The sequence below is a fragment of the Gordonia sp. DT218 genome, from assembly GCF_049847105.1.
Lineage (GTDB): Bacteria > Actinomycetota > Actinomycetes > Mycobacteriales > Mycobacteriaceae > Gordonia.
Genome location: NZ_JBNCNS010000002.1, coordinates 55,714 through 171,056, shown reverse-complemented (window position 1 = coordinate 171,056; position 115,343 = coordinate 55,714). Strand labels below are relative to the sequence as shown.

61 protein-coding genes (2 of these 61 only partly in view) are annotated in these 115,343 nt (G+C 68.3%); 21 read left to right on the top strand and 40 right to left on the bottom strand.

Annotated elements, in window-relative coordinates:
• A protein-coding gene (locus tag ACPXCG_RS07630) for an ABC transporter permease (RefSeq protein WP_425790731.1) crosses the window boundary here: on the top strand, positions 1–561 show its 3' portion. The gene continues 261 nt to the left of window position 1, outside the view; only the last 561 of its 822 coding nucleotides appear in the window; its start codon lies beyond the left edge, outside the window; it ends in the stop codon at positions 559–561.
• An 11-nt stretch (positions 562–572) separates the two neighbouring features.
• Here ACPXCG_RS07630 and ACPXCG_RS07625 read toward each other — a convergent pair whose 3' ends face one another.
• The 4 genes from ACPXCG_RS07625 to ACPXCG_RS07610 all read right to left on the bottom strand — a co-directional run bounded on the left by ACPXCG_RS07625 (position 573) and on the right by ACPXCG_RS07610 (position 63,195).
• Positions 573–902, bottom strand: coding sequence for a hypothetical protein (locus ACPXCG_RS07625; RefSeq protein WP_425790729.1), 330 nt, complete (start codon positions 900–902; stop codon positions 573–575).
• A gap of 204 nt (positions 903–1,106) precedes the next feature.
• Positions 1,107–1,328: an MbtH family protein gene (locus tag ACPXCG_RS07620; RefSeq protein WP_425790727.1), complete on the bottom strand. Its 222-nt coding sequence runs from the start codon at positions 1,326–1,328 to the stop codon at positions 1,107–1,109.
• Between the two features lie 86 nt (positions 1,329–1,414).
• The gene (locus tag ACPXCG_RS07615) at positions 1,415–55,075 is read right to left on the bottom strand and encodes a non-ribosomal peptide synthase/polyketide synthase (RefSeq protein ID WP_425790725.1); all 53,661 of its coding nucleotides are present in this window, start codon (positions 55,073–55,075) and stop codon (positions 1,415–1,417) included.
• On the bottom strand, positions 55,072–63,195 hold the full coding sequence (locus ACPXCG_RS07610; RefSeq protein ID WP_425790723.1) for an amino acid adenylation domain-containing protein: 8,124 nt from the start codon (positions 63,193–63,195) through the stop codon (positions 55,072–55,074). Before ACPXCG_RS07610 ends, ACPXCG_RS07615 begins: the two co-directional genes overlap by 4 nt.
• 574 nt (positions 63,196–63,769) lie before the next feature.
• Here ACPXCG_RS07610 and ACPXCG_RS07605 point away from each other — a divergent pair.
• From ACPXCG_RS07605 to ACPXCG_RS07590, 4 genes are read left to right on the top strand one after another with little or no spacing between them, the layout of a single operon-like run.
• Entirely contained in the window at positions 63,770–65,287 is a 1,518-nt protein-coding gene (locus tag ACPXCG_RS07605; RefSeq protein WP_425790721.1) for an ATP-binding cassette domain-containing protein, read from the top strand.
• Positions 65,284–66,099, top strand: a complete 816-nt coding sequence (locus tag ACPXCG_RS07600; protein WP_425792069.1) for an ABC transporter permease — start codon at positions 65,284–65,286, stop codon at positions 66,097–66,099. Before ACPXCG_RS07605 ends, ACPXCG_RS07600 begins: the two co-directional genes overlap by 4 nt.
• Positions 66,096–66,947, top strand: a complete 852-nt coding sequence (locus tag ACPXCG_RS07595) for an ABC transporter permease (protein ID WP_425790719.1) — start codon at positions 66,096–66,098, stop codon at positions 66,945–66,947. The genes ACPXCG_RS07600 and ACPXCG_RS07595 overlap by 4 nt, the downstream gene beginning before the upstream one ends.
• 47 nt (positions 66,948–66,994) lie before the next feature.
• Positions 66,995–67,363 carry a GNAT family N-acetyltransferase gene (locus tag ACPXCG_RS07590; protein ID WP_425790717.1) on the top strand — a complete coding sequence of 123 codons (369 nt, stop codon included), beginning with the start codon at positions 66,995–66,997 and terminating at the stop codon, positions 67,361–67,363.
• Positions 67,364–67,394: 31 nt separating this feature from the next.
• On the opposite strand, the gene ACPXCG_RS07585 is transcribed toward ACPXCG_RS07590, so the two are convergent.
• From ACPXCG_RS07585 to rpsJ, 15 genes are all read right to left on the bottom strand, one after another.
• On the bottom strand, positions 67,395–68,489 hold the full coding sequence (locus ACPXCG_RS07585) for a hypothetical protein (RefSeq protein WP_425790715.1): 1,095 nt from the start codon (positions 68,487–68,489) through the stop codon (positions 67,395–67,397).
• Entirely contained in the window at positions 68,486–69,715 is a 1,230-nt protein-coding gene (locus ACPXCG_RS07580; protein ID WP_425790713.1) for a sensor histidine kinase, read from the bottom strand. Before ACPXCG_RS07580 ends, ACPXCG_RS07585 begins: the two co-directional genes overlap by 4 nt.
• Before the next feature lie 116 nt (positions 69,716–69,831).
• Complete coding sequence (locus ACPXCG_RS07575; protein WP_425790711.1) at positions 69,832–70,917, bottom strand: hypothetical protein; 1,086 nt, start codon at positions 70,915–70,917, stop codon at positions 69,832–69,834.
• Positions 70,904–72,175 (bottom strand): sensor histidine kinase, encoded by a 1,272-nt coding sequence (locus tag ACPXCG_RS07570; protein ID WP_425790709.1) that lies wholly within the window; start codon positions 72,173–72,175, stop codon positions 70,904–70,906. Before ACPXCG_RS07570 ends, ACPXCG_RS07575 begins: the two co-directional genes overlap by 14 nt.
• Positions 72,176–72,346: 171 nt before the next feature.
• Positions 72,347–72,646, bottom strand: a complete 300-nt coding sequence (rpsQ, locus tag ACPXCG_RS07565; RefSeq protein WP_425790708.1) for a 30S ribosomal protein S17 — start codon at positions 72,644–72,646, stop codon at positions 72,347–72,349.
• On the bottom strand, positions 72,643–72,876 hold the full coding sequence (gene rpmC, locus ACPXCG_RS07560) for a 50S ribosomal protein L29 (RefSeq protein WP_161062058.1): 234 nt from the start codon (positions 72,874–72,876) through the stop codon (positions 72,643–72,645). The genes rpsQ and rpmC overlap by 4 nt, the downstream gene beginning before the upstream one ends.
• Positions 72,876–73,292: a 50S ribosomal protein L16 gene (gene rplP / locus ACPXCG_RS07555; protein ID WP_161062057.1), complete on the bottom strand. Its 417-nt coding sequence runs from the start codon at positions 73,290–73,292 to the stop codon at positions 72,876–72,878. Before rplP ends, rpmC begins: the two co-directional genes overlap by 1 nt.
• Before the next feature lie 2 nt (positions 73,293–73,294).
• Positions 73,295–74,113, bottom strand: coding sequence for a 30S ribosomal protein S3 (rpsC, locus tag ACPXCG_RS07550; RefSeq protein WP_164308674.1), 819 nt, complete (start codon positions 74,111–74,113; stop codon positions 73,295–73,297).
• The gene (gene rplV / locus ACPXCG_RS07545; protein ID WP_425790705.1) at positions 74,113–74,523 is read right to left on the bottom strand and encodes a 50S ribosomal protein L22; all 411 of its coding nucleotides are present in this window, start codon (positions 74,521–74,523) and stop codon (positions 74,113–74,115) included. Before rplV ends, rpsC begins: the two co-directional genes overlap by 1 nt.
• Positions 74,523–74,804, bottom strand: a complete 282-nt coding sequence (rpsS, locus tag ACPXCG_RS07540; protein ID WP_005203946.1) for a 30S ribosomal protein S19 — start codon at positions 74,802–74,804, stop codon at positions 74,523–74,525. The genes rplV and rpsS overlap by 1 nt, the downstream gene beginning before the upstream one ends.
• 20 nt (positions 74,805–74,824) lie before the next feature.
• Entirely contained in the window at positions 74,825–75,661 is an 837-nt protein-coding gene (gene rplB, locus ACPXCG_RS07535) for a 50S ribosomal protein L2 (protein ID WP_190265825.1), read from the bottom strand.
• Between the two features lie 32 nt (positions 75,662–75,693).
• Positions 75,694–75,999 (bottom strand): 50S ribosomal protein L23, encoded by a 306-nt coding sequence (gene rplW / locus ACPXCG_RS07530; protein ID WP_164308671.1) that lies wholly within the window; start codon positions 75,997–75,999, stop codon positions 75,694–75,696.
• 2 nt (positions 76,000–76,001) lie between these two features.
• Positions 76,002–76,694 carry a 50S ribosomal protein L4 gene (rplD, locus tag ACPXCG_RS07525; RefSeq protein ID WP_425790702.1) on the bottom strand — a complete coding sequence of 231 codons (693 nt, stop codon included), beginning with the start codon at positions 76,692–76,694 and terminating at the stop codon, positions 76,002–76,004.
• Positions 76,691–77,365 (bottom strand): 50S ribosomal protein L3, encoded by a 675-nt coding sequence (gene rplC / locus ACPXCG_RS07520; RefSeq protein WP_425790700.1) that lies wholly within the window; start codon positions 77,363–77,365, stop codon positions 76,691–76,693. Before rplC ends, rplD begins: the two co-directional genes overlap by 4 nt.
• Before the next feature lie 16 nt (positions 77,366–77,381).
• Positions 77,382–77,687 carry a 30S ribosomal protein S10 gene (gene rpsJ / locus ACPXCG_RS07515; protein ID WP_003938093.1) on the bottom strand — a complete coding sequence of 102 codons (306 nt, stop codon included), beginning with the start codon at positions 77,685–77,687 and terminating at the stop codon, positions 77,382–77,384.
• Positions 77,688–78,167: 480 nt separating this feature from the next.
• Here rpsJ and ACPXCG_RS07510 point away from each other — a divergent pair, with 480 nt between their 5' ends.
• From ACPXCG_RS07510 to ACPXCG_RS07490, 5 genes are all read left to right on the top strand, one after another.
• Positions 78,168–78,653 carry a hotdog fold domain-containing protein gene (locus tag ACPXCG_RS07510; protein ID WP_425790699.1) on the top strand — a complete coding sequence of 162 codons (486 nt, stop codon included), beginning with the start codon at positions 78,168–78,170 and terminating at the stop codon, positions 78,651–78,653.
• Positions 78,654–78,746: 93 nt separating this feature from the next.
• On the top strand, positions 78,747–81,431 hold the full coding sequence (locus tag ACPXCG_RS07505; RefSeq protein WP_425790698.1) for a glutamate--cysteine ligase: 2,685 nt from the start codon (positions 78,747–78,749) through the stop codon (positions 81,429–81,431).
• Between the two features lie 3 nt (positions 81,432–81,434).
• Positions 81,435–83,234: an N-acetylglutaminylglutamine amidotransferase gene (locus ACPXCG_RS07500; RefSeq protein ID WP_425790696.1), complete on the top strand. Its 1,800-nt coding sequence runs from the start codon at positions 81,435–81,437 to the stop codon at positions 83,232–83,234.
• 47 nt (positions 83,235–83,281) lie between these two features.
• Positions 83,282–85,231 carry an alpha/beta hydrolase family protein gene (locus ACPXCG_RS07495; protein WP_425792068.1) on the top strand — a complete coding sequence of 650 codons (1,950 nt, stop codon included), beginning with the start codon at positions 83,282–83,284 and terminating at the stop codon, positions 85,229–85,231.
• A gap of 214 nt (positions 85,232–85,445) precedes the next feature.
• Positions 85,446–86,153, top strand: a complete 708-nt coding sequence (locus ACPXCG_RS07490; protein ID WP_425790694.1) for a GntR family transcriptional regulator — start codon at positions 85,446–85,448, stop codon at positions 86,151–86,153.
• Between the two features lie 39 nt (positions 86,154–86,192).
• Here the strand turns inward: ACPXCG_RS07490 and ACPXCG_RS07485 are convergent, their stop codons facing one another.
• Positions 86,193–86,417: a hypothetical protein gene (locus ACPXCG_RS07485; protein ID WP_425790692.1), complete on the bottom strand. Its 225-nt coding sequence runs from the start codon at positions 86,415–86,417 to the stop codon at positions 86,193–86,195.
• A 51-nt stretch (positions 86,418–86,468) separates the two neighbouring features.
• Here ACPXCG_RS07485 and ACPXCG_RS07480 point away from each other — a divergent pair, with 51 nt between their 5' ends.
• The 6 genes from ACPXCG_RS07480 (at position 86,469) to ACPXCG_RS07455 (ending at position 93,138) form a co-directional block, all read left to right on the top strand.
• Positions 86,469–87,140, top strand: coding sequence for a FadR/GntR family transcriptional regulator (locus ACPXCG_RS07480; protein ID WP_425790690.1), 672 nt, complete (start codon positions 86,469–86,471; stop codon positions 87,138–87,140).
• Complete coding sequence (locus ACPXCG_RS07475) at positions 87,137–88,249, top strand: acetamidase/formamidase family protein (protein WP_425790689.1); 1,113 nt, start codon at positions 87,137–87,139, stop codon at positions 88,247–88,249. Before ACPXCG_RS07480 ends, ACPXCG_RS07475 begins: the two co-directional genes overlap by 4 nt.
• Positions 88,250–88,287: 38 nt before the next feature.
• Positions 88,288–88,974 carry a YoaK family protein gene (locus tag ACPXCG_RS07470; RefSeq protein ID WP_425790687.1) on the top strand — a complete coding sequence of 229 codons (687 nt, stop codon included), beginning with the start codon at positions 88,288–88,290 and terminating at the stop codon, positions 88,972–88,974.
• Between the two features lie 165 nt (positions 88,975–89,139).
• Complete coding sequence (locus tag ACPXCG_RS07465; protein ID WP_425790685.1) at positions 89,140–90,708, top strand: NCS1 family nucleobase:cation symporter-1; 1,569 nt, start codon at positions 89,140–89,142, stop codon at positions 90,706–90,708.
• A 45-nt stretch (positions 90,709–90,753) separates the two neighbouring features.
• The gene (locus ACPXCG_RS07460; protein ID WP_425790683.1) at positions 90,754–91,482 is read left to right on the top strand and encodes an aspartate/glutamate racemase family protein; all 729 of its coding nucleotides are present in this window, start codon (positions 90,754–90,756) and stop codon (positions 91,480–91,482) included.
• Positions 91,483–91,773: 291 nt separating this feature from the next.
• Positions 91,774–93,138 carry an 8-oxoguanine deaminase gene (locus tag ACPXCG_RS07455; protein ID WP_425790681.1) on the top strand — a complete coding sequence of 455 codons (1,365 nt, stop codon included), beginning with the start codon at positions 91,774–91,776 and terminating at the stop codon, positions 93,136–93,138.
• Between the two features lie 46 nt (positions 93,139–93,184).
• Here ACPXCG_RS07455 and ACPXCG_RS07450 read toward each other — a convergent pair whose 3' ends face one another.
• From ACPXCG_RS07450 to mftE, 6 genes are all read right to left on the bottom strand, one after another.
• Positions 93,185–94,303 carry a CynX/NimT family MFS transporter gene (locus tag ACPXCG_RS07450; RefSeq protein ID WP_425792067.1) on the bottom strand — a complete coding sequence of 373 codons (1,119 nt, stop codon included), beginning with the start codon at positions 94,301–94,303 and terminating at the stop codon, positions 93,185–93,187.
• A gap of 116 nt (positions 94,304–94,419) precedes the next feature.
• Positions 94,420–95,097, bottom strand: a complete 678-nt coding sequence (locus tag ACPXCG_RS07445; RefSeq protein WP_425790679.1) for a FadR/GntR family transcriptional regulator — start codon at positions 95,095–95,097, stop codon at positions 94,420–94,422.
• A gap of 63 nt (positions 95,098–95,160) precedes the next feature.
• Positions 95,161–95,589, bottom strand: coding sequence for a PPOX class F420-dependent oxidoreductase (locus tag ACPXCG_RS07440; protein WP_425790677.1), 429 nt, complete (start codon positions 95,587–95,589; stop codon positions 95,161–95,163).
• A gap of 36 nt (positions 95,590–95,625) precedes the next feature.
• A complete protein-coding gene (gene mftG, locus ACPXCG_RS07435; RefSeq protein ID WP_425790675.1) occupies positions 95,626–96,951 on the bottom strand; it encodes a mycofactocin system GMC family oxidoreductase MftG in 1,326 nt (441 codons plus the stop codon).
• Positions 96,948–98,390: a mycofactocin biosynthesis glycosyltransferase MftF gene (gene mftF / locus ACPXCG_RS07430; RefSeq protein ID WP_425790673.1), complete on the bottom strand. Its 1,443-nt coding sequence runs from the start codon at positions 98,388–98,390 to the stop codon at positions 96,948–96,950. Before mftF ends, mftG begins: the two co-directional genes overlap by 4 nt.
• Positions 98,387–99,136, bottom strand: a complete 750-nt coding sequence (gene mftE / locus ACPXCG_RS07425) for a mycofactocin biosynthesis peptidyl-dipeptidase MftE (RefSeq protein WP_425790671.1) — start codon at positions 99,134–99,136, stop codon at positions 98,387–98,389. The genes mftF and mftE overlap by 4 nt, the downstream gene beginning before the upstream one ends.
• Before the next feature lie 182 nt (positions 99,137–99,318).
• Between mftE and ACPXCG_RS07420 the strand changes: the two genes are divergently transcribed.
• The gene (locus ACPXCG_RS07420) at positions 99,319–100,431 is read left to right on the top strand and encodes a CaiB/BaiF CoA transferase family protein (RefSeq protein WP_425790669.1); all 1,113 of its coding nucleotides are present in this window, start codon (positions 99,319–99,321) and stop codon (positions 100,429–100,431) included.
• 246 nt (positions 100,432–100,677) lie between these two features.
• Positions 100,678–101,616, top strand: a complete 939-nt coding sequence (locus ACPXCG_RS07415; protein ID WP_425790667.1) for a hypothetical protein — start codon at positions 100,678–100,680, stop codon at positions 101,614–101,616.
• A 109-nt stretch (positions 101,617–101,725) separates the two neighbouring features.
• Here ACPXCG_RS07415 and ACPXCG_RS07410 read toward each other — a convergent pair whose 3' ends face one another.
• The 5 genes from ACPXCG_RS07410 to mftA form a co-directional block, all read right to left on the bottom strand.
• A complete protein-coding gene (locus ACPXCG_RS07410; protein ID WP_425790665.1) occupies positions 101,726–102,538 on the bottom strand; it encodes a mycofactocin-coupled SDR family oxidoreductase in 813 nt (270 codons plus the stop codon).
• Positions 102,539–102,695: 157 nt separating this feature from the next.
• Positions 102,696–103,892, bottom strand: coding sequence for a pre-mycofactocin synthase MftD (mftD, locus tag ACPXCG_RS07405; RefSeq protein ID WP_425790663.1), 1,197 nt, complete (start codon positions 103,890–103,892; stop codon positions 102,696–102,698).
• A gap of 79 nt (positions 103,893–103,971) precedes the next feature.
• Positions 103,972–105,249 carry a mycofactocin radical SAM maturase gene (gene mftC, locus ACPXCG_RS07400; RefSeq protein WP_425790661.1) on the bottom strand — a complete coding sequence of 426 codons (1,278 nt, stop codon included), beginning with the start codon at positions 105,247–105,249 and terminating at the stop codon, positions 103,972–103,974.
• A gap of 55 nt (positions 105,250–105,304) precedes the next feature.
• On the bottom strand, positions 105,305–105,649 hold the full coding sequence (mftB, locus tag ACPXCG_RS07395; RefSeq protein ID WP_425790659.1) for a mycofactocin biosynthesis chaperone MftB: 345 nt from the start codon (positions 105,647–105,649) through the stop codon (positions 105,305–105,307).
• Entirely contained in the window at positions 105,649–105,747 is a 99-nt protein-coding gene (gene mftA / locus ACPXCG_RS07390; protein WP_267629915.1) for a mycofactocin precursor MftA, read from the bottom strand. Before mftA ends, mftB begins: the two co-directional genes overlap by 1 nt.
• A gap of 110 nt (positions 105,748–105,857) precedes the next feature.
• On the opposite strand from mftA, the gene mftR reads away from it, so the two are divergent.
• The 3 genes from mftR to ACPXCG_RS07375 all read left to right on the top strand — a co-directional run bounded on the left by mftR (position 105,858) and on the right by ACPXCG_RS07375 (position 108,059).
• Entirely contained in the window at positions 105,858–106,478 is a 621-nt protein-coding gene (gene mftR / locus ACPXCG_RS07385; RefSeq protein ID WP_425790657.1) for a mycofactocin system transcriptional regulator, read from the top strand.
• Between the two features lie 110 nt (positions 106,479–106,588).
• A complete protein-coding gene (locus ACPXCG_RS07380; RefSeq protein WP_425790655.1) occupies positions 106,589–107,644 on the top strand; it encodes a 2Fe-2S iron-sulfur cluster-binding protein in 1,056 nt (351 codons plus the stop codon).
• Between the two features lie 37 nt (positions 107,645–107,681).
• Positions 107,682–108,059: a DoxX family protein gene (locus tag ACPXCG_RS07375; protein WP_425790653.1), complete on the top strand. Its 378-nt coding sequence runs from the start codon at positions 107,682–107,684 to the stop codon at positions 108,057–108,059.
• 46 nt (positions 108,060–108,105) lie between these two features.
• Here the strand turns inward: ACPXCG_RS07375 and ACPXCG_RS07370 are convergent, their stop codons facing one another.
• The 9 genes from ACPXCG_RS07370 to ACPXCG_RS07330 form a co-directional block, all read right to left on the bottom strand.
• Positions 108,106–108,834 carry a DNA alkylation repair protein gene (locus ACPXCG_RS07370; protein WP_425790651.1) on the bottom strand — a complete coding sequence of 243 codons (729 nt, stop codon included), beginning with the start codon at positions 108,832–108,834 and terminating at the stop codon, positions 108,106–108,108.
• 2 nt (positions 108,835–108,836) lie between these two features.
• A complete protein-coding gene (locus tag ACPXCG_RS07365; protein WP_425790650.1) occupies positions 108,837–110,051 on the bottom strand; it encodes an NAD(P)/FAD-dependent oxidoreductase in 1,215 nt (404 codons plus the stop codon).
• Positions 110,052–110,183: 132 nt separating this feature from the next.
• Positions 110,184–110,750 (bottom strand): hypothetical protein, encoded by a 567-nt coding sequence (locus ACPXCG_RS07360; RefSeq protein ID WP_425790648.1) that lies wholly within the window; start codon positions 110,748–110,750, stop codon positions 110,184–110,186.
• On the bottom strand, positions 110,720–111,337 hold the full coding sequence (locus ACPXCG_RS07355; protein WP_425790646.1) for a hypothetical protein: 618 nt from the start codon (positions 111,335–111,337) through the stop codon (positions 110,720–110,722). The genes ACPXCG_RS07360 and ACPXCG_RS07355 overlap by 31 nt, the downstream gene beginning before the upstream one ends.
• Positions 111,334–111,864, bottom strand: coding sequence for a hypothetical protein (locus ACPXCG_RS07350; protein WP_425790644.1), 531 nt, complete (start codon positions 111,862–111,864; stop codon positions 111,334–111,336). The genes ACPXCG_RS07355 and ACPXCG_RS07350 overlap by 4 nt, the downstream gene beginning before the upstream one ends.
• Positions 111,861–112,439, bottom strand: a complete 579-nt coding sequence (locus ACPXCG_RS07345) for a hypothetical protein (protein WP_425790642.1) — start codon at positions 112,437–112,439, stop codon at positions 111,861–111,863. The genes ACPXCG_RS07350 and ACPXCG_RS07345 overlap by 4 nt, the downstream gene beginning before the upstream one ends.
• 102 nt (positions 112,440–112,541) lie before the next feature.
• Positions 112,542–113,411, bottom strand: coding sequence for an SDR family oxidoreductase (locus tag ACPXCG_RS07340; RefSeq protein ID WP_425790640.1), 870 nt, complete (start codon positions 113,409–113,411; stop codon positions 112,542–112,544).
• A 52-nt stretch (positions 113,412–113,463) separates the two neighbouring features.
• Positions 113,464–114,063 carry a TetR/AcrR family transcriptional regulator gene (locus ACPXCG_RS07335; RefSeq protein ID WP_267629927.1) on the bottom strand — a complete coding sequence of 200 codons (600 nt, stop codon included), beginning with the start codon at positions 114,061–114,063 and terminating at the stop codon, positions 113,464–113,466.
• On the bottom strand, positions 114,060–115,343 hold the 3' portion of the coding sequence (locus tag ACPXCG_RS07330) for a cytochrome P450 (RefSeq protein WP_425790638.1). It continues 57 nt past the right edge of the window; 1,284 of the gene's 1,341 nt are visible here — the last part of the coding sequence; the start codon falls outside the window, past its right edge — the gene reads right to left on this strand; its stop codon occupies positions 114,060–114,062. Before ACPXCG_RS07330 ends, ACPXCG_RS07335 begins: the two co-directional genes overlap by 4 nt.

Sequence of the window (115,343 nt, the reverse complement as noted above, 5' to 3'; positions counted from 1 at the left end):
TTCGGGTCGGTGGCCGCCGGCATCCGCCTGAACCAGGAGCGGGGTACCGGTCTGCTCGCGCGCCTGTATGTGCTGCCGATCAACCGTGCCGCCGACCTCACGTCGCGGCTGCTGAGCGAGGTCTTCCGCATCGTCGTGGTGACGGCGCTGCTGATCGCCGTCGGCTCCACCATCGGCTTCGACATCACCGGTGGTGTGGTCGCGGTCCTCGGGATCTTCGGGGTCTCGCTGATGTTCGGCGTCGCCTACGCGATGCTGGTGCTCGCCCTCGCGGTCAGCGCTCGCCCCTCTGCTCCGCTGGTCCCGCTGTTGTCACTGGTCTCGAGTGTCCTCATGTTCTTCAATTCCGGGTTCTCCCCCGTCGAGGCCTACCCGGGTTGGCTGCAGCCCATCGTCGAGAACCAGCCGATGAGTCCGGCCATCGAGGTGATGCGATCGCTGGCCGCGGGTGGCCCCATCGCGGAGAACATGATCAAGATCGTCGTCTGGACGGTTCTCATCGTCGCCGCTTGCCTGTACCCCGCACTGCACGGATATCGCAGGGCCGCCACCGCACGGTGAGCGGAGCGGCCTCAGCCGACCGAGCGCAACATTCCGTAGCCGTCACCGATGTCCCGTGCGAGCCACTCCACCACCTGGCCCACCGCGGTGGCGACCGCCGACGGCTCGTCGAGCGAACCGATGCGCGGCAAGCAGTGCAGGATGGCCGCGACCAACGACGAGCCGACGCCGAGCCCGTTGCTCTCGGCGACCAGGTCGTACCTCGTGAGGGCGCCGGCCAGATCCTGGTAGGTCGCCGAGTCGCCACTGTGTCGGACCGCCGTCAGGCCAGGGGTGACCTCGGCGCGACGATGGACTTCGTCGCACGTCGCCCGCAATCGCGGGAATTCCCATGATCCCATGTCACCGTCCATTCCTGACCTGCTCTCCGCCGGCCGAAAAAGCGTCCGACAATCCTCCGGATCCGGGAAATCGCTGTGGGCAAATGATGACAGATACTCCCTGGGATTGTCACCGGAGGACGACGAGAAAATTTACCGGTGGCGATGTCGTGTACACCGTCGTGGCCGTGTGCACGACATCCCGCCACGGCCCCGCCCGACCGGTCAGCCTGCCCGGTCCGCCTCCATCGCGTCGATGAGGCTCTTGGGCCGCAGATCCGTCCAGTTCTTCTCCACGTACTCCAGGCAGGCCGCACGGCTGTCCTCGCCGAAGACCTTGGTCCAACCGGCCGGGATGTCGGCGAACGTCGGCCACAGCGAATGCTGGTTCTCGTCGTTCACCACGACGTAGAAGCGGCCGTTCTCGTCGTCGAATGGATTGGTCATGATCGATCGTTCCTCTCGTTCAGGGAAGGCGGCCGTGTGGCCGACCCGGGATTGCGCTCTGGTGCACGTCGTCCACGCCTATATCGTCATCGGTCCCCCAGGCGTTCCGCGAGCCAGGGACCGATGATCTCGAGCGATGTGGCATCGGCGAGTCCCAGGTGATGGGCATCGACATCGATGTTCGCGATGGTCCCGGTGACGTATCGGCGCCACGACGCGCGGACCGCGGCGGGGTCGGTCTTGTCGGCGGTCGCGGTGACCACCGCGAGGGGCCCGTCGAAGACGTCCGGACGATGGGTCGTCACGATGGTCTCAGCGGCCTCGAAGCTGTCCATCACCCACTCGACCTGTTCGGCGCGGAGCAGACCCATGGCGGCGATCTGCTCGCGGACCACGCCCGCGACCTCCTCGGGTGTCCGCGCGTGGACGTCGTCGCCGAGATCGAACAGATCCCGCCATCCGCCGAGCATGTCCCCGACGACCGCGCCGCCCGCCTGATCGGTCGGGTCGTCCGCCACACCATGCGATGCCGAACGCTCCGGGGTGTGATCGGCGGGCGCGGCGGCGTCCATGATGCCCAGGAATGCCACCTCGGCGCCGTCGGCCTGCAACATCGTCGCCATGGCGTGGGCGACGTGGCCACCCAGCGACCAGCCGAGCAGGTGATACGGACCGTCCGGCGACACCCGCCGGATCTCCTCCACATACCGCGCGGCGAGTTCGTCGACGGTGGCCGCGCTCGGTTCTCCGGACACCACATGCGGGTCCTGCAGACCGTAGATCGGCCGATCGTGCAGATGCGGGGCGAGCCCGCCGTAGAACCACGCCAGTCCGCCGGCAGGGTGCACGCAGAACAGCGGTGCCCGGCTGCCACCACGGCGCAGCGGCAACACGATCTCGCTCGTCGTGCCACCGTCGCTGTCACCCGCGATGCGGCCGGCCACACCGCGCACCGTGGGATCACTGAACAGCCACGAGAGTTCGACGTGCGGGGCGTGATCGCGCAGTCGTGACACCACCCGTGTGGCGGACAGCGAGTTCCCGCCGAGATCGAAGAATCCGTCGGTGGCGCCCACCTGATCGACTTCGAGGACGTCCGCGAACACGGCGGCCACGCGGCGCTCGGTGTCCGTCACCGGTTCGACGTAGACCGTGGGCTCGGTCACCGGTTGCGGCAGAGCCTTCTTGTCGAGCTTGCCGACCGGGGTCATCGGCAGGGTCTCGAGGACGGTGAACGACGCTGGGATCATATGCCGCGGAAGATGATCCGCGAGATGGTCACGTAGCCGCTCGACGTCGAGGTCCGCGTCGCCGACGACGTAGGCCGTGAGGGCGGTGACCGGCTGTCCGACACCGAGTACCACGGCCCGCCGGACATCGGGATGCGAACCGAGGACGGTCTCGATCTCACCGAGTTCGATCCGCAGGCCGCGCAGCTTCACCTGGTCGTCGCTGCGGCCACCGAACTCGATCGTGTGCCGGCCGTCGCGGTCGAGCGCCCAGCGGACCACGTCACCCGTCCGGTACATCAGTTCGCCGGGGCGGCCGTGCGGGGATGCCACGAAACTCGCCGCCGTCTGACCGGCCCGTGCGAGATAGCCACGGGCCAGCGCCTTCCCGATGACGTAGAGTTCGCCCGGCGTTCCGACGGGCACCGGGCGCAGTCGGCTGTCGAGCACCACCAGTCGCACCCCGCGGAACGGGCTGCCGACGTAGATCGGTTCGCCGGCCTGCATGGGCGGTGTGTAGGTGACGGCTATCGTCGCTTCCGTCGGCCCGTACGCGTTGTACAGGTCGACGTGCGGAACCCACTCGTCGACAAGCGTCTGCGGCACCACTTCGGCACCGGTGGTCAGCGACCGCATATGCGGTAGGCCTTCGGCCCTCAAGGTGGCGGCCACACTGGTCGGCACCATTGCGTGAGTGATCCGCTGCTCGGCGAGATACCGGTGGAGATCATCCCCACCCACCGCATCGGCCGGCCGATAGACCAGCGTGCCCCCGCCGAACATGGTGACGATCAGCTCGAAGATCGAGACGTCGAAACTCGGCGACACATATCCGAGCGTGCGCGAACCCGGCTCGTAGGGAATTGATTCGATGGAGCCCATGGTGAAGTCATAGAGGCCTCGGTGGGTCACCGCGACACCCTTGGGCCGTCCGGTCGATCCCGACGTGTAGATCACGTACGCCAGGTTGTCCGGGCGCGGAACCCCGCGCAGTTCGGCTGGTGACAGCGGGTCCGCCGACATCTCGCCGTCGGGAGTCCGGCCGCTCTCACCATCGCTGCCGTGGACCTCGTCGCCCGCCAGGGTCAGCCATCGCGGCCCCGTGCCGGCGAGATCGGCGATCCCCGGCACGGTCAGTCCCAGTTCGGCGCCGCAGTCATCGATCATGGCCATGACGCGATCGCGTGGGTAGTCGGGGTCGATCGGGACGAACGCGGCACCGGCCCGCGTCACCGCCCAGATCGCGGTCATCAGCTCGACCGAGCGTGGGATAGCCAGGGCCACACGCGAATCCGGTCCGACCCCCGCCGCGATCAGGACCCGCGACAACCGGTTCGCCCGTTGATCCAGCTCGGCATAGGTCAGCGTGTTGCCCGACGCGTCGGCGACCGCCTCCCGGTCGGGCCACGCCCGCGCCGCCCGATCGAACATCTCGCCGAGCAGCATCTGGCCGTCGGACGCCGGCCCCGACACCGGCACCAGCTGCGCGCGCTCGGTGTCGTCGAGCAGATCCACGTCGCCGACGGCGATCTCCGGCGACCCGGTCACCGCGTCCAGCAGCCCGACCAGGCGGCGCGCGAGTGCGGCCACCGTCGACTCGTCGAAGAGGTCGGTGGCGAAGACGACCGACCCGGTCCACGGCAGGCCCTCGGGCGCGGCGGACACCGCGACCGTGAGGTCCACCTTCGCCGACACCTCGGGGGCGGTGAGTGGGGTGATCTGCATGCCGTCGATCTCGGCTCCGGCGAGGGCGGCCGGCGCGAAGTCCGCGACCGCGGACTGGTCGAAGGTGAGCGACACCTGCGTCAGCGGCGCGAAGGCCTCCGATCGCACCGGGTTGAGGCGCTCGACCACGGCCTCGAACGGCACGTCCACGTGCTCGAAGGCGTTCACGTCGGCCCGCCGCACCTGCTCGACCAACTCCCCGAACGAGTTCGCCGGATCGACCGGCGTGCGCAGCACCAGGGTGTTGACGAACATGCCGACGAGATCGTCGAGCACGCGGTGTCCACGTCCGGCCGTCGGTGTGCCGATGGCGATGTCGTAGGAGGACGACAACCGCGCCAGCAGGACGGCGAGTGCGCTCTGCACCACCATGAACGGTGTCGCCGCATGGGCCTGCGCCAACGCGGCGACCCTGCTCGCGACCGTGGCCGGTATCTCGAAGTGCGCCAACGCCCCCCGATTGGTGGCCACCGGTGGGCGCGGACGATCGGTCGGGAGTTCGAGGACATCGGGCAGTCCCGCGAGTTCGTGCTCCCAGAAATCGAGCTGCCGTCCGATGACCGACTCCGGATCGTCGGGTGCGCCGAGCTCACGCTGCTGCCACAGCGCGTAGTCGGCGAACTGTACGGCGAGGTCCGGCCGCTCCGGCGCCGCACCCCGACGGCGTGCGGCGTAGGCGGTCATGAAGTCGGCGACCAGCGGGGCGATCGATTCGCCGTCGGCCGCGATGTGGTGCACCACCACGGCGAAGACGTGCTCATCGACCGCGGCGCGCCAGAGGCGCACGCGAACAGGTGATTCCGTCGTGACGTCGAACCCGACCGACAATGCGGCCTCGAGATCGGCACGGTCGTCGACGACCGCCCAGTCGAGTCGCGCGCCCACGTCATCGGCGCCGTGCACGAGCTGGCGCGGGATGCCGTCGGCCTCGGGGTACGTCGTCCGCAATATCTCGTGGCGTGCCACCACATCCGTCGCCGCGCACTGCAGGGCCGCGACGTCGAGGGCGCCCTTCAGGTGCAGGACGATCGGGATGTTGTAGGTCGCCGCGGCCGGGTCGAACCGGTTGATGAACCACATTCGTTGCTGGGCGAGGGACAGCGGTACCTCTGCCGGACGCGGCGTCACCGCCACGATCGACGATGCCTGCTGACCCGAGCCGGGCGCCACCCGTGCGACCAGCTCGCGCACCGACGGCGCATCGAACAGCATCCGCACCGGGATCTCGGCGTCGAGCGCCTCGGCGACCCGCGCCGCCACCCGGGTGGCCGAGAGCGAGTTGCCGCCCACGTCGAAGAAACTGTCGGTGACGCTGATCCGGTCCGTGCCGAGCACGTCGGCGAACACCTGCGCCACGGTCTGTTCGAGCGGCCCGGACGGCGCGACGAACTCACCGGCTCCGGCGAAGTCCGGTTCCGGCAGTGCGCGGCGATCGAGTTTGCCTGCGGTGTTCATCGGGATGTCGTCGAGCAGGGTCCAGATCGACGGACGCATGTACTCGGGCAGCGCCTGCGCGACATCACGTTTGACGACGTCGAGGTCGATGCCGTCACCGGCCAGATAGGCCACGAGGTGTTCACCCCCGCCGGGCGCGGTCGCCACGGTCGCGGCGGCGTGGACCACACCGGGCGAGCCGGCCAACACCGACTCGATCTCGCCGAGCTCGATCCGCTGTCCGCGGAGCTTGACCTGGAAGTCGGTGCGGCCCAGGTACTCGAGTTGGCCGTCGTGATCGACCCGCACGAGGTCACCGGTGCGATACAGGCGCTCACCGGGCTCGCCGAACGGATCGGCGATGAACCGCTCCGCGGTCAGATCCGGACGTGCGGCGTACCCGCGCGCGAGTTGGACACCACCGACGTACAGTTCTCCCGCCACGCCGGCGGGTACCGGCCGTAACCTGCCGTCGAGCACGTGGGACGTCGAATTCCACACCGGCACACCGATCGGGGTCGTCGAGTCGTCCTCGTCGATCACCTCGACACGCTGATAGGTGATCTCGACGGCGGCCTCGGTCGGACCGTACAGGTTGAACAGATCCGCACCGGGTATCTGCGCACGCGTCTGGGCGGCCACCGCAGGCGGCAGTGCCTCGCCCGTTGTCGACAGGATCCGGACGCTGTCGAGGGCGGCCAGTCGGTCGGGACCCGCGAGTTCGAGGAACACCGACAACATCGACGGTACGAAATGCACCATGGTGGCCCGATGCTCGACGATCTGGTCGGCGACATATACCGGGTCCAGGTGTCCGTCGGCCCTCAGGACCAGCGTCTGGGCGCCGATCATCAACGGCGCGAACAGTTCCGGCACCGAGCAGTCGAAGGTGTACGGCGTCTTGAGCACGACGGTGTCGGCACTGCCGATCGGCAGCTGATGCAGACCCCACCAGAGCCGGTTCAGCACCGCGTCGTGCGGAAGTGTGACGCCCTTCGGGCGGCCCGTCGAGCCGGAGGTGAAGATGGTGTAGGCGGCGTGCTCGGGCCGCAGCGGCGCGAGCCGATCGGCGTCGGTGACCGGTGTGGTGTCCCCGGCCAGGCCCGTCCGGGCGTCGACGGTGACGATCTCGACGCCGACCTCCGTCAGTGCGGGCGGCATCGAACCGGGCGCGACGAGCACCGATGCGACCCCGGCGGTCTCGACCATGTAGCCGATGCGATCGGCGGGTGCGGAGGTGTCGATCGGGACGTACTGGCCACCGGCGGTCACGACGGCATGAACGGCGACGACCATCTCGACCGAGCGCGGCATGCAGATTCCGACCGCGACGTCGGGACCGACTCCCCGCGAGATCAATTCCCGGGCCAGCACATTGACTCGTCCGGCGAACTCGGCATAGCTGACGGCACGGTCGGCGAACCGCAGCGCGGTGGCCCACGGGGTCCGCTGCGCCTGCCGCGCGACGATCTCGCCGATGAACTCGTCGCTGACGAGCACATCGGCACCCTGTGCGCGCTCGGCGTTCTCGAGCAGCTCCGATCGATCGAGGATCTCCGCGTCGCCGACGCGTCGCCGCGGGTCCGCGGTCAGCGTGTCGAGGAGACGGACGAACCGGTCGGCGACGGACCGCACGGTCACCCGGTCGAACAGATCGGCCGCATAGACGATGTCACCGCGCCAACCACCGTCGACGCCGTTCGTGGCCACCCCCACCGACAGATCGAGCCGGGCCGGCGGAACACCCGGATCGGCGACCGGCGTCACCCGCAGGCCGGGAGCGTCGTCGACCGGGTCCTCGAACGCGGCGAGCGACTCGCCCGCACGTACCAGGCTCTGATCGAAGGAGAGCATCACCTGTGCCAGCGGCGCGAACGCCTCCGAGCGAACCGGATCGAGTCTCTCCACGAGGTATTCGAACGGTACGTCGGCGTTGGCGAGCGCGTCGAGGTCGGTCCGACGGACGAGGTCGAGCACCTCGCCGAAGGTTGCCGCGCCGTCGACGCCGGTGCGCAGCACCAGTGTGTTGACGAACATCCCGACGAGGTCGTCGAGAGAGGCCTGCCCCCGACCGGCGGTCGGTGTGGCGATCGCGACGTCCGACGTCGCCGACAGCCGGGCCAGCAGCACCGCGAGCGCGCCGTGCAGGACCATGAACTCGGTGACACCGTGGTCGCGGGCCAGCGACTCGATGCGATCGACGATGCGTCGCGGGATCGAATACTCGACGAGTCCGCCACGCATCGACGCGACCTGCGGACGCGGTCGGTCGGTCGGGAGCTCGAGCACATCCGGCAGCCCGGCGAGCTGATCCGTCCAGTAGCCGAGTTGTCCACCCAGCACCGACGACGGGTCGTCGGCGGCGCCGAGCACCCGCTCCTGCCAGAGCGCGACATCGGCGAATTGCACGGCGAGTGGCGCGAATTCGGGTTCGCGGCCGGCGGCCCGCGCCTGGTAGGCGAGCACCAGGTCACGCACGAGCGGGCCCATCGACTCGCCGTCCGCGGAGATGTGGTGGGCGACCAGCAGCAGGGTGTGGTCGGCGGGACCGGAGTCGAGCAGACGCGCCCGGATCGGGAGGTCGACGGTCACGTCGAATCCGACGGCCGCGGCGGCGAACAGATCTCGTTCGGAGTCGGCGCTCCCCCAGTCGAGTCGGTCCGCGGCATCGGCGGGTGCCAGGATCTGCTGAACCGGGTCGCCGGCGACCTGCGGGTACACGGTCCGCAGCACCTCGTGACGGGTCATCACGTCGATAAGCGCCGCGCGCAACGCATCCCCGTCGAGCGGCCCCTCCAGGCGCATCGCCACCGGGATGTTGTAGGCAGGCGACCCACTGTCGAACTGATTGATGAACCACATCCGCTGTTGCGCGTTGGACAGGCGGATGCGATCCGGACGCGGTCCGGCGGTGAGCGGCTCGACGGCCCTGGAGCCCGGGGTCAGCCGGCCGGCCAGGGCTCGTACCGTCGGCGCCTCGAACAGGTCGCGGACCGCGAGGTCCACACCGCGCGCCTGCGCCACCCGGGCGACCACCCGGGTCGCCGACAGCGAGTTGCCGCCGAGCGCGAAGAAGTCGTCGGTCGCGCCGATCTCGTCGACGCCGAGGACCTCCGCGAACACCTGGGCGACGACTCGTTCGTCGTCGCCGTCGGGCGCCTGGAACACCGTGGTCTCGAGCACTGGTTCCGGAAGCGCCGCCTTGTCCAGTTTGCCCACCGGCGTCAGCGGCAGGGCGTCGAGGACGGTGAACGACGACGGCACCATGAAGGCCGGCAGTCGTTCGCCCAGCAGCGTTCTCAGATCGTCGACGTCGACCGGCCGGTCGGTGACCAGGTAGGCGGCGAGTGCGGTGGCGACCGAGCCCCCAACGCCGAGGACGACCGCCGACTCGACACCGGCGCAGGTTGTGAGGACCGACTCGATCTCACCGAGTTCGATACGCAGGCCCCGCAGTTTGACCTGGTCGTCGCTGCGGCCCGAGTACTCGACGACGAGCGCATCCGAGCCGTCGCGACGCCAGCGCACGACGTCGCCGGTTCGGTACATCCGTTCGCCGTCGCGGCCGTACGGGTCGGCGACGAATCGTTCCGCGGTGAGACCCGGCCGGTCGAGGTATCCGCGCGACAACGCGAGCCCGGTGGCATACAGTTCGCCGGTCACGCCGACGGGCACGGGACGGAGCCGGTCGTCGAGGATCATCAGACCGATACCGGCCAGCGGTCCGCCCAATCGGACCGGGGCGCCTGCGGCCATCGGTGTGGACAACGTGAGACCGATGGTGGTCTCGGTGGGTCCGTAGAGATTGTGGACGGCGACGTGACGCGACCAAGCGTCCACGAGCGTCTGTGGGACGGCTTCACCGCCGGCCATCAGGGCCGACAGATCCGGCAGCCCTGCGGGATCCAGGGTCGCCAGCACCGTGGGAGTCAGGAAGGTGTGGGTGACGCGATGCTCGCGCAGGAAGGTCTGCAGCACCTCACCTCCGACCGCATCGCCCGGCCGGTAGACCACCGTTCCGCCGGCGACGGTGGCGAGCAGGTATTCGAGCACGGACGCATCGAAACTCGGAGACGCGAAGCCGAGAACGCACGGTGGCGGGCCGTCGCCGGTGACGCCGAGTCGGGTCATCTCCTCGGCCGCGAAGTTCGCGAGCCCCGAGTGGGTCACCGAGACGCCCTTCGGACGTCCGGTCGAGCCCGAGGTGTAGATCACATAGGCCACGTTGTCGGGCCGGATCACGTCGCGGTGGTCCAGATCGAGGGGCGATGCGTCGAGCCCGTCGACCTGAGCGGTCACTTCGTCACTGTCGAGCTGCAGCCAGTCGAATCCCTCGTCGGGCAGCGATCCGGTGCGGGACACGGTGAGTCCGAGTTCCGCACGCGAGTCCGCCACCATCGACGCGACACGCGCGGGCGGGTAATCGGGGTCGATGGGCACATAGCCGGCACCGGTCTTCGCGACCGCCCAGATCGCCGTGAGCAGATCCGACGACCGGCCGATCGCCAGTGCGACCAGGGATTCCACGCCGATTCCCTGCCCGATCAGCCACCGCGCCAGACGATTCGACCGTTCGTCGAGCTCGGCGTAGGTACGTTCCGCACCGTGGGCGTCGCGGACCGCGACGCGATCGGGCCACCTGCGAGCCGCGGCGGTGAACAGATCGGCGAGCACCACGGGTTCGGTGCCCTCGCCACCCGACACCGGTGTGAGATCGGCGGATTCGCTGTCGTCGAGCAGTCGCGCATCACCGATGGCGCGACGCGGCGCGGCGGTGACGGCGGTGAGCATCCGGACCAGCTGGTCGACCATCGAACGCGCGGTGCCTGCGTCGAACAGATCGGTCGCATAGATCATCGAGCCCCGCCACGGCCGGCCGGGGGCGTCGGTGGCGAAACCGACGGTCAGGTCCACCTTCGCCGATTCGGCACCCGGATCGACCGGCTCGATCGTCAGGCCGTCGGCGGTGACCGCGGCCATCGACTCGTCGGTCGTCCGGTCGGGCGGCGTCGCATCGACCGTCAGCAGGACCTGTGTGAGCGGCGCGAAAGCTTCCGACCGCACCGGATTCAGGTGGTCGACGAGCTGTTCGAACGGAATGTCGGCGTGGGCGAACGCGTCGAGGTCGGTGGCGCGGACCGCGGCGACGAGGTCGCCGAACGGCATCCCCGGTTCCGCGGCCGTCCGCAGTACCAGGGTGTTGACGAACATGCCGACGAGATCGTCGAGGACCGCCTCACCGCGGCCGGCGATGGGTGTTCCGATCGCGATGTCGGTGGCCGACGACAAGCGGGCCAGCAATGCCGTGAGACCCGCGTGCAGCACCATGAACTCGGTGGCCCCGTGCTCCCGGGCGATGTCACGCACTCGGTCGGCGACGTCGGCCGGGACCTCGAAGTCGACTGCCGCACCGCGCATCGACGCCACGGCGGGGCGCGGACGGTCGGTGGGCAGATCCAGCACATCCGGGAGCCCGGCGAGTCGGGTGGCCCAGTGGTCGAGTTGCCCGCGCACCGGCGACGACGGATCCTCGGGGTCGCCGAGCACCCGGTGTTGCCAGAGCGCGAAGTCGGCGAACTGCACGGGCAGCGCCGGCAGGTGTGGTTGTGCGCCGCGTGCCCGGGCGGTGTACGCGGCGATCAGATCGCGAGCGAGTACGGGGACCGACTCGCCGTCCGCCGCGATGTGGTGGATGACGAGGACGACGAGATGGTCGGTGTCGGCGAGCGCGGCGACCCGTCCGCGGATCGGGAGTTCGGTGCTCACGTCGAACCCCTGGGCGACCACCGACAGGGCGCCCTCGGCGGTGTCGGTCACCGTCCAATCCAGCTGCGAGACGGCTGTTCCCACATCGACGACCTGCTGATACGGCCGGCCTGCCACGGCCGGGAAGACCGTCCGCAGTACCTCGTGGCGGGTCACCACGTCGTCGAGCGCGGCCCGCAGCGCCGCGCGGTCCAGATCTCCCGTCAGCCTGAGGGCGACCGGGATGTTGTAGGTCGGCGACGAGGTGTCGAACTGGTTGATGAACCACATCCGCTGCTGTGCGAACGACAATGGCAATCGGTCCGGGCGCGCTCCGGCGACCAGCGGTGGCCTCGCCCGGCCGGTTCCGGGCACCAGCGCCGCCGCGAGTTCCCGCACCGTCGGCGCATCGAACAGACTGCGCACGGCGACGGCGGAATCGAGCGCGTCACCGATTCGCGCCGCCACCCGTGTCGCGGACAGCGAGTTGCCACCCAGATCGAAGAAACTGTCGGTCACCGACACCCGTGCCATGCCCAGCACCTCGGCGAAGACGTCGGCGATCGCGCGTTCGGCATCGGTGGCGGCCGCGACGAATTCCCCCTCGGTGAAGACCGGTTCCGGTAGCGCCCGCCGGTCGAGCTTTCCGGCGGTGTTGAGCGGGATCTCGTCGAGCACCATCCATACGGTGGGCCGCATGTACTCGGGCAGGGCACCGGACACGGCGTGCCTGACCTCATCGAGGTCGAGGTCGTGCCCCGGGACGGAAGCCACGTACGCGACCAGATGCTCCGCGCCACCCGATGCGGCGGACACGGTGGCGGCGGCGTGGACGACGCCCGGTGCCGCGGCGATCGCCGCCTCGATCTCGCCGAGTTCGATGCGCTGGCCGCGCAGCTTCACCTGGAAGTCGGTGCGCCCCAGGTAGACGATCGCGCCGGAACCGTCGACACACACCAGATCGCCGGTGCGGTAGAGGCGGCTGCCGGGCGCACCGAAGGGATCGGCGATGAACCGCTCCGCGGTCAGGTCGCTGCGCGAGGCGTAGCCCCGGGCCAACTGCACCCCGCCGAGGTAGAGCTCGCCGGGGATGCCCGGCGGCACCGGCCGCAGACGTGAATCCAGCACGTGGGCAGTCGAGTTCCAGAACGGCAGACCGATGGGCACCGACGTGGCGGACTCGTCGACGGTGTCGACACGTTGATAGGTGATCTCGACGGCCGCCTCGGTGGGGCCGTAGAGGTTGTAGAACTCGGCGCCGGGCATCATGGCGCGGGCCTCGGCGGCGACCGCGGGCGGCAACGCCTCACCGGTGGTGGACAGGTACTTGACCGAGGTCAGGCGCGACAGGCGTTCGGGGCCTGCCACATCGACGAACACCGAGAGCATCGACGGCACGAAGTGCACCATGGTCGCCCGGTGTTCGGCGATCAGATCGGCGAGGTAGATCGGGTCGGCGTGTCCGCCGGGCCGGGCGACCAGCATCTGCGCGCCGGCGACGAGCGGCGCGAAGAGCTCCGGCACCGAGCAGTCGAAGGTGAACGGGGTCTTCTGCACCACGACGTCGTCCGCGGTGAGCGGGAACCGATCCAAACCCCACCACAGGCGGTTGACGACCGCCGCATGGGTCACCGTGACGCCCTTCGGCCGGCCGGTCGAACCCGACGTGAAGATGGTGTAGACCGCGTTGTCACCGGTGAGCGCCGCGGGACGGTCGGCGTCGGTCACCGGCTCGACCGTGTCATCGGCCGGCGACGATGAGTCGACGACGACGATCGGCGTCCCGGTGGTGCCGGCGGCCGTCCGCACCTCGCCGGCCGCCGCATCGTCCGGACCGGTGAGGAGAGCGGCGACGCCCGCGGTCGTGAGCATGTACTCGGCACGATCGGCGGGGGTGTCGACGTCGACCGGGACGTACTGCCCGCCGGCCACGACGATCGCATGGATGGCGACCATCATCTCCACCGAACGCGGGATGCTCACGGCCACCGCAACATCGGGTCCCACCCCGAGTGCCAGCAACTCACGCGCCAAAGCCGAGACCCGCGTCCCGAACTCCCGGTAGTCGACGACACGATCCTCGAACACCAGCGCCGGGTGGTCGGGGACGGTCGCGATCCGGGCGGCGACGAGCGCATCGACGGTCTCCGGCCGCACCGCGACCTCGTCTCCGGCCGCACGCACCAGGGCCGCGTCGCGCGCCGCTGCACTCAGCAGGTCGATGTCACCGATTGCGGTGTCCGGCCCCTCGACGACGTGTCTCAGGATCGCCACGACGGCCGCCGCGAATCCGCTGATCTCGTCGGCGGTGAACGCGCTCGGCAGGTACTTGACGTTCAAACCCAGGTCGTTCGCGGTCGGCGTGCTGAACAGGTTCAGCGGGTAGTGCGTGGCGTCGGTGAAATCGATGCCGGCGATGCGCAGCCCGGCCGCCCGGCTGCCATCGGCGACGGCGTCACCGTCGATCGGATACGACTCGAAGATGGTGAGGGTGTCGAAGCCGACCTCACCCACCTCCGCGGCGATCTGCGGCAGTCCCAGATGCTGGTGGTCGAGCAGTCGGGTCTTGCTCTCCTGCAGGGCGCGAACCGCGTCGGCGATCGTCGTCCGCGGCTCGACGGACACCGCCACCGGCAGGGTGTTGATGAAGAGGCCGATCATCGATTCGACGCCATCGATCTCGGGGGGCCTGCCGGACACCGTCTCACCGAAGGTCACCGTGTCCTGCCCCGTCATCCGGGACAGCAGGACGCCCCACGCGAACTGGACGACAGTCGACAACGTCACGTTCGAGGTGCGCGCGAACTCCTCCAACCGGCGGGTGGTGTCGGAGCCGACGAACACCGCGTGCTCGGCCGGCATCTCCTCGACGGTGGCGGCGGCGCCCGTCGAGACCAGCGTCGGACCGTCCACGATGGACAGTTCGTCACGCCAGGCATCGAGCGCGGCGCTGCGGTCCTGCCGATACAACCACTCCAGGAAATCGGCGTAGTCGGTTGTCGTCGAGCGGGTCTCGTCGTCGTCGACGACGTAGCCCTCGATCAGATCGGCCAACACGAGCGGTCCGGACCACCCGTCGAACAACAGGTGGTGGTTGGTGACGATCAGCGCGGCGCGTGGCCCGGACTCGCCCGGGAGCGTCGCCAGTACGAACCGGATCAGCGGCGGTGCGGCGAGGTCGAAGCGCTCGACCCGCTCGGCCACCGCGATCTCGTCGAGACGCGCATCCGCCGCAGCCACCGTCTCGCCGCTCAGATCAACAGTGCGCCACGGAAGTTCGACCGACTCCGGCACCACCACGGCGAGCGCACCGCTCGACGGTTGCACAAAGCCGGACCGCAGCACCCGATGATGTGTCAAGAGGCGCGCAGCGGCCCGCCGCAGGCGGTCGGCGTCCTGATCGCCGTCGAGTCGGATGACGGACTGGGTGACATACACGTCGACGGAGGCGTCGGTTCCGTCATGCCGGGCCGCCTCGACGTACAGGCCCTGCTGCAATGGCGACATCGGCCAGATGTCGGCGGCGGGATAGCGCGCGGCGAGGTCGTCGAGGTCGCGCTGGGTCAGATCGGCGCCCGGCACGTCGGAGGGCGTGAGCCCCATGTCGCCGACCCGGTCGACCTCGTCGACGAGCACTACCAGAGTGTCCTGGAATCCGCCGACGATCTCGGCGACCTCCGAGCCGCTCAGGGCGTCGGCGGGATAACCGAATTCGGCGACGATCTCGCGTCCGTGTGCACCGCCACCGATGTGGACGTGCACGTTGAGCGCGGCGAGCGCGCGCATCCCGCCGGTGACCGTGCCGGGCAGCGTCGGCGCGTCCGTCGCGAACGCGAATCCGCGATCGTCGGCGCCCTGGGTGGAACCCACCGCACCCGCGCCTCCCATGAAGTTGTAGAGGACGGGCGGCAACGGACGGTTGCGGAGTTCGCTTCCGGCGGCGTAGCGCAGCGGCGCGAAGCCGATGCCCTTGTCCGGGGTGGCGGCGAGGAGTTCCTTGACCGCGCGCACCGTGTCCACCGGCGCTCGATCGCCCGCCGCCGGCGTCACGTTCACCGGGGTGAAGGCGGTGAACCAGCCGACGGTGCGCGACAGGTCGGCCCCCGGCTGCACCTGCTCTTCTCGCCCATGCCCCTCCAGCAGCACCGATACGCCGGCGTCGGCGTCGCCCGAGTCTGGCTGCACCCGCTGCCAGTGCTCGATCGCAGTGACGAGCGCGGCGACGAGGATCTCGTCGGCTCCGGTGTGGAAGGCAGCGGCCACCCGGGTCAGCACCGCTTCGGACACGGTTGCATCGACAGTCGACGTGCTGGTGGTGACGGTGCGTTCGCGGTGACGGGCCCGATCCAGTCGCCGCCCGAGAACGGTGTCACGCTCCGGTAGTCGCTGCCGCCAGAGTTCCACCTCGGCGGGCCGGGTCCGTGGGAGCTCGTCGAGCGCACCCGCCCACCGACGGGCAGAGGTGACCTCCCCGGGCAGCTCGATCGGTAGGCCCGTGGTCCGCTGGGCCCAGGCCATGGCGAGCTCGGTCGCCACGACGGGCCAGGAGACGATGTCGATGGCGATGTGGTGCACGGACACCATCAGGCGGCCGTCGCCATCCGCCGCCGACCGCAGACCGGTGACCTCGATGAGCCGTCCGGAGGCAGGGTCGAGCCGGCCCATGGCGGCTCGGTGCTCGGCGCGCAGCAGTTCGTCGAAACCGGGGGTTCCGGGATCGACGTCGGCGTCGACGATGCGCACGGCGGCGATCGGGTCGAAGTGGGCCGCGCCCGCAGTGAGGACCCATCCGTCGTCCATGGTTTCGACGAGCGTGGCCGTCAGCATCGGATGGTTGGCCACCACGGCGTCGAGCACGGCCCGGAGGTCGTCGACCCCGATCGCCGCGGGCAGGGTCAGTGTGACGGTTTGCGAGAAGTCGGCGAAATCCTCCGCCCGGTCGGACAACTCGAGCATCCAGTGCACACCGGGGGTGAGCGCGGTGCGTCCGACACCGCCGCCCTCGTACTCCGGCAGGACCGCGACCTCGCGGCCGGTGGTCGCCCGGGCAATGGCGCGGATCGTCTTGTGTTCGAAGATGTCCCGCGGGCTGACGTCCAGTCCGGCGGTGCGCAGCAAAGACGAGAGCTGGATCGACATGATCGAATCGCCGCCGAGACCGAAGAAGGATTCGGTCACCGACACGTCGTCGGTCCCCAGGATGCGGGACACCACGTCGGCGATGGCCCGCTCGGCATCGGTCGCGGCCGGCACGTGACCCACTGCGGGCGCGCCGAACTCGGGTGCGGGCAGGGCCTTGCGGTCCAGCTTTCCGGCCGAGTTCAACGGGAGCTCGTCGAGCACCGTCCACGCCGTGGGACGCATGTACTCGGGGAGCGCGGTGTCGATGATCGTGCGGATCGACCTGAGATCGAGTACCGCGCCGGGCGCGCCGGCGAGATACGCGACGAGATGTTCGCCTCCGCCGGGCGCGGTGGCCACCGTGGCCACGGCGTGTACGACACCCGGCGCAGAGGCCAGCACCGCCTCGATCTCACCGAGCTCGATGCGCTGACCACGCAGCTTGACCTGAAAGTCGGTGCGCCCCAGATACTCCAGGTCACCGCGCGGGGTGCGACGCGCCAGATCGCCGGTGCGGTACAAACGGGCGCCTGGAAGGCCGTACGGGTCCGCCACAAACCGCTCCGCGGTCAGGTCCGGCCGGGCAGCGTACCCGCGGGCCACCTGCACGCCACCCAGGTACAACTCGCCCGGGGTCCCCGGGCCGACCACCTGGAGGCGATCGTCCAGCACCAGGGCGCGGGTGTTCCACACCGATCGACCGATGAACACGGTCGGTTCGCCCGGCGTCACCTCATGATGGGTGGCGTCGACCGCCGCCTCGGTAGGCCCGTACAAGTTGTGGAGGCGGATATCGGGAAATGAATCGCACGCCGCCCGCGCGACCGACGGGGGCAACGCCTCGCCCGAGGTGAACACCTGCCGTACCGATGTCAGGCCGACGAGCCCGGCGGTTCCCAGCGCATCGACGAAGACCGACAGCATCGACGGCACGAAGTGCAAGGTACTCACCCGTGCAGTGCGGATCAGCTCCCCCAAATATGCCGGATCCCGGTGGCCGTCCGGCCGGGCGATCACCAGTTGTGCGCCGACCATGAACGGCCAGAACAACTCCCACACCGACACGTCGAAGGTGACCGGGGTCTTCTGCAGCACCACATCGGAGGGCTCCAAGACGTATGCGGCCTGCATCCACGCGAGTCGATTGACGATCGCCCCATGAGACACGGTCACACCCTTGGGGCGGCCCGTCGATCCGGAGGTGAAGATCGTGTAGGCGGCATGTTCCGGGCGGAGAGGTGCGATCCGGTCGGCATCGGTCACCGGCTCCGCTTTTGAGAAATCGGTACCCGAGCAGTCGAGCAACACCGTGTCGACCGCGATCTCGGCGACCGCGGTGTGCGCGCCGCCGACGATCACGAGTTCCACTCCTGCGGTGGTCAGCATGTACTCGACCCGGTCACGCGGTGCCGCGACATCGATCGGCACATACTGCCCGCCCGCGGTGATCACCGCGTGGATCGCGACGACCATCTCGACGGACCGTGGAATGCACACGCCGACAGCCACGTCGGGACCGACACCCCTGGCGATGAGATCGCGCGCCAGCGAGTCGACCCGTGCGGAGAACTCGTGGTGATCGAGTGTGCGACCGCCGAAACGCAATGCGGTCGCCGTGGGATGATCTCGAGCGAACTCATCGAGCGCATCCGTGAGGAGCATGCTGCCGATGTGGCCGCTCTCTCCTGTGGACACGCGGAGTTGTTCGTCGACCTCTGCATCGGTGAGCAGCGCGATGTCGCCCACCGCAGCATCGTGCCGATCTGCGATCGCCCGGAGAATCCGCTGGAATCCGCGGGCCAGACCCGCGACGGTCGAGTCGTCGAAAAGATCGGCCGCATAGACGATCTTGCCGTCGAGCCGCTCGCCCCTGTCCTGCAGGCCGAACGTCAGATCGAACTTCGCGGCATCCGCGTCGGGATCGACCGCGCTGAACTCCACACCGTCGATGTCGGTCGCGGTGGTGTCGCCCGCGACACCGCCGCCGGCCTGCTCGAGGATGACCATCACCTGGGCCAGCGGCTCGAATGCCTCCGATCGCACCGGATCCAGCGCGTCGACCACCTGCTCGAACGGCACATCCGCGTGCGCGAACGCGTCGAGATCCACTCGCCGCACCGCGTCCATGAGGCCGGACACGGTGAGCTCCGGGTCGACCTCGGTGCGCAGGACCAGCGTGTTGACGAACATGCCGATCAGGTCGTCGAGAGCGGCGCTTCCGCGACCGGCGATCGGGGTGGCGATGGCGATGTCGCGGGTGGCCGACATCCGGGCGAGCAGCACGGCAAGTGCCGCATGGATTGCCATGAACAGGGTCGCGCCCTGTGCGCGGGCCGCGGACTCGACGGCGCGACGGACGTCACCGTCGACAACGAAGTCGACGGTGCCGCTGCGCATGCTCGACACCCGGGGGCGAGGCCGGTCGGTCGGCAACTCGATGGCGTCGGGCAGGCCGGCGAGCTCCGCCCGCCAGAAGGAGAGCTGGTGGCCGATGGCGGATTCCGGGTCGCGCGGGTCGCCCATCTGATCGCGTTGCCACAGTGCGTAATCGGCGTACTGCAGGCCGAGCTCGGCCCATTCGGGCGCCCGACCGTCGTGTCGCGCCACGTAGGCGGTGATCAGGTCACGCGCGAGTACCGAGCAGGACTCGCCGTCGCTGGCGATGTGATGGGTCACCAGCACCAGGACGTGTTCGACGGGGTCCTCACCGACACGGGCGATTCTGGCGCGGACGGGCATCTCGTCGGTCACGTCGAAGCCCCGCCGCACGATCCCGAAGGCATCGCTCTCGGTGCCGACCGCCCAGTCGACCGTCGTGCCCACCGGGAGAATTCGCTGGAAGGGCAGTCCGTCGGAGTCTGCCGGATACCGGGTACGCAGGACCTCGTGTCGCGCGACGACATCCTCGAGTGCGTGGCGCATGGCGTCGAGATCGAGCGCGCCACGAAGCCGCAGCACGACCGGGATGTTGTAGGCAGGCGAGTCGGGTTCGAGTTGATTGATGAACCACATCCGCTGCTGCGCAAACGACAGCGGGATCTGCTCGGGACGTGGTTGCGGTGCCGGCGGCGAGCCGACCGCGGTCCGCGCGCCCGACATCTCGGCGTCGACGAGGGCCGCGGCCAGGTCACGAGGTGTCGGCGCGTCGAAGAGCGCCCGCACCGGCACTTCCACCCCCAACGCCTCGGCGACGCGGGCGGCGACCCGCGTGGCCGACAGCGAATTGCCACCGAGATCGAAGAAACCGTCGACCACCGACACCCGGTCGACGCCGAGCACATCGGCGAACACACCCGCGACGGTCGACTCCGCATCGGTCTCCGGCGCCACGTATCGGCCCGCGGCGAACTCCGGTTCCGGCAACGCCCGGCGATCCAGCTTGCCCGCCGAGTTCAGCGCGATGTCGTCGAGAACCATCCACACCGACGGCCGCATGTACTCCGGCAGTGCCTCGGCAGTCACCGACCGCACCGCGGGCAGGTCGATCGATCGGCCGGGCGCACCGGCCACATACGCGACGAGATGTTGCCCGCCGTCGGGCCCGTCGACAACGGTCGCCGCCACGTGGACGACACCGTCGGCCTCGGCGATCGCCGCCTCGATCTCACCGAGCTCGATCCGCTGACCGCGCAGCTTCACCTGGAAGTCGGTACGGCCGAGATACTCGAGTTCGTCGCGCGAGTTCCACCGGACGAGGTCGCCGGTGCGGTACAGGCGGGTTCCCGGCTCACCGAACGGGTCGGCGACGAACCGCTCTGCCGTCAGGTCCGGCCGCGCCGCATATCCGCGCGCCAACTGCACACCGCCGACGTAGAGTTCGCCTGCGACGCCGATCGGCACCGGATGCAAACGCGCGTCCAACACATACGCCGTCGAATTCCACACCGGCACACCGATGGCCACCGACGGCACGTCGCGGTCGATCGCCTCGATCTCCTGATAGGTGATCTCGACCGCGGCCTCCGTCGGGCCGTACAGGTTGTAGAACAACGCCTCCGGGAGCAACGTGCGCGTCTCGGCCGCCACCGCGGGGGGCAACGCCTCACCGGTCGTCGACACGATCCGCACCGAATCGAGGGCCCGTACCCGATCGGCGCCCGCCACCTCCAGGAACACCGACAGCATCGACGGTACGAAATGCACCATCGTGACGCGGTGTTCGGCGATCTGCTCGGCAACGTGGACTGGGTCGAGATGGCCGTCGGCCCGCAGGATCACCATGCGTGCGCCCACCATCAGCGGCGCGAAGATCTCCGGAACGGAACAGTCGAACGTGTACGGGGTCTTGAGCATGACCGCGTCGGTCTCGTCGATCGGCAGCTCGTCGAGGCCCCACCAGAGACGGTTGACCAGTGCGTCGTGCGGCAGGGTCACGCCCTTCGGACGGCCCGTCGAGCCGGACGTGAAAATGGTGTAGACCGCATGATCCGGACCCAGTGGCGCGCCGCGGTCGGCGTCGGTCACCTCGGCCGAGGAGGGATGGTCGGAATCGACGTCTGCTGATGCATCGACCTCGACGATGCGCAGTTCTGCCGCGAGGTCGTCGATCGCCGCCGGGCGGTCGGTGTGGGCATCGACCAGCACCACCTCGACGCCTGCGGTGTCGACCATGTACCGAGCACGATCTGTCGGCACCCCGGGGTCGACCGGGACATACTGCCCGCCGGCCGTCACGACGGCGTGGATGGCCATCACCATCTCGACGGACCGCGGAATACACACGGCCACCGCTGTATCCGGAGTGACGCCGAGTGCGATGAGATCGCGGGCAAGGCTGTTCACGCGGGCGGCGAACTCGCGATAGGTCAGGGTCCGATCACCGGACACCAGGGCCACGGCATCGGGGGTGGCCACCGCCTGCCGGACCAGCGCGATGGGCACCGTGTCGCGCGGCACGTCCTTCTCGACGCCGGCGGACAGGGCGTGGCGGCGTCTGCGATCGCCCTCGCTGAGCAACTCGACATCGCCGATCGGCGTGGACGGGGCGGTGACGAGTTCGCCGAGGAGGCGCTCGAAACGGGCAGCGAACTCGACGATCGTCGCCTCGGTGAACAGGTCGGTGGCGTAGATGATGTTGCCGCCGAGGGCCGCTGCCGGGTCGTCGGCACGCTCCGGCGAGACCTCGATGGTGAGGTCCACCTTGGCCGAGGGTGCGCCTGCGTCGACGGGGGTGACGTAGAGGCCGGGCAGGGCGACGTCATCGGAGATCGCCCGCTGGTAGGCCAGCATCACCTGGGTCAGTGGCGCGAACGCCTCGGAGCGCAGTGGATTCAGCTTCTCGACGAGGTGCTCGAACGGCACGTCGGCGTTGGCGAAGGCGTCGAGGTCGGTGCTGCGCGTCGCCGCGACGACGTCGGCGAATCCGGCGGCGGCGTCGATCTCGGTGCGCAACACCAGGGTGTTGACGAACATGCCGACGATCTCGTCGAGTTCGGCGCGACCGCGACCGGCGACCGGCGTGCCGATGGCGATGTCCGAGGTCCCGGACAACCGCGCGAGAAGTACTGCCAGACCGGCGTGCACCACCATGAACTCGGTGGCCCCCAGTTGGCGGGCGAGGTCGATGATGCCGCGCCGGGTGTCACTCGGGATGGTGAAGCGGATGTTCGCCCCGCGCATGCTCGCCACCGGCGGCCGGATGTGATCGGTCGGCAGGTTGAGCAGGTCGGGCAGCCCATCGAGGGTCCGAGTCCAGTGGTCCAGCTGTCGACCGAGCACCGAGGTCGGATCGTCGGTGTCGCCGAGCACGCGCTGCTGCCAGAGCGCGAAGTCGGCGAATCCGACCGCGAGCGGAGCCAGGCCGGGTCGTTGTCCGTGGCGACGCGCCTCGTACGCGGTCAGCAGGTCACGCACCAGCGGCCCGGTCGACTCCCCGTCGGCCGCGATGTGGTGGGTGACGACGAGAAAGACGTGATCGTCGGGTCCCAGCGAGGCGATCCGCGCGCGGATCGGCATGTCGGTGGTGACATCGAACCCGGTGGTGGCGTCCGTGGCGATCGTGTCGAAGGCCGCTGCCGGATCGTCGATCTCGGCCCAGTCCAGCTGCTTCCGGGCCTCGTCGACGCCGACGACGACTTGATGTGGGCGTCCGTCGGCGGCCGGGAACACCGTGCGCAGTGTCTCGTGCCGCTCGACGACGTCGCCGAGCGCGGTCCGCAACGCCTCGACGTCGACCTGTCCACGCAGCCGGAGAGCCACCGGCAGGTTGTAGGCGGGGGAACCGGGTTCGAACCGGTTGATGAACCACATCCGCTGCTGCGCGGTGGACAGCGGGATGATGTCTGGGCGCGGGCCCGCGACGAGGGGTTCGACCTCGGTGTCACCGGTGTGGATGCGACGCGCGAGATCACGGACGGTGGGCGCCTCGAACAGATCCCGGACGCCGACATCGGCTTTGAGAGCACTGCCGACGCGCGCGCTCACCCGGGTGGCCGAGAGCGAGTTGCCGCCGAGATCGAAGAAACTGTCGACGACCGACACCCGATCCACGCCGAGCACCTCGGCGAAGACCTGCGCGATCGTCTCCTCGATCTCGCCATCCGGTGCCACGAGTTCACCGGCGGCGAACTCCGGTTCGGGCAGCGCGCGACGATCGAGCTTGCCGGTGCTGCCAAGCGGAACCTCGTCGAGCGTCATCCACACGGTGGGACGCATGTATTCGGGCAGCGCACCGGCAACCGAGTCGCGCACCGCGTCGAGATCGAGACGCTGGCCGGGTCCGGCCGCCACATACGCGACGAGATGCTCGCCGCCCCCGGCAGCCGTGGCGACGGTGGCGGCCGCGTGGACGACGCCCGGCGCCGAGGTCAGCACCGATTCGATCTCGCCGAGCTCGATGCGCTGGCCGCGCAGTTTCACCTGGAAGTCGGTGCGGCCCAGGTATTCGATCTCTCCGGACATGCTCCAGCGGACGAGGTCGCCGGTGCGGTAGAGCCGCCCCCCGGTGCCGAACGGATCTGCCACAAAGCGTTCGGCGGTGAGATCCGGGCGCGCCGCGTAGCCGCGGGCGATCTGTATGCCGCCGAGGTACAGCTCGCCTGCGACTCCCGGCGGCACCGGGCGCAGCCGGTCGTCGAGGACCCACACCGCCGTGTTCCGGATCGGTCCGCCGATCGGCACCACCGTGCAGTGCTCGTCGACGGTTCCGATGGCGTGCGCGGTCACCTCGACGGCGGCCTCGGTGGGGCCGTACAGGTTGTGCAGCGCCACCTGCGGGAGTCGTTCGCGGGCGGTACGGGCGAGGGCGGGCGGCAGGGCCTCGCCCGCGATGTAGAGGTGGCGCAGTCCGGTCATGGCCGCGAGTTGCTCGTCCTCGACGACGTCGAGGAAGGCGGCGAGCATCGAGGGGACGAAGTCGACGGCCACGATGCCGTGCCGGGCGACGAGCTCGGCCAGGTAGGCGGGATCGGCATGTCCGCCGGGGCGGGCGACGATCACCCGCGCACCGATCATGAACGGTGCGAACAGCTCCGGCACCGACACGTCGAACGTGTACGGCGTCTTCAGGATGGTCGCCGATGTCGCGTCGACCCCGTCGAAGGTCTCCAGTCCCCACCGGAGTCGGTTGACGACCGACCGGTGGGAGACGGTTACGCCCTTGGGGCGGCCGGTCGATCCGGAGGTGAAGATCGTGTAGGCCGCGTGCTCCGGGCGCAACGGTGCCCGGCGATCGTCATCGGTGATCGCCGCGCCCACCTCGGCCGGAACACTCGCATCGACCACGATGGTGTCCACGCCCGCAGCGGCGACCGCCGCGGGTACTCCCCCGGGACCGATGAGAACCGTTGTCACCGAGGCGGTATCGGTCATGTATCGCACGCGGTCGGCCGGCGCCTCGGTGTCCATCGGCACGTACTGACCACCTGCGATCGTGATCGCATGGACCGCCACGAGCATCTCGATCGACCGTGGCAGACAGACTCCCACCGCGTCGTCTGGTCTGATGCCCGCCGCGATCAGCGATCGGCCGAGTACGTTGACCTGCGCGCTGAACTCGCCGTAGCTGATCTCACGGTCGCCGTCGACCGCGGCGACGGCATCCGGTGTGAGCGCGGCCTGAGCGGCCAGACCCGCACCCACGACGTCGGCCGGTTCGTCGATCCGGTCGCCCTGACCCCACTTCTCGATGATGTCGCGATCCGCGGGTGTCAGCAGGTCGATATCGCCGACGCGACCGGGATCGGTGGCGCCGAGCGCGAGCAGGATCTGTGTGAAGGCGTTGCCGAGATGCTCGATCTGGGCGTCGGAGAACGCATCCGGCAGGTACTTGAGCTGTAGCGACACACCCGACGCGGCGGCATCGGCCGTGGCACCCGAGGTGTCACGTGCCGGTGCGGCGATCAGGTTCAGGGGGTAGTGCGTTGCATCACCGGTGCGGATCGCCGTGATCTGAAGGTCTTCGGACTGCCCGTTGTCGGCGATCGTATCGGCGTCGACCGGGTAGGACTCGTAGACGGTGAGGGTGTCGAACAGCGCGTGGTGGCCGGTGGCCGCGGCGATGTCGGCCAGGCCCATGTGCTGGTGATCGAGAAGTCGGGTCTTGGTGTCCTGCAAGGCACGTACCGCGTCGTCGATCCGCTGGTCCGGATCGACGGTGACCGCGACGGGCAATGTGTTGATGAACAGGCCGACCATCTGCTCGACGCCGTCGATGTCGGCCGGACGGCCCGACACCGTCTCGCCGAAACCGACCGTCTGCTGCCCGGTGAGCCGCGACAACAGCACCGCCCAACCGAACTGGAGCAGGGTCGAGGTGGTGACGCCGAGTCGCCGAGCGGCGTGCCCGAGGGCGATCCCCAGATCCGCCCCGGTGTCGATGACGTGCTCGCGAGGCCGCGCATCCTCGGTGGCCACCCGTCCGGGGGCGACGACGGTCGGGCCGTCGAGGCGGGCCAACGCGTCCGACCAGACCGCACGTGCGGCAGCGTCGTCGCGCCGGGCGAGCCACCGCAGGAAGGTCGCGAAATCTCCGCTGTCGGTGGAGGTCAACGGGTGACCGCCGAGGTACGTGGCGAACAGGTCACCGACGATCAACGGTCCCGACCACCCGTCCACCACGAGGTGATGGCTGGTGACGGCGAGTGCGGCACGTGATCCGGGCAGCAGCACCAACGCGAATCGGATCAGGCCGGGCTCGGAGAGGACGAACGGGCGCCGCACCTGATCCATCGCGATCGATTCGAGGTGGTCGTCGGGTTCGCCCGTCTCGTCGCGCAGATCGATCGTGGCCCACTCCGGATCGATCCGGGGCGGGACGACTGCGACGACCGTCCCCTCGACAGTCCGCACGTAGCCCGAGCGCAGGACTCGATGGTGATCCAGGAGACTTGTTGCGGCAGATCGCATCTGCTCGACGTCGATATCGCCCGCGAGCTCGATCACGGCCTGCGTCACGTACACGTCGACCTCTGCGGCCGCAGACTTCTCGTCGCCCGACGCCGCCCCGAGTTCGGCCTGGAAGTAGAGCCCCTGCTGGAGCGGGGTCAGTGGCCAGATCTCGGCACCTGGATAGCGGCGACCCAGATCGTCGATCTCGTCCTGGCGCAGACGCGGTCCGATGAGATCGGACGGAGACGGCCCGGGATCCGCGGCCTCGGTCGCCGCGACGATGCCCGCCAGCTCCGTGGCCCAGCGGGCGCCGAGATCGGTGACCTCGTCGTCGGTGAGCGAACCCGGGCGATACGCGAACGACGCGCGGAGCCGTCGGTGCCCGTCGATGACGACGGTCTGGACGTCCACCGACAGCGCATGGGGCATCACCAGGGCGCCGCTGAGCGTCGACGGGAGCTCGACATCGTCGCCCGACGGCACGAATGCCGCATCGGCGGCGTCGGCGTTCTGCGGGCCCGACGCTGCGACATTTCCGAAGTAGTTGAACCCGATCGAGGGCAGGCGCCTGCGCCCGAGCTCGGCCAGGTCGGCGAGGGTCGCGGCATCGGTGTCCGGGGCGGTGAGTACGCGCGGCGCGAGATAGCGCAGCACGCCGAATCCGAGGCCGTGGTCCTCGCGGCCGCGGAGCTCCTCCTTGGTCTCCTTCACCGTGCGCACGACGTCGTGGTCGCCGCCCACCGGGACACGCACCGGGGATATCGTCGTGAACCACCCGACGGTTCGCGACAGGTCCACGGCTCGTGGATCGTCACCGCGGGCGGCGATCTCGGTCTCCCGGCCGTGGCCCTCGACGCCGAACACGACTGCATCGTCGACACCCTCTGGGCCGTCGGTACCCCCTGCGTGTGCACCGGTCCACCCGTGGACGGCCCTGGCCAGCGCGGCGAGCAGCGCGTCCTGGGTGCCGGCGCCGAACGCGTCGGGCACGGTGGTGAGCAACGCGCGGGTGGTGTCGGCGTCCACCAGCAGCGGCACCGTCACCGGCTGCGCCGCTCGAGTCTCGGCGCGGTCGAGTTCGCGGCCGATGCGCAGTGGGTTCGCCGGCAACCGCTCCAGCCAGTAGGGCAGTTCGGTCAATCGGTCGGCCGCGTGGTCGGCGAGCAGGCGGGACCACCGACGAACCGAGGTGCCCTCGGGTTGCGGTGCCGGCGCGAGACCGGATTCCCGCTGTGACCACATGGTCGCCAGGTCGACCACGATCGTCGGCCACGACACCGCATCGACGGCGAGATGATGGATCACGATCAGCAGCCGGGCGCCGGCACCGACCGCGACGCCGCCGTCGGCGATCTCGACCGTGTCGGGTACCACCACGACACAGCGCAGGATGTCGCCCGTCGCGGGATCGAGTTCGGCGAGTGCCTCGGCGTGCAGATCGGTTATCGCACCGGCGAACTCCGCACTGCCGGGCGCCGCCGCCACCGCCGCGGTCCGCACCAGGCGACCGGTGTCCACGGTGGCGCCGGTGTCGAGGTTCCACTCCCCCTCGACCTGGCGCAGTCGCGCGGTCAGCATCGGGTGGGCGGCGACCAGCGCGGCGAGCATGTGCCGCAGGTCATCTCCGGTCAGCCCGGCGGGCAGACGGAGGAGATTGGCCTGTGAGAAGTCGGCGAAGTCCGCGGGTGAATCAGCGTGCTCGAGCATCCAGTCGACGATCGGCGTGATCACCATCTGGCCGGATGGCCCGTCGGCCAGTTCGGCGAGTGGTTCCACCGCCGCGCCGACGACGCCCGCCGCCGCGGCCATGGCACGGATCGTCTTGTGCTCGAAGATGTCCCGAGGGGTGAGGGCAAACCCCGCGGACTTGGCCGCGGATGCCAGCTGGATGGACATGATGCTGTCGCCGCCGAGGGTGAAGAACGAGTCGGTGGCGCCCACCCGGTCCGCGCCCAGCAAGCCGGCGACGATGCCGGCCAGGGTGCGTTCGGTATCCGTCGCGGGTGGCACGAACTCGGTGTCGGCGACGAAGTCCGGGGCGGGCAGGGCGGCCCGGTCCAACTTGCCCGCGGGGGTCAACGGCAGCGCGTCGAGCACGATCAGCTGTGCAGGCACCATGTGAGCGGCCAGTCGCCGACCTGCCTCGCTCGACACCGCGGCGGTGTCGAGAACCGTGCGGTCGTCGGCGACGAGATAGCCGACCAGTCGGGTCCGTCCGGCGGGGTCCTCGGCACCCAGGGTGAGCGCATGTGCAACGCCATCGGCTGCGGCGAGCACGGCGTCGATCTCGCCGAGTTCGACTCGCTGACCGTTGATCTTCACCTGGTGGTCGGCACGCCCGGCGAACTCGATCTCGCCGGCGGGGGTCCGCCGGACCAGGTCGCCGGTGGCGTAGAGCCGTGACCCGGGCAGTCCCAGCGGATCGGCGACGAATCGCGCGGCGGTCAGGCCTGCCCTCGCGAGGTAACCGCGCGCCAGACCGGGTGCCGAGAGGTACAACTCGCCGATGACACCGTGCGGCACCGGGTTGAGGCGCTCGTCGAGGATGTAGGCGGTGAAACCCCGGATCGGTCGCCCGATGGTGACCGGTCGGCCCGGGAGAGATCGGCCGGCGGTGGCCCAGATCGTCGTCTCGGACGGCCCGTAGAAGTTGAACAGTGCCCGCCCGTCGGCGGCCCACCGCCCGATCAGTTCGGGCGGGCAGGCCTCGCCACCCGTCGCGAGGTGCTTGAGGGTGGTGAGTCCCGCGGGATCGACGGTGGCGAGCACGGTGGGCGTGATCAGCGCATCGGTGATGCGGTGCCGTGCGATGAGGGCGGCGAGTTCGGCGCCACCGTAGATCTCGGCAGGCGAGACGACCAGCGTGTGCCCGGATCCGATGGCCCAGATCATCTCGAGCATCGAGGCGTCGAAGCTCGGCGATGCCACGTGCAGCACGCGCGTGGCTGGGCCGGAGGACACTTCACGCAATGCTTGTACGAGATCGGAGATGCCGCGGTGGTTGACGGCAACCGCCTTGGGCCGACCTGTCGAGCCGGACGTGTAGATCAGGTAGGCGAGGTTGTCGAGGCGTACCGGTGCAAGCCGCTCGGCATCGGTCACGGTGTCCGCCGACTCCCGCCCGGTCGCCTCGATCAGGTCGGTCTCGTCGAGGACAAGCCAGTGCGGCCGATCACGGTCGCCGAGGGTGACGCGGTCGGCGACCGTTGTGAGGCCCAGGGCCGCACCCGAATCCGACAACATGTGGTCGATGCGATCGTCCGGGTAGGTCGGGTCGATCGGCAGGTAGACACCTCCCGCCTTGATCACCGCCCACGTGGCGACGACCGACTCCATCGACCGTGCGATGCCGACCGCGACCACCACGTCCGGTCCCACACCGTGGCGGATCAGGGTGCGGGCGAGTCGGTTGGTCCGGGATTCGAATTCCTGGTAGTCGATCGTCTCCGCGCCACTGATGAGTGCGGCATGCTCCGGATCGAGGGTGCGGTCGCCGAGGACCTCGGGGAGAGTCTTCCCACCACCGAAGGTCTCGTTCGCTCGGGCGGCCGCCGCGAGTTCGGCGCGGACGGCGTCCATCTCCCGCCGCTGGGCATCGTCGAGCAGGTCGATGTCGCCGACGGCGGCGGTACGGTCCCCGGTGACCGCGCCGAGGACCCGCAGCCAGGTGTCGGCGAACCCCAGGATCGTCGGCTCGTCGAACAATGCTCGCGCATAGAGGAACTCCGCCTTCAGGTCGGGTGTCCCGTCGCTTCCGGGGCGTTCGAGGACACCGACGGTGAGGTCGAACTTGGCATCCTGTTCGGCGAGGTCGAGCGGTTCGATCTCGAGTCCGGCCCCGGTGAACGCCGCGCGACCGGCCGTGTCGTCGGTCGCATAGGTGAACGCGATCTGCGTGAGCGGCGCGTGCGCTGTCGACCGTTCCGGTGCCAGCGCATCCACGAGTTGTTCGAAGGCGACGTCGCTGTGGGCGAAGGCCTCGAGGTCGACGGCTCTGACCTCGGCGAGGAAGTCCTCGACCGACACCGCCGGGTCGACAGCGGTCCGCAACACCAAGGTGTTGACGAACATGCCGATCAATTCGTCGAGGACCGCCTGTCCGCGGCCGGCGACGGGCGCCCCGATCACGACGTCGCGCGTCGCGGCGAGTCGGGCCACGGTCAGCGCGAGCGCGCCGTGGCACACCATGAACGGCGTCAGACCGGTCTCGGCCGCGGTGCGCCGCACCGCAGCGGCGAGATCCGCGGGTAGGTCGATGCTCACGCGCTCGCCGTCGGCTTCGAGCACCGATGGCCGCGGCCGGTCCATGGGCAGGTCGGTGACCGCCGGGATCTCGTCGAGGACCGACAGCCAGTGCGCGAACTGCCGGCCGATGGGTGAGGTCGCGTCGTCGGTGCGGCCGAGCGTCTGGTGTTGCCACAACGCGAAATCGGCGTACTGGACGGTCGGCGGCTCGGCGGCCGACCCGACGCCGGTACGCGCGAGGTAGGCACGGACCAGGTCGGTCGCGAGAACCTTGGCCGACTCCCCGTCAAAGGCGATGTGATGGCACACGACGATGACGTCGGTGGTCCCCGAATCCGCTGCCCGCCAGACCCGTCCGCGAATCGGGAGGTCGCTCGCGATGTCGAATCCGCGGGCGGTGGCGTCGCGCAGGTCGCCGGAGTCGCGGGCGAACGACCAGTCGAGACGCTCGGCGGCGGCGTCGACGTCCAGGATGCGTTGTGCGGGTCGCCCGTCCACGGTGGGGTACACGGTGCGCAGGATCTCGTGTCGTCCGATCACGTCCAGCAGCGCATCGAGCAGGGCATCGTGATCGACATCTCCGGCCAGCCGCAGGCCCAACGGGATGTTGTACGCCGAGGATGTGATGTCGAACTGGTTGATGAACCACATCCGCTGCTGCGCGAACGACAACGGGATGACGTCGGGCCGGGGCTGCGCGACGATCGGCGCGGTCGCACCGGTTCCCGGACGGACCCGTTCGGCCAGCGATCGCACGGTCGGCGCGTCGAACAGGTCCCGCACCGTGACGTCGGTGTCGAGGGCGCGGCCGACGCGAGCGGCCACCCGGGTGGCGGACAGCGAGTTGCCCCCGAGGTCGAAGAAACTCTCGGTCGCCGATGCGCGGTCGAGGCCGAGTACCTCGGCGAAGACACCGGCGATGGTCACCTCGGTGTCGGTGGTGGGCGCCACGTACTCGCCGCCGCCGCGCTCCGGTGCCGGCAGGGCACGTCGATCCAGTTTGCCCGAACCGGTGAGCTCGACGTGCTGCAATGGCATCCACACCGTCGGCTGCATGTACTCCGGGAGCATGCGGGCCGCGAGCGCCTTGACCGGGGCAAGATCGATCCCTGTTCCGCCGGATTCCCCGGTGCTGCCGGCGAGGTAGGCGACCAGATGTTCGGAGCCGTCGGCGGTGGTCGCGACGGTGGCCGCGGCGTGCACCACTCCGGGTGCGGAGAGGAGCACCGCCTCGATCTCGCCCAGCTCGATGCGCTGACCGCGCAGCTTCACCTGGAAGTCGGTGCGGCCCAGGTATTCCAGATCACCCTGGGGATCGTGGCGCACCAGGTCGCCGGTGCGGTACATGCGGGCCCCGGCCGGCCCGGCCGGGTCCGCGACGAACCGGTCGGCGGTGAGGTCGGTGCGCGAGGCGTACCCGCGGGCGAGTTGCAAGCCACCGAGGTAGAGCTCGCCGGGCACCCCGATGGGGACCGGATGGAGCCGGGCGTCGAGGACGCGCGTCGTGGTGTTCCAGACCGGCCGGCCGATCGGTACCTCGGTGTCGCCGTATCGCACCTCGTGGTAGGTGACGTCGACGGCCGCCTCGGTGGGCCCGTACAGATTGTGGAGCCGCACGTTCGGCAGCGCGTCCAGCGCGGTCGCGGCGACCGAGGGTGCCAGCGCCTCACCGGAAGTGAACAGCTGCCGGATCGACGACAATGCGGAGAGCCCTTCGGGGCCGAGGACGTCGATGAAGGCCGACAGCATCGACGGCACGAAGTGTGTGGTGGTCACCCGCTGCTCGCGGATGAGCTGCGCCAGATAGGCCGGGTCGCGGTGGCCGTCGGGACGGGCGATCACCAGTTGCGCGCCGACCATCAACGGCCAGAACAATTCCCACACCGACACGTCGAAGGTCACCGGCGTCTTCTGCAGCACGACGTCTGCGCCGCGCAACCGGTAGGAGTCCTGCATCCAGGCCAGGCGGTTCGCTATGGCCGCGTGGGTGATGACGACGCCCTTGGGGCGGCCCGTCGAGCCGGAGGTGAACAGGGTGTAGGCGGCGTGGTCGGCGGTCAGCGGTGTCCTGCGGTCGGCGTCGGTGACCGGCGAGGTGTCCCCGGCGACCGGCGCGGACAGGTCGGCGACGATGAGGGGACGGTTCGAGTCGGCGAGCGCGTCCGGCACGCCGCCGGGGCCGACGATGACTGCGGCCGCGCGTGCGGTGTCGAGCATGTAGTCGATGCGATCCGCCGGCGCCGCCGGATCGATCGGCACGTAGTGACCGCCGGCGGTCACCACCGCATGGATCGCGACCAGCATCTCCGCGGAGCGCGGGACCGCGACGGCGACCGCGACGTCCGGGCCCACGCCGGCTCCGATGAGTTCGCGCGCGAGGCCGTTCACCCGTGCGCCGAAATCGGCGTAGGAGATGGTCCGGTCGCCGTCGACGAGGGCGGGTGCGCTGCGGTGCGAACGGACCGCCGTTGCGATCGCGTCGGGCAGTACCGCGGCGTCGGTGTCGACGTCGAGGCCCTGTGACCATGCGCGGAGCTTGCCGCGTCCGGCCGAGTCGACGAGCGGCACATCGCCGACCACGGCCTCCGGGTCGTCGACGAGCGCCCGCAGGATCGCGACATACCAGTCGGCGAGCCGGATCGCGGTGTCGTGGTCGAACAGGTCGGTCGCATAGACGATCGAACCGTCGAGGGCGGTCAGCCGGCCGTCGTCGGTGCGTGTGGCGGACAGGCCGACGGTGAGGTCGAAACGTGCTGCGGGATCGGCAGGTTCGGCCGGCGCGATGCTCAGGTCCGGCAGGTCCACGCGCGATTGCGCATGCTGTTCCAGCGTGAACATGACCTGCGCGAGCGGGGCGAAGGCCTCCGATCGGGTCGGTGCGAGTCGTTCGACGAGGTGCTCGAATGGGACGTCCGCGTGGCCGAAGGCATCGAGATCGGTTCCGCGGGTGGCAGTCAGCAGCTCGCGGAACGACATGCCGGGATCGATCTCGCTGCGCAGCACGAGAGTGTTGACGAACATGCCGATCACGTCGTCGAGGGCGGCCTGTCCGCGTCCGGCCACCGGCGTCGCGATGGCGACGTCGGTGGTGGCGCCGATGCGGCCGAGAAGCGCGGCGAGGGCGGCGTGCAGCACCATGAACGGCGTCGCACCATGGCGCCGGGAGAGATCGTCGACGGCGTCGACGAGATCGGCGGGGACGTCGAATCCGGCGAGCCCACCACGCAAGGACGCCGCGGCGGGACGCGGGCGGTCCATGGGCAGTTCGATGACGTCGGGCAGGTCGGCGAGCTGTTCGGTCCAGTACGAGATCTGCTGTCCCACGATCGAGTCCGGATCGTCGGCGGAGCCGAGCACCCGCTGCTGCCACAGCGCGAAGTCGGCGTACTGGACGGACAGGTCCGGCCAGCCCGGTGTGGTGCCAGCGGTCCGTGCCGTGTAGGCGGTGACGATGTCGCGCAGCAGCGGGGCGAGCGACTCACCGTCGGCGGCGATGTGGTGGATGATCACCACGAGCAGGTGGTCGTCGTCCCCCGTCGAGACCAGCGCAGTACGGATCGGTAGGTCGCGGGTGACGTCGAACGGTTGCCCGGCGAGATCGCGCGCGGTGGCGGCGTCTGTGGGTCGACTCCACCAGGATGTGTCGGTCGTCGCGATCGTGGGGTCGAGGATCTGTTGTGCCGCATCGCCGTTCTCGTCGGCCGGGAAGACGGTGCGCAAGCTCTCGTGTCGGCTGATCACGTCGGCGAGAGCGGCGCGCAGGGCGTCGGCGTCGAGGCGGCCGGTGAGCGTCAGCGCAAACGGGATGTTGTAGGCAGGCGACGACAGGTCGAACTGGTTGATGAACCACATCCGCTGTTGTGCGCTCGACAGCGGGATGCGCTCGGGGCGTGGGCCGGCGGTCAGCGTTTCCGTTACCGGGCCGGTGATGTCGGCGACCCGGGTGGCGAGCGCACGGACCGTCGGCGCGTCGAAGAGGTCGCGCACCCCGACCCGGGTACCGAGGGCCTCGGCGATGCGGGCGGCGACTCTGGTTGCCGACAGAGAGTTGCCGCCGAGGTCGAAGAAGCTGTCGGCGGCCGACACGGTGTCGAGGCCGAGGACGTCGCCGAACACGGCGGCGATGGCACGTTCGGCGTCGGTCGCGGGTTCGGCGTACTCCCCTGCCGCGAACTCCGGCTCGGGCAGTGCGCGGCGGTCGATCTTGCCCGCGGTGTTGAACGGCATCTCCTCGAGCAGCGACCAGACCGTGGGACGCATGTACTCCGGCAGCGCCTGCGCGGCGGCCTCACGCACGGTCTGGAGGTCGATCGAATCGCCGGCGACGTAGCCGACGAGGTGTTCGTCGCCGGTGGAGGTGGCCGTGACCGTGGCAACCGCGTGCACGACGCCCGGCACGGACGCGAGGACGGCCTCGATCTCGCCGAGTTCGATGCGCTGACCGCGCAGCTTCACCTGGAAATCGGTGCGGCCCAGATAATCCAGCTCGCCGTCGGAGGTGTACCGCACCAGGTCGCCGGTGCGGTAGAGGCGCGCACCGGCCTCGCCGAACGGATCGGCGACGAACCGGTCGGCGGTCAGGTCGGCACGGGCCGCGTATCCGCGCGCGAGCTGCACACCACCGAGATACAGTTCGCCCGCCACCCCGGGTGGAACCGGCCGCAGTTGCGAATCCAGCACCCGGGTGGCGGTGTTCCAGACCGGTAGGCCGATCGGAACGGCGGTGTCGCCGGGCCGCACCTCGTGGAAGGTGACGTCGACGGCCGCCTCGGTGGGTCCGTACAGATTGTGCAGCCGCGCGTTCGGCAACGCGTCGAGTGCCGCGGCGGCCACCGTCGGCGCAAGCGCCTCACCAGAGGTGAACACCTGGCGGATCGACGTCAACTCGGCCAGACCGGCGGCCCCGACGACGTCGATGAACGTCGACAGCATGGACGGCACAAAGTGTGTGGTGGTCACCCGCTGCTCGCGGATGAGTTCCGCGAGGTAGGCCGGGTCGCGATGGCCGTCGGGACGGGCGATCACCAGTTCCGCGCCGAGCATCAACGGCCAGAACAATTCCCACACCGACACGTCGAAGGTGGCCGGGGTCTTCTGGATGACGGTGTCGCCCGAGTTGATCGGGTACGACGCCTGCATCCACGCGAGACGATTCGCGATCGCCTCGTGTGTCACCGTGACGCCCTTGGGGCGCCCGGTCGATCCGGACGTGAAGATCGTGTATGCGGGGCTCTCGCCTCGCAGCGGAGCGATCCGGTCGGCATCGGTGATCGGTGCGACGGTCACGTCGGCGGTGCGCTCGGCCGCAATGGTCATTGTGTCGGTGTGCTGCGCGCCGATTGTGTGTGCGGTGTCATCGGCGACGAGCACGAGCGTCGCGCCGGAGGTGTCGAGCATGTACTCGACACGGTCGGCCGGGGCGTCCGGGTCGATCGGCACGTAGTGCCCGCCGGCCGCGACCACGGCGTGCAGGGCGACGAGCAGTTCCACCGACCGTGGGATACACACGCCCACGGCGACTTCGGGTCCGACGCCACGCGCGATCAGGTCGCGCGCCAGGTTCCACACCCGCGAACCGAACCGGGCGTACGTGATCGAGTTGCCATCGAAGACCAGCGCGATGGCATCGGGCGTTGCACGGGCCTGCGCCGCAACGTGATCGGCAAGCGTCGTGGCGTCGACGTCGGCCCGGTCGCCGTGCGCCCACCCGGTGACCAGCGCCCGATCGGCGTCGCTGATGGTGTCGACGTCGGCGAGCATGCGCTCGGGCACCTCGACGAGCGTGGCGAGCACCGTGCGGACATGGTCGGCCACGCGCACGACCTCGTCGTCGCCGATGACGCTCGGCAGGTATTTGAAGGCGAACCGCATGCCGTCGCCGGTCGGTCCGACGATCAGGTTGAGCGGATAGTGGGTGGAGTCGGCGAAGTCGACGCCGGTGATGTCCAGACCGGCCGCGCGACTCCCCGAGGCCAGGGCGTCGGAGTCGACCGGATAGGACTCGTAGACGGTCAAGGTGTCGAACAGGACCGGATGCCCGGCGATCTCGCCGATCTCGGCCAGGCCGAGGTGCTGATGGTCCAGGAGCCGGGTCTTGGCGTCCTGCAGTGCCGACGCGACCTCGCCCAGGGTCTGTGCCGGATCGCAGTCGACGATCACCGGGATGGTGTTGATGAACAGGCCGATCGCGGCCTCCACGCCGTCGATGTCGGCCGGGCGGCCGGACACGGTCTCACCGAAGGCCACCACCTGCTGCCCGATCAGCCGGGACAGGGTGAGGGCCCACGCGACCTGGATCGCGGTCGACGGCGTCACCCCGTGCTCGCGGGAGAAGCGGTGCAGTCCGGAGACCAGCTCGTGATCGAGGTCGACGTCGCGTTCCGCCGGTGTCTCGGCGACCGTGGCCCGCTCGGGCGCGAGGAGGGTCGGGCCGTCCAACGGCGCCAGCGCCTCTCGCCACGCCTCCCGCGCGGCGGCGCCATCCCGGTCGGCCAGCCAGGTGAGGAAGTCGGCGTAGTCGGCACGGGGCGTCTGCGGGGCGGGGACGGCGCCGTCGCCGAGGTAGGCGGCGAACAGGTCGGCGATCACCAGCGGCCCGGACCAGCCGTCGAGGAGGATGTGGTGGTTGGTGATGATCAGCCGGTGCCCACCCGACGGCATCGTGACCGCGACGAACCGGATGGGGCCGGGTCGTGCGAGGTCGAAGCGGGTGGTGCGCTGCTCGCCGGCGAGTGCCGCCAGACGCGCCTGCGCAGCGTCGGCGTCGAGGGAGGTGAGATCGACCGTCTGCCAATCGGGTTCGACGTCCGGCGGCACCACGGTGACCGGCGTACCGTCGGCCGTCCGCACGAACGCGGATCGCAGCACTGGGTGTGCTCGGAACAATTCGCCGGCCGCCCGTTGCATCCGGGGCTCGTCGATACCGTCGGCGACCTCGATGATCACCTGGACCGAGTACACGTCGATCTCATCGGGGCGGTCGACGATCTCGGACTGGAACAGCAGCCCGTTCTGCAGCGGGGACAACGCCCAGAGATCCGCCTCCGGGTACTGTCTGGCGAGCTCGTCGATCTCGTGCTGCGCGAGTCCGGTTGTCACCACATCGGATTCGGACAGGCCGGGATCGCCCACGGCGTCGAGGTCGGCGACGATGGTGGCGAGACCGCCCTGCCACCGTCGCGCGATCGCGCTGACCTCGTCGTCGTCGAGGACGGCGGCCGGGAAGCTGAAGTCAGCTCGCAGGGTCCGGCCGTCGCCATCGGCGACCGCGGAGACGTTGACCGCCAGCGAGGACAGTGCCACCATCGCGCCGGACACCGACGGCGGCAGCACCGGCGCATCCGTCGCCGGCAGGAAGCCGGCGACATCGTTCCCCGCGGCAGCGTCCGCCGGACCACCGACATTGCCGAAGTAGTTGAAGCTGATCGACGGGAGCCGCAGGTCTGCGAGCGGTGAGCCGTCGCGCAGGTGGCGCAGTGACCCGAATGCCACACCGTGATCGGGCATGGCGGCCCGGGAGTCCTTGACGGACTTGACCAACGCGGTGATGTCGGCCGTGTCACCACCGTCCGCGGGGACATCGACGGTCAGCGGTGCGATGCTGGTGAACCATCCGACCGTGCGCGACAGATCGGCGCCCGGTGCGACGGATTCCTCACGTCCGTGGCCCTCGAGGAGGATGGCGATGCGACCACCGGTGGTCGCATCCGCCACCGCCAGGGCCAAGGCCGCGAGCAACGGGTTGTCGGCCCCGGTCCGGAAGGCCTTCGGCACCCTGGTCAGCAGGGCTTCGGTCAGGTCGGTGGGCAGCGTCCACGACACGGTCCGGACCGTCGCCTGACGATCGCGGGCCCGTTCGAAAGGCCTGCCGACCTGCTCGACGTCTGGCGCCCGCAGGTGCTCGGCCCAGATCGGGAGTTCCTCGTCCCGGCCGGCGAGATCGGCGAGCACGCCGGCCCAGCGCCGCATCGACGTGCCGGTCGGTTGCAGCGAGATCCCCTGTCCCGCTGAGTACTGAGCCCATGCGGTGACGAGATCGGTGATGATCGCCGACCACGAGACGGCGTCGACCGCGAGATGATGAATGGCGAGAACCAGCCTGCCGCGCCCGTCCGGGCTCCGCAGCCCGACGGCCTGGAGCACTGCACCCGTGCCCGGGTCGAGACGTCCCAGCGCCTGGACGTGCCCCTCGCGGACGGCCTCGGTGAAGGCCGGCGAATCGACCGGGGCGTCGATGTCTCGGATCTCGACCGCGGCGCCCACGTCGGACGCGTTGCCCGCGGTCAGCTCCCACGCGCCGTCGCGCTCGACCAGCCGTGCACCGAGCATCGGATGGTGCGCGACGACCGCGGCGACCACCGTGCGCAGCTCGGGTTCGGAGATGCCGTCGGGCAGGACCAGCACGCTGCTCTGCGAGAAATCGGCGATGTCGGACGGCTCGTCGGCATGTTCGAGCATCCAGTGCACGGCCGGGGTGAGCGCGACCTCGCCCTCTCCCCCGCCCGGGTATTCGGCCAGGTCGGCGACCGCGCCGGCGCGGGCTGCGATGGCCAGGCCCCGCACGGTCCGCCGCTCGAAGATGTCCCGGGGGCTCACGGTGTAGCCCGCGGCACGCAGAGCCGACGACACCCGGATGGACATGATCGAGTCGCCGCCGAGCGCAAAGAAGGATTCGGTCACCGAGATCCGGTCGACGCCGAGGGCACCGGCGAAGATCCCGGCGATCGCACGCTCGTCGTCGTCGGCAGGTGCCTCGTAATCGGTGTCCAGCGCAGTGAAGTCGGGCCCCGGCAACGCCCGACGGTCCAGCTTTCCGGAGCTGCCCAGCGGGATGGCGTCGAGCAGGCTCCACACGGTCGGCCGCATGTATTCCGGCAGCGCCTCTGCGGCCGCGGTTTTCGCCGGCTCGGGAGTGGCCGGTCCGACCAGATAGGCGACGAGGTGTTCGGCCCCGGTGGACGACCGCGCGACCGTGACCGCAGCGTGCACCACGTCGTCGACGGCGGTGAGCACCGACTCGATCTCGCCGAGTTCGATGCGCTGTCCGCGCAGCTTCACCTGGAAGTCGGTGCGGCCCAGATACTCCAGCTCGCCGCCGGAGTTGTGGCGCACCAGGTCGCCGGTGCGGTACAGCCGGTCACCGGGTGCACCGAACGGGTCAGCGACGAAACGTTCCGCGGTGAGATCCGGGCGAGCCGCGTAACCGCGGGCGATCTGCACGCCGCCGAGGTACAGCTCGCCGGGCACGCCGACGGGTACCGGGCGCAGCCGGCTGTCGAGCACCCAGGTCGTGGTGTTCCACGTCGGGTGCCCGATCGGCACCACGTCGCCGACAGTGGTCAGATCCTGGTGGGCGACCTCGACGGCCGCCTCGGTGGGACCGAACAGATCGTGCAGTCCGGCCCAGGGCAGTGCGGCGCGGGTGGCCTTCGCGACGGCCGGTGGCAGCGCCTCACCGGAGGCGAAGACGTACCGCAGCGACGTGAGCCCCGCCAGGGTCTCGTCGTCGACGACGTCGAGGAACACCGACAGCATCGACGGCACGAAATGGACCGATGTCACCTGCTCCGACTCGATCACCTCGGCGAGGTGACCCGGATCGGTGTGTCCGCCCGGGCGGGCGATCAGCATCCGCGCACCGGCGAAGAGCGGCGCGAACAGCTCGGGCACCGAGACGTCGAAGGTGTACGGCGTCTTGAGGATCACCGTGTCCGAGGCATCGATCGGGAAGGTGCTCAGACCCCAGCGCAGACGGTTGAGGACGGCACGGTGCGACACCGTCACGCCCTTGGGCCGGCCGGTCGAACCCGAGGTGAAGATCGTGTATGCGGCGTGACCCGGATGCAGTGGTGCTCGCCGCTCGGCGTCGGTGACCGGATCGATGTCGATATCGATCGGTGCGGTGGTGTCGACATCGAGCACGGTGGCGCCGGCCTCGACAAACGTCTGCGGGGATGTGCCGGGCGCGACGAGGACCAGTGCCACGCCCGCGGTGTCGAGCATGTGGCGCACACGATCGGCGGGGGCCTCGGTGTCCATCGGCACGTATTGGCCACCCGCGGCGACGATCGCGTGGATCGCGACCACCATGTCGACCGATCGTGGAATACTCACGCCGACTGCGTCATCCGGGCCCACGCCGCGCGCGATGAGATCCCGTGCCAGGTCGCTGACCCGGGCCACGAGCTCTGCGTAGTCCACGCTCCGGTCGTCGAACACGAGGGCGGGGGCCGACGGTGTGCGTCGCGACTGCTCGATGATCGCGGTGTCCAGCGTGGCATCGCGGAGCGCCACGTCGGGTCCGACGGAGAGCCGGCGGATGTCGCCGTCCTCACGACTGGTGAGCAACGGGCTGTCGCCGACCGCCGCCGACGGGTGCCGCGCGAGATCCCCGAGGAGGTCGACGAATCGGCCGCCCAGTCGCTCGATGGTCGCCGCGTCGAAGAGATCCGTCGCGTACACGATCGAGCCGCGCCAGCCGTCCTCGGGACCGTCTCCGGTGGCGATGTCGATGGTCAGATCCACTTTGGCGGACGGCTCGCCTGCCGGTACGGGTGTGACGGTCAGCCCGGGCAGATCGATGCTCCCTCGCGACGACGCGTCGACCGTCAACAACACCTGCGACAGCGGCGCAAACGCCTCCGAACGAGTCGGATTCAATTCCTCGACGAGATATTCGAACGGCACATCGGCGTGCGCGTACGCGTCGAGATCGGTGCGCCGCACCGAATCGAGGAGTTCGGTGAATGTCGTCGACGAGTCGACCTCGGTGCGCAGGACGAGCGTGTTCACGAACATGCCGACGAGCTGATCGAAGGCTGCATCGCCGCGTCCGGCGATCGGGATGCTCACGGCGATGTCGGTGGTGCCGGACAACCGGGACAGCAGTACCGCGAGCGCGGCGTGCACGACCATGAACGACGTGACTCCCCGATCGGCGGCGATCGCGGTGACCGCGGATGCGACCTCGGCGCGGACCTCGAGCTCGACGGCCGCGCCACGCAGCGTCGCAACCGCCGGGCGCGGACGGTCCGCCGGCAGCTCGAGCACATCGGGTAGGGCCGCCAACTGTTGTGTCCAGTAACGGGTTTGCGCCGCCATCGCCGAGTCGGGATCGTCTGGTGAACCGAGGACCGCGCGCTGCCAGAGTGCGTAGTCGGCGAACTGCAGCGGCAGCGGTGTCCACGCCGGCGCGGCGCCTTCCGTCCGCGCGCGGTACGCCGTGAGGACATCGGCGAGCAGCGGTGTCATCGATTCGCCGTCGGCCGCTATGTGGTGCACGACGAGGGCGAGCACATGTCGGCGACGGTCGGCCGCGTCGGTGCCGAGCACCACGCGCACCGGCAACTCGGTCGCGATGTGGAATCCGGTGGTGACGGCCTGCGTCACGGCGGCAGCGATCTCGGCGTCGGAGCCGTCGATGTGCTGCCAACGCAGCGCCGTCGACAGGTCGGCGGCCGCGTGGACCGTCTGGACGGGCGTCCCGTCCACGTCCCCGAAGGTGCTGCGCAGCACCTCGTGTCGGCCCACCACGTCGGTGATGCAGGCGCGCAGCGCAGCGACGTCGAGGTCGCCGTCGAGGCGCAACACCAGCGGGATGTTGTAAGCCGGCGACTCCGGATCGAACCGGTTGAGGAACCAGATCCGCTGCTGCGAGTACGACAGCGGGAGGTGCGGCGGCCGCGGGATCGAGCCCGGCGCGACGGACGCCAGGGTGTCGGTCACGGACCGGCTCATCAACCGAGCGAGGTCTCGCACCGTCGGGTGGTCGAAGACGTCGCGGACCCGCACGGTGGCGCCCGCGGTCGCCGAGATCCGTGCGGCGAGTCGCGTCGCCGACAACGAGTTGCCGCCGAGGTCGAAGAACGATTCCGTCGCGCTCACCCGGTGGCGGCCCAGCAGATCGCCGATGATCTCGGCGATCTCGGTCTCGCCGGGGCCGACCGGTGCGACGAACTCCTCGGCCGATAGCCCGTCCGGGATCGGCAGTGCGCGTCGGTCGAGTTTTCCGCTGGTGGTCAGTGGCAGGGCGTCGAGGACGACGATCGCCGAGGGCACCATGTATCGCGCGAGTCGCTCGCTCACTGCGCCGATGAGAGTGTCCGGGTCGAGCTCCGTCGATCTGTCCGTCTCCGGCACCACATAGCTCACGAGACGGATACCGGTGCCGTCTCCCCCGACGCCCTGGGTGACCGCCGTGTCGACGCCCGGCTGCGCCGTGAGAACGGCATCGATCTCGCCGAGCTCGACACGCTGACCGTTGATCTTCACCTGGAAGTCGGCCCGGCCGGCGAACTCCAACCGATGAGCCCGGGTGCGCGCATCCAGTGTCCAACGGACGAGATCGCCGGTGCGGTACCACCGACTGCCCGGCTCGCCAAGAGGATTCGCCACGAAGGTCGACGCCGTCAGACCGGCCCGGTTCAGATAGCCGAGCGCGAGGCCATCGCCGGCGAGGTAGAGCTCACCGACCGCGCCGATCGGAACCGGATGCAGCCGTTCGTCGAGCACCGCCACCGAGAAGCCGCCCACCGGACGGCCGATGGTGATCGGTTCACCGGGAACCACCGCGGCCGCCGTCGCCCACACCGTGGTCTCCGACGGCCCGTACAGGTTGAACATCTCCCGGCCTGGCGCCCAGGCCTCGACCACGTCAGGCGGACACGCCTCACCAGCCGTCGTGAGGTGACGGAGCGAGGTGACGCCGTGGGGCTCCATCGTCGCGAGCACCTGTGGGGTGATGACCGCGTCGGTGACGGCGCCGTCGACGATCACCTCGACGAGGGCTGGGCCGGCGAAGACGTCGGCCGGGGAGATCACCAGGGTGACCCCCAGCCCGATGGCCCAGGCCATCTCGAAGAAGGCGGCATCGAAGCTCGGGGACGCCACGTGCAGCACTCGGGTGTCGGACTCGGTTCCCGAGATACCGTTCCCAGAGATTCCCTGTTGCGCGGCAAGCAATTCCGCCATGCCACGCTGCGACACGGCAACGGCCTTGGGTCGACCGGTCGAGCCCGACGTGTAGATCAGGTAGGCGAGGTCGTCGAGACGGGCGGCGCGGGTCCGTTCGTCGTCGGCGATCGGTGCGCCCGACAGTCCGTCGAGCCGTGTCCGGATCAACGGGTGGTCGATCGCAATCCAGCGGACCAAGTCGGAACGCTTGTCGAGTCCGCTGTCGCCGATGGTGAGTGCCACCGCCACACCGGAATCGGTGAGCATGTGGGCCACCCGGTCGGCGGGCAGTGTCGGGTCGATCGGCAGATACGCCGCACCGGTGGCCAGCACCGACCAGACCGCGATGACGGACTCGACAGACCGACCGACCGCCACCGCCACCACGTCTCCCGGTCCGATGCCCTCGCCGATGAGCAACCGGCCGAGTCGGTGGGTGCGGTCGCCGAACTCGTCGTAGGTCATCGACCGGTCGCCGAGGATCAGTGCGGTGCGGTCGCCGGTCACCTCACGCGCGGCGAGGATCTCGGTGATCGTGCGCGGCGACGCCGTGGCGGGAGCCGTCATCGGCGCGAGTACCGCACGTTCGTCGGCATCGACGAGCTCGATGTCACCGACGGCGCCGTCCGGCGCGGCCACGAATCCGGCCAGCAGTGTCTGATACAGCGCCGCTATACGCGTGATCTCACTGTCCGAGAACGCATTCGGGAGGTACTTGAACGTCAGGTCGATGCCGTCGTCCGACGGTGCGGCGGCGAGATTGAGCGGATAGTGGGTGGCGTCGGTCAGCGACACCCGCCCGATCTCCAGGCCGGCCGCCGAGCTGCCCGCGGTGACCGCGTCGGCATCCACCGGATATGACTCGTAGACCGTGAGCGTGTCGAACAGCACGTGATGACCGGCGGCCGACGCGATGTCGGCGAGGCCGACATGCTGGTGGTCGAGGAGCCGTGCCTTGGTGGCCTGCAGGTCGGCGAGGCCGTCTCGCACCGGCTGTGCCGCATCGACGTCGACGACCACCGGCAGCGTGTTGATGAACAGGCCGATCATCGATTCCACGCCGGGCAGTTCCGGCGGCCGGCCGGAGACCGTCTCGCCGAAGGTGACAGTGGCGCGTCCGGTCAGTCGGGACAGCAGCACGCCCCAGGCGTATTGGAGAATGGTCGGGACGGTGGTGTCGGTGTCGCGGGCCAAGCGGGTCAGCCGCGACGAGAGTTCGGCACCCGCGGCGACAATCCGGTCGCGGGGCAGTTCGGTTGCGGCGGAGGTGAATCCGGGCCGTACCAGGGTCGGGCCATCGACGTCGGCGAGGACCTCGCGCCACGACGCCAGTGCCGCGTCGTCGTCCCGTCGGGTGAGCCAGTCGAGGAAATCGCCGTAGTCACGGCTGACCGTCTCGTCGGTGCCCGGGAGCTCGAGGCCGCCGTAGTGGGCGAACAGTTCGGCCAGCACGAGCGGATTGGACCAGCCGTCGAGCAGCAGGTGGTGGTTGGTGACGACGAACCGGTTCACGCCGTCCGGGAGGTGGATCAGCCGGAAACGCAGCAAGGGCGGCACGGCCAGGTCGAACGGTGTGATCCGATCTCTCAGGGCCAGCTCATCGGCGCGGCGTTCGGCGTCGTCGACCGGGAGTTCACTGAGGTCGACGGACTCCCAGTCCAGGTCGACTTGTGAGGGGACCACGGCGAGCGGTGTGCCCGACTCGGTCCGCAGGTACCCGGAGCGGAGCACCCGGTGATCGCCCAGCAGCCGACGAGCCGACTCCCGCAGTCGATCGCCGTCGACGTGACCGTGGATGTCGATGACGCCCTGGGTGACGTAGACGTCGAGGCCGGTCGCGCCGTCCGCCGGTTCGTGATCGGCCTGGGCGTGTTCGGTCTGTGCCAGTTCGGCCTGATAGAACAGACCGCGCTGCAGCGGGGTGAGCGACCACAGGTCGGCGTCCGGATACCGGACGGCGAGCTGATCGATCTCGCCCTGGGTGAGGCCCGTGGCGGCGACGTCCGACGGACTCAGTCCGGGATCGCCGACCTCGTCGACGTGGGCGGTGATCTCCGCGAGCGCATCGGTGAACCCGGCGGCCAGTGACGCCACCGCATCGCCGTCGAGAACCGTTGCCGGCGCGCTGAACTCGACCTCCAGGACACGACCGACCGCGGTCGGCACGGTGTTGACGTTGACCGCGAGCTGCGCGAGCGCGGCCATCGTCCCCGAGACGGTACCGGGCAGGCGGGGTGCGTCGGCGACCGGTGCGAACGCGACGTCTGCATCGACACCGTCGGCGGACCGGACAGAACCCGTACCCGCGCCGAGGAAGTTGAACGTGATCGGCGGGAGCGGCCGAGAGGCCAGCGGCGAATCGGGTCGGAGGTATCGCAGCGCGCCGAAGGCGATGCCGTCGTCGGGCCGCTCGGCGACGGCTTCCTTGGTGGCCTTGACGAGCGTCGCGATGGGTAGGGCGGGATCGATCTCGACGATGAGCGGCGAGACGCTCGTGAACCAGCCGACGGTGCGGGACAGATCGGCGAGCGCCTCACCGACGTGTTCTTCGCGGCCATGACCCTCGAGCAGGATCGACACCGGGACCGGGCCACCCTGGTGGCGGGCCACGGCGAGTCCGAGTGCGGCGAGCATGATGTCGTCGGCGCCGGTTCGGAAGGCGGTGGCGATGCGGCCGAGGACCGCTTCGGCGAGATCGGCGGACACCCGGAACGTCTCGGATCGGACACCGGACTGCCGGTCCCGGTCTCTGGCGAGCGGCGCGCCGAGCAGGGTGGGATGCTGCGGCAGGTGACGTTCCCAGATCGGCAGCTCGGCGGCGCGGGAGGTCGCGAGACCGTCGAGCACACTCGCCCACCGCCGCATCGATGTGCCGTTGTCCGGCAGTCTGATCGACTCGCCGGCACTCCGTTGCGACCAGGCGATCGCGAGGTCGGTGATGATGGTGCGCCACGAGACGGCATCGACGGCGAGGTGATGCACGGCCAGGATCAGTCGGCCCGGATCGTCGCCAACGCCGCGCACGCCGGTGCAGGCGACCATCTGTGCCGCGGCCGGATCCAAGCGACCCAGCGCATCGGCATGAGCGGCGTGGACGAGTGCGGCACCGTCGGTGACCCCAGCACGCCGGGCAGCCTCGTCGGCCGTCCAGATGGTCAGGGCGTCGGCACCGGAAAACGGCTCACCGGCCCGCATCGACCATCCGTCGGCTGTCTGCGTCAACCGCGCCGACAATGCCGGATGGTGCGCGACCACGGCATCGAGCACAGCGCTCAGCCCGATCTCGTCGACGCGCGACGGCAGAGTGAGGACGACGGCCTGCGAGTAGTCCGCCACATCCGACGGTTCGTCGGCATGTTCGAGCATCCAGTGCACGGTCGGTGTGATGGCCACCTCGCCGACGGCGCCGCCCGGCAGCTCGTGCAGGAGGTCGCCGGGCGAGGTCTCGACGGCCCGGGCGAGGTCACGAACAGTCTTGTGTTCGAAGATCTCCCGTGGGCTGAGCGGGAACCCGGCACCGCGCAGCAGCGCCGAGACCTGGATCGACATGATCGAGTCGCCGCCGAGCGCGAAGAAGGATTCGGTCACGCCGACCCGGTCGGCGCCGAGCACACCGGCGACGATCTCCGCGATACGGCGTTCCGCCTCGGTCCCCGGCTCAACGGTCTCGGTGGATTCGGTCGTCGAGAAGTCGGGCTGTGGAAGGGCACGGCGGTCGAGCTTGCCGGCACTGCCGAGCGGCAGTTCGTCGAGCACCGTCCACACCGTGGGCCGCATGTACTGCGGGAGCGCCGCTGCGACGGCACGTCGCGTCGCATCGACGTCGACGGTTGCCGTCGGGGACAGGTAGGCGACGAGATGCTGAGCATCGCCGGGCCCGGTGGCGACTGTCGCGGCCGCGTGGACGACCCCTGGCACGCCGGAGAGCACGGACTCGATCTCGCCGAGCTCCACCCGCTGACCGCGCAGCTTCACCTGGAAGTCGGTGCGGCCCAGGTATTCCAGCTCACCCGCCGAATTGACCCGGACGAGATCACCGGTGCGGTACAGCCGTCCGCCGGAGACCCCGTACGGGTTGGCGACGAATCGGTCGGCCGTGAGGTCGGGGCGGGCCGCGTATCCGCGGGCCACCTGCACACCGCCGAGGTAGAGCTCGCCCGGGACGCCGACCGGCACCACCCGCAGGCGTGCATCGAGCACCAGGGTCTGGGTGTTCCAGGTCGGTCGGCCGATCGGCACCACGTCGCCGACGACGTCGATGCCCTGATGGGCGACCTCGACGGCGGCCTCGGTCGGACCGAACAGGTCGTGCAGCCCGGCGTGCGGGAACCGGTCCCGGGCCGCGGCGGCGACCGAGGGCGACAGGGCCTCGCCGGAGCAGAAGACGTAGCGCAGATGGGTCAGGGCGGCCAACTGCCGGGCGGGGACCACATCGAGGAACACCGACAGCATCGACGGCACGAAATGCACCGACGTCACCCGGTGCGCCGACAGCACCTCGGCGAGGTAGGTCGGGTCGGTGTGTCCCCCATGGCGCGCGACGAGGAGTCGGGCACCGGCGATCAGCGGCGCGAACAATTCCGGTACCGAGACGTCGAAGGTGTAGGGCGTCTTGAGGATCACCGTGTCGTCGGTGCCGAACGGGAAGCTCGCCAGACCCCACCGCAACCGGTTGAGCACCGAGCGGTGACTGACCGTCACACCCTTCGGCCGGCCGGTGGAACCGGAGGTGAAGATCGTGTAGACAGCGTGGTCGGGATGCAGCGGCCCGGTGCGATCGGCGTTCGACACCGGCTGCGCGTCGGGAGCATCGAGGTCGACCGGGCGATCGGCGTCGACCACCACGACGGGCGTCGCATTGGCGGAAACGGGCTCCGGAGGGGCACCCGGATCGACGAGAAGTACCGCCGCACCGGCGGTGTCGATGATGTAGTCGGCGCGCTCGGCGGGCGCCTCGGTGTCGATCGGGACGTACTGTCCGCCGGCGGTCACCACCGCGTGGATCGCGACGACCATCTCGACCGACCGCGGAATGCACACGGCCACCGCCACGTCCGGCCCCACACCGAGCGAGATCAGCGTTCGGGCCAGCATGTTCACCCGGGCGGCGAACTCGGCGTGGTCGACCACGCGGTCGTCGAACAGCAGCGCCGGGGCGCCCGGGTGGCGTGAGGCGAATTCGCTCAGGGCCTCGGGCAGGACCTGTGTCGGCAGTTCGACGCGCGACCCGGTGGCCTCTGCCACGCGGCGCGACGCCTCGGCCTCGTCGACGAGAGCGAGATCACCGACGGCGGGATCGGCTCCGGCCGAGGCCGCCACGGAGATCTCGATCAGCAGGCTGCGGAATGCGGAGGCGATGCGTTCGGCGCCGGCGTGGTCGAAAAGATCTGTGGCATAGATGATCTTGCCGGTGATCGCGCCCTCGTCGGTCTCGGTCATCCCGACCGTGAGGTCGAACTTGGCGGCGTCGGCACCCGGATCCTCGGCAGTGATCTCGAGCTCGCCGACCGCACTCGGACCGAGCCCGCTCTGATCGAGGACGAGCAACACCTGGGCGAGCGGTTCGAACGATTCCGACCGCACCGGGTCCAGTGCCTCGACGACCCGTTCGAACGGCACGTCGGCGTGCGAGAAGGCGTCGAGATCGACGCGCCGCACCTGGCCCAGCAGTTCCGCCAGCGACTGATCGGGGGTCACCTCGGTGCGCAGCACCAGCGTGTTCACGAACATGCCGACGAGGTCGTCGAGGGCGACCTCGCCGCGACCGGCGACCGGCGTGGCGACCGCGATGTCCGATGTTGCCGACAACCGCGCCAACAGCACGGCCAGCGCGGCGTGGACCACCATGAATCTCGTGGTGCCGTGGGCACGCGCGAGTTGATCGAGACCATGACGAATGTCCTCGCCGACCCGGTACTCGACCGCTCCGCTGCGCATCGACGCCACCGTGGGGCGCGGGTGATCGGTGGGCAGTTCCAGCACGTCGGGGAGCCCGGCGAGCTGCGTCCGCCAGTGCCCGAGCTGTCGGGAGATCTCCGAACCGGGGTCACGGTCGTCGCCGAGCGCTTCCCGTTGCCAGATCGCGTAGTCGGCGTACTGCACGGCCATCGGCGCCCACGCCGGTGATTGTGACTGTGCGCGTGCGGTGTACGCGATGGCGAGGTCGCGGGCGAGCACCGGGCCGGACTCCCCGTCCGCGGCGATGTGGTGGAGAACAACCACGAGGAGGTGTTCGTCGGGGCCGACCGTCGCGAGTCGTGCCCGGATGGGCAATTCACCCGCGACGTCGAAGCCGCGCCACAGGAGTTCACGCGCCCGCACCTCGTCACCGATCCCCCAGTCCAACAGCGGGGTCGCCGCCGCGACATCGGAGATCTCCTGATGCGGCGTGCCGTCGGGACCGGCCGGATAGCGAGTGCGCAGCACTTCGTGACGCGCCACCACATCCGCGAAGGCATCTCCCATGGCATCGGCGTCCACCGGGCCGCGCAGGCGGAGCAGGACGGGGATGTTGTAGGCAGGTGATGTCGTGTCGAATTGGTTGATGAACCACATCCGCTGCTGCGCGAACGACAGTGGCAGCGGCTCGGTTCGGGGCCCGGTGGGTACGAGTGCCGGACGGCCGGCGCGCAGGCCGGCCGCGCCCGAGACGAGTTCGGCGAGTTCACGTGCGGTGGGTGCGTCGAACAGCAACCGCACGGGTACGTCCGCCCCGAGCGCGTCGGCCACCCGGGCGGCGACCCGGGTCGCCGACAGCGAGTTGCCACCGAGATCGAAGAAGCTGTCGGTCACCGACACCCGGTCGACGCCCAGCACGTCGGCGAACACACCGGCGACCCTCGCCTCGACATCCGATTCCGGGGCCACGTACTCCCCTGCGCTGAACTCGGGTTCCGGCAGGGCCCGGCGATCGAGTTTGCCCGCCGAGTTGAGCGGGATGTCGTCGAGGACCATCCAGACCGTGGGCCGCATGTACTCCGCGAGTGCCTCCGACGTCACCGACTTGACCCGGTCCAGGTCGATCGGCTGACCACTCGCACCCGCCAGGTATGCCACGAGATGATCTCCGCCGGCCGGCGCGGCGGCCACCGTCGCGGCCGCGTGCACCACGCCGGGCGCCGATGCCAGCACCGACTCGATCTCGCCCAGCTCGATGCGCTGACCCCGCAACTTGATCTGGAAGTCGGTGCGGCCCAAGTAGTCCAGTGATCCGTCGCCTCGGTGACGTACCAGGTCTCCGGTTCGGTACAACCGCGACCCCGGCGGACCGAACGGATCGGCCACAAAACGTTCCGCGGTCAGTTCCGGTCGAGCGGCATAGCCCCGGGCCAGTTGGATCCCGCCGACGTAGAGCTCGCCGGCAGCGCCTCTGGGCACGGGGTGCAGTCGTGCGTCGAGCACGTGCGCGGTCGAGTTCCACACCGGGACACCGATCGGCACCGATCCGAGCGAGGCGGCCACATCGTCGATCTGCTGATAGGTGATCTCCACGGCGGCCTCCGTCGGCCCGTACAGGTTGTAGAACAGCACCTCGGGCAACAACTGCCGCGTCTCGGCCGCCACCGCCGGCGGGAGCGCTTCCCCTGTGGTGGACACGATGCGCAGCGAATCGAGCGACCGAATCCGTTCCGGACCGGCGACCTCGAGGAACACCGACAGCATCGACGGCACGAAATGCACCATGGTCGCCCGGTGCTTCGCGATCTGCTCGGCCACGTACACCGGATCGAGATGACCGTCGGCGTCGAGCACCAGCAGCCGGGCGCCGACCATCAACGGCGCGAACAACTCGGCCACCGAACAGTCGAAGGTGACCGGCGTCTTCAGCACCACCGTGTCGGACGTGTCGATCGGCAATTCGTCGAGTCCCCAGCGCATCCGGTTGACCACCGCGTCGTGCGACACGGTCACGCCCTTCGGCCGTCCCGTCGATCCGGACGTGAAGATCGTGTAGGCCGCGTGGTCCGGCCGTAGAGGTGTGTGGCGCTCGTCGTCGCGCAGGGGGGTGTCGTCGCCGGCGACCGCCGAATCACATTCGACGGCAAGGATCTCCGCGCCTGCCTCGACGACGGCCGCGGGCGGGGCGCCCGGGCCGACCAATACGACCCCGGCACCTGCGGTGTCGAGCATGTACCGGACCCGGTCCACCGGGGCGGCGACGTCGATCGGCACATACTGTCCGCCGGCCGCGACCACGGCGTGAATGGCCACCACCATCTCCACCGAGCGCGGGACGCACACGCCGACCGCGACATCGGGGCCGATCCCACGTCGGATGAGATCCCTTGCCAGGATATTGATCCGGGATGCGAGGTCGCCGTAGGTCAGGGTGCGTCCGTCGGTCACCAGGGCCGGCAGATCGGGGGCTGCCGCAGCCTGTCGCGCCACGGCGTCGGCGATAGTCTCGGTGCGGACCGGCACCACCGCACCGGCGGAGAGTTCTCGGCGGCGCTCGACGTCGGCCGCGCCCAACACCTCGAGGTCGCCCAGCGCACGATCGGGTTCGACGACGACCTGCCGGATGATCCGCTCGAAGATCGCGATGAACTCGCCGACCGTCTCACGGTCGAAGAGGTCGGTCGCGTACTCGATCACACCGGAGAGGACCTGATCACCACCGCCACCCTCGATCAGGGTGATCGCGAGATCGTGATCGGTCAGGTCGCGGTAGTGCTCGACCAATTCCGCTGTGACACCGGGCAGGTCGAACCGCGCGCCCTGCGCGTCCTGGAGGAGTAGCAGCACCTGGAAGACCGGCGAATGTGCGGTGCTACGGGTCGGCCGCAGCTTCTCGACGATCATGTCGAACGGGATGTCGGCATTGCCCAGTGCCGCCAGATCCCGGTCACGGACCTCCCCGACCAGCTCCGCGAAGCCGCGGGCCGGATCGACGGGGGTACGCAGCACGACCGTGTTCATGAACATGCCGACGAGATGTTCGAGGGCACGCTCACCACGGCCCGCGTAGGGGGTGCCGACCACCACGTCACGGTCACCGGTCAGGCGGTGCAGCACCAACACCCAGGCGGCGTGCAACACCATGAACAGCGACGCGTTGTGCGCGTGCGCGAACTGCCTGATCGCGGCGAACAGTTCTCCGTCGACCTCGAAGGTCACGGCGTCGGCGCGATTGCTCTGCACGGGCGGCCGTGGCCGGTCGGTGGGCAGCGCGATCAGTTCCGGCGCACCGTCGAGATCCTGTTCCCAGAACTCCAGTTGTTGCGCTGCAAGCGAATCGGGGGTACCGGGCTCGCCGAGGACGTGTCGTTGCCAGACGGTGTAGTCGGCGTACTGGACGTCGAGTCGCGGTCGATCTGCGTCGCCCTCACCTCGGCGGGCGCCGTAGGCGGCCACCAGATCCTGTGCCAGCGGCGTGAGCGACCCGCCGTCGCTGATGACATGGTGGGCGACGAGGGCGAAGACGAATTCGTCGTCGGCGGTCTGGAACAGTCGTGCGCGGATCGGCGGCGCCGTCTCGAGATCGAATCCGACGCCGATCACTCCCGCGAGGGCGGCGTCGACAGCGGCCGGGTCGTCGGCCGGGATGCGGACCGCCGGATCGATCTGGAGATCGGGACGGTAGCTCCCCTCACCGAGCACGACCTGTTCGGGCACGCCGTCGGTCGACGGGAAGCGGGTGCGCAGGATCTCGTGCCTGCCGAGGAGGTCACGGACCGCGCCGTCGAGCGCCGACGGATCGAGATCTCCCCGGAACCTGAGTACCAGCGGGATGTTGTAGACGTGGCTGCCCGCGTCGAGGGTGGCCAGGAACCAGATCCGCCGCTGCGCATACGACAGCGGGATCGGCGACGGCCGCTCGGTCGCGACGAGTTCGGGTCGGTGGACGTGCCGGCGGCCGGCCACGCGCGCGGCGAGATCGCGCACCGTAGGCGCTTCGAAGATGTCCCGGACGGACACCACCAGGTCGAGATCGTCCTTGCACCTCGCGGCGATCTGCGCGGCCACCAGGGAATTGCCGCCGAGGCCGAACAACGACTCGACGACACTGACCTGATCGACGTCGAGGACGGCCTCGAACACCGTGGCGATCTGGCGCTCGGCCTCGCCGCGCGGCGGTACGTACGCCATCGCGCCGGCCGGCGTGGGCACCGGGAGCGCCTTGCGATCGAGCTTCCCGTTGACATTGAGCGGCAGCTGGTCGAGGACCATCACCACGTCGGGAACCATGTAGTCCGGAACCCTGATCGCGACGGCGGACCTGATCTCGGTCCCGTCGAGATCTCCGCCGTCCGTTCCGGTCCCGACGACGTAGCCGACCATCTGCTCGGGTTGACCGTCACGCTGCTTGATCGCGGCGGCCGCGGCATCCACTCCGGGCGCGTCCAAGAGCGCTGCCTCCACCTCACCGAGTTCGATGCGGTATCCCCGGAGTTTCACCTGGGCGTCGCTGCGCCCGATGTACTCCATCGCATCACCCCGGGGAATCACGACATCCCCGGTGCGGTACATACGGGCCCCCGGCTCGTAGGGGTCGGCGACGAATCGTGTTGCGTTCAGGCCGAATCGGCCCAGGTATCCACGCGCGACCTGCCCACCGGCGATGTACAGTTCGCCGGGTACGCCCTCGGGCACACGGGCGAGGCGCTGGTCGAGCACGTAGCAGCGAGTGCCGGGGATGGAACCGCCGATGTCCGAAGCCAGACTGTTCGCGACGAGATCGATCGTCAGTTCCCGTCGGGTCATGTACACCGTCGCCTCGGTGGGGCCGTACATGTTGTTCAGCGACGGTCCCGCGTTGCCGTCCAGCGTGAGCCGGTCGTCGTGCCAACGGCGTACCTGCGCGAAGTCGAGTGCCTCACCGACAAAGATCATGTACCGGATCGACGGCGCCACCACGCCGTTCGCGGGCGGACGGACGGCGGCGGCCAGTTGGTAGAAGGCGGACGGGGTGAGGTTGACGACGGTGACCTGTTCCCGTTCGAGAACCTCCACGAAGTCGGCGGGTGATCGGGTCGTGAAATAGTCGAGCACGACGAGACGGCCGCCGAAGCTCAGCGACACCCAGATCTCGCCGACCGACACGTCGAAGGCATAGGACTGGAACATCGTCCATACGTCGTCGCAGGACAGGTCGTACATCTCACCCATCGACCGCATCAGGGTGACCACGTCGTCGTGGGTGACCACCACGCCCTTGGGCTTGCCCGTCGAGCCGGAGGTGTACATCACGTACGCGGGATGCGCCCCGTTGATGTGCTGCGGGATGAGATCGACACCGTGATCGCTGCCGGCATCGGCAACCGTGGACAGGGAGACGTCGAGGGTCTGCCAGGCCTTGATGGTCTCGTCGTCGGCGAGGACGAGCAACGGCCCGGCGTCATCGATGATCGTCTGCAGCCGTTCGAGCGGATGCGATCGGTCGAGCGGCAGGTAGGCCGCACCCGACTTGATCACGCCGAGCAACGCGACGATCAGTTCTGCCGATCTCGGCATCGCGACACCGATCAAGATCTCGGGACCGGCGCCGGCCGAGATGAGGCCGGCGGCGAGCCGGTCCGAACGCTCATCGAGTTCCCGGTACGTCAGGGCCGCGCCGTCGAGATCGACGACCGCGGTTCGATCGGCGAATCGATGAGCGGACAAACGGAAAAGTCCCGGGAGCGAGCCCCAGTCCGAGGAGCCCGACATCTCGAACGCGATCGAACGGACCCGGTCCACGACCCGGTTCGCCTCGGCGGCGATCTCACCGGCCGCCAGCCCGGCCTTCGGGATCAGGCCGGTGACGGTACCCACCACCGCCGACTCGGCGTCGAGCCCACTCGCAGCGAGCACGCTCGCGGTGGCCGCGACCTGCGCCTGGAGCGCACCGAAGGTGACGGGGCCGGCCGCACCGGTGAAGGAGGTCTGCTCCGGCGCCGTGGCGGCCGCCACGGCGATCAGGTGCAGGGTGGATGGCCGGGGGCCCCATCCGGAGGAGAGGTCCCGTTGGCCGTGCTCGGGGGCCGTCACGCGCGATCGGCGCCTCTCACCGGGACCTCGCCTCTCACCGGGACCTCGCCTCTCACCGGGACAACGGTGCCGTCGACCGTCTGGGCGCCGGGCGCGTCCCCATCGTTGCCGACGACCTCGACAGCGCGCACCCGTAGCTCTCGGACCACGGCGTCGAGGGTGTCGGGACCGGACGTGACCAGGTCCGGGACGCTGCTCATCAACGCCATCGTGAGGCCGGCGTTCGAATCGTCGGCGGGCAGCCCGGCCGACATGGCGGTCTTGATCGCATCCAGGTCACCGAAGCCCATGATGAATCCATTCCGCTCGACCGCGGTCGCCATCGGCTCCGCCGCGGCGGCCCGGGTCACCAGATCTGCGAGGGTGACCGCGTCCTGCGCGGTGCTGGTGGCTTCATCGGCGAGATCGAGCACAATGTCTCCCACGATACAAGTCGTGTCGTCGGCGACCGCCTCGAGCACCCGGACATACCAGTCGGCGATCCGCTCCACCGTGCTCGCGTCGAAAAGATCCGTTGCGTAGAGCAACTGGGCCTTGATGGCACCGTCGGACGTCTGCCCCGCCGGATCGCTCGGGAAGAGCGTCAGCTGCAGGTCGACCTTCGCCGAAGAGAGCTGCTCGTCCTCCGGCGAGATGCGCAGACCCTCGAGTTCCAGCGTGGGGAACTCGATGTTCTGGAAGGCGAACATGACCTGGAACAACGGGTTGTAGGAGGTGGGCGCCACCGGCAGTACGCGTGAGACGATCTGGTCGAAGGCCACATCGGTGTGTGCCATGTCGACGAGATCCTCGTTGCGGACCCGCTCGAGAAGCGTGCCGAACTGCTCGCCGACCGACAGCCGGGTCCGCAGTGCCAGGGTGTTGACGAACATCCCGACCACGTTCTCGAGTGCGGAATCACCGCGGCCCGCATACGGCGTGCCGATAACCACGTCGTCGTTGCCGGAGATGCGGCTCAACAGCAGGGCGTAGGCCGCGTGCGTGACCATGAAGAGAGTGGTGTTGTTGACGCGCGCCACCGAGTCCAGCGCACGGACGAGATCCGCGGGCAGCTCGAACTCGACGGTGCGCCCCTCGAAACTCGGGGTGCGCGGCCGCGGGCGGTCGGTCGGGAGATCGATCTGGTCGGGCACGCCCTCGAGCCGCTCCGCCCAGTACTGCAGCTGACGATCCCCCTCGGTGACCTCGTCGTCACCGGCGGTCGCCAGCCGATCGGCCTGCCACAGGGTGAAGTCCGCGTATTGCACGGGCAGCGGCACCCAGGCCGGTGCGGCCCCACCGAGTCGCGCCGCGTACGCGGTCATCAGGTCACGGGCGAGTGGCGCCATCGATGCACCGTCGGCGCTGATGTGATGGACCACGAACACCAGCACGTGCTCGTCGGGACGCACCCGCAGCACCGACATCCGCAGCGGCGCCTTCGACACGATGTCGAATCCCTCGCCGGTGACCCGGGCGATCGCGTCGGTCAGGTCCCCGTCCACATCGGTGACGCGCAGATCGAGATCGTCGACCATGTCCTCGGCCGGGATGATGATCTGGATCGGCAGCGCGTTGACCATCGGGTAGGTCGTCCGGAGCGACTCGTGGCGCCGGACGAGGTCACCCATCGCGGCCCGCAACGCGTCGGTGTCGAGCTCGCCGGACAGTCGAAGTGCCAGCGCGACATTGTAATTGGCCGCATCCGGGTCGGCGCGATTGAGCAGCCAGAGGCCGCGCTGCACTCCCGACACCGGCACCATCTCGGCGCGATTGCGGGCGGTCAGCGGAGGCGCCGAACGGCCGGTCATCGTCGACGTCAGGTGTGCGGCGAACTTGGCCGCGGTGGGCTTCTCGAACAGGTCCTTCACCGGGACCCGGCGATCGAAGACCCCCGCGAGGCGGGACACCGCCTTGGTCGCCGACAGCGAGTTCCCGCCGAGTTCGAAGAAACTGTCGTCGACACTCACCCGGGAGACGTCGAGGACCTGCGCGAAGACGTCGGCCACCACGGCCTCCATCTCGCTGCGCGGCGCAACGAACTCCTTGGACATCGTGAAGTCCACCGGCGGAAGCGACGTGCGGTCGATCTTGCCGACCGGGGTGAGGTCGAAGGACGCCACGACGACCACGGTCTGCGGGACCATGTAGGCGGGCAGGCGCGCGGCGGTGTGATCGAGGATGTCCGCCGGTGACGGCGATGCACCGTCGGCCGCCGTCACGTAGGACACGAGAACGGTCTCGCCGGCAGGACCGAGCACGCCGAGGCTGAGGGCGTTCGCCACCCCGGGGTGTTCCATGAGTCCCGCGTCGACCTCGCCCGGCTCGATCCGCTGTCCACGGATCTTGAGCTGGAAGTCGTTGCGGCCCTGATAGATCAGGGCACCGTCTGCCGTCCGGACAACCCGGTCTCCGGTGCGGTACATACGACTGTTCGGTTCGTGGGGATTCGCCACGAACGCGGTTGCCGTCAGATCAGGACGGCCGTGATAGCCACGTCCGAGCTGGACACCGGTGAGATAGAGCTCGCCCGGCACCCCGACGGGCGTCGGCCGTAGACCACGATCCAGCACCAGTGCACCCACGCCGGACACGGCCGGCCCGATCGTCACCGCGTCGTCGGCGCGCATCGGTCCCGCCGCGGTCGCCCAGATCGTCGCCTCGGTCGGCCCGTACAGGTTGAAGAACTGGCGACCGGCACCGACCCATCGACGCATCAGGTCCGGCGGGCACGCCTCCCCCACACTGACGACGGTCGACAGGCTCCGGACTCGAGACGGCTCGAGCGTACCGAGAGCCGATGGGGTCATGACCGCATGCGTCACACCACCGCCGGCGATCACCTCGTCGAGTTCGGCGCCACCGAAGACATCGGCCGGGCTCACCACGAGCCGTCCGCCCGAACACAGGGCCATGGCGATCTCGAAGATCGATGCGTCGAAGCTGGGCGACGCGACGTGCAGGACCCGGGCGGCCGGACCCACCGACAGCGTCCCGCGCTGGTTGGCGACCATGTTCGCGAGTCCTCGATGGGTGACGGCGGCCGCTTTCGGCCGTCCCGTGGAACCCGATGTGTAGATGAGGTAGGCCAGGTCGTCGAGGCCTGGCGCCGACACGAGCTCGCCGTCCTGGATCCGGGTCCCGCAGTGACCGGCGACCTGCAACTCGATCTGCTCGTCGTCGATCACGAGCCAGTCGACGTCGCCCGGGGCATCGACAGCGACATCGCAGACGGTGACGCCGAGGACCGGGGCCGCGTCGAACAGCATGTCGGCGCGTCGCTCCGCCGGATGGCGAGGGTCGATGTTGACGAACGCGGCTCCGGTCTTGGCGACCGCGACGGTCGCGATCACCGACTGCGCGGACCGCGGGATCGTGACGGCCACCACCGATCCCGGTCCGGCGCCGCGTGAGATCAATTCGCGCGCCAATTGATTGGTACGTATCTCGAAGACGTCCCAGCTGGTCGTCGAGCCGTCACCGACCAGTGCGGGTGCAGCCGGGTTCGCCGCGTTCACGCCGGCCGCCAGGAGCTCCCGCAGCGTCTGCGGCGCGGCCGCCGACGGCGACCGATCGGACAGCGCCGCGACCTCGTCGGGCGGCAGCAGGTCGATCTGGCCGACGGGTGCGTCGGCATCGGCCACCATCCCCTGCATCATCGTGATCAACCGATCGCCGATCGCCGAGACCGTGGATTCGTCGAAGAGATCGGTCGCATAGGAGATCTCGACGTCGTAGTGGACGTCGTCCGGCGGCCCGTCCGCCGAGCGCTCGGTGACGGAGAAGGCGAGGTCGTACTTCGCTGCGGGGACGCGGGCATCGATCACCTCCGCCGAATCGGCCCATTGCCGCAACTCGCCGGACTGGTCCGACTGCATCGTCAGGGCGACCTGGAAGAGCGGGGTGTGCGACGACAAGCGCTGCGGTGCAACCGCGTCCACGACTCTCTCGAACGGGACGTTGGCATGCGCCATGGCGGTGGCCCGCGCCGTGTGCGCGGAGGCGAGCAGATCGCTCACCGTGGTCGCGGTGCCGACCGGCGTGCGGAGCACCACCGTGTTGACGAACATCCCGACCAGATCGGCGGTGAGTTCGTCGTCCCGCCCCGCGAGGGCGGTGCCGATGGCGACATCGTCGGTGTCACCGAGACGGGCGAGCACCGCGGCCACTGCGCCGTGGATCACGGCGAAGGGGGTGACCGACACCCGTCGCGCGAGCGACCGGATGCCCGCGACGAGCTGACCGTCGATCGACACATCGACGTAATCGCCTGCACCGCCTGCCACCTCGGGTCGCGGGCGATCGGTGGGCAACGTCAGGAAATCGGGCATCCCGGCGAGTTCTGCTCGCCAGAAGTCGAGTTCTCGGGTCTGGAGTTCACTCGGGTGCTCGACGTCGCCGAGCATGCGGTGCTGCCACAGGGCGAAGTCCGCGTACTGGATGGGCAACGGAGCGAACCGGGGCGAGTCGCCGTCCCGGCGAGACCGGTAGGCCGTCATCAGATCCCGGATGAGGGGCCGCAGGGAGAAGCCGTCGGCGGCGATGTGGTGGAGGACGACCACCAGGACGTAGCCCTCGGAGTCGGCGAACACCGCCCAGCGGAAACCGATCTCGTCGACCAGGTCGAAGCCGCGGACCGTCTCGCTCGCGACCGCTTCGTCGAGGGTTCCCACCACCGGACGCACCTCGACCTCGGCGTGATGCTCGAGGTCGACGACCGGGAGCACCTCCTGCACCGGTTCACCGGCGACAGAAGGATATCGGGTCCGCAGCGCCTCGTGCCTCTCGAGCACGTCGAGCACGGCCCCGCGCAGCGCATCGAGGTCGGCATCGGGACCGAGACGAATCGCGCCCGGCATGTTGTAGGTCGCCGCCGCCGGGTCCATGCGATTGATGAACCAGAGGCGGGTCTGGGCATGGGACAACGGGATCACGCTTGCGCGGTCAGCGACCGGGCCGAGCTCCGGCAGGTCGGCGTCGGCCGCGTCGTCGGCCCGACGCGCGATCTCGCCGAGGTCGGAGCTGTCGAAGATGTCGGTCAACCGCAACGACAGTCCGTACTCGTTCCGCGCCCGCGACACCAGACGGGCGGCCGTCAGAGAGTCGGCACCGATCGCGAAGATGTTGTCGCGCAGACTGACCCGGTCGGCACCGATCAGGTCGGCGACGAGATCGGCCAGCGCGACCTCCACTGCCGACTCCGGCGCCTCGAAAGGCACGTCGGCGCCCGTCGTCGGTGCGGGCAGCGCCGACCGATCGAGCTTGCCGGAGGCGTTGACGGGGAAGTCGTCGAGGACCACCACCGCCGACGGCACCATGTGCGACGGAAGATTCTTGCGACAGAACGCGAGGACCCGTTGCTCCTCGACCGTTTCCGAGTTCGAACGCAGATAGGCGACCAGCATCGGTCCGGCGCCGTCGTCGCTGCGGGCCACCACCACGACCGCGTCCACATGCGGCACATCTGCGAGTACCGCCTCGATCTCGCCGAGCTCGACCCGCTGACCCCGGATCTTGATCTGGAAGTCGGTGCGTCCCAAGTATTCCAGCTCGTGACGATCGTTCCACCGGACGAGGTCGCCGGTGCGGTACATCCGCGTGCCCGCGGGCGCGAACGGGTCCGCGACGAAGCGATCCGCGGTGAGGTCCGGCCGGCCCGCGTAGCCACGCGCGAGTTGCGCGCCGGCCAGATACAGCTCGCCCGCCACCCCGATCGGAACCGGCCGGAGACGGACGTCGAGGACTCGGACGTCGGTGTTGACCATCGGGCGGCCGATCGGCACCGGGCCCGTCTGATCGGTCACCCGATGCTCGGTGACGTCGACGGCCGCCTCGGTGGGGCCGTACAGATTGCACAGATCAACCGAACTCACGGCGCCAACCTTGTCGGCGAGGGCTCGGCTCAGCGGTTCGCCCGAGGTGAACACCTGACGCACGGTGGGGCCGAACACCGTTGCGGCGCCGAGTATGCCATCCATCGTCGTGGTGGCACGGTTGCGCTGCGACAGGATGTCGACATACGCATCGAGCATCGACGGGACGAAATGCAGTGTGGTGACGCCGGTGTCCTCGATGAGACGGGCGAGATATTCCGGGTCGCGGTGTCCGTCCGGTCGGGCGATGACCATGCGACCGCCGGTTCGCAACGGCCAGAACAGTTCCCAGACCGAGACGTCGAAGGTGATCGGTGTCTTGTAGAGCACCGCGTCGTCGGGGCCGATCGGATGACCGTCCTGCATCCAGCCCAGCCGGTTGATCGCCGCGCGCTGCGTGACCTCGACCCCCTTGGGGACGCCGGTGGAGCCCGAGGTGAAGATGACATAGGCCGAGGCGTCGCCGTCGCGACGCGCTGCCACCGGCGCGGTCCGCGCCACGGGGCGCGCGTCGTCGAAGCGGGCCCAGGTCAGATAAGCGGCATCGATCACGACCTCCGCGCCCACGGAGTCCGCGATCAGCGCACGACGACGGGCCGGTTGCCCCGGATCCACCGGCACGTAGGCAGCTCCCGCCGTGAGGATCGCGTAGACCGCACAGACCTGCGCGAGGCCACGCGGCAGCGACACCAGCACTCGATCGCCTGCGGCCACCCCGTCGTCGAGGAGCCGCCCGGCGAGGCCGAGACGGAGCGCGTCGAACTCGCCGTAGGTCCACGTCCGGCCCTCGAACTCCACCGCGACCGCGTCGGGGGTGAGTGCCACCTGCCGTTCGAAGTCGTCGAGGAGTGAGGTGTCGTCGCCGGGCAGCTCGGCACGCGGCCCGGCCCCCGTCTCGAGGAGGGTGGTGGCCTCACCGTCGAAGAGCAGGTCGACCTCGCCGATCGGCGTGTTCGGCTCGGCCATCAGTCGGTCCATGAAGATCAGGAACCGTCGCAGGTGCTGGTCGAGCTCGTCCTGTCGGTACAGCTCCGGATTGCCGTGCAGATCGACGACCAGACGCTCGCCCGGGCCGGCCTGGTAGAGGTTGAGCCGGAGATCCTCGAGGATGCCGGAGGTCAGGATCTGATAGTCCACCCGGGCGCCCGCGAGTTCGATGGGCTTGTCGAACATCATCATGTTGACGATCGGCCCGAACGATGCCGTGTTCGAGTCCGCCATCCCGGCGTCGAGCCGGATCTCCTCGAACCGGTACCGCTGGTGACGCAGGGCCCCCGTCATCTCCAGCTTCAGTTGGCCGACGAGATCACCGGTGGTGAGACCGGTCACGTCGCGGGCGACGATCGGCAGCATGTTGGAGAGCATCCCGCCCGCACGCTTGATCCGTGCCGTCGCGCGACCGGTCACCGGCAGGCTCAGCGCCACGTCGTCGGTGCCACTCATCCGGGCCAGATATGCGGAGAACACTGCGGTCAGCAGGACGGCGGGCGAACCCCCGATCTGCGCTGCGCGCTCCTCCAACACTTCCTGCCGAGCCGTGTCGAGCGCGCTGCCGGCGATCAGGTTGACCGGATGCAGAGGGGCCACGGCGGCGCTGACCGCGAGGCTGACCCGCTCGGGCAGGTCACCGGCCCGGTCGGTCCAGTGCACCCGGTCCGACTCGTGCCGGGTGCTCTCGGCATATGCGCGATCGTCTGCGACGAGGTCGGCGAGCGATGCGTGCGGCCGATCCGTGCGGGTCCGACCTTCGACGACCGCGTTGTAGCGCTCGAGAGTCTCCTGCATGGCCGTGAGTGCGGCATAACCGTCGATCACGATGTGGTGGGCGCGCAGGTACCAGAGCGCCCGGTCATCGGCGACGCGGATCAGGCTGGTGACCGTGAGTTGATCGGTGACCAGATCGATCGTGCGCTGGTAGTCGGCGTTCATCCACCGGAGCGCGGCCGCCATCGGGTCCGCGTCGTCGCGCAGATCGATGACCGCGAGGGTGAAGTCGACCGTCGGGTCGACCAGCTGCATGGGCACCCCGCCCGACTCGATGATGCGGGTGAACGGGGACTGCAGATCCCAACCCACCTCGCGCACCACACGCGCGAAGAGCTCGATGTCGAGCGGACGGTCGTCGTCGCGGATGTCCAGATAATTCGCGACCGTCACCGAGTAATCCGGGGACAGGTTCTCCGCGAACCACATACCCCGCTGAGCTGCGGTCAGCGCGAGTGGCTGGTACCCCGAGACGTCCGCTACGCGATCATCCTCCGGGTGCATTCCACTCACTCTCGTCTCGGCGGTCTCGCGATCTTCCGCGGTGCCATCTCGTCATGCGCCCGGAGAACCCGAGTGCGCGCATCTCTGCCGTTACCTGTCTCGCTTCGCGCCCTCCGTCGCCGACCGGACGTCTCCCGAACCCGCAAATCCATGCTGTCGAACAAGTTGTTTAGCAATCGATACTAAGTACTGCAATACACAGGTATTTCGTGCCGAGGCCGCCGGCCGTTACACGGCATCTCGCAGATTCCTGACCACGAACCGTAACGAACGACGAGCCGAGGACGGTAATCACCACGTCCCCCGTTCGAACGATCGCGACTTCTCCGCCCAGGTCACGACCGCCCGTCGGCCCGTCCCGAACTGGTTCACAACGGGAACTGTAGGAGCCGAACCTGTGGGAAAGCTGTCTACTCGATGTCAGGTCGCCCAGATGTGCGATTCCGGGCCGCTCGCCGACGACACCGACCACCTGCCACGTCGGTGGTCGTCGCCCCGACGGCCTGTACTGCGTAAGTTTGATTCGGTAACGACCCCGTCACGCTCGAGAACATCGATCCGGAAGAGGAGCGGAATGCCTGATTCACGAGGGCGTCACACGGTCGATGACCTGTACCGCCCCGAGGACGCCGACGCTCCGGACGACGGCGCGGTGACGCCTTCCACCGAAGTGCCCGCCCCCGAAGTGCCCACCGCCGAAGTGCCCGCCCCCGAGGTGCACCGCACGTGGGACCCTCTCACCGATCCGCTCGATCCCGCCGATCTGTTGCCGCTCGACGAGCCCGGCGATCCCAGTTTGTGGGAGCGTGACCTGCATCCGCGCGATGCGATCACCTGGGAAGAGTTCAGCACCGACGCCGAGCCGACACCGGGACCGCACGACATCGGCCCGCCCCAGAGCCCGAACGGCTCCTCGGCACATCACGGCGACGAGCCGACCGGAGCCGCCGTCACTCCGCAGCCGTTCGGCGGTGTCACCGATCAGAATCCCGACCCCGATGTCCAACCCGGTGGCCCTGCTCCGGCCGATCCGCATGCACCGGTGTCCGAGGCGGTTCAGAACACGGTCACCGACCGGATTCCGCGAACCCCCGAACCCGCCGTCGCAGCGGTCGGCCTGCAGAAGCGCTTCGGCGATTTCGTCGCCGTGTCCGATGTCACGTTCTCGGTCGCAAAGGGCACCATCCTGGGTCTGCTCGGCCCCAACGGTGCCGGCAAGACGACGACCGTCAACATGCTGTGCACGCTACTCAAACCGGACGCGGGCACCGGCCTCGTCGCCGGTCACGACGTCGTGCACCAGGCCGCCGCGGTCCGCCGTTCGATCATGTTGACCGGACAGTTCGCCGCGCTCGACGAATCGCTGACCGGGCGGGAGAATCTGATCCTGTTCGGGCGCCTGCTCGGTCTCGCGAAACCCGCCGCGACCGTCCGCGCCGACGAACTGCTCGCCGCCTTCGGATTGACCGACGCGGCCCGTCGGAGGGTGCGCGAGTACTCGGGCGGTATGCGCCGCCGGATCGACATCGCGTGTGGCCTGGTCACCCGCCCCGAAGTGGTGTTCCTCGACGAACCGACCACCGGACTCGACCCGCGTAGCCGACAGGAGGTGTGGCAACTCGTGAAGAGTCTGCGCAACCAGGGCGTGACGACGGTGCTCACCACGCAGTACCTGGAAGAGGCGGACGAACTCGCGGACCAGATCGTGGTGATCGACCACGGCCGGGTCATCGCGCGAGGTACGACCGACGAACTCAAGTCGCAGATCGGCACATCGGTCTATCAGGTGACACCCACCGATCCCGAGCAGGTGCCCGCGGTCCGGGAGGCCCTCGCCGACCTGCTGGCCGAATCGCCCTCGCCGGTGCAGTCGGCGCTCACACCATCACCGGATGCGCCGGCCCGCGACGGCGACCGACCGATCTCGGTGTCGGTGCCCGCCCCCGACGGCGCGGACACCCTCGTCCAGATCGTCCAGCGAACGAGCGCCGCCGGCATCCGCCTCTCCGACGTCGCGCTGCGTCGGCCGTCGCTCGACGAGGTCTTCCTCGCCCTCACCGAACCCTCGACCACGAAGGTGCCCGTCCCCTGATCACGCACACCACCCCGGACCCGACCGGACCGACACAGGCCGCGGAGCCACAGGTCAGCCCACCGCAACAGTGGTGGGCGCTGACCACGCGCGGTCTGTCCGGCATCGTGCGCAACGGCGAGATCATCTTCGCGATGATCGCTCCCGCCTTCCTCGCGGTGTGCTTCTACGTGCCGTTGCGGTCGTTGATGGACGCCTATCCGGGCATGGACTACGCGCAGTACCTGATGCCGATCATCGCGCTGCAGTCAGTCGGCTTCGTCGCGTCGGCCTCCGCCATGCGTTCGTCGATGGACGGCATGCGCGGCATCAACCTGCGCTTCCGGGTCATGCCGATGAACTCCCTGGTCCCGGTCGCCGCCCGCGGGTCGGCCAATGCGGTTCTGCTGACGATCTCACTCGTCTTCGCGACCATCGCGAGTCTGCTGATCGGCTGGCGTCCGCACGGTGGCATCGGCGGGACCATCGGCCTTTACGCGGTGGCCTTCGTCGTCGGTCTGCTGGTCGCCGTGATCGCCGACGCGCTCGGGCTGTTGGCGAGCAGCCCCGAGTCGACGAGTCAGATGCTCGGACTGCCGATCCTGATCCTCGGCATGCTGTCGACGGGATTCGTCCCCGAGAGCCAGTTCCCGGAGTGGATTCAGCCGTTCGTCCGCAATCAGCCGGTGTCGCAGTTCTCGAACGCGATGCGAGCTTTCAACGACGGCACCGCGACCTGGTCGGTGGTGGCACCGACGGTGTACTGGTGCCTGGGGATGGCCGGTCTGGCCGCGGGCCTGCTCATCTGGGCCGAGCGGAGGCTACGCGCATGACGACACCACCGCAGATGAGTTCCACCGCGGCGGCGGCCGCGACGATGCCGACCGGCGAGGTCCCACCGGAACACTCGACCGATGCCTGGACGACGCAGACCCGAATCCTCACCGGACGACAGCTGTCGGTATGGGTGCGGGACTACTCGACGCTCGGCCAGAGCCTGCTGTTCCCGGCGCTGTCGATGGTCATGTTCAAGGTCGTCCTGGGCGATGCCGTGGGCAATGCGACCGGTCAGAACAGCGCGTACGGAACCGTGCCACTGGTGATCCTGGTGGGAGCCATGTTCGGCTCGATGGCGGCGGCGGTCCGGCTCAACACCGAACGCGGCACCGGTCTCCTCGGCCGTCTGTACGTGCTGCCGATCAACCGTGCCGCCGATCTCAGCGCACGCATCATCGCCGAGCTCGTGCGCATCCTGGCCTCGACCGTGGTCTTGTTGGTGGCGGGGCTGTTCATCGGTTTCCGTTTCACCCAGGGTGCGTGGGCCGTCCTCGGCATCATCGGGGTCGCGCTGCTCTACGGCATGGCGTTCTCGACGATGGTCCTCGCGCTCGCCGTCAACGCGAAACCGGCGGCCCCGATCGTGCCGATGATCTCCTTGTTCTCGAGTGTCCTGATGTTCTTCAACTCGGGGTTCAGCCCGCTCGAGGCCTATCCGGGATGGCTGCAGCCGATCGTCGCGAACCAGCCGATGACACCGGCGATCGAAGTGATGCGGTCACTCGCCGTCGGCGGACCGATCACCGAGAACCTCATCAAGGTGATCGTCTGGTCGGTCGTCCTGCTGGGCGTCTTCGTCTACCCGGCACTGCGTGGTTATCAGCGCGCCGCCACCGATCACTGACGGCCTCGGGACAGCGCCGGGATCGTCGAGGACCGTAAGCTCGCACCATGGCCACCGACAAGACCGGAGTCCACACCTCCGTTGCCCACCACCCGGCCGAACGCCGCTACGAGATCACGGTGGCGGACGCCGGTGAACCCCGGGTGGCCGGGTTCACCGCTTACCGTGACCGTGACGTCGACGGCACCGGACAACGCGTCTTCTTCCACACGGAGGTGGCCGAGGAGTTCGGTGGCCGTGGTCTGGGCACCATCCTGATCCGCGAAGCGCTCGACGCGACCCGCGAAGAGGGGCGCGTCATCGTCGGTGTCTGTCCGATGGTCGCGGCCTTCCTACGCAAGAACCCCGACTACGCGGATGCGGCGCGCCCGGTGACCCCCGAGGTGCTCTCCTGGCTGGAGACCGCGCTCAACTGACCGAACCCGGCCGAGACGGGGAGGCAACCGGTCACTCGTCGGACGTCGACACCGGGACGGTCGCGCTGTGTTCCGACGTCTCGCCGCCGACACCGTATTCGATGCGTTTGATGGTCGGTCCGGTGTTGACGACGATCGACGCGACCAGCGAGCGACCCGGCGGCAGGACCCGCGCGGTGACCTGACCGCTGTCGAGGGGCCGCAGCTCGTCGACCAGCACATCCCGCAACCGGCGCAGGAGGACGCGTTCGGGCACCATGCTCAACGCACCGTCGTCGAGGAGCAGCACTGTGACACCTCGCCTGCGGGCCTGCCACACCGCGTCACGAACCGGGTCGGACTCCCACGCGGGAGCTCGGATCCCGTCGCGCAGTTGCGCCTCGGTGAGTCGTACATCGGCCACCTCATCGATGGTGAACTCGTGCCCGTCGACGATCTCGCCCAGGATCGGTCGCGCGCGACGCCCCAGTCGAGAGAGTTGGCGGCCGCGCTCGGCCGCGGCCGCCGCCGTCGCGGCCTCGGTCGCGGCCTGCGCGACCGCACGCTCGCGGAGAACGCGGATACGTTCCGCGAGCGGCCGCGCCATCAACATGAACAGCATCGCCAGCACCAGGACCGGGTAGCAGAAAGCCGTGTTTCCCGCACCGGAGGCGAATCCGAATCCGATTGCCATACCCCACAGTCCGGCGATCCCGGTGCAGCACACGGCACCCACCCAGGCGAACGCCGGCCGACCACGCACCGCGAGCAGGGTGAACACGATGGTTGCCGCGGAGACCGGCGGTGCCGTCTGGAGCTGAAGATATGTCTCGCCGGGCAGGCTCCACAGCGAGATGGCGAGTCCGCAGACCGCCATCAGGGCCGCCGGGACGGCAGCGGAGAGCGGGAACCGCGGACCACGCGCTCGCTGAACGATCAAGGTGGCGATCGCGAAGAGCACCAGACCGGCGATCAGCCCGGCCCAGTTGTGCACGGACGTGATGTGCCATCCGGCAGCGATCGTCACGACGGTATAGACCGCCGCGAACAGCCCGAGTCCCCGCGTGACCGTCGACGAGCCGAGCCCGTAGATGTCGACGGTTGCGTCGTCGAGCTCCCGGTCCTCGGAACGCGGATTCGGCGTCACGACCGCCGCCACTCGACGACGACGGTCGTCCCCCGCCCGGGCGCGCTCACGATCTGGGCTGCGCCGCCCGGCAGCGAGGCCATCCGTCCCCAGATTCCGGTGGCGATCCCGTACCGTTCCGGCCCCACCGATTCGGGGACGAACCCCACGCCGTCGTCGGTGATCGTGACCCGCACGGCGGCGTCGCCGAAATCGCCACCGACCACACAACGGGCGCTCCCTCCCGCGTGCCGGTGCCAGTTGCGCACCGCTTCTCCCGTCGACTCGATCAGCGCCGAGACGACGTCGGCGGGATACGACACAAAGCGATCGTGCACGAACAATTCGCTGCGGACACCGTCGCTCACGGATGCCGCAGATGCCCGGATCCGTTCGGCGAACTGGGTCGCCGAGACGACACCGAGGTCGTGGTCGTCGCTGCGGTCGAGCTCTTCGAGGGTCGATGCGGCCTGGTTCGCGAGACGTGGGTCTAGCCGCCCCGGTGTCACGGCGAGCAACGACGCGATCACCTTGTCGTGGATCACCGCCGCAAATCGTGCGCGTTCGGCTTCCTGTGCCATCTCCGCGGCACCGGTGGCCGCCGAGGCCAGAATCTCGGCCCGGCGGGCGTCGAGTAGTCGCACATTGGCCATCGTCGCGATCGCCACGGCCAAAAAAACCCCGCTGAGCGCCATCGTCAGGGGCGCACTGAGCAACGCGACCGGACGGATCTCACCGAAGCGACCCACCTGGTTGGCCGCATGTACGGCCAGCGTGGCCGTGACGAGATGCGCAATGGCCCAGCGGGCACGCGCCACCAACACCAGACCGATGCTCGGCACCGACGGAAACTGCACCATCCACACCGCCCAGCGCGCCGGATCGTTGGTGGCGCCATTCCATGCGACGAACCAGAGGAGCGTCGCGAGCAGGTAGCCCAGCGCAGACAGGACCATCAGGGCCTCATGGCCCCGCGGCACCGGGCGGAAGGACGCCAACACGAGCAGGATCGCGGGCACGACGATCAGCGCCAAGCTGACCGGCGTCCACCAGACCGCGGTGAGATCGGCGCACCGGATGGCCACCGGGATCATCACCACTGTGAACGTGAGGAGGCCGAGACCGATGAAACGCCCACCGCTCCGCTGCATCCGGAGTAGATCGGAGTCGTCGCTGACCGCGGGCGCGCGCAGCCCCCGCAGGCGGCCGACGACCGCTCGCCCGGCCTGTGTGTGATCGATCACCATCGAAGTCCACCAGACTCTGTGGCGGATCTGCCAGCCTCCGTTCGGACGGTCATCTGATCGTCATGAACCGGGCGTGGCTCACGGTGCCCGCGCTCGGCGGAAACTGCACCGACTCCCTACCCGAAGGCGGCACCGTCCCCGATGTGCGACCACACACCTCCGGAGATCTCGCCGTCCTCGGTGACGTCGTATCGCCGCGTGGCGTCCTCGACGTTGACGACGATCGTGGCGCGGGTCGGACGTCCGGGCGGCAGGACACGCGCGGTGACCCGGCCGTCGTCGAGACGGTCGAGTTCGTCGATGAGCGCATCGTCGAGCCGCTGCTGCACCGAGTCGTCGCCGATCAGGCCGCCGTCGTCGAACAGCACGACCGACACTCCCCGTTCCCGCGCCCGCCACACGGCTGCCCGAACCTGGATCGAATCCCAGGCGGGCGCTCGGATACCGTCGCGCAGCTGGGCTTCCACGAGCCGGGCGCGCTGCACTTCGATCGGGCTGAACTCGTGGCGGTCGGCGACCTGTTCGAGCAGCGACCGGGCCTGCCGGTCCAGTCGGCCGAGCTGCCGGTCCCGTTCGGCGGCTACGGCCAGGGCCGCCGCGTCCGACGCCGCGTACCCCAGCTCCCGATCTCGCAGGGTGCGGATGCTCTCGGCCATCGGCCGCAGCATCACCACGAACAGTGACGCGAAGATCATCACCGGGTACACCCACGAGGTGTAGCCGAGTCCGGTCACGAACCCGGGCCCCCGGAAGCCGCCCCACAGCGTTGCGGACAGACTCATCGTGAAAGCGCCGATCCACGCCAGACCGAGCCGGCCCCGGACGGCGAGCAGTGCGAGAACCACGATCCCGGAGACCGCCGCGGGAAGGCACTGCAAGGTCTCGAAGGTGTCCGGCGGGACCGACCACCAGGCTGTCGCGGTCCCGGCGATCATGACCGCCACCACCGCCACGCCCCAGCGAAACGGGAACGGGTCGCCGACGACCCGGATCAGGCCCACCAGATCGGCGGCCAGCAGTGCGAACGCCAGGGCAAGGCCCAGCCAGTTCGCCGACCCGCGGATGTCGAGTCCGGAACCGATCGTGACCACGATGTAGACCGCGCCGAAGGCGACCAGCGCACCGACCACCGGCAGGGATCGCAGTCCGAACAGGTCGACCGTCTCATCCGGCCGCACCTCCACCGCGTCACGTTCCGACATCACGGACCCACCTCAGCACCACGACGGTGCCCCGGCCCGGCTCGCTGCGGACCTCGACGTCGCCCCCGGCCAGCCCGGTCATCCGACCACGGATCCCGACCGCGACGCCCAGTCGCTCGGGACGCACCCGGTCCGGATCGAAACCCTCGCCATCGTCGACGATGGCCACGGTGACCTGGTCTGCCCGGAAATCGCCGACGACGAGACAGGATGCGCCCGCGCCGGCATGTCTGCTGGCGTTGCGGATGGCCTCACACATCGCCTCGATCATCCCGGACACGACCTCGCCCGGATACCGTCCCGAGGCGGACCGGTTGATCGACAACTCACGTTCGACGTCGTCGGCGGTCGCCGCGATCGCGTTTCGCACCCGCTGTACGAACTCGTCGACACCCATTGACGCCTCGGGCGGCTCGTCGTCGCGCCGGTCGAGTTCGTCGAGGGCCGTCACCGCCTCTGCCCCGAGCCCCCGGCGCGGCCGCCCGACCTCGATCGCCAGCAGGATGGCGATGACCTTGTCGTGGATCAACGCCGCGAAGCGTGCTCGCTCGGACTCCTTGGCCGCCGACGCCGCCGACGTCGCGGCGGCGTCCATCGCGGCCGACCGTGTCTCGTCGAGCAGCCCGGCGGTCCGCACGGTCACGACGGCGACCGCGAGGAACACACACGTGAGAGCGATGGTGACCAATGATCCGAGATAGAGCTCGGGACGCAGATGTCCTGCGATACCGATCTGGTTGGCCGTCTGGGCCAGGAAGGTCGCCGCCACGATGTGTCCGATGGCCGGCAGGTACCGACCCGCCATCCCGAACACCAGACCGGGGACCCCGGGGAACTGGACCAGCCAGACACTCCACCAGGATTGCCCCGGTGTGACGTCTCCGTTCCATGCGACGAACCAGAGTCCGATCGCCAGCAGGAATCCGAGACTCGACAGGGCTGCCAGCACGGTCTGATGTCGCAAGGTCTGCCGATAGGTCGCACCGATGACGAGCAGGGCGGGCCCGACCACCAACGCGGCGCTCAGCGGAGGCCACCAGGGATCGGTGAGTTCCGAGCGGGCCGCGATGACCGGCGACAACCCGACTGTGAAGGTGATCAGTCCGCAGCCGATGAACCGGGTCCCGATCCGTTGGACGCGGGCACGATCTGTGGCGTCCGACGGCCCGACGACGCGGTCGCGCCACTGCCGCGCTCGCACATCGTCCGGCGACGCCCGGACAGGGCCGGTCACGCCGGCCGCAGTACCTCCGCTCATCGCATCATCACCATCTGTCCATTCCTGGGAATCGACTCGCAGACTGGTGACAATGCCATACCGCGTACACACTCCGATTGTGGGCCGACGATGGCGAGCGGGCACGCGAAACGGCCCGCTCCCTTGAAGGGAACGGGCCGTCTCGATGTGTCTGTTGCGGAAAGGCCGCTACTACTTGGCCTTCTCCAGCACCTCGACGAAGCGCCACCGCTTGGTAGCCGACAGCGGGCGGGTCTCCATGAGCCGCACGCGGTCGCCGACACCGGCGGTCTCGTCCTCGTCGTGTGCCTTGACCCGGCTCGTGGTCCGGATGATCTTGCCGTAGAGCGGGTGGCTCTTACGATCTTCCAGCTCGACCACGATGGTCTTCTGCATCTTGTCGCTGACCACGTAACCGATCCGCTCTTTGCGGTTGTTACGTACTTCGGCCTGTGACGATCCTTCTTGGGTCACTTTCTGGTCCTCACTCATGCGTCATCACCATCCGGTCCCGACGCCAGGCCCAGCTCACGCTCGCGCATCACGGTGTAGACACGCGCGATCTCGCGACGCACGGTCCGCAGGCGGCGATTGTTGTCGAGCTGGCCGGTGGCCATCTGGAACCGAAGGTTGAACAGCTCTTCCTTCGACTCTTTGAGGCGATCGACCAGATCGGTATCACTGAGCTCACGCAGCTCGTTCGCAGCAACTCCGAGTGCCATCAGAACTGCTCCTCTCTGGTCACGATCCTGGTCTTGATGGGGAGCTTGTGCTGCGCGCGACGCAGGGCCTCGCGAGCGGTCTCCTCATTGGGGTAGCTCATCTCGAACAGCACCCGACCCGGCTTGACCGGGGCGACCCACCACTCGGGCGAACCCTTACCGGAACCCATGCGGGTCTCGGCGGGCTTCTTGGTCAGCGGGCGGTCCGGGAAGATGTTGATCCACACCTTGCCGCCACGCTTGATGTGCCGGTTGATGGCAATACGTGCCGATTCGATCTGACGGTTGGTGATGTACGCGCCTTCCAGAGCCTGGATGCCGTAGTCACCGAACGTCACCTTGGTGCCGCCCTTGGCCTGGCCCTTGAGGCTGGGATGGTGCTGCTTGCGGTGCTTGACCCGACGAGGGATCAACATGATCAGCCCTCCTTTTCCGTGGCCGCGCCGGCAGTGGCCCCCGCATTGGCGTCCACAGCCGGAGCATCGGCGGCACGACCCGCTTCGGTGCTCGTCGCGGTGGTACCCGAGGAACCGCTGCGACGCGGCCGGCTGGGCCGGCGCGGACGGCGATCCTCGGCGGCCGGCGCGGCTGCGGACAGCTCACGCTTGCCACCGACGATGTCGCCCTTGTAGATCCAGACCTTCACGCCGATACGGCCGAAGGTGGTCTTGGCTTCGTAGAGTCCGTAGTCGATGTCGGCGCGCAGCGTGTGCAGCGGCACCCGACCCTCGCGGTAGAACTCACTGCGGCTCATCTCTGCGCCACCCAGGCGACCCGAGCACTGGACCCGGATGCCCTTCACGTTCGGCTGACGCATCGCCGACTGGATCGCCTTGCGCATCGCGCGGCGGAAGGCCACACGGTTGCTCAGCTGCTCAGCGACGCCCTGGGCCACCAGCTGGGCCTCGGACTCTGCGTTCTTCACCTCGAGGATGTTCAGCTGCACCTGCTTGCCGGTCAGCTTCTCCAGGTCGCCACGAATCCGATCGGCCTCGGCGCCGCGGCGGCCGATGACGATGCCCGGACGGGCGGTGTGGATGTCGACGCGAACCCGGTCACGGGTGCGCTCGATCTCCACCTTGGCGATGCCGGCGCGCTCGAGTCCCGTGGACAGGAGCTTGCGGATGGCGACATCCTCTTTCACGTACTCCGCATATTGCTTGTCGGCGTACCACCGCGAACTCCAGTCCGTGGTGATGCCCAGACGGAAGCCGTGCGGGTTGATTTTCTGACCCACTACTGGGCTCCCTTCTTCGGCTGACGCGACCGGCCTCGACCGGCGGTGGCCTTCTCGGGAAGGCTCTCCACGACGACGGTGATGTGGCTGGTGCGCTTGCGGATGCGGAACGCACGACCCTGTGCACGCGGCTGGAACCGCTTGAGCGTGGGGCCCTCGTCGGCGAACGCGGTGGCGACGACCAGGGTCCGGCGATCCAGATCCAGGTTGTTCTCCGCATTCGCGACGGCGCTGGCGAGCACCTTGGAGACCGGCTCAGACGCCGACTGCGGGGCGAACCGCAGGATGTCGAGGGCCTCGTCGACGTTCTTGCCGCGGATCAGGTCGATCACACGGCGCGCCTTCATCGGCGTCACACGAACGAACTTCGCGGTCGCCTTGGCTGTGGGATTCTCGGTTTGCGTAGTCATTACCGGCGCTTCGCTTTCCGGTCATCCTTGATGTGACCCTTGAAGGTGCGGGTAGGGGCGAACTCGCCCAGCTTGTGCCCGACCATGTTGTCCGAGACGAACACCGGGACGTGCTTGCGACCGTCGTGAACGGCGAAGGTGTGACCGATGAAGTCGGGGATGATGGTCGAACGGCGCGACCAGGTCTTGATGACCTGCTTGGTGCCCTTCTCGTTCTGCGTGTCCACCTTGGCAAGCAGGTGGTCGTCGACGAACGGGCCCTTCTTGAGGCTGCGTGGCATTCTCTAACTCCCTCCTGTGCTTATCGCTTGTTCTTGCCGGTGCGACGACGCCGGACGATCAACTGGTCGCTGGCCTTGTTCTTGCGGGTCCGGCCTTCCGGCTGGCCCCACGGGCTGACCGGGTGGCGACCACCCGAGGTCTTGCCCTCGCCGCCACCATGGGGGTGGTCGACCGGGTTCATCACGACACCGCGGACGGTCGGGCGCTTGCCCTTCCAACGCATACGGCCGGCCTTGCCCCAGTTGATGTTCGACTGCTCGGCGTTGCCCACCTCGCCGACGGTGGCGCGGCAGCGCACGTCGACTCGACGGATCTCGCCGGACGGCATACGCAGGGTGGCGTAGCCACCCTCCTTGCCGAGCAGCTGGATCGAGGCGCCTGCGCTGCGGGCCATCTTCGCCCCGCCGCCCGGGCGCAGCTCCACGGCGTGCACCTGGGTACCGGTCGGGATGTTGCGCAGCGGCAGGTTGTTGCCGGGCTTGATGTCGGCGGTGGCACCGCTCTCCACCACGTCGCCCTGCTTCAGGCCCTTGGGCGCGATGATGTAGCGCTTCTCGCCGTCGACGAAGTGCAGCAACGCGATCCGCGCAGTGCGGTTCGGGTCGTACTCGATGTGAGCGACCTTGGCGTTGACGCCGTCCTTGTCGTTGCGACGGAAGTCGATGAGGCGGTACGCGCGCTTGTGGCCGCCACCCTTGTGACGGGTGGTGATGCGGCCGTGCGCGTTACGGCCACCACGGCCGTGCAGCGGACGGACCAGCGACTTCTCGGGATGGTCACGGGTGACCTCCGCGAAATCTGCGCCGGACGAACCGCGACGACCCGGGGTCGTCGGCTTGTACTTACGAATAGCCATGAGTCTGTAGTCCCTCTACTCTCGAGTCCCGGTCAGCCGACCGGGCCTCCAAAGATCTCGATGGGCTTGCTGTCAGCGGACAGCGTCACGATCGCGCGCTTGGTGGACTTGCGCTGGCCGTAGCCGAAGCGGGTGCGCTTGCGCTTGCCCTGCCGGTTGGCGGTGTTGACGCTGGTGACCGTGACGTCGAAGATCTGCTCGACCGCAATCTTGATCTGCGTCTTGTTCGAGTCCGGGTGCACGATGAACGTGTACACGTTGTCCTCGATCAGTCCGTAGGACTTCTCCGAGATCACCGGCGCCAGGATGATGTCACGCGGGTTGGCCTGCGTAGCCATACTCACGCCTCCTCTGTCTCATTGGCGACGGGAGACTTCGTCTCAGTCGCTGAGTTCTGCTCGATGAACGCGTTGAGCGTCTCGACGCTGAACACCACCTCGTCCGAATCCAGGACGTCGTAGGTGTTGAGCTGATCCGGTGCGATCGGCAGAACGTTCTGCAGGTTCGCGACGCTCTTCCATGCGGCGTCGTCCTCACGGCCGAGCACCACCAGGAACTTGCGGCGATCACTCAGTGCCTCGAGGAACTGGCGAGCCGACTTGGTCGACGGGTTCTGCCCGGCAACCAGTTCGGTGATCACGTGGATGCGCTCGTTACGGGCCCGGTCGGACAGGGCACCGCGCAGGGCGGCGGCCTTCATCTTCTTCGGGGTCCGCTGGCTGTAGTCACGCGGCTGCGGACCGTGAACGGTGCCACCGCCGACGAACTGCGGCGCACGGGTCGAACCCTGGCGGGCGCGGCCGGTGCCCTTCTGGCGGTACGGCTTGGCTCCACCACCACTCACCTCGCCACGAGTCTTGGTGGCGTGGGTGCCCTGGCGGGCAGCGGCCTGCTGGGCCACGACCACCTGGTGCATCAGTGAGATGTTGGCGGTCACGTCGAACAGCTCGGCGGGCAGATCAACGGTGCCGTTGGTCTTGCCGTCGGCGGACTTGACGTCCAGCGTCAGTTTTGTAGTCGTCTCGGTGCTCACTTGGCACCACCCTTCACTGCGTCGCGGATCACCACGATGCCGCCCTTGCGGCCGGGGATCGCACCCTTGATCAACAGCAGACCGGCGTCGGCGTCAACCATGTGCACGGTCAGGTTCTGCGTGGTCACGGTGTCGTTACCCATACGTCCGGCCATCCGCATGCCCTTGAACACGCGGCCCGGGGTGGCGCAGCCACCGATCGAGCCGGGTGCGCGGTGCACGCGGTGCACGCCGTGGCTGGCGCCGAGACCGGAGAAGCCATGACGCTTCATGACGCCGGCGAAACCCTTGCCCTTGGAGGTACCGGTCACGTCGACCTTGGTGCCGTTCTCGAAGATCTCGGCGGTCAGCTCCTGACCGATCTCGAGCTCCGAGACGTCCGCGACGCGGATCTCGGCGAGGTGGCGACGCGGGGTCACTCCGGCCTTGGCGTACTGCCCGGCGACCGGCTTGGTCACCTTGCGCGGATCGATGGCGCCGTAGGCGAGCTGGACGGCGGTGTAGCCGTCGCGGTCCGCGGTACGGAGCTGGGTGATGACGTTCGGTCCGGCCTGGATCACCGTCACCGGAACGACACGGTTGTTCTCGTCGAAGACCTGGGTCATGCCGAGCTTGGTGCCCAGGATTCCCCGTGTGGCACTTTGATTGCTGGTTGCACTCTTTGTGGTCATATCTCTCGCCCCCCGCCTACTGGATGTTGACGTCGACGCTGGCCGGCAGATCGATGCGCATCAGCGCATCGACCGTCTTCGGCGTCGGGTCGAGGATGTCGATGAGTCGCTTGTGGGTACGCATCTCGAAATGTTCGCGGCTGTCCTTGTACTTATGCGGCGAACGGATGACGCAATACACGTTCTTCTCGGTGGGCAACGGCACCGGGCCGACCACGCGTGCCCCGGTACGGGTCACGGTTTCCACGATCTTGCGCGCCGAAGCGTCGATCGCCTCGTGGTCGTAGGCCTTGAGCCTGATGCGGATCTTCTGTCCCGCCACGCTGTGTCCTCTTCCGTCAGTTGTTCTCGACAGACAAACACCGCGTGGCCTGATCCGACACTGGAGGCCGGTGGACACATGACCGCCCGCGTGAGATTCGGGGATCGACGCTGTTCATCTATCGTTGTACGTAAGCTCGTCACTTGGTACGAGCCGGTTGTGCTCCGGCACCCGCGGTCGGGCGTGTCGTGTCCGTACCACTGATCCAGGGCACGCGTTACACGCCCGGTCCCGGAATCCGGGGCCTGGGAGTCATTCACCCGATGGAGGCCGCACAAAAACCTGCGTCCGCCGCTCAAGGCAACCCGACAAGTATGCACCAGGTCGGGGCCCTAAGCCAAATCCAGGACGCAGGCGGATGCCCGCGCCCTCCGCCGGACCCCGGAGATTGCCGACCGGGGCGAGCAGCGCGTCGAACTGCTCCTTCTTCTCCGGCTCGACAGGCGCCCCTCAACTTACCGGGTAGTAATATCTGGTCGCATGAGCGACTCCGGCTCCTCGAGCCCCACCTATGCCCTGCGCCGCAAGCTACCCGACAACGCGATCGGGCACGCTCTGTTCTCACTCGGCATGGTCGCCAGGGTGCCCTACTTCGGCACAGTGCTGCCGACCGTCAGCGAGATGCGGCCCGGGTTCTGCCGGGTGACGGCACCCAATTGGTTCGGCGTCCACAACCACATCGGGACCTTCCACGCGATCGCGGCGTGCAACCTCGCCGAGGCCGCGATGGGCATGCTCATGGAGGCGACCACACCGAGGAGCCATCGTTGGATTCCGAAGGCGATGAACACGCAGTATCTCGCCAAGGCGACGACGCGACTCACTGCGGAGGCCCGGCTCGACGACGCCGTGAGCTTCGCGGAGATCGTCGAGGGCACCGATGTCGTCGTCGCCGTCCGGGTCCTCGACAAGCACGGCACCGAGGTCGTCCACTGCGACATCACCACCTGGGTGACCCCGGTCTGACACGCTTGTCCGCCCGGCAACTCACCCGCCCGGCCAGCTAACCGGCCCGCAACTCACCATGCCGTGGGCGTCGGTTCCTCCTACCCTTAGACGATGACGCCCGGAAACGCCTGCGCCGGGCCCGCCGACCCCGTCGGTGCGGTCCGCAAGGTCGGGGTCGAGGAGGAGTTCCACCTCGTCGACCTGCGCACGTCACGGCTGACCACCCGGGCTCCCGAGCTGCTCGGCGTCCTGCCGCCCGGCAGCCCGTATGTCGAAGAGCTGCAGCGCTGCGTCATCGAGGCGAACAGCGATGTGCACCGACACCTCGACGACCTGCGCGTCAACCTGCAGTCCAACCGGTCCGTCCTGGTCGACGCAGCAGCCGGCCTGGGGATCGGCGTCGTCGCGGCCGGTTCCGTGCCGCTCGCGGTGCCGACCGAGATGCTGGTCACCGAAACCCCCCGCTACCGACGGATGCTCGCCGACTATCAACTCCTCGCCCGGGAACAATTGATCTGCGGCACGCAGGTGCACGTCGACGTGACCGATCGCGACGAGGCCGTCGCCATCGCGTCGCGCATCAGTCCGTACATACCGTCGCTGCTCGCACTGTCGGCGAGTTCACCGTTCTGGGCCGACGGCACCGACACCGGTTACGCGAGCGCCCGCACCCTCGTCTGGCAACGCTGGCCGACCACCGGACCGTTTCCCGACGTCCACTCGGCGGCCGAGTACGACGACGAGATCGAGCGGCTGATCAACAGCGGCGTGATCACCGATCCGGGCATGGTCTACTTCGACGTCCGCCCGTCCGCGCGGGTCAACACCCTGGAACTCCGGGTCTGTGACAGCTGTCCGTCCGTGGACACCATCACCCTCATCGCCGGCCTGTTCCGCGCACTCGTGCTCCGTGAGGCCCGCCGTCTCGACTCGCCTTTCCCACCGACGTCACCCGCGTTGTACCGGGCCGCGATCTGGCAGGCCGCCCGCGCGGGACTCGAAGGCGACCTGATCGACGTCGATCACTCCGCTCCACGACCGGCCGCCGACGTGATCGCCGACCTCACCGCGTCGTTGCGCAACGAACTCGAGGACTGTGGCGACTGGCCCGCGGTCGATGAGCTCACCCGTCGGGCACTGACCTTCGGAAGTTCCTCGGCACGTCAGCGACGCACCCTGCGTCGCCGGGGACGGTTCACCGCTGTCGTCGACAATCTGATCGCGGAGACGGCCGGAACCCTGACCGAGGCACCGTTGCCCGACGACCCGGACGGGCGGCTCCTGCACGGGTACCTCCGTCCCGAGCACCCCGCCGACATCCCGACGGTGGACTCGCCGGACCGCGACTCCTACGACGAGGCGGTCGCACCCGGGATCACGTCACGCCCGGGTTACGCCGAGATCCTCTCGTCGGCCGCCACTCTCGGATCGATCACGTTGCGCAAGCGGCAATATCAGATCGAACGGGAACAGAGCATCGACGGGGTCACCTTCCGGGTGACCGGGCAATCGCGGGCCCAACTCTTCCCGCTCGACGTGATGCCCCGCTACATCGGCGCCGACGACTGGCAGCGGGTCTCCCGAGGTCTCCGGCAGCGGGCGCTGGCACTCAACGCCTTCATCACCGACGTGTACGGCGACCAGGAATGCATGCACGACGGCATCCTTCCGCCCGAAGCGCTCGACCGCGCGCCGGGATACCGCCAGACCGGCCGCGTGCCGGCGTGGCAACGGGTGCGCACCCACATCTGCGGCACCGACCTGGTCTCGCCCGAACCGGGACACTTCGTGGTCCTCGAGGACAACCTGCGCGTGCCGTCGGGAATCGCTTACGCGATGTCCAACCGCACGTTGATGACCCAGTTCATGTCCGAGATCGCCATGCCCGCGGCGACCATGTCGGTCGCCGACGTCCCGCGCATGATCGGCGAGACGATCGCGGCGGCGGCGCCGCCGGATGCCCACGCCGACGGCATCGACATCATGCTCAGCTCGGGCTGGCAGGATTCGGCGTGGTTCGAGCACACCATCCTGGCCGCCGGTGCCGGACTGCGACTCGCGACACCGGAGCACATCTCGGTCGACGTCACCGACGGCCCCGACGCCGGACGCGTGTTCTTCCAGCACGGCACCTCCCGTGTCCCGGTCAACACCGCGTATGTCCGCATGGACGAGGACATGTTGCTGTCCTCCAACGGTTTCCATGATCAGCCACTCCGCGACGGCATCCTCGACGGACTGGGCCGCGGACGATTCGCCCTCGCCAACGCGCTGGGCAACGGCGTCGGCGACGACAAGGCGATCTACTACTACGTCCCCGCGATGATCCGTTATTACCTGGGCGAGGAGCCGCTCCTCGATCAGGTACCCACGTGGCTCTGCGCGGAACGCCATCAGCGCGATCATGTGCTGGACAACCTGGAACACCTGGTTGTCAAACCCATTGACGGCCTGGGCGGTTCCGGAATCACGATCGGACCCGAATGTACCGAGGAAGAGCTGTCACGTCGCCGGGTCGATCTGCTGACCCAGCCGGAACGATTCATCGCCCAGGAGGTGGTGGCCCTGTCCACCCACCCCACCTTCGACGGCAACGGCTTCTACGCCCACCATGTCGATCTGCGCGCCTTCGTCCACCTCCGTGGCGCGGGCGACGAGCGCGTCACCGCCCACGTCGCCCCGGCCGCACTCACCCGGGTCGCCCCCGCCGGCAGCCTGATCGTCAACTCGTCCCGCGGTGGCGGCGGTAAGGACACCTGGATTCAGGGCACCGATCCGGCACCGAGAGAGGGATGACCGATGTGTGGTGTATGTGGTGAGATCCGTTTCGATGCGACAACTCCCGACATCGGCGCCGTGGAGGTGATGACCGGCTCGATGACTCGGCGCGGACCGGACGGGTCCGGCATCTTCGCCAAAGGTTCGGTGGCGCTGGGCCATCGGCGGCTCAAGATCATCGATCTCTCCGAACGCGGCGCACAGCCGATTGTGGATCCGGAACTCGGTCTGGCGCTGGTGTTCAACGGCTGCATATACAACCACCGGGAACTGCGGGGAGAACTCGAGGGCAAGGGATACCGCTTCTTCTCCCACGCCGACAGCGAGGTCATCCTCAAGGCCTTCCACGCCTGGGGAGCCGACTGTGTCGACCACCTGATCGGGATGTTCGCCTTTGCGGTGGTCGACACCGACTCCGGCACACTGACGCTGGCCCGTGACCGCCTCGGGATCAAACCCCTGTACCTCGCCGAGAGCCCTGGCCGACTGCGATTCGCGTCGTCTCTGCAGGCTCTGCTCCGGGCCGGCGATGTGGACACCACCATCGACCGGGTGGCCCTGCATCACTACTTCAGCTTCCACTCCGTCGTCCCCGCACCCCACACCATCTTCAACGGCATCCGAAAACTGCCGCCCGCGACGGTCCGGACCATCACACCGGACGGCCGGAGCACGGAGCGACGCTACTGGGCGCCCACCTTCTCCCCGCATCCCGAACGGGGCGACTGGGACGAATCGCGGTGGCAGCACGAATTGCTGGATTCGTTGCGCACCTCGGTCCGCCGTCGGATGGTCGCCGACGTCCCGGTCGGCGTACTGCTGTCCGGAGGGATCGACTCCTCGCTCGTGGTCGCGTTGCTGGCCGAGCAGGGGCAAACCGACCTCGCGACGTTCAGCATCGGATTCGACTCTGCCGGTGGAGAATCCGGCGACGAATACGCATACTCCGATCTGATCGCCGACACCTTCGCCACCGACCACCACAAGATCCACATCGGTACCGACCGGCTGCTGCCCGCGGTACCCGACACCATCGCCGCGATGAGCGAACCGATGGTCAGTCACGACTGCGTGGCCTTCTATCTGCTGTCCGAAGAGGTCAGCAAATCCATCAAGGTGGTGCAATCCGGCCAGGGCGCCGACGAGATCCTCGGCGGATACGGCTGGTATCCGCCTCTGGCGCACACCGCCCGCAACGACACCACCAAGGCCTACGCGAGCGACTTCTTCGACCGCGATCACGCAGCGATCGGCGAACTGCTCGGCGAGGCCTACCACCTCGAGCAGGACTACGACCCGAGTTGGGAGTTCGCCCACGCCCACCAGTCGTCGGCCGGCGCCCGGACCGCCGTCGACGCGGCACTACGGCTCGACACCACCGTCATGCTCGTGGACGACCCCGTCAAACGGGTCGACACGATGACCATGGCGTGGGGCCTGGAGGCACGGGTCCCCTTCCTGGACCACGAGTTCGTCGAGCTGGCGGCCACCTGCCCGCCCGATCTCAAACTTGCTCACGGCGGCAAGGGAATCCTCAAGGACGCCAGCCGTTCCCTGCTCCCGTCCGCCGTCATCGATCGCACCAAGGGGTACTTCCCCGTGCCCGGTATCCGACACCTCGAGGGCGGTGTGCTCGATCTCGTCGCGGACACCCTCCGCTCGACGGCGGCGACCACCCGGGGGCTGTACCGGCCGGCGGCACTCGACCGATTGTTCGCCGACCCGAACGGCATCCGGACCACCCTGGATGCCAACGAGTTGTGGCAGGTTGCCATGTTGGAGATGTGGCTACAGAGCATGGAAGCAGTCACCGCCCCGTGAGCGTGAGCAGGGCGATACCCGCCGGCACCCCCGGCCACGCCGGCTCGATGCCCGCGCACACCGTCCGTTTCGACGACCGCGGCTGGCACACCTACGGCGCGTCGGTGTCGCCGGACGGAAAGGCGTTCGCCTACATCGTCGACGACGGCACCGGCTATCCGCGCGCCGCGCAACGTTCGCTGTCCATCGCGGGAGTCGGCGAACTCCGCTGGGTGAGCCTGCGTTCGACCGGTCCGGTGCGCAAGATCGTCCACTCGACCGACAGCAAGTGGCTGGCGGTCGAGATCGCCCCGAGTGGCGGTGAGCACCATCAGGTCTGGGTGGTCACCACCGATCCCGACGACGACACCGCACATCGCATCGGCGCGACGCGCCCCGACGGGGACACCCCCGGGCGCCCTGCCGCCGGGGCCGGGCGCACGTTCGGCACCGTCTCACTGGTCGGATGGGACACCGATTGGGTGCTCATCACGGCGACCGAACCCGACGGCACCGCGCATTCGCTGCGGGTACACCCCGGTACGTCGGCGACCATGACACTCGACGTCCGCGTCGGCGGCGCTCTCATCGACTCGTGGAAGGGCGCCACGCTCATCCGGGTGGGCCCGCGTGGCTACCGCGACATGCTGTTGCTGCGCCGACGGCTCGACACCGCGTCCGACAGTGTCGTGATGACGCCACTCCTGCCCAACGATCCCGGCGCGGTCACCGACGTCGGTTACATCCTGGACCAGGGTTTCCATCATCCGTCGCTGGTGTTCACCGGTCCCCCACAGGATGCCGAACGCGATCTCGACAGTGTCCAGGCGATCGTCGTCAGCGATTTCGACAGCAAGTATCCGCGCCTGCTCGGCGTCGAGGTCGGTCGGCACGGCGTTCGGTTCCGGGTGCTGGCGCAACGCCCGGACGCCGGCCTCGACGAGTTCACGGTGAGCAACGACCAGTCGACGGTGGCCATGCTCTGGAATGTCGGCGGGCGCAGCGAATTACAGATCCTCACACTTCCGGACCAGACATTGCACGATCCCATCGACCTGCCGGGCGAGGTGGCCACCGAGCTCTCCATCAGCGCGGCCGGCACTCTGGTCGCCGTCACCGTGTCGAGCCCGCAGCACTCACCGCTGGTCCATCTGATCCTCACCGGCACCGGCGAGGTGATCCCGATCCGCGACGACGTGGTGGCCGGCGAGGGTCCGTCGACCGGACTGGTGCCGGAAGTGCTGGAACTGTCTGCCCGGGATGGGATGCCGCTGTCCGGTCTGCTCTTCCGCGCGCAGCGCGAGGGCCCCGGACCGACCGTCTTGTACTTTCACGGGGGGCCCGAGGCGCAGACACGCCCCGACTACAACTTCCTCTTCGGACCACTCGTGGACGCCGGGATCACGGTGTTCGCCCCCAATGTGCGCGGATCATCGGGATACGGGCGACTGTTCTCGCACGCCGACGACCGGTACGGCCGCTATGCGGGTATCGACGACGCTGCCGACTGCGCGGAACACCTTGTCGCGCGGGCAATCGCCGATCCCGGCGCGCTCTACTGTTCGGGTCGATCGTACGGCGGCTACCTCACCCTCGCATGCCTGACCTTTCACCCCGACACCTTCGCCGCCGGCATCGCCATCTGCGGTATGAGTGATCTCGAGTCGTTCTTCCGTAACACCGAGCCGTGGATCGCGGTGGCGGCGTACACCAAATACGGTCACCCCGAATCGGATCGCGAACTCCTCGCCGATCTGTCACCGGTCCATCGGATCGCCGACGTCCGGGCGCCCTTGCTGGTGGTGCACGGCGCCCACGACACGAATGTCCCGGTGAGCGAATCCCGGCAGATGGTCGACGAACTGCGTGCCCGAGGCGCCGTGGCCGAGATGCTGATGTTCGACGACGAAGGACACGAGATCGTCAAACGCCACAACCAGCAGCGACTGACCGAGGCCGTCGCGGGCTGGATTCTCGACCACCCGCCGCGACCCAGATCATCGGGAGGGGTGCGATGAGGCCGGAGCGCGATACCCGAGGCGCACCTCGCTCCCGACACACCCCCCGGCCCCGCCACATACCCGGCCCCGGAGAAGCGCCCCGGAAATCCGCCCTCCAGCGCGACGCCGCGCACCACGTGTCGATGCCCCGCCCATGGCGGGCGCGTCTCGGGTGCGCTTCTCCGGAGTCGAGCGCTCTCGCGACGACGGGGGTTCGCACCGTGGGGTGCCGATGAACTCACGCATGACCGACCGGCTCATCGCCCAGCTGGTGGAGACACGATCAGAAAGCGCGCGCGCCAACGTGCTCGAGGAACTCCGGCGGTTGATCCTGTCCGGAGGTGCGCCGCCCGGTGCACAGATCCCGCCCGGCGAGGTCGCGGATGCCTTCCAGGTGAGTCCCATCCCCGTGCGCGAAGCTCTCAAGACGCTGGTGGGTGAGGGCCTCGTCGTGCACCAGCGCAACGCCGGTTACCGGGTCAGTCAGCTCTCGATCGACGAACTGCGCGAGATCTACTTCGTGCGGGGCACTCTGGAGCAGGCTGCGTTGGCGCGCGCCGTCGAACTCATCGACAACACCGGCCTCGACCGAGCCCGGGGACGTCACCAAGAATTGTCGACAGCGGTAAAATACGACGACCGCAAGGCCTTTCACGACGTCTCCCGAGAGTTCCACCGCGAGCTCACCGCTCCGTGCGCGATGCCCCGGCTGCTGAACATGTTCGAGGCGACCTGGAACCTCACCGAGCCGTTCCAGGCGATGCGGGCCGTCGGCTCGGCAATCCAGGAAGCCCTCAACAACGATCATGCGGCGCTGCTCGACGCCTTCGCCGCCCGCGACACCGTCGCGGTATTGGAGGTCGGACAACTCCATCATCGGCGACTGGAGAGCGCCATCGTCGAGACCGCAGCCGAACTCGGGGTACGCCACGACGACTGACCGCGCACCGCCCGCGCGCGATCAGGGCATCCAGGTCGGTCATGAGTCCAGCGCTAGCTTGCCCGGTGGCCGAAAAGGCGCACGCTCGTCCACCGGCCGGGGGAAGGCCGGCCGTCGGGACAGGTAGGCGAACACCGGTCCCAGGAAGTTCATCGCCACCACCGAAACCCAGGCGGCCCAGGGATTGCCGGGCGCGAAACCGAACCCGCCGAAGAAGGTGGCGAAAAACGAGGCGAAGCCCGCGGTGCGCGCGAGGAGTAACACGTGAGTTACACTTGGTCATACCAAGAGACCAAGTTTGAATCGGGAGGCGCCGTGATACGACGAGGACGCACGCTCAGCGCGAGCACCGCGGCCTATCTCGAGGGCATGATCACCAACGAGCTCAGCCCGGGCGACAAACTCCCGCCCGAACGGGTTCTCGCGGAGAACCTCGAGGTCTCCCGGACGACGATCCGCGAGGCGCTGCAGGAGCTCGAGCAGCGTAGGCTCTTGGCCCGGACTCCCGGACGCGGCACGATCGTGCTCCCCCGGTCGGCCAACGCGACGGCGATCCTGGAGACGATGGCCGACGATGCCGAGCAGGACCACGTGGCCGAACTCCGGATGCTGATCGAGCCACAGGTGGCGGGTCTGGCGGCGGACCGGGCCATCGAGTCCGATCTCGTGTCCCTCGAGGACATCCTGGCGTCTAGCCACACCGGACTGAATCCGGCCGAGTCGCTCGAGCAAGATGTGGCATTTCATCTCCAACTTGCGCGGGCGGCACGCAATCCGCTGCTGATCTCGCTCTGCCAGCTCAGCAGCGGGTGGGTACAGAACGTCCGTGCGCGGTCACACGCCACCCGGGAGGGCCGACGGATGTCCTTCGACGGGCACACGCAGATCTTTCAGGCAGTGCAGAACAGCGACCACAAGGCGGCGGCGGCGGCGATGACCGACCACCTCGCCGAGGTCGCGCGACTCGTGGATCGGCGGGCGAAATGACCTTCTCATCACTGTCATCGATGAACGAGACGGCGATCCTGGCAGAGGGTTCGGGACCGGTCGTCGGCGACGACTATCTCCCCTGCCGCCCCGAGGAGATCTTCTGGGGCGATCTCCCCTGTGCGACCGATCATCCCGTGATCAGCGTGGTGCCGGGCACTTCGCTGACGGTCGATACCCTGAGTCACGAGGGCATCCTCGCGGATCAGGGTCGCGATCCCCGCAGGTACTTCGGGGCTCACGGGGTCGCGCCCGAATGCGTGCTCGACGAAGCGGTCGCCTTGTGCGCATCAGACCGTACGCACCGCCAGGGTATCGACGGTCCGCATGTCACCACCGGCCCGATCGAGGTCATCGGCGCGATGCCCGGCGACCTGCTCGCGATGACGGTCGTCGAGACGCTGCGACGCGTGCCCTACGGAGTTGTCTCCAATCGCCACGGGCGGGGATCTCTGCCCGGCGAATATCCCTCCGGTGGAATCACATACAGCGCATTCGTCTCCGTGCACGAAGACCCCGATACGGCGTATGGGGTACTGCCCCTGACCCAAGACGTCGACGGGCCTGCAGCCCGGTTCCCGCTTTCACCATTCCTCGGGATCATGGGAGTGGCCGTCCACGGCGACGCCCGCGCACATTCCATCCCTCCCGGCGCCCACGGCGGCAACATCGACATCAATCTCCTCACCGCCGGCAGCACTCTGTACCTGCCCGTTCAGGTTCCCGGCGCGCTGGCCTACGTCGGGGATCCGCATTTCGCCCAGGGCGACGGCGAGGTCGCGCTCACCGCGCTGGAGGCCTCGCTGCGCGCCACCATCAGGTTCGACATCGTTCGCGCACCGGATGTCGCGGCACGGTTCGGCGACCTGGTCGGCCCGATCGCGGAGACGCAGGACTTCCTCGTCCCCACCGGCCTCGACACCGACCTCGACGTGGCAGTGCAGAACTGTGTCCGCGCCGCGGTGTCGCTCCTGTCCGCGCGATACGGCATGGATGGCGCCCAGGCGCTCGCATACCTCAGTGCCGCAACAGACTTCAACATCTCCCAGGTCGTGGATGTCGTCAAGGGTGTGCATGCCCGGATCCGACGGGCGGACTTCGGGTCGTGAGCCTCGTCGCGCGGCTCCGGGCAATCCCGGATGAGCGAATGCATCTGACGCTGATGATCATCCTGACGTTCACCACGGGCATCAACGACGCGGTCGGCTATCTCGGCCTGGACAAGGTTTTCACCGGCAACATGACCGGCAACGTCGTGGTGCTCGGGATGGCCGTCGCGGGCGGCTCGGGTCTCCCTGTCCTCGGGCCGGCGATGGCACTCGCGGGATTCATGATCGGGGCGGCCCTGGGCGGCCGGGTCCTGCGCGGCCAGGGCAGGCAATGGACCGCCCGGACCACCATCCTGTTCGCGGCCGTCGCGGCGATCATGTTCGGGCTGTCCGCAATGCTGTTCGTCACCGGTCAGCACCCGGCCAGACCGACGATGATCACCATCACCACGCTTGCGGCCACCGCGATGGGAATTCAGGCCGCAGCTGCCCGCGTCGTGGCCGTCAAGGACGTGACCACGGTGGTGGTGACCTCGACCATCACCGGCCTCGCGGCCGATTCGGTCCTCGGCTCCGGGAAGGGCAGCGGCACCGGCCGCCGGGTCGCGGCAGTGGTGGCGATCATCCTCGGCGCCGCTACCGGTGCCGCGGTGATGCACGCCCACATGGGTGCGGCGCTTCTGGTGGCGGCGCTGCTGATCACAGGTGTCACCGTCACCGGTGCGATCCACGATCAACGGCGAAGCGATGAGAATGCGGATACGGCGGTCGCCCGGCGCACCTGAACGCGGCGGACACGGTCACAAGGGAGCCGGCTCGGACACGAGAAGAATTCGGACATCCGGAAATATATCTATCCGTTAATTCCCGGGTAACAAACAATTCTTAGCTTGATCACATCAGCGTCCCCGACCATCCGGCGCTGACTCCGTCTGACCGGGAGAGCCACCATGTCTGCACCTTCTGCCGACGTCGCGACCGCACATGAGAGTGCGGCAGGCGAGAGCGTCATCAAGCTCGGCTACCACCAGAACCTCACCAACTCCGATCTCGCGCCACTCAAAGAGCAGAAGTGGACGTGGTACAACATCTTCGCGTTCTGGATGTCCGACGTGCACAGCGTCGGGGGCTACGTGTTCGCGGGCAGTCTGTTCGCCCTCGGCATCGCAGCGTGGCAGGTGCTCGTCGCATTGGTCGTCGGCATCATCGCCGTCAACCTGCTGTGCAACCTGGTGGCCAAACCATCGCAGCTGGCCGGCGTCCCCTATCCGGTCACCACGCGCGTCGCGTTCGGCGTCAAGGGCGCCAACATCCCGGCGATCATCCGTGGCTGCATCGCCGTCGTCTGGTACGGCATCCAGACCTACTTGGCCTCGGTCGCTTTCGGTCTGCTCGCGCTGAAGTTCTGGCCGGGCCTCGAGCCGTGGGGTGACGTCGATCAGTACGGCTTCCTCGGCTTGAGCATTCTCGGCTGGGCAGGTTTCATCCTGATGTGGGTCCTGCAGGCGTTCGTGTTCTGGAACGGCATGGACACCATCCGCAAGTTCATCGACTTCTGCGGTCCCGCAGTGTATGTCGTGATGGTCGCGCTGGCGGCGTACCTCATCGTGAAGGCGGGGTGGAGCAACGTCAGTCTCGATCTCTCGACCGGACCCGGATTGTCCGGATGGTCCTCGGTCACCCAGATGCTCAGCGCATTCGCCCTGGTGGTCTCCTACTTCTCCGGTCCGATGCTCAATTTCGGCGACTTCTCGCGGTACGGCAAGTCATTCGCCGAGGTGAAGAAGGGCAATTTCTGGGGTCTGCCCGTCAACTTCCTGTTCTTCTCGCTGCTGGTCGTCTGCACGGTCTCCGCCGGAGCAACGGTGATCGGCCGTGACGAGGACGGCAACATCATCACCGACCCCGTGCACATCGTCGACCAGATCGACAACACCACTGCCGCCGTGCTCGGTGTGCTGACGTTCGCGATCGCCACCATCGGCATCAACATCGTGGCGAACTTTGTCTCGCCCGCCTTCGATTTCTCGAATGTGGCGCCCACCAAGATCACGTGGCGCACCGGCGGCATGATCGCCGCGGTCGGCTCCGTGCTGATCACCCCGTGGAATCTGTTCAACAACCCCACCGCGATCCACTACACGATGGATACGCTCGGGGCGGTGATCGGTCCGCTGTTCGGCATCCTGATCATCGACTTCTATCTCATCAGGAAACAGCGGATCGAGGTCGACGACCTGTTCAGCATGGACCCGGGCAAGTCCTACTCGTATCGCAACGGCTGGAATCCGGTCGCGGTGATCTCGGTGATCGTCGCTTCGATCCTCCCGATCAGCTTCGTCATCTGGGGCACCGCATATCAGGCCAGTTTCACCTGGTTCATGGGAGCCGCCGCAGGTGCGGTGGTCTACTGGCTCGGGATGAAGTTCGCACCGACGAGCTTCATCTACGACATGGACGAGGCCCCCGCGGTGTTGCCGACCGCCAAGGACGGCAAGCTCGAACCGTCGGCGCTGTAACGCAAGCCCGGGTAACGCCTAATTCAAAGGAGCAGCAGCGAGACGATGCGCATCTGCGTCATCAATCCGAACACCGCGACGGCGATGACCGACGTCATCGCCGTCGCGGCACGGTCCGTTGCCCGACCGGACGCCGAGATCATCGCCGTCACCTCGTCGATGGGCCCGGCGTCCATCGAGAGCCACTACGACGAGGCCCTGGCGGTTCCCGGGCTCCTCCACGCCATCGCCGAGCATCCCGGTCACGACGGTTATCTCGTCGCATGCTTCGGAGACCCCGGCCTCGATGCCGCCCGCGAGCTGGCGGACGCTCCGGTGCTGGGGATCGCCGAGGCCGCCATGCACCTCGCGGCACCCCTCGGACGGGGGTTCTCGATCGTGACCACCTTGGATCGTACGATCGGCCGCGCGGGAGATCTGGTCGAGCACTACGGTTTCACTCGTCAGTGCCGAGGCATCCACGCCTGCGACATCCCGGTCCTCGAACTCGAGTCCAACCCCGCGACCGCGGACATCCTCGAGAAGGCGTGCCGCGCGGCACTGCACGCCGACCGTTCCGACGCGATCGTCCTCGGTTGCGCCGGCATGGCCGACCTGGCCCACCGCATCAGCGGCGCGATCGGCGCGCCGGTGATCGACGGGGTCGCCGCCGGAGTCGGCATGCTGTCGTCGATGGCCGCGATGGGCCTGCGCACCGGGACCGCGTCCGGCGAGTTCGCCACTCCCCCAATGAAGATCTATTCCGGGCCACTGGAGGGCTTCGGGAAGGTCTGACCTTCGCCCGATTCGCTTCGTCGTCGGTTGCGTTCGCGTTCGTGGCGTCTGCGGGCATGTTTGGCCAACACTTCCGCTGATCGAGTAGCTCCGGAGCGCCGGCGGCGGAGTGTATCGAGATCTCCCTCCAAACCGAAACTCCGGGGTAACACGACCGAAACCATTGCGGCAGATAGTCGCTAGTGCACATGATCGACCCGTCCGCGACCACGCGGTGACGATCCGGGTGACCAGATTCCGGGACAGGGTTCCACTCCGCAGCCTGTGCTGCGGCCTGCCCCGGAGGTACCCATGTCCGAGAAGCCGTGCGATCTGCTGATCAGCAACGCCTACATCTACGTCGACACCCACTGGGAAGTCCCCGACGGCTGGATCGCCATCTCGGACGGTCGCGTCCACAGCATCGGGACGGCCACCGACGAGATCCCCGACGCGACCACCCGGATCGACGCCCAGGGAAAACTCGTGACGCCCGGCCTGATCAACGTCCACCACCACATGTATCAGAACCTGACCCGTTCATATGCGCCGGTCGTCAACGCCGGGCTCTTCGACTGGCTGACCAAGCTCTACCCACTGTGGGCGCAGATCGACGACGAGGCCGTCTATCTGTCCACCTGGGTCGCGATGGCAGAGCTGTTGCTGGGCGGATGCACCCTGTCGTCCGATCACATATATCTGCATCCGCGAGATGGGTTGATAGATGCGCAGATCCGAGCGTCGCGTGATCTGGGCTTCCGCTTCTACGCCAACCGCGGCTCGATGACCCGGTCCACTGCCGACGGCGGGTTGCCACCCGTGCAGGTCGTCCAGGAGCCCGACGTGATCCTCGCCGATTCCGAACGGCTCATCGACAAATATCACGACCCTTCGCCGGGTGCGATGTCACGGGTCGCGCTGGCGCCGTGCTCGCCGTTCTCCGTCACCGCCCAGCTCATGTCGGACACCGCGGCGCTGGCCGAGAGCCGCGACGTCCGCCTGCACACCCACCTGGCCGAAGATCAGGACGAACTGGCGTACTGCCGGGAGGTGTACGGCATGAGCCCGGTCGACTACTTCGACAGTGTCGGCTGGATGCAATCGCGTTCCTGGGTAGCGCATTTCATCTATCCATCCGACGACGAACAAGCCCGTATGGGCGCAGCCGGAGTCGGCGTCGCGCACTGCCCGAGTTCGAATATGCTCATCGGTGGCGGAACAGCCGACGTCCAGCGGCTCCGCGCACTCGGCGCTCCGGTCGGTCTCGGGTGTGACGGATCCGCGTCCACCGATCACGGCTCGATGTGGCTCGAGGCCCGCGCCGCTCTGACGCTGGGACGCTACCGGGGCGGATCGACCGCGATGACCGCCCGTGACGTGCTGAACATCGCGACGCGCGGCAGCGCGGCCTGCCTCGGCTGGGACGACGAGACCGGTCATCTGAACCCCGGCGCGTGTGCGGACCTCGTCATCTGGACCGGCTCGGCCATGGCGCTCGCCGGTGCAGTCACCGACCCGGTGGAGGCCTGGTTGCGATGTGGGCCGATGGCGGCAGACACGACCATAGTGGCGGGCCGGATTCTCGTCCGCGACAGACAGATTCAGAATTTCGGCGCATCCGACATAGTGTCCGCCCACACCGCCGAGGCCCGGCGTATCCAGCGGGTGGCGGTCTGATGGCCACGATCACGCACGCCACCAGGAACGGCCTGCGTGCCCCTCGTCAGATCTTTATCGTGACGTTCTTCGCCGCGAGCAGTGTGGACAGTGCCTGCGGGACGAGGGCCAAGCCCAGCACAGACATTGCCACGTTCCAGGACCCGGTGACATCGTGCAGGGCGCCGATCGCGATCGGTCCGACCGCGGCCACCACATAGCCGACCGACTGGGCCATCCCCGACACCTGTCCGGTGGCCACCGTCGACGGGCTGCGCAGCACCATGAACAGCAGCACCAGGCTGATCGATGCGCCCGGACCGAACATGATCATGATGACCCAGAGCGTGGTCCACACGTGAACGGTCACCAGACCGACGAACCCTGCGGCGCACACGACCACCACGCCCAGCGTGATGGCGCGTTGATCGGCCAACCTTCCGGCGACGATGGGGATCACCAGTGAGGCGGTCAACGCCACGACCTGCCCGATGGCCAGAGTGGTCCCCGCCTCGGCGGCTGTTCGGCCGTGGTCGATGAGGTACTGCGGCAGCCACGCACTGAAGGTGTAGAAGATGATCGACTGCGAAGCCATGAAGGTCGTTATGGCCCAAGCGATCCGGTTGCGCCACAGTGATGCCGGCGTGCTGGTGACGGCCACGGTGTGGACCCGTGCCAACTGCGGAACCCAGACGACCAGCGCCACGACCGCGAGCAGCGTCCACGACGTCAGTGTCAGGCGCCAGTTGCCGTCGTCCAGATCGTCGATCGGGATGGTCAGGGCGGCGGCGACGGCTGCCCCGCCCGAGAGCGTCATCGAGTACAGCCCGGTCATCAGACCCGACCGGTGTGCAAAGTCGCGTTTGATGAGTGCGGGCAGCACCACGTTGCAAATGCCGATCGCCGTTCCGATCACGGCCGAGCCGACGAGCAGACTCGCGATGTTCGGGATGAATCGCAGACCCATGCCGAGGATCAGCATGATCATCGAGCCGAAGATGGTCCGCTCGATCCCGTACCGCGCGGCGATGCGCGGCGCGATCGGGGCGCTGATCCCGAAGAACAGCACTGGCAACGTGGTCAGCAAACCGGCTGCCGCACTGCCGAACCCGAGGTCGCGCATGATGTCGTCTACCAGCGGCGCCACTGAGACCACCGGCGGTCGCAGATTGGCGGCCACGAGCATGATGCCGATCGCTGCGATGACCGCGGCGATCCCCCGCGGGGCATTGCCGCCCGACGATACGTCGGCCGTGCGCTCCGGCGCTGTTTTGACCGACGACTCTGCCTGCCCGTCGCCCGTCACGCCAGCCCTCGCAGCGCTGCATCGAGGTAGGAATGGACCGCGGCACGGGCCGCACCGGCGTCACCGGCCTCGATCGCATCGACCACGCCGACGTGGCCCGGTGGATGATCACCCTCCGCCAGCGTCGCCTCCACGACACTCTCGTGAAGGCGCTGCATGACCTCCACGATGCCGTCGTAGAGTTCGAGCAACAGCCGGTTGCCCGAGATCTCGACCAGCGAGGCGTGAAACGCTATGTCCTCCTGCGCATACCCGGCTACATCACCAGTGGCGAACGCCTGCTCCGCGGCCCGGAGACGATCGCGCAACCCCGCGACCTGCTCGGAGGTTGCACTCTCGGCGGCGGCGGCCGCGGCCTCGACCTCGATGGCGCGGCGCGCTCCGAGCAGGTCGTGGTGGGCCGAACCCGGAACGCAGCTCTCGATCGCCGCCGCAAGCAGGTTACGACTGCGCACGTAGGTCCCGTCGCCGCGCCGCGGGATGAGCATTCCGGCATGCTCCAGCGCTCGCACGGCCTCGCGGATCGTGTTGCGCCCCACGCCGAAATGCTCCACGAGTGCCGGCTCGGCCGGAATCCGTTCACCCACGGCCCATTCGCCGGACCGGATGAGATCCCGCATTCGGTCGACCACGAGCTCACTGGTCCGTCGCGGCGGGACGATCACGTCGTTCATGGCAAACACCCTAACATCCCATGTTTACTGCCGACAAAGCCTCCTTGCCCAGGAGAGGAAACATCACCCCGAGACGTCGAGCGAGGCGATCACCTTGGTCGGCTCGATCCACACCACGCGCTCGCCGGGCACGCCGTTACGGTCGCCGAACTCGTCGGCACGGTCGGCCCCCATGTACCGCGCACCGCAGAGCGTCGCGATCCGCTTCACCTCGTCGAGGTCGTCGCTGGCCACCGCGCGGCCCTGGATCTGCACGAAAGCGTACGGCGGCTCGGGGAGGTCGACTGTCAGGACCACGCGCGGATCTCGTTGGATGGAACGGGCTTTCGATGTGCCCGAACCCGTGTTGAAGGCAATGCGATCCCCGTCCAACACGAACCAGATCGGCGCGGCGAGCGGCCTGCCGTCAGCGGCGAGGTGACCGAGGTGGCCCGTCTTGGTACCACCGGTCAGGAACTCACGGATCTCGGGATCGTTCAGGGATGCGGCCATGACCCCACCATACGGCGCGGGCGCGTCAGCCGACCGTCAGCGACCGGCCAGCACGTCGGCGATCCGGCACGCGACCATCATGATCGTGGCGTGGGGCCCGCTGCGCCCCGCGGTCGGCAGGATCGATCCGTCGACGATCCGCAGGCCTCGGACCCCGACAACGGCACCGAGCTCATCGGTACGCGGCCCCATGGGCATGCTGCCCCACGCGTGCTGCGAGGTCCGTACGACGGGGTCGACCGCCACCGAACCGGGCTCGACGATGTCCGCGAACACGGGCGACCGCAGCATGTCGGCGACCGTCGCCACGCCCCGGTCGAGCCGGGCGGCCTCCGCCACGTCGACGACTCCGAGATCGACGATCGGACCTCCACCGGCCATCTGCACCGTACCCCGGGTACCGGGTCGCATCGCGGCGACGCCGATGGCCGGCCCGACCGGAGGAAGGCCTTTGATGTAACGTGCCATATCACTGCTGTAGCAACGTATCTCGAGATCGTCGGCAGTGTGCACCACGGACTGCAGCAATGCCGTCGGCGGACCGTCGACACGGCTGCGATAGTGCACCAGCACTTCGCGATGCTCACGTACGGCCAGGACATCACGATCGGTCGGCCCACCGAGACCCGACCGCAACAGGATCACGGCAGTGCCGATAGCGCCTGCGCAGAGGACCACCTCACCGGCACCGACCACGGTGTCACCGACGACGACCCCGGTGACCTGGGCGCCGGACCGACGCAGCCCCGCCACTTCGGCGTCCGCGCAGATGGTGAGATTCGTCCGGCCCAACGCATCACGCAGGTAGGCCTCGGCAGCAGTGCGGCGCATCATGCCGTCCCGGTTCGACCGTACGCGGTTGAGCCCGACGATCGGCCACGCGTCGTCGGGTGGCCGCACCGGAACGATGCCGCTCCAATAGGATTCGAATCTGGCCGTGACCGCGGCCAACTCGCCGTCGGCGAATGGCGACACACTCATCGTCCCCCCGCGCGCGTCCAGCTCCGCGTAGGAGGAGCCGATCTCGTCGATACGCCATCCGGCGGGCCAGTCCGCGAAGTCGTCGGCATGCCAGCGCAGGAAGTAGCCACCGTTCACCGAAGACGACCCGCCGAATCCGCGACCACGGACCACGGCGAGTCCCGACGGCTCCTCGTGCGGCACGGCATAGGGCGAACCGAGGGCGATCGGAAGTCCGCGGAGATCGCGAACCGCCTCGGTGGGCCACTCCGACGACCCGCGCTCGATCAGGAGAACGGTCCGGTCGGGATTGCGGGACAGCCGCTCGGCGACCACACAACCCGCGCTCCCAGCACCGACGATCACCACATCGGCGGTGGCGGGGAGATCACCGAGGGTCATGTCTTGTTGGTGATCACCGGCCGCAGGGCACCGAAATCGCGGTGGCTCAACGCGCCTTGCCACAGCCCGGCGCCGTAGGCGAGATCGTCGAGACGCCGGAACAGGGTGTAGGCGACCGGTCCGAGTGCCGGTCCGGCTTCTGGCTCGGCCACCACCTGGCGGACCCACGAGACCATGCCCTCGGCGATCGCGACCTCCACCGCGAGCCGGCGGAAACGTGCGGACACGATCGCGAGGATCACCGCCACCGGCCAGTAGTGGCGACAGATCGCCGCGGCCGCCTGAAGGAGCCCGAACCCGACTGCTCGTCCGGTCAGCTGCGTCGCGACAATCGGCGCATCGGGCAACTCGCCGAGCCGTCGTCGAAGGCGCATGCCGACCTGACCGAGGATGATCATGGCGATCGCCAGGCCGATCTTCGTCCGGGTCATCAGTGCCACCACGGCGACGGCCATCGGCACCGACATCACGACGGGGGCGGCGAATCCACCGTGCCGGTCCGCGAGATGAGACGCGCCGGTTCCGTAGTACCGACGGCGGTCGAGCACCGAACGCATCCCGGTCCGGTGATCGTGCGACACCCGGGCGACCGGGTCGTAGCGAACCCGCCAGCCCGCCTTGTGGGTCCGCCAGCAGAGGTCGACGTCCTCGGCGACCCGCAGGGACTCATCGAAATCCTGAAAGGCGCTACAGCGCACCAACATTGCGGCGCTCGGCACATACGGGACCCGGCTGCCCGGGACCACAGAGCATTCGTCCGGCCCCATGTCGAGCGACGAATAGCCGTTCTCGTAGCGCTCGGCCAGCGAGACATCGCAGTCGTCGCGACTCAGCCCAACGATCCGGGGTGCCACGATCGCGACCGCCGGGTCCGAGAAATGCCCGAGGAGCATGGTCAGCCAATCGGCCGGGGGCACCACGTCGGAGTCGAGGAAGGCCACGAATTCGGTCGTCGCCTCGGCCGCCCCCGCGTTGCGGGCGGCCGAGGGGCCGCGATTCTCGTCGAAGCGGATCAGTGTGACGTCCCGGCCGCACGCCCGGATCGGTACGTCGGAGCCGTCGTCGACCACGATCACCTTCGCACCGGAGACGGCCTGCAGCAGACGGTCGACCCCGTGCTGATTGCCGCGCACCGGCACCACGACCGTGACGTTCTCCGGACGCGGCCCGAACATGGGACGGGGGTTGGCAATTCCGCTGTCGAGCAGGCGACGCGCGAGACTCCGGGTGGCCGCGTCGACAACCTCGATACGGCCGTCGGCCGATGTCAGTCCCAGCGCGGCATCGGTCAGGCGGAGCATCCGGGTGGGCGATCCACCGACGAGATACCGGAGATCCTTGTGCGGCGCGCACCGCATGTCGATCTGGACCTGGAAACCATCCGGCAGACTGTGGTCGACGACAGAGGTCGGCGGCAGTTCCTTTTCGACTGCGGTCATACGAGTCGCCCCGACTCTCCGACCGACCACGACCCGATGGCCGTCACCAGTCCGGTGACCAGCGCGTCGGTCACGCTCGCGCCGTGCTCAGCGCTCGCGCCGGTCGGATCACCCAGCACGCCGTTGGTGCTCACCGCGGCGACGCCGCCGGCCCGCATCGCGGGCAGCAACGCCGAAATGGGGGTCACGTTCCCGACCTCGGCGGCGGAGAGGCTGACATCCTCAGGCGAAAAATGCAGCAGCACAGAGGTTTCGGTGATCCCGGCGTGCGCGTCGGCCCCCTGTGTGGCGCAGGGGAACCAGGCGGCGTCGCGACCTTCGTAGCGCAATGTGTCCACCGCGTCGACCACCGTCGGCCCGTTGCCGCCGTGTCCGTTGACGAAGACCAGACGATCCGCCCAGCGGCAGGCGCTGCGTCCGTACTCCACCAGGAGGAGGTGCAGCGCCTCGTGCCCGACCGAGATGGTCCCCGGGAAACCCTCATGCTCACCGCTCGCGCCGTAGTTGATGCCGGGGGCGGCCACCACCAGTCGGGGCTCCTCCGCGCCGTCGGCAACTGTGGTGGGCCCATCCGCGGACAATCGATCGGCAGCGCGGCCGGCCACGGCCGTCGCGATCCTGCTGTCGGTGTCGAGTGGGAGATGCGGACCGTGCTGTTCGGTGGCTCCCAGCGGGACCAGAAGGGTGACCGATCGATCCGACAGTTGAGGCCAGCACAACTGTCCCAGTGCGGCCCGACGCTCCATTCGCTCAACTCTAGCGACGCCGTCGATGCGTGTTAACCGACTCGGTGCAATTTGTTTGATTCGATTTCGATGATTCCGCGATTGCCCAGGCCCAGGGGTCCGAGCGATCGATCGGTTGTGGGATGCTGGTCCGACAGACGTGAGACCCGACACTTCGGGCGGGTACGGACCGGGAGGACATCATGACGTCAACGGCGCCGCGCAGCAGCGGAAAGAGTGGGCCCCTCAGCGCAATCCGCGTGGTCGAGTTCGCGGGCATCGGACCCGGCCCACATGCGGCGATGCTACTGGCCGACCTCGGGGCCGACGTCGTTCGCGTGCAGCGCCCGGGCTCCCTGCCGGCACCCGACCGCAACGCGGATGCGCTCCTGCGTGGCCGCCGGGTCGTCGAGGCGAACCTGAAGGATGCCCGGGACCGCGACACCATCCTGCGGCTCATCACCAAGGCCGACGTGGTGCTGGAGGGCTTCCGGCCTGGGGTGATGGAACGACTCGGCTTCGGACCCGACGACCTGTCCGCCATCAATCCGGGCCTGGTCTACGGGCGGATGACCGGCTGGGGCCAAGAGGGCCCGCGTGCCGACCGCGCCGGACATGACATCAACTACATCTCACTGACCGGAATGCTGCATGCCATCGGCCGCAAAGAAGATCGGCCGGTGCCGCCGCTCAATCTTGCCGGCGATTTCGGTGGCGGATCGATGTTCCTCGTCATGGGCGTCCTCGCTGCGCTCCTCGAACGACAGACCTCGGGCAACGGACAGGTCGTCGACGCCGCCATGGTCGACGGTGCGTCGGTGCTCGGTCAGATGATGTGGGCCTTCCGCGGAACCGGACTCTGGAGCGACGCGCGCGGCGTGAACATGCTCGACACCGGCGCGCCGTACTACGAGGTCTACGAGACCTCCGACGGCAAATACATGGCGGTCGGTGCCATCGAACCGCAGTTCTACGCCGAATTGCTGACCGGGCTGGGACTGTCCGACACCGATCTGCCCGGCCAGAACGATATTGCCAACTGGCCCAAGCTCAAAGAAGTGTTCACCGACACCTTCAAATCGCGGACCCGTGACGAGTGGACCAAGGTCTTCGAGGGTACGGACGCCTGCACGTCGCCGGTCCTCGACTTCGCCGAGGCGCCGGCCGATGCGCACATGGCGGCGCGCGCCAACCTCGTCGAGATCGACGGCGTGATGCAGGCGCAGGTCGCTCCCCGCTTCTCGCGCACCTCGCCGGAGACCCCGACCGGTCCGGTCCGCGAGGCGACCGACCCCGCCACCCTCTGGCAGGACTGACCCTCACCCCACTCTCCCCACTCCCCCCACTCTCCCCCTCCCCTCCCTCCCCCTCCCACAGGCAACCCCCATCGCAGCCGCGACGGTTCCCGTCATCCGCGCCCCCTTTTACCCGGCGCGGATGACGGGAACCGTCGCGGCTGCGTTCTGGGTCGGGGGGTGTGGACAGGTTCGTGGGCAGTTCGGGTTGTGCACAGATGTCAGTACGGGCGTCCGGTCGCGACATGAGCGGCCGATCATCGCTGCATGGACGAACACGGTGGCACCTCGTCGTCGGACATGTTCCGCAGGCGCGACGCGCTCATCGCCCGCGGTTCCGATGACCGGCGACTGCGTCAGGAACTCGACGGCGGCACGCTGATCAAACCGTGGCGCGGCGTCTATCTTCCTGCGCCGGAATCGAGTTCCGCCGACGCCGCCTACCTGGCCCGCGTACTCGCCGCATGCGAGGTCGCGGAGATCGACAAGGTGGTCAGTCATCAGTCCGCGGCCGCAATCCATGGCCTACCGCTGCTGCACCCCGACCGTTCCCGGGTGCACTTCACGGTGAACCGCACATCCGGTGGTCACCGACGCGGACAGGTCCTCCACCCTGCACGACTCACCTCCGACGACGTCGTGTCCGTCGACGGACGCGCGGTCACCTCGCTTGCCCGCACCGCGGCCGACATCGCGCGGACCGGAAACATGAACCAGGCCGTGTGCGTCTTCGATTCCGCACTACGTGCGGGAGCAACAATCGAAGAACTCCGCGACGCCGTGGCCGGCAACCGCGGTCGTGTCGGCAACTCCGTGGCGCGCGCAGCCCTCCCACACGCGAACCCGCAGTCGGAATCCATCGCCGAATCATTCAGTCGGGCACTGATCGTCGGCTTCGACGACGTCCCAACCCCCATCGCGCAGCACGAGTTGTTCACAACCTCGGGGATCTTCGTCGCCCGCGTGGACCTCTACTGGGACGAAGAACGGATGGTCGGCGAGGTCGACGGCCGCGGGAAGTACACTGCCGACCTCGACCCCGGAGAACACCCCGGTGACCGGGTCTGGGACGAGAAGCGTCGCGAAGACGCCATTCGGGATCTCGACGAGACCGTGGTGCGGTGGGGATGGCAGGAATGCATGCACCCCGAACGACTCCACGCACTCTTGCGCCGAGGCCTGACCCGGGCCCGCAAACGCCGCTGAACCGCAGCCGCGACGGTTTCCGTCATCCGCGACGGGAATTCGGGGTCGCGGATGCAGGAAACCGTCGCGGCTGCGGAGAAGGGTTTGGGTGGGTGGGTGCGTAGGGGTGTCAGACTTTGGAGTTGCCCATGTCGATCTGGAACTCCGCCCCGGTGATCGCCTTGGCACCGTCCGAGGACAGATACACCACGGCATCGGAGATCTCGTCCAGCGACGCCACCGGGTGGTAGTCCAGGACTGAGGTCAGATGTGGTGTCACCCAAGGCATTCCGAAGATCCGGTGGGCCTCGGTGTCGGCGACCCCCATCGGGGTGTCGACTGCGTAGGGGTGGACACTGTTGACCCGAATCCGGTAGTGCCCGAGTTCCTTGGCCGCGGTCTGGGTGAGACCACGCAGTCCGAACTTCGAGGCCGAGTACGACGCCTGCATCGGCATGGCCTTCAGCCCGGCCACCGAGCTGATCACGACGATGGAACCGCCATTGCCGGCCTCGAGCATCGCGGGGATGGTCGCCTTCAGGGTCTTCCACGTGCCGACCAGGTTGACGTCGACGACATCGGTGAACTGTTCCTCGGAGAGTTCCCACACCTTGCCCCACGTGAGGATGCCCGCGTTGGCGATCACATGGTCGAGTCTGCCGAACTGTTCGACCCCGTCGGCGACCAGTTCTTGCTGGAACGCGAGGTCGCGTGTATCACCCTGCCGGGCAAGAATCTTGCCTCCGGCCTCCTCGACGAGCCGGATCGTCTCGGCGAAGTCGTCGGTGGTCGCCGACGGATAGGTGGCGTGCTCGGCCACCGGACCGGCGATGTCGAGACCGATGATCGCCGCGCCTTCGCGTGCGAATCGCAGGGCATGGTTGCGCCCCTGCCCACGTGCGATTCCGGTGATGTAGACGACCTTGCCGTCGAATTGGCCCATCCGCCGAGTCCTCATTCTCTCGTCCTGGTCACCAGTGGCGATGTCCCGCTTCCGCACCTTCGGCGCCGGAGAAACGCGAACACCCGCCACGGGTGAACTGTGTCGCAAAACTGTAACACGTTCTACTTTGTGGCGGGCGTTCGCGAGACCCTGGAGATCAGCTGCCGCCGAAGGTGCGTTCGAAATCCTCCGGGATGATCAGGTCGTCGCGGGACAGTTCGTGAACACTGTTGTGTCCCAGCCCCATGACCACACCGTCGAGACCCATGCGGAGCAGGTCGAGAACATTCTCGACGCCGGCCTGTCCGTTGGCCGCCAGCCCCCAGAGGTAGGCGCGACCGACCATGACCGCCCGAGCGCCCAAGGCCAGGGCTTTGGCCACATCGCTGCCCCGGCGGACGCCTCCGTCGAGCAGGACGTCGACCTGATCGCCCACCTGATCCGCGATCGGACCGAGCAGCCGGATCGTGGCCGGGGTGCCGTCGAGGTTGTTGCCGCCGTGATTCGAGACGGAGATGGCCGACGCACCGATGTCGACGGCCCGCTTGGCATCATCGAGACGGGTGATGCCCTTGACCATGAAGGGTCCGTCCCACTGCTCGCGCAGCCACTGCAGGTCCTCCCAGGTCGGCGGCGGAGTGTTCATCCATTGGCCGTAGGCGCCGAAGAACGTCGGGCCCGGCTCTCCCCTGGGCGTCAGGTTGGGCGCGGTGAGGTCGGGGATCTCGACCTTGCCGCCGCGGACCCAGTCGAGCGCGTAACGCGGCTTGACCGCGATCTCCGGTGCCAGTTTCAGCAACGCCTGGAAATCGACCTTCTCCGGGATGTCCGGGCTGCCCCAGTCGCGACCGATGTTGAACACCCAGTCGGTGGTGACGATGAGCCCCTTGGCGCCCGCCTCCTTGGCTCGCAGTGCGCGAGCGAGGATCTCGTCGCGGGTGCCGAGCCAGTAGATCTGGAAGAAGACCTTGTCGTTGACTGCGGTGACCTCCTCCACCGGATGCGACGCGAAGCTGGACAGCCCCATGGCCGTCCCTCGCGCGGCGGCCGCCCGGGCGACCGCGACCTCGCCGTCGGGGTCGACGGCCTGCACGCCGGTCGGCGAGATCATCACCGGGAACGAGAGGTCCTGACCCATCACCGTGGTCGACAGTTCACGATCGGGCTGTGCACCGACCACGTGCGGCGCGAAGCCGAGCTCGGAGAACGCATTGACGTTGTCGCCCAGCGTGATACCGGCCTGCGTGCCGGCGACCAACGACGAGTACACCGATTTCGGCAACCGTTTCTTCGCACGACGCTGCGCCTCGTGAACCGTTTCGAACCACGGGTTGCGGGCCCAGGGATTGGCCATGTTCTTTCCTACCTACTTCATTGTGTGATGGCAGCACAGAACACCCGAAGGGCCGGGCATCCCGTTGTTGCGGGGTGGGTCAGAGCGTGAAGCCCGCGAGGGGGTTCTCGTCACAACTCTTCGACGGCGGGGCACCGATCGGCAACAGGTCGCCGTCGGCCTGGCGGGTCATCAACGTCAGCGGCGTGCCACGTGAATGATCTTTGTTCGCAGTCGGTTTGGAGCGCTCACCGGCAAGCAACTGCTCGCCGTAGCCCTGCACGCACTCGGGGTCGGGCCCGGCCAGGGGCAGGCCGGTGAAGAACTTCGCGGCCATACAGCCGCCGCGGCACGCATCGAAATGGGCGCACTTGGTGCAGGCTCCCGCGTTCTGCGGTTCGCGCAGTTCGGTGAACAGATCCGAATGCTGCCAGATCTCCCGGAAGCCGCCGTCGGCGAGGATGTTGCCGGCGAGGAAGTTCTCGTGGATCGCGAACGGACAGGCGTACACGTCGCCGACGGGATCGATGAGGCACACCACGCGTCCGGCACCACACAGGTTCAGCCCCGGGAGAGCGCCACCACCATCGGCCCCGCCGAACGCGGAGAGATGGAAGAACGAGTCACCGGTGAGCACCCCGTCTCCGTGCGCGACAAGCCAGTTGTAGAGCTCACGCTGCTGTTCGGGCAGCGGGTGCAGATCATCCCACACGTCGGCGCCACGACCCGACGGCCGGAGGCGGGTGATGCGCAGGGTCGCGTTGTACCGATCGGCCAGTGCCTTGAACTCGTCGAGCTGTTCGACATTCTGCCGCGTCATCACGACGCTGATCTTCGCGTCGGCGAAGCCCGCCTCGTGCAGGTTCTCCAGGGCGCGCACGGCCATGTCGAAGGATCCCGGACCGCGGACCGCGTCGTTGACCTCCGCGGTGGCACCGTCCAGCGAGATCTGCACGTCGACGTAATCCGAGGCGGCCAGGCGCTCCGCCACCGCCTTGTCGATACGTAATCCGTTGGTGGAGAACTTCACCCCGACCTGGTGGCTGGTCGCGTAGTCGACGAGCTCCCAGAAATCGGGCCGAACGGTCGGTTCGCCGCCGCCGATGTTGACGTAGAAGACCTGCATGCGCTGCAGCTCGTCGATGATCGCCTTGCACTGTTCGGTGGAGAGTTCGCGCGGATCCCGCTTTCCCGACGACGACAGGCAGTGCACACACGCGAGATTGCACGCGTAGGTCAGCTCCCAGGTCAGGCAGATCGGGGCGTCGAGCCCCTTCTCGAACTGGTCGACGAGCCGCCCCACCTTGGGGGTCTTCGGGGCAGGCGACGCAGGGGCGACGAGATCCGTTGCGGTGGGCGGAAGTTCCAATGTGGTCATCGGGTGTGACTCCTCAGGACTGGTCGGCGAGGCGAGGCGAGGCGAGGGACAGTACTCAGGCGGCGGGGCGGGGGACGATCATGCCCGAGTCGGCGAGCGCGCCGAGCGCCTGCACGTAGAGCGCACGATCGGCTTCGCCGAGGCCTGCGGCGGCCAACGCGTCCGAGGCACTGGCGTGGTCGCCGAGCGAGGACACGATGTCCACGACTGTCAGGTTCTTCAGGAAGGACAGCTTGCGGGTGCCGAAGTGGTAGAGCAGCGCGCCGAACGGCTCGGGCCGCAGCGCGACCTTCGGATTCAGCGTCCATGCTCCACCGGAATCGAATTGCGGTGCCGGGCCGGTGCCGGCGGACGCAGCGACGCGACCGCCGGACACCGGTGCGGATGTCGGGGTCGACATCAGTAGACCCCGCACATCCCGTCGATCGACACCTCTTCGACGAGGGACTCGCCCACGAGCTCGGTGTCCTGCGTCGACGTGGCTGACTGATCGGCCATGATCCAACCTCCAATTTTTGTCGGTAGTGATTCGGATCACTGGATACTATAATGGCACTCGGTGCAGAAAAACACCCCCCGACGAAAACTGACCAGACGGACAGGTGACGATGAACCCATCAGACGCGGTGCGCCCACTCATACGCACCGCGCACGCAGGTCGGCGACCGGTCACCTCGCGCGCCCGGATCAGTGCGGTCGCGATCGACCTGTTCACCGCCAAGGGTTTCGAGGAGACGAGCGTCGACGACGTCGCGGACGCGGTCGGCGTCGCCCGCCGCACACTGTTCCGCTACTACCCGTCCAAGAACGCGATCGCCTGGGGTGATTTCGATGCGCACCTCGCCGAGATGCGTGCCCTCCTGGCCGAGATCCCCGATGATCTGCCGATCGCCCAGGCCCTGGGACGCGCACTCATCTCGTTCAACGCGGTGCCCGACACCGAACTCACCGCCCATCGTCGACGGATGTCGCTGCTACTCGGAGTGCCCGCACTCCAAGCACACTCGATGCTCATGTACGCGGAGTGGCGTCAGGTGATCGCCGATTTCTGCGCGCACCGCCTCGACCTGGGCGAGCACGACCATCTCCCCCAGACCATCGCCTGGATGTGCCTCGGCACCGCACTGGCCGCGTACGAGCAGTGGCTCACCCACCCCGACTCCGACCTCGAAGCCCTGATCGTCGCCGGCACACGTACTCTGTCGCAAGGAGTCGGCGCGCTGTCGTGATCGGCTCCCCATGCGATACGCTGGACTAGAACGTGTTCTAATTTTGTTTCGGAACGGCGATGCCCGGACGCCTGTCCGCACTTGCCGGCCAGACCTGGAGAGGTGGCGAGATGACCGAGTTGACACCGCACGGCTCGCGCAGTGTGATCCTCACGGTCGCCGAGGTCATCGACGAGACCGCGGACGCCCGATCAGTCGTCTTCGAGCTTCCTGACACCCTCACCGAGTCCTTCACGGACTACAAGCCCGGCCAGTTCCTGACGCTGCGGATCCCGAGCGATCAGACCGGTTCGGTCGCGCGTTGCTATTCGCTGGCGTCCGCGCCGGGCACCGACAAGCTCCCGAAGGTCACCGTCAAACGTACGGTCGACGGTTACGGATCCAACTGGGTCTGCGACAACCTCACCGCCGGTGCCCAGATCGAGGTGCTGCCACCCTCGGGCGTCTTCACCCCCAAGGAACTCGACACCGAGTTGCTGCTCATCGCGGCGGGCAGCGGTGTCACCCCGGTGATGTCCATCCTGAAATCGGCTCTGCACGGCGGCACCGCCCGCGTCACCTTCTTCTACGCCAACCGCGGCGTCGACGACGTGATCTTCGCCGACGAGTTGCGCGAACTGCAAGATGCGTATGCCGACCGCCTCACGGTGATCCACTGGCTCGAATCCCTCCAGGGCCTGCCGAACCACGAAGTGCTGGCCACGACCTTCCGGCCGTACTCCGAACACGCCGCGTATATGTGCGGTCCGGGCCTGTTCATGGACGCAGTCCACAAAGGCCTTGCGGGCGCGGGGTTTCCGCACCACAACGTGCACACCGAGGTCTACAACTCGCTGGCCGGGGATCCGTTCGCCGACGTGGTGCTCGACGAGGTCAGCGAGGCCGAGGACGCCGAGGCCGCGACGGTCGAGGTGGAACTCGACGGCGAGACCCACAATCTGAAGTGGCCACGGAAACGGTCCCTGGTCGACATCATGCTGGCCGCGGGCCTCGACGCACCGTACTCCTGCCAGGAAGGCGAATGCGGTTCGTGTGCCTGCACCCTCAGCGAGGGTACGGTCGAGATGGAGAACACGGGGGCACTCGATCCGGAGGACATCGCCGACGGTTACATCCTCGGATGCCAGGCGCACCCCACGTCGGACTCGCTCAAGATCGAGTTCTGACCCACCACCGCGCGAACCTCGACGAGAAGGACTGACGATGAACTCCGAACGACTGGCACGTGGGCTCGGCGGCATGCTGTTGACCATCGGCACATTGCATTTCGTGGCGCCGAAGCCGTTCGACGAGATCATCCCGAAAGAGATCCCCGCCGATCCGCGGACACTCACCTACGCATCAGGTGTCGCCGAGGTCGCCATCGGCGCGGGTCTGCTGGCACCGCGCACGCGACGTCCCGCTGCCGCACTGGCCGCCGCACTCTTCGTCGCGGTCTATCCCGCGAACATCAACATGGTGCGACTGTGGAAGGACAAGCCCGCTGCCATGAAGGCCGTGGCGATCGGTCGCCTGCCGCTGCAGTTCCCGATGATCTGGGCTGCGGTCAAGGTGTTCCGCTCCACACCGCAGAATCGCTGATCCAGAACCACTTTCGACTTTCGCCGAGGGTCGGTGCCGGAGTCACTCAGCGTAGGGACCGCAGATACGCCCGGTCACCGGGATCGAGGTGCTCGGTCGCGTAACGCAGTGCGGTACTGCCCATCTGGGCGGCGTGCGCACCCAGATAGTCCGTCAGCACGGTGCGATCCACGCGTTTCCCGAGTTCGCGCAACATCCATCCGGTCGCCTTCTGGATCAGATCACGACGATCATCGAGGGCGACCGATACGACGGCGATGGTGGCGTCGGAGGACCCGTGCTTGAGAAACGCGAACGTCCCGACGATGCCGGCCCGTCGGCACCACAGGTCGTCGTGTTCCGCCAGTTCGACGAGCGGCTCGTGGTCGGCACACGAGACCAGCCATTCGCCCAGAATCGGGTCGGCCGACGAGTCGATGAGATCCCAGTTGTCCACCCGCCCGTCGTGCAGGGCGGTCAGGTAGAGCTCAACCCAGGCGGACTGCTCGGTGCCGGCCGACGCCCTCTCGAACTCCGCGCGGAGCAGGAAGAGAGCGAGCAGGCGATGCTCATGTATTCGCGAGTCCAACAGCTCGCGGATCGCACTCGGCTGCACCCCGCGAAATCGCTTGGCCACCTTACGTAACGGCGGCACGGCGACACCGACGAACACATCGCCCTCGCCGTACTCGCCCGGCCCGGTCTTGAAGAAGCGTGCCGAGCTCGCCGCCCGGGCGGGATCCGCCAGTTCGGCGACCGCCGCCACGATCTCCGACGCCCGGAACGCGGCGGCCATCGTCAGGCGATGAGGTCGGCGATCGGGGTGCGTGTGAGGAGCTTCGGGCGCGTCTTCATGACCGCGCCGACCTTACCCGCACCGACCACGCCGGTGAGGATGCCGTCGCGGCTGTAGTACGCCAAGAACTTTCGGCCGTCGTCGTCCACCACATGGACCTCGTCGGTCGACTCCGGGCGGCCGAGCACCTGGATCTTGAGGTCGTACTGATCGCTCCAGAAGTACGCGGGCGTGGCGGGGATCATGGCGTCCGTCTTCGCGATCCGGTGCGCGACGACACTCGCCTGCTCGACGGTGTGCGTCCAGTGCTCGACCCGCCGTGTCCCACCGTTCTCGGTACGCCAGTTGGCCACATCGCCGAGAGCATAGACATCGGGAGCCGATGTCACGCCGTGTTCATCGCAGGCGATGCCACCACCGACCTCCCGGGGTGCGACCTCGATCCCCGAGCCGTCGAGATAGTCGATGACGGGGGCCGATCCGATTCCGACCACCACGACGTCGGCGTCGACCTCGGCGCCGTCGGACAGGCGCACCCCTCGTACCCGGAAGCCGTCCGACAGCACCTCGTCGACCCCGATGCCGGTGCGGACGTCGACGCCGTTGGCGACATGCAACCGGGTGACCATGTTGCCGATCTCGGGCCCCAACGCCGCGACCAGCGGTGTCGGTGCCGGCTCGACCAGGGTGACCGCCAGGCCACGCTGGTTGAGGCTCGCCGCAACCTCGCAGCCGATGAATCCGGCGCCCACCACCACCGCCCGGGTCGCGCCCTCGAGCTCGCCGCGCAGGGTGAGAGCGTCATCGATGCTGCGCAAGACGTGCACACCCGGCACATCGTCGCAACCGGGCAGCGACCGCGGCCGAAGTCCGGTGGCAAGGACCAGGGTCTCGTACGCCACGATCTCGCTGCGCGCCGGATCGTCGAAGCGCTCGACGGTGACCGTGTGATCCTCCGGCGAGATCGCGCTCACCCGCTCCCCGACCCGCAGGTCGATCGACGAGTCGCCGAAGAACTCGGCAGGCTTCAGGTCGACGCGGTCGTCCTTGCCGAGCAGCACCGACTTCGACAGCGGCGGGCGATCGTAGGGCGGATGGGGCTCGGCCCCGATCAGCGTGATGGTTCCGGCATAGTTGTTGGCGCGCAGGCTCTCAGCGACGCGGATCCCACCCAGGCCCGCTCCCACCACGACCACACCCGCGGTTGACCCACTCATCTGCGTCCTCCCATGACGTATCCAGATCCGTGCCCACGAGGTGCAACCCGGCGCCGCGACGTCGACGCGGTCCGCGTCGCCCGCGGTCGCCGGCCACCGTGAGCCGGCCGGAGATGCGCTGGATGCACCCCCTCATCGGGTGACATCGCCGACCATCTCGAGGTCGGCGAGCCGCCAGTTGCCCCCGACATTACGCATAGTGGCCCACCGAGCGGTAGAGGTGCGTTCTCCGTCGGTGCCGGCGGATGGGGTCACGCCGGGCAACCTCACAGACTGATCGGCGAACACCATCATCTGGGCCTGGTCCGCGGCGTATGCGTTCACCCCGACGCCAACCACCCGGACCGTCATGCTCGCTCCGCCCGTCACCGCACCGGGCAACACGACATCGGGCCCTTCACTGCGGTACCGGAGGAGCAACGAACCCGTCAGACGCGCCGCCACCGCCGCGCGGTCGGACGGTGTGGAATCGGGCCCGAAGGTCATCAGCGCCGTGACCGCCTCGCTCGTCGCGGCCTGCACGGCGTCGCGCTGGGCCTCGTCGGGAACCGGTCGCGCGCGGTGAGCACCCACGAATCCGGCGATCGCCACGATCGTCGCGACGAGCACGATCACCACCGCCGTACCGAACCAGCGCCGTCCACGACGGGTGAGCTGCAACCCGCCGGTCACGTCAGTCCCGCCTGACTCATCAGCCACCCGGCGGATGTTCGCGTCATCGTCACCTCGATGTTCACGCGTCGGTCGCCGTAGTCGCCACCGACCAAGGTCGGATCGGTGGCCTCGGCGACCATCAGCACGCGTGCCTGCGCGCCGACGTCGTCGGAGGGCGGATCCGTGATCAGACCGGCGGACAAGACCTGCCCGGTACTCGGCCGGTCCTGGCGACCGATCTCGGCGACGAGGACATCGCGCGACGTGACGAGCCGGTCGTGCTGGGCCCCGGTGGTCACGGCCAGCACCCGATCGAGGTAGCCGGCGGGATCACGGGGATTCGCGGTCAGCAATGCGGTCACCGCCGAACGTGATCCATCGAGTGCCGCGGTCGCGGCGTCGGCACGTTCCGTCGCAGATCGATTGTGCACCGCGACGGCCACGATCACCGCGACCAGGAGCACCACGACGGCCACAGCGAGGGCGGAGGCGATCACCAGGCGTCTCGACCGGCGACGGGCCCGATCGCGCAGCGGCCCGGCTGCCGCGACACGCGCCAGACGCGCATTCCGGGTCGCCTCGACCACCTGTTGCCGTGCCTGTTCCACACGTTCCTCATCGACCGCACTCATGAGATCACCTCGACGCGGGTCAGCAACCAGTGATCGTCGGCTTTGTCGAATCGAGCTGTGACCGAGGACCTCTCGGTGATCGGTGCACCGGCGGACGCGACGGCGGGTGTCGTCACGATCTTTGCGCGGATCAGCACGTCCCCGCTGTCGGGCCCTGCATCGACGATGCCGACGGCCTCCGGTGTCCACACGATGCTGCGTGCACCATCGGCAGGCGGGCGGGTCAGTTCCGATGCGTACCGGGCGGCGAACTCTCCGCCCACGAGTCCTCGGGCCCGGGTCCGATCGGCCTGCCACGTCGCGGTGTCGACCGAGAAGACCTGCGCCACCACCTTTCCGGCGTCATTACGCAGTTCATCGCGACTACGTTCGGTGGCGGAATCGGTGACCGAGACCCGCCATTGCCAGGCCAGTACCGCGAGCAGGACGACGAGTACCACCACGATCGCACCGGAGATGAGGAGCGCCGACCTCCTCGAGACGATCCGGGAATTGTTGCGCCCAACGCCGGCACGGGAATCGGTCATGGGATGTACTGCACCGCCGAGAGTTTCAGCTGACCGTCGTCGGGCGTCACCAGCACCCGTAGCCGGAACTGCTGGTCCGAAGGGGCGCGCCCCGCGGCCGCGTCACCGGAGAACTCGACCGTCGCGGCCACCAGGACCGCGGCCTCGTCCCCGGACCGGCCCGAGACCCCGGCGCCGTCCACGGTTCCCCGCGCCACGGTCCCCTGGCTCTGGACGAACCGACTGTAACCGTCGGCAGATTGCGCGAACTCGTCATAGAACGCGCCGGTCGCACCGTCCAGGATGCGCCTCGCCTGATCGGGACGTCGATGATCGGGGCTGAGCAGGAGGGACACCCTCGCCACCGCGGCCCGCTGGAAGTCGCCGTCGGTGTAGGCGCGCTCCGCGCGTACCCACAGCGTCCCCCCGATGACCGCCGCGACCACGGCGGCGACGGCGACGATCGCGATCACCCACCGGATTCGCGAAGGGCGTCGCTCACCGGCCTCGATCTCCGCCGTCCGCAGTTCATCGACCGCGCTGCGCAACTCGGCACGCGCGGTCCGCTCGTCGTCGAGCAGACGGTTGCCGGTCATGCGTCGTTCCTCTCACCGATGGCACCGACGTCACCGTCGAGCCGACTCCACCCTAACGGTGACGCCGGACACAGTCACAGGGGTGTCGTCCTATCGGCCGCCCTACCGTCCGTCGGCGCCGATACGCTGCGAATACGCTGCTCGCTGATCGTGGTCGTAGTCCAAGAACATACTGTCCAGCTTGGTCATTCGGCGCGACATCCGCTTCATGCGCTGCGGGATCGTCGCATTGGCATGCACCCAGGCCATGGACCGGGGAGCCGTCACCCGAACCCGCGGTCGGGCGATGATCGACACGACGTGTGCCGCGACATCCTCGGGGTCGACCGGCCGGACGAGCGAGTTGGTCCGCAGCCCCGAGATCAGACCGGTTCTGGTGAAGGTCGGGAGCACCGTACTGATCCGCACACCGGTGGGCTCCAACTCGGCGTCGAGGGCCTCGGAGAACTCTATGACGGCGGCTTTCGCGCCGTTGTAGATGGTCAGTCCGGGAGTCGGCAGACGTCCGGCGACCGATGCGATGTTGACGACCTGGCCGCGGCCCCGCGTCACCATCCGGCGGGCCGCGAGCTGGGTTCCGGTGATCACCCCGATGACATCGATGTCGAAGGTTCGCCGGATCAGGGCCTCGTCGTAGGAGAGGAAATGCCCGACCGGCATGATCCCGGCGTTGTTGATCAGGACATCGATCGGGCCGAGGGAATCCTCGACGCCGGAGAGGAAATCGTCGAAGGACTTGCGGTCGGTGACGTCGACGGAGAACCCCTCGACCCCGAGGTCGGCGGCCGCCTTGCCGACCGCCTCCTCGTCGACATCGCCGAGGGCGATGACGGCGCCCGCGTCGAACAGCTGTGTGGCCGTTTCGAATCCGATGCCGCGCGCACCGCCGGTGATGGCGATGATCTTGCCGCACAGAGCGGATCGGACCTCGTCGTGATCGGGCGTACGGCTGATTCGGTCGCGAAGGGACATCGGTGATCCTTTGGTGCTGAACGGAATTGACGAGACGGCGATCGAGGGACCCTCACCAGATCATCGGAGCCAGATACTTGGCGGCGAGTGCCCGGACCGCTTCGGGTTGCGTCCGGCTCTCGTCGGAGGTGGGGACCTCGAGATAGGAGATGACCAACCGGACGTGGAGCTCCACCGCCTGCAGCAGATCATCCGCGGGCATCGTGGCGCCTGCCTCCCGTAGCGTGGCAGCCACCCGATCGGTCACCATGTCGATGAACAGGGCGGTCACCGACGCGGTGATGCCCTTCATCTCCGAGTCGGTGAGCACCAGGCGGCGCATCAGCGGATCCTCGGACACCATCAGCGCGCCCTCGGCGAAGGCCTCGACCACCGCATCGGCGGGTCCGAGCCCGACGACCGCCTGTTCGAGGCGGCGCATCCCACGTTCGTAGAGATCGTTGGCCACCGCCAGCAGCAGCGCCTCCTTGTTGGGGAAGCGCCGGTAGAGCGTGCTCCGGCTGACGCCCGCCTGCGCGGCGACCTCGTCCATGTTCGCGCGCCGGACCCCGACCGAGGTGAACTCGGCCCCGGCCGCCGAGAGGATCGCCTGTTCCTGATCCTCCGGTGACGAGGTGTTGCGCGTCTTACGCGGCGCCCGTGTCGTCGTCATCGGCGTCGAATGCTCACGGGGAGCTTGTCTTTGGGAACGGGAAGGGAGCTGTAATCCATCGGCATGGTGTAGCCGTCCGGCACCGACCACTCGTGACCTCGTACCAGATGATGCAGGATCGTCTTGATCTCCATCTGGCCAAAATACAGGCCGATGCACTTGTGTACGCCACCGCCGAACGGCATCCAGGCCATGCGGTGGCCCTTGTCCTCGGCGCGGTCCGCCGAGAAGCGCTCGGGATCGAACATGTCCGGGTTGGTGAAGAACTCGGGGTCACGGTGATTGGTGAGCTGCGGCACCGAGACGAAGCTCCCCTTGGGGATGAAGTATCCCTGGACCGAGGTGTCCTTGATCGCCATCCGCGGCTGCGCGGGCACCGGCGGACACATTCGCAGAGATTCCTTCATCACTGCGTCGATGACCGAGAGCTTGCCGAGGTCGTCATAGCCGAGCTCGCGGTTGAGGTCCATCGACTGGTCGTACGCCTTCTGTTGCCATTCGGGCGCTTTCGCCATCCGGTAGGCCATCTGCGTCATGGTGATGGTCGACGTGTCGTGGGCGGCCATCAACACGAAGATCATGTGGTTGACCACGTCCTCGTCGGTGAAGCGGTCGCCGTCGTCGCTCTCCGCATGGCAGAGTACCGAGAACAGGTCCGGCGTCTCACGCGCCCGTTTGGCCGGGATGTTCTCGTAGAAGAACTCTTCGAGGACCCTGCGGGACCGGAGTCCCTTCCACCACCGTCCTCCGGGAACCGGCTTGCGCACGTAGGCGACTCCCGCACGCACCGTCTCGATGAAGGCCTTGTTGAGTTTGTCCGCATCGTGCTTGGGCAGTTCGACGCCGAGGAAGACCTCGAGGGCGACGTCGAGCGTCAGCTCCTTGAACTCGCTGAACAGCTTCACATCGCCGGTCGGGAACCGCTCGATCCGATCGGCGATCATGGGCTGCATCTCCTGCATGTAGCCCTTGAGCGCGGAGGGGGTGAACGCCTGCTGGAGAATGTGCCGATGGTGTCGGTGCTCGTCGAAATCGAGCAGCATGATGCCGCGATTGAAGAAGGGGCCGATGAAGTAGCTCCAGGCCGGCCCGTTGGCGAAGGCCTTGTCGCGGTTCATCAGGATCTCGTCGGCGGCCCGCGGGCCCGAGGCGATCACCATCTGGATACCGAGCGCGTTGAGCCCGGACACCTGGCCGAACCGTGCCAGCCGGTCGTCGCCGAACGCGAACGGATCACGCCGCATGGACATCATCTCGAGAATCCCGTTGCGGTCGGCGCA

What these genes read in the sequence shown, in the direction of transcription:
- ACPXCG_RS07625 (WP_425790729.1), bottom strand. Translation starts at nt 902, where the DNA reads ATGGGATCATGGGAATTCCCGCGATTGCGGGCGACGTGCGACGAAGTC.
- ACPXCG_RS07620 (WP_425790727.1), bottom strand. Translation starts at nt 1,328, where the DNA reads ATGACCAATCCATTCGACGACGAGAACGGCCGCTTCTACGTCGTGGTG.
- ACPXCG_RS07610 (WP_425790723.1), bottom strand. Translation starts at nt 63,195, where the DNA reads ATGCACCCGGAGGATGATCGCGTAGCGGACGTCTCGGGGTACCAGCCA.
- ACPXCG_RS07605 (WP_425790721.1), top strand. Translation starts at nt 63,770, where the DNA reads ATGCCTGATTCACGAGGGCGTCACACGGTCGATGACCTGTACCGCCCC.
- ACPXCG_RS07595 (WP_425790719.1), top strand. Translation starts at nt 66,096, where the DNA reads ATGACGACACCACCGCAGATGAGTTCCACCGCGGCGGCGGCCGCGACG.
- ACPXCG_RS07590 (WP_425790717.1), top strand. Translation starts at nt 66,995, where the DNA reads ATGGCCACCGACAAGACCGGAGTCCACACCTCCGTTGCCCACCACCCG.
- ACPXCG_RS07580 (WP_425790713.1), bottom strand. Translation starts at nt 69,715, where the DNA reads ATGGTGATCGATCACACACAGGCCGGGCGAGCGGTCGTCGGCCGCCTG.
- ACPXCG_RS07575 (WP_425790711.1), bottom strand. Translation starts at nt 70,917, where the DNA reads ATGTCGGAACGTGACGCGGTGGAGGTGCGGCCGGATGAGACGGTCGAC.
- ACPXCG_RS07570 (WP_425790709.1), bottom strand. Translation starts at nt 72,175, where the DNA reads ATGAGCGGAGGTACTGCGGCCGGCGTGACCGGCCCTGTCCGGGCGTCG.
- rpsQ (WP_425790708.1), bottom strand. Translation starts at nt 72,646, where the DNA reads ATGAGTGAGGACCAGAAAGTGACCCAAGAAGGATCGTCACAGGCCGAA.
- rpmC (WP_161062058.1), bottom strand. Translation starts at nt 72,876, where the DNA reads ATGGCACTCGGAGTTGCTGCGAACGAGCTGCGTGAGCTCAGTGATACC.
- rplP (WP_161062057.1), bottom strand. Translation starts at nt 73,292, where the DNA reads ATGTTGATCCCTCGTCGGGTCAAGCACCGCAAGCAGCACCATCCCAGC.
- rplV (WP_425790705.1), bottom strand. Translation starts at nt 74,523, where the DNA reads ATGACTACGCAAACCGAGAATCCCACAGCCAAGGCGACCGCGAAGTTC.
- rpsS (WP_005203946.1), bottom strand. Translation starts at nt 74,804, where the DNA reads ATGCCACGCAGCCTCAAGAAGGGCCCGTTCGTCGACGACCACCTGCTT.
- rplB (WP_190265825.1), bottom strand. Translation starts at nt 75,661, where the DNA reads ATGGCTATTCGTAAGTACAAGCCGACGACCCCGGGTCGTCGCGGTTCG.
- rplW (WP_164308671.1), bottom strand. Translation starts at nt 75,999, where the DNA reads ATGGCTACGCAGGCCAACCCGCGTGACATCATCCTGGCGCCGGTGATC.
- rplC (WP_425790700.1), bottom strand. Translation starts at nt 77,365, where the DNA reads ATGACCACAAAGAGTGCAACCAGCAATCAAAGTGCCACACGGGGAATC.
- ACPXCG_RS07510 (WP_425790699.1), top strand. Translation starts at nt 78,168, where the DNA reads ATGAGCGACTCCGGCTCCTCGAGCCCCACCTATGCCCTGCGCCGCAAG.
- ACPXCG_RS07505 (WP_425790698.1), top strand. Translation starts at nt 78,747, where the DNA reads ATGACGCCCGGAAACGCCTGCGCCGGGCCCGCCGACCCCGTCGGTGCG.
- ACPXCG_RS07500 (WP_425790696.1), top strand. Translation starts at nt 81,435, where the DNA reads ATGTGTGGTGTATGTGGTGAGATCCGTTTCGATGCGACAACTCCCGAC.
- ACPXCG_RS07495 (WP_425792068.1), top strand. Translation starts at nt 83,282, where the DNA reads ATGCCCGCGCACACCGTCCGTTTCGACGACCGCGGCTGGCACACCTAC.
- ACPXCG_RS07490 (WP_425790694.1), top strand. Translation starts at nt 85,446, where the DNA reads ATGAACTCACGCATGACCGACCGGCTCATCGCCCAGCTGGTGGAGACA.
- ACPXCG_RS07475 (WP_425790689.1), top strand. Translation starts at nt 87,137, where the DNA reads ATGACCTTCTCATCACTGTCATCGATGAACGAGACGGCGATCCTGGCA.
- ACPXCG_RS07470 (WP_425790687.1), top strand. Translation starts at nt 88,288, where the DNA reads ATGCATCTGACGCTGATGATCATCCTGACGTTCACCACGGGCATCAAC.
- ACPXCG_RS07465 (WP_425790685.1), top strand. Translation starts at nt 89,140, where the DNA reads ATGTCTGCACCTTCTGCCGACGTCGCGACCGCACATGAGAGTGCGGCA.
- ACPXCG_RS07460 (WP_425790683.1), top strand. Translation starts at nt 90,754, where the DNA reads ATGCGCATCTGCGTCATCAATCCGAACACCGCGACGGCGATGACCGAC.
- ACPXCG_RS07455 (WP_425790681.1), top strand. Translation starts at nt 91,774, where the DNA reads ATGTCCGAGAAGCCGTGCGATCTGCTGATCAGCAACGCCTACATCTAC.
- ACPXCG_RS07450 (WP_425792067.1), bottom strand. Translation starts at nt 94,303, where the DNA reads ATGCTCGTGGCCGCCAATCTGCGACCGCCGGTGGTCTCAGTGGCGCCG.
- ACPXCG_RS07445 (WP_425790679.1), bottom strand. Translation starts at nt 95,097, where the DNA reads ATGAACGACGTGATCGTCCCGCCGCGACGGACCAGTGAGCTCGTGGTC.
- ACPXCG_RS07440 (WP_425790677.1), bottom strand. Translation starts at nt 95,589, where the DNA reads ATGGCCGCATCCCTGAACGATCCCGAGATCCGTGAGTTCCTGACCGGT.
- mftG (WP_425790675.1), bottom strand. Translation starts at nt 96,951, where the DNA reads ATGACCCTCGGTGATCTCCCCGCCACCGCCGATGTGGTGATCGTCGGT.
- mftF (WP_425790673.1), bottom strand. Translation starts at nt 98,390, where the DNA reads ATGACCGCAGTCGAAAAGGAACTGCCGCCGACCTCTGTCGTCGACCAC.
- mftE (WP_425790671.1), bottom strand. Translation starts at nt 99,136, where the DNA reads ATGGAGCGTCGGGCCGCACTGGGACAGTTGTGCTGGCCTCAACTGTCG.
- ACPXCG_RS07420 (WP_425790669.1), top strand. Translation starts at nt 99,319, where the DNA reads ATGACGTCAACGGCGCCGCGCAGCAGCGGAAAGAGTGGGCCCCTCAGC.
- ACPXCG_RS07415 (WP_425790667.1), top strand. Translation starts at nt 100,678, where the DNA reads ATGGACGAACACGGTGGCACCTCGTCGTCGGACATGTTCCGCAGGCGC.
- ACPXCG_RS07410 (WP_425790665.1), bottom strand. Translation starts at nt 102,538, where the DNA reads ATGGGCCAATTCGACGGCAAGGTCGTCTACATCACCGGAATCGCACGT.
- mftD (WP_425790663.1), bottom strand. Translation starts at nt 103,892, where the DNA reads ATGGCCAATCCCTGGGCCCGCAACCCGTGGTTCGAAACGGTTCACGAG.
- mftC (WP_425790661.1), bottom strand. Translation starts at nt 105,249, where the DNA reads ATGACCACATTGGAACTTCCGCCCACCGCAACGGATCTCGTCGCCCCT.
- mftB (WP_425790659.1), bottom strand. Translation starts at nt 105,649, where the DNA reads ATGTCGACCCCGACATCCGCACCGGTGTCCGGCGGTCGCGTCGCTGCG.
- mftA (WP_267629915.1), bottom strand. Translation starts at nt 105,747, where the DNA reads ATGGCCGATCAGTCAGCCACGTCGACGCAGGACACCGAGCTCGTGGGC.
- mftR (WP_425790657.1), top strand. Translation starts at nt 105,858, where the DNA reads ATGAACCCATCAGACGCGGTGCGCCCACTCATACGCACCGCGCACGCA.
- ACPXCG_RS07380 (WP_425790655.1), top strand. Translation starts at nt 106,589, where the DNA reads ATGACCGAGTTGACACCGCACGGCTCGCGCAGTGTGATCCTCACGGTC.
- ACPXCG_RS07375 (WP_425790653.1), top strand. Translation starts at nt 107,682, where the DNA reads ATGAACTCCGAACGACTGGCACGTGGGCTCGGCGGCATGCTGTTGACC.
- ACPXCG_RS07370 (WP_425790651.1), bottom strand. Translation starts at nt 108,834, where the DNA reads ATGGCCGCCGCGTTCCGGGCGTCGGAGATCGTGGCGGCGGTCGCCGAA.
- ACPXCG_RS07365 (WP_425790650.1), bottom strand. Translation starts at nt 110,051, where the DNA reads ATGAGTGGGTCAACCGCGGGTGTGGTCGTGGTGGGAGCGGGCCTGGGT.
- ACPXCG_RS07355 (WP_425790646.1), bottom strand. Translation starts at nt 111,337, where the DNA reads ATGAGTGCGGTCGATGAGGAACGTGTGGAACAGGCACGGCAACAGGTG.
- ACPXCG_RS07350 (WP_425790644.1), bottom strand. Translation starts at nt 111,864, where the DNA reads ATGACCGATTCCCGTGCCGGCGTTGGGCGCAACAATTCCCGGATCGTC.
- ACPXCG_RS07345 (WP_425790642.1), bottom strand. Translation starts at nt 112,439, where the DNA reads ATGACCGGCAACCGTCTGCTCGACGACGAGCGGACCGCGCGTGCCGAG.
- ACPXCG_RS07340 (WP_425790640.1), bottom strand. Translation starts at nt 113,411, where the DNA reads ATGTCCCTTCGCGACCGAATCAGCCGTACGCCCGATCACGACGAGGTC.
- ACPXCG_RS07335 (WP_267629927.1), bottom strand. Translation starts at nt 114,063, where the DNA reads ATGACGACGACACGGGCGCCGCGTAAGACGCGCAACACCTCGTCACCG.